The sequence below is a fragment of the Streptomyces sp. NPDC091972 genome (genome assembly GCF_044756385.1).
Taxonomy (GTDB): Bacteria; Actinomycetota; Actinomycetes; order Streptomycetales; family Streptomycetaceae; genus Streptomyces.
The window spans coordinates 555,825-643,031 of the sequence record NZ_JBIVSV010000002.1 but is presented as its reverse complement, the minus strand read 5'-3'; the positions used below and the strand labels follow the sequence as shown (position 1 = coordinate 643,031).

79 protein-coding genes, 4 tRNA genes and 2 pseudogenes (1 of these 85 cut by a window edge) are annotated in these 87,207 nt (G+C 71.3%); 35 read left to right on the top strand and 50 right to left on the bottom strand.

Annotation, left to right across the window (positions count from 1 at the left end; genetic code table 11):
- Positions 1–141 precede the first annotated feature (141 nt).
- A complete protein-coding gene (locus ACIQJT_RS08150; RefSeq protein ID WP_402641338.1) occupies positions 142–774 on the top strand; it encodes a class F sortase in 633 nt (210 codons plus the stop codon).
- A 271-nt stretch (positions 775–1,045) separates the two neighbouring features.
- On the opposite strand, the gene ACIQJT_RS08145 is transcribed toward ACIQJT_RS08150, so the two are convergent.
- Positions 1,046–1,825 (bottom strand): GAF and ANTAR domain-containing protein, encoded by a 780-nt coding sequence (locus ACIQJT_RS08145; RefSeq protein WP_402640933.1) that lies wholly within the window; start codon positions 1,823–1,825, stop codon positions 1,046–1,048.
- Between the two features lie 163 nt (positions 1,826–1,988).
- On the opposite strand from ACIQJT_RS08145, the gene ACIQJT_RS08140 reads away from it, so the two are divergent.
- The gene (locus tag ACIQJT_RS08140) at positions 1,989–3,029 is read left to right on the top strand and encodes a glycoside hydrolase family 6 protein (RefSeq protein WP_402640930.1); all 1,041 of its coding nucleotides are present in this window, start codon (positions 1,989–1,991) and stop codon (positions 3,027–3,029) included.
- 12 nt (positions 3,030–3,041) lie between these two features.
- Here ACIQJT_RS08140 and ACIQJT_RS08135 read toward each other — a convergent pair whose 3' ends face one another.
- Positions 3,042–3,653: a TetR/AcrR family transcriptional regulator gene (locus ACIQJT_RS08135; protein ID WP_365449865.1), complete on the bottom strand. Its 612-nt coding sequence runs from the start codon at positions 3,651–3,653 to the stop codon at positions 3,042–3,044.
- Between the two features lie 122 nt (positions 3,654–3,775).
- Between ACIQJT_RS08135 and ACIQJT_RS08130 the strand changes: the two genes are divergently transcribed.
- Complete coding sequence (locus ACIQJT_RS08130; RefSeq protein WP_402640926.1) at positions 3,776–4,522, top strand: SDR family NAD(P)-dependent oxidoreductase; 747 nt, start codon at positions 3,776–3,778, stop codon at positions 4,520–4,522.
- 38 nt (positions 4,523–4,560) lie between these two features.
- Positions 4,561–4,914 (top strand): nuclear transport factor 2 family protein, encoded by a 354-nt coding sequence (locus ACIQJT_RS08125; protein WP_402640923.1) that lies wholly within the window; start codon positions 4,561–4,563, stop codon positions 4,912–4,914.
- Positions 4,915–5,005: 91 nt separating this feature from the next.
- Here the strand turns inward: ACIQJT_RS08125 and ACIQJT_RS08120 are convergent, their stop codons facing one another.
- The 3 genes from ACIQJT_RS08120 to ACIQJT_RS08110 all read right to left on the bottom strand — a co-directional run bounded on the left by ACIQJT_RS08120 (position 5,006) and on the right by ACIQJT_RS08110 (position 9,507).
- Entirely contained in the window at positions 5,006–6,943 is a 1,938-nt protein-coding gene (locus ACIQJT_RS08120; RefSeq protein ID WP_365449869.1) for a kelch motif-containing protein, read from the bottom strand.
- Positions 6,940–8,970: a glycosyltransferase family 2 protein gene (locus ACIQJT_RS08115; RefSeq protein WP_365449871.1), complete on the bottom strand. Its 2,031-nt coding sequence runs from the start codon at positions 8,968–8,970 to the stop codon at positions 6,940–6,942. The genes ACIQJT_RS08120 and ACIQJT_RS08115 overlap by 4 nt, the downstream gene beginning before the upstream one ends.
- Positions 8,971–9,433: 463 nt before the next feature.
- Positions 9,434–9,507, bottom strand: a tRNA-Lys gene (locus tag ACIQJT_RS08110).
- Positions 9,508–9,660: 153 nt separating this feature from the next.
- Here ACIQJT_RS08110 and ACIQJT_RS08105 point away from each other — a divergent pair.
- The 5 genes from ACIQJT_RS08105 to ACIQJT_RS08085 all read left to right on the top strand — a co-directional run bounded on the left by ACIQJT_RS08105 (position 9,661) and on the right by ACIQJT_RS08085 (position 15,095).
- A complete protein-coding gene (locus tag ACIQJT_RS08105; RefSeq protein WP_365449873.1) occupies positions 9,661–11,022 on the top strand; it encodes a peptidoglycan-binding protein in 1,362 nt (453 codons plus the stop codon).
- 39 nt (positions 11,023–11,061) lie between these two features.
- On the top strand, positions 11,062–12,171 hold the full coding sequence (locus tag ACIQJT_RS08100; RefSeq protein WP_402640918.1) for an SPFH domain-containing protein: 1,110 nt from the start codon (positions 11,062–11,064) through the stop codon (positions 12,169–12,171).
- A 96-nt stretch (positions 12,172–12,267) separates the two neighbouring features.
- Positions 12,268–12,873, top strand: coding sequence for a lytic polysaccharide monooxygenase (locus tag ACIQJT_RS08095; RefSeq protein ID WP_365449877.1), 606 nt, complete (start codon positions 12,268–12,270; stop codon positions 12,871–12,873).
- A 94-nt stretch (positions 12,874–12,967) separates the two neighbouring features.
- Positions 12,968–13,402, top strand: a complete 435-nt coding sequence (locus ACIQJT_RS08090; protein WP_365449879.1) for a DUF3592 domain-containing protein — start codon at positions 12,968–12,970, stop codon at positions 13,400–13,402.
- A gap of 40 nt (positions 13,403–13,442) precedes the next feature.
- Complete coding sequence (locus tag ACIQJT_RS08085) at positions 13,443–15,095, top strand: long-chain-fatty-acid--CoA ligase (RefSeq protein ID WP_402640914.1); 1,653 nt, start codon at positions 13,443–13,445, stop codon at positions 15,093–15,095.
- Between the two features lie 101 nt (positions 15,096–15,196).
- Here ACIQJT_RS08085 and ACIQJT_RS08080 read toward each other — a convergent pair.
- The 6 genes from ACIQJT_RS08080 to ehuB form a co-directional block, all read right to left on the bottom strand.
- Positions 15,197–15,270: transfer RNA gene (locus tag ACIQJT_RS08080), tRNA-Lys, on the bottom strand.
- A 96-nt stretch (positions 15,271–15,366) separates the two neighbouring features.
- Complete coding sequence (locus ACIQJT_RS08075; protein WP_365449883.1) at positions 15,367–16,125, bottom strand: IclR family transcriptional regulator C-terminal domain-containing protein; 759 nt, start codon at positions 16,123–16,125, stop codon at positions 15,367–15,369.
- 221 nt (positions 16,126–16,346) lie between these two features.
- A complete protein-coding gene (gene ehuA, locus ACIQJT_RS08070; protein WP_402640909.1) occupies positions 16,347–17,144 on the bottom strand; it encodes an ectoine/hydroxyectoine ABC transporter ATP-binding protein EhuA in 798 nt (265 codons plus the stop codon).
- Positions 17,134–17,784, bottom strand: coding sequence for an ectoine/hydroxyectoine ABC transporter permease subunit EhuD (ehuD, locus tag ACIQJT_RS08065; RefSeq protein ID WP_402640906.1), 651 nt, complete (start codon positions 17,782–17,784; stop codon positions 17,134–17,136). The genes ehuA and ehuD overlap by 11 nt, the downstream gene beginning before the upstream one ends.
- A complete protein-coding gene (gene ehuC, locus ACIQJT_RS08060) occupies positions 17,784–18,479 on the bottom strand; it encodes an ectoine/hydroxyectoine ABC transporter permease subunit EhuC (protein WP_053851170.1) in 696 nt (231 codons plus the stop codon). The genes ehuD and ehuC overlap by 1 nt, the downstream gene beginning before the upstream one ends.
- Positions 18,476–19,381 (bottom strand): ectoine/hydroxyectoine ABC transporter substrate-binding protein EhuB, encoded by a 906-nt coding sequence (gene ehuB / locus ACIQJT_RS08055; protein WP_402640902.1) that lies wholly within the window; start codon positions 19,379–19,381, stop codon positions 18,476–18,478. The genes ehuC and ehuB overlap by 4 nt, the downstream gene beginning before the upstream one ends.
- 99 nt (positions 19,382–19,480) lie before the next feature.
- On the opposite strand from ehuB, the pseudogene ACIQJT_RS08050 reads away from it, so the two are divergent.
- Positions 19,481–19,653 (top strand): annotated as a pseudogene (locus ACIQJT_RS08050) (DUF3830 family protein); the annotation flags it as partial.
- 54 nt (positions 19,654–19,707) lie between these two features.
- Here ACIQJT_RS08050 and ACIQJT_RS08045 read toward each other — a convergent pair.
- Together ACIQJT_RS08045 and ACIQJT_RS08040 are read right to left on the bottom strand one after the other, a co-directional pair.
- Positions 19,708–21,123, bottom strand: a complete 1,416-nt coding sequence (locus ACIQJT_RS08045; protein ID WP_402640900.1) for an amidase — start codon at positions 21,121–21,123, stop codon at positions 19,708–19,710.
- 22 nt (positions 21,124–21,145) lie between these two features.
- Positions 21,146–22,093, bottom strand: coding sequence for a D-2-hydroxyacid dehydrogenase (locus ACIQJT_RS08040; protein ID WP_365449890.1), 948 nt, complete (start codon positions 22,091–22,093; stop codon positions 21,146–21,148).
- 211 nt (positions 22,094–22,304) lie between these two features.
- Here ACIQJT_RS08040 and ACIQJT_RS08035 point away from each other — a divergent pair.
- Positions 22,305–22,541, top strand: a pseudogene (locus ACIQJT_RS08035) (decarboxylase); the annotation flags it as partial.
- The gene (locus tag ACIQJT_RS08030) at positions 22,538–23,263 is read left to right on the top strand and encodes a decarboxylase (RefSeq protein WP_365449892.1); all 726 of its coding nucleotides are present in this window, start codon (positions 22,538–22,540) and stop codon (positions 23,261–23,263) included. The pseudogene ACIQJT_RS08035 and the gene ACIQJT_RS08030, both read left to right, overlap by 4 nt.
- Before the next feature lie 19 nt (positions 23,264–23,282).
- Here the strand turns inward: ACIQJT_RS08030 and ACIQJT_RS08025 are convergent, their stop codons facing one another.
- A complete protein-coding gene (locus ACIQJT_RS08025) occupies positions 23,283–23,813 on the bottom strand; it encodes a hypothetical protein (protein WP_402640896.1) in 531 nt (176 codons plus the stop codon).
- Positions 23,814–23,823: 10 nt separating this feature from the next.
- Positions 23,824–24,090, bottom strand: a complete 267-nt coding sequence (locus tag ACIQJT_RS08020; RefSeq protein ID WP_365449896.1) for a hypothetical protein — start codon at positions 24,088–24,090, stop codon at positions 23,824–23,826.
- 215 nt (positions 24,091–24,305) lie between these two features.
- On the opposite strand from ACIQJT_RS08020, the gene ACIQJT_RS08015 reads away from it, so the two are divergent.
- A complete protein-coding gene (locus ACIQJT_RS08015; RefSeq protein WP_365449898.1) occupies positions 24,306–25,397 on the top strand; it encodes an LLM class flavin-dependent oxidoreductase in 1,092 nt (363 codons plus the stop codon).
- Between the two features lie 51 nt (positions 25,398–25,448).
- On the opposite strand, the gene ACIQJT_RS08010 is transcribed toward ACIQJT_RS08015, so the two are convergent.
- Positions 25,449–27,263, bottom strand: coding sequence for a putative bifunctional diguanylate cyclase/phosphodiesterase (locus ACIQJT_RS08010; RefSeq protein ID WP_402640893.1), 1,815 nt, complete (start codon positions 27,261–27,263; stop codon positions 25,449–25,451).
- A gap of 284 nt (positions 27,264–27,547) precedes the next feature.
- On the opposite strand from ACIQJT_RS08010, the gene ACIQJT_RS08005 reads away from it, so the two are divergent.
- Positions 27,548–28,831, top strand: a complete 1,284-nt coding sequence (locus ACIQJT_RS08005; protein ID WP_402640890.1) for a M6 family metalloprotease domain-containing protein — start codon at positions 27,548–27,550, stop codon at positions 28,829–28,831.
- Between the two features lie 75 nt (positions 28,832–28,906).
- Here ACIQJT_RS08005 and ACIQJT_RS08000 read toward each other — a convergent pair.
- The 7 genes from ACIQJT_RS08000 to ACIQJT_RS07970 form a co-directional block, all read right to left on the bottom strand.
- Positions 28,907–28,980, bottom strand: a tRNA-Lys gene (locus tag ACIQJT_RS08000).
- Positions 28,971–29,558: a bifunctional DNA primase/polymerase gene (locus tag ACIQJT_RS07995; protein WP_365449904.1), complete on the bottom strand. Its 588-nt coding sequence runs from the start codon at positions 29,556–29,558 to the stop codon at positions 28,971–28,973. The genes ACIQJT_RS08000 and ACIQJT_RS07995 overlap by 10 nt, the downstream gene beginning before the upstream one ends.
- A gap of 153 nt (positions 29,559–29,711) precedes the next feature.
- Entirely contained in the window at positions 29,712–30,080 is a 369-nt protein-coding gene (locus tag ACIQJT_RS07990) for a hypothetical protein (protein WP_053851180.1), read from the bottom strand.
- Positions 30,081–30,192: 112 nt separating this feature from the next.
- Positions 30,193–31,548 (bottom strand): AAA domain-containing protein, encoded by a 1,356-nt coding sequence (locus ACIQJT_RS07985; protein ID WP_402640886.1) that lies wholly within the window; start codon positions 31,546–31,548, stop codon positions 30,193–30,195.
- The gene (locus ACIQJT_RS07980) at positions 31,545–33,137 is read right to left on the bottom strand and encodes a hypothetical protein (RefSeq protein WP_402640884.1); all 1,593 of its coding nucleotides are present in this window, start codon (positions 33,135–33,137) and stop codon (positions 31,545–31,547) included. Before ACIQJT_RS07980 ends, ACIQJT_RS07985 begins: the two co-directional genes overlap by 4 nt.
- Positions 33,128–34,249, bottom strand: coding sequence for a hypothetical protein (locus ACIQJT_RS07975; protein WP_402640882.1), 1,122 nt, complete (start codon positions 34,247–34,249; stop codon positions 33,128–33,130). The genes ACIQJT_RS07980 and ACIQJT_RS07975 overlap by 10 nt, the downstream gene beginning before the upstream one ends.
- Positions 34,200–35,153 carry a phosphatase PAP2 family protein gene (locus ACIQJT_RS07970; protein ID WP_402640879.1) on the bottom strand — a complete coding sequence of 318 codons (954 nt, stop codon included), beginning with the start codon at positions 35,151–35,153 and terminating at the stop codon, positions 34,200–34,202. Before ACIQJT_RS07970 ends, ACIQJT_RS07975 begins: the two co-directional genes overlap by 50 nt.
- Positions 35,154–35,362: 209 nt before the next feature.
- Here ACIQJT_RS07970 and ACIQJT_RS07965 point away from each other — a divergent pair, with 209 nt between their 5' ends.
- Complete coding sequence (locus ACIQJT_RS07965) at positions 35,363–35,959, top strand: histidine phosphatase family protein (RefSeq protein WP_365449914.1); 597 nt, start codon at positions 35,363–35,365, stop codon at positions 35,957–35,959.
- A 91-nt stretch (positions 35,960–36,050) separates the two neighbouring features.
- On the opposite strand, the gene ACIQJT_RS07960 is transcribed toward ACIQJT_RS07965, so the two are convergent.
- Complete coding sequence (locus tag ACIQJT_RS07960; RefSeq protein WP_365449916.1) at positions 36,051–37,457, bottom strand: tetratricopeptide repeat protein; 1,407 nt, start codon at positions 37,455–37,457, stop codon at positions 36,051–36,053.
- A gap of 265 nt (positions 37,458–37,722) precedes the next feature.
- On the opposite strand from ACIQJT_RS07960, the gene ACIQJT_RS07955 reads away from it, so the two are divergent.
- Positions 37,723–38,103, top strand: a complete 381-nt coding sequence (locus tag ACIQJT_RS07955) for a hypothetical protein (protein WP_402640876.1) — start codon at positions 37,723–37,725, stop codon at positions 38,101–38,103.
- Between the two features lie 81 nt (positions 38,104–38,184).
- Positions 38,185–39,036, top strand: a complete 852-nt coding sequence (locus tag ACIQJT_RS07950; protein WP_402640874.1) for a spermidine synthase — start codon at positions 38,185–38,187, stop codon at positions 39,034–39,036.
- A gap of 1 nt (position 39,037) precedes the next feature.
- On the opposite strand, the gene ACIQJT_RS07945 is transcribed toward ACIQJT_RS07950, so the two are convergent.
- Entirely contained in the window at positions 39,038–39,544 is a 507-nt protein-coding gene (locus tag ACIQJT_RS07945) for a hypothetical protein (RefSeq protein ID WP_365449922.1), read from the bottom strand.
- Positions 39,545–39,642: 98 nt separating this feature from the next.
- Here ACIQJT_RS07945 and ACIQJT_RS07940 point away from each other — a divergent pair, with 98 nt between their 5' ends.
- The 7 genes from ACIQJT_RS07940 to ACIQJT_RS07910 all read left to right on the top strand — a co-directional run bounded on the left by ACIQJT_RS07940 (position 39,643) and on the right by ACIQJT_RS07910 (position 47,922).
- On the top strand, positions 39,643–40,332 hold the full coding sequence (locus tag ACIQJT_RS07940) for a response regulator transcription factor (RefSeq protein ID WP_365449924.1): 690 nt from the start codon (positions 39,643–39,645) through the stop codon (positions 40,330–40,332).
- Entirely contained in the window at positions 40,329–41,726 is a 1,398-nt protein-coding gene (locus ACIQJT_RS07935) for a HAMP domain-containing sensor histidine kinase (RefSeq protein ID WP_365449926.1), read from the top strand. Before ACIQJT_RS07940 ends, ACIQJT_RS07935 begins: the two co-directional genes overlap by 4 nt.
- Positions 41,727–41,800: 74 nt before the next feature.
- Positions 41,801–43,201 (top strand): cellulose binding domain-containing protein, encoded by a 1,401-nt coding sequence (locus ACIQJT_RS07930; protein ID WP_402640869.1) that lies wholly within the window; start codon positions 41,801–41,803, stop codon positions 43,199–43,201.
- 204 nt (positions 43,202–43,405) lie between these two features.
- Positions 43,406–44,710 carry an extracellular solute-binding protein gene (locus ACIQJT_RS07925; protein WP_365449930.1) on the top strand — a complete coding sequence of 435 codons (1,305 nt, stop codon included), beginning with the start codon at positions 43,406–43,408 and terminating at the stop codon, positions 44,708–44,710.
- A gap of 13 nt (positions 44,711–44,723) precedes the next feature.
- On the top strand, positions 44,724–45,701 hold the full coding sequence (locus ACIQJT_RS07920) for a carbohydrate ABC transporter permease (protein WP_402640865.1): 978 nt from the start codon (positions 44,724–44,726) through the stop codon (positions 45,699–45,701).
- Positions 45,698–46,585 carry a carbohydrate ABC transporter permease gene (locus tag ACIQJT_RS07915; protein WP_365449934.1) on the top strand — a complete coding sequence of 296 codons (888 nt, stop codon included), beginning with the start codon at positions 45,698–45,700 and terminating at the stop codon, positions 46,583–46,585. Before ACIQJT_RS07920 ends, ACIQJT_RS07915 begins: the two co-directional genes overlap by 4 nt.
- A 26-nt stretch (positions 46,586–46,611) precedes the next feature.
- Positions 46,612–47,922: a glycoside hydrolase family 36 protein gene (locus ACIQJT_RS07910; RefSeq protein WP_402640862.1), complete on the top strand. Its 1,311-nt coding sequence runs from the start codon at positions 46,612–46,614 to the stop codon at positions 47,920–47,922.
- A gap of 84 nt (positions 47,923–48,006) precedes the next feature.
- Here ACIQJT_RS07910 and ACIQJT_RS07905 read toward each other — a convergent pair whose 3' ends face one another.
- The 4 genes from ACIQJT_RS07905 to ACIQJT_RS07890 form a co-directional block, all read right to left on the bottom strand.
- Positions 48,007–49,446 (bottom strand): GH1 family beta-glucosidase, encoded by a 1,440-nt coding sequence (locus ACIQJT_RS07905; RefSeq protein ID WP_365449938.1) that lies wholly within the window; start codon positions 49,444–49,446, stop codon positions 48,007–48,009.
- Between the two features lie 124 nt (positions 49,447–49,570).
- Entirely contained in the window at positions 49,571–50,464 is an 894-nt protein-coding gene (locus ACIQJT_RS07900; protein ID WP_365449940.1) for a carbohydrate ABC transporter permease, read from the bottom strand.
- Complete coding sequence (locus tag ACIQJT_RS07895; protein WP_365449942.1) at positions 50,461–51,489, bottom strand: sugar ABC transporter permease; 1,029 nt, start codon at positions 51,487–51,489, stop codon at positions 50,461–50,463. The genes ACIQJT_RS07900 and ACIQJT_RS07895 overlap by 4 nt, the downstream gene beginning before the upstream one ends.
- Positions 51,486–52,811 carry an ABC transporter substrate-binding protein gene (locus ACIQJT_RS07890; RefSeq protein ID WP_365449944.1) on the bottom strand — a complete coding sequence of 442 codons (1,326 nt, stop codon included), beginning with the start codon at positions 52,809–52,811 and terminating at the stop codon, positions 51,486–51,488. Before ACIQJT_RS07890 ends, ACIQJT_RS07895 begins: the two co-directional genes overlap by 4 nt.
- 355 nt (positions 52,812–53,166) lie before the next feature.
- Here ACIQJT_RS07890 and ACIQJT_RS07885 point away from each other — a divergent pair, with 355 nt between their 5' ends.
- Positions 53,167–54,222, top strand: a complete 1,056-nt coding sequence (locus tag ACIQJT_RS07885; RefSeq protein WP_365449946.1) for a LacI family DNA-binding transcriptional regulator — start codon at positions 53,167–53,169, stop codon at positions 54,220–54,222.
- A 92-nt stretch (positions 54,223–54,314) separates the two neighbouring features.
- Here the strand turns inward: ACIQJT_RS07885 and ACIQJT_RS07880 are convergent, their stop codons facing one another.
- Entirely contained in the window at positions 54,315–55,211 is an 897-nt protein-coding gene (locus ACIQJT_RS07880) for an SDR family oxidoreductase (protein ID WP_402640856.1), read from the bottom strand.
- Between the two features lie 175 nt (positions 55,212–55,386).
- On the opposite strand from ACIQJT_RS07880, the gene ACIQJT_RS07875 reads away from it, so the two are divergent.
- Positions 55,387–56,262 (top strand): LysR family transcriptional regulator, encoded by an 876-nt coding sequence (locus ACIQJT_RS07875; protein WP_365449950.1) that lies wholly within the window; start codon positions 55,387–55,389, stop codon positions 56,260–56,262.
- 52 nt (positions 56,263–56,314) lie between these two features.
- Here the strand turns inward: ACIQJT_RS07875 and ACIQJT_RS07870 are convergent.
- From ACIQJT_RS07870 to ACIQJT_RS07855, 4 genes are all read right to left on the bottom strand, one after another.
- A tRNA-His gene (locus ACIQJT_RS07870) sits at positions 56,315–56,387 on the bottom strand.
- 76 nt (positions 56,388–56,463) lie between these two features.
- Positions 56,464–57,066, bottom strand: coding sequence for an oligoribonuclease (gene orn / locus ACIQJT_RS07865; protein WP_053848883.1), 603 nt, complete (start codon positions 57,064–57,066; stop codon positions 56,464–56,466).
- 103 nt (positions 57,067–57,169) lie between these two features.
- Entirely contained in the window at positions 57,170–58,396 is a 1,227-nt protein-coding gene (locus ACIQJT_RS07860) for a helix-turn-helix domain-containing protein (protein ID WP_365449952.1), read from the bottom strand.
- A gap of 377 nt (positions 58,397–58,773) precedes the next feature.
- Entirely contained in the window at positions 58,774–59,079 is a 306-nt protein-coding gene (locus ACIQJT_RS07855; protein WP_365449954.1) for a hypothetical protein, read from the bottom strand.
- Positions 59,080–59,414: 335 nt separating this feature from the next.
- Here ACIQJT_RS07855 and ACIQJT_RS07850 point away from each other — a divergent pair, with 335 nt between their 5' ends.
- Both ACIQJT_RS07850 and ACIQJT_RS07845 read left to right on the top strand, forming a co-directional pair.
- Positions 59,415–59,942: a universal stress protein gene (locus ACIQJT_RS07850; RefSeq protein WP_020123262.1), complete on the top strand. Its 528-nt coding sequence runs from the start codon at positions 59,415–59,417 to the stop codon at positions 59,940–59,942.
- 116 nt (positions 59,943–60,058) lie between these two features.
- Positions 60,059–60,628, top strand: a complete 570-nt coding sequence (locus tag ACIQJT_RS07845; RefSeq protein WP_402640851.1) for a GPR1/FUN34/YaaH family transporter — start codon at positions 60,059–60,061, stop codon at positions 60,626–60,628.
- 170 nt (positions 60,629–60,798) lie between these two features.
- Here the strand turns inward: ACIQJT_RS07845 and glmS are convergent, their stop codons facing one another.
- On the bottom strand, positions 60,799–62,616 hold the full coding sequence (glmS, locus tag ACIQJT_RS07840) for a glutamine--fructose-6-phosphate transaminase (isomerizing) (RefSeq protein WP_365449958.1): 1,818 nt from the start codon (positions 62,614–62,616) through the stop codon (positions 60,799–60,801).
- 13 nt (positions 62,617–62,629) lie between these two features.
- On the bottom strand, positions 62,630–62,887 hold the full coding sequence (locus ACIQJT_RS07835) for a hypothetical protein (RefSeq protein ID WP_402640847.1): 258 nt from the start codon (positions 62,885–62,887) through the stop codon (positions 62,630–62,632).
- Positions 62,888–63,052: 165 nt separating this feature from the next.
- Between ACIQJT_RS07835 and ACIQJT_RS07830 the strand changes: the two genes are divergently transcribed.
- Positions 63,053–64,615, top strand: a complete 1,563-nt coding sequence (locus tag ACIQJT_RS07830) for a fibronectin type III domain-containing protein (RefSeq protein WP_402640844.1) — start codon at positions 63,053–63,055, stop codon at positions 64,613–64,615.
- A 24-nt stretch (positions 64,616–64,639) separates the two neighbouring features.
- Here ACIQJT_RS07830 and ACIQJT_RS07825 read toward each other — a convergent pair whose 3' ends face one another.
- The 11 genes from ACIQJT_RS07825 to ACIQJT_RS07775 form a co-directional block, all read right to left on the bottom strand.
- The gene (locus tag ACIQJT_RS07825; RefSeq protein ID WP_402640842.1) at positions 64,640–65,551 is read right to left on the bottom strand and encodes a DUF4429 domain-containing protein; all 912 of its coding nucleotides are present in this window, start codon (positions 65,549–65,551) and stop codon (positions 64,640–64,642) included.
- A 68-nt stretch (positions 65,552–65,619) separates the two neighbouring features.
- On the bottom strand, positions 65,620–67,392 hold the full coding sequence (locus ACIQJT_RS07820; protein WP_402640839.1) for an IucA/IucC family protein: 1,773 nt from the start codon (positions 67,390–67,392) through the stop codon (positions 65,620–65,622).
- Positions 67,389–67,940 carry a GNAT family N-acetyltransferase gene (locus tag ACIQJT_RS07815; RefSeq protein WP_402640837.1) on the bottom strand — a complete coding sequence of 184 codons (552 nt, stop codon included), beginning with the start codon at positions 67,938–67,940 and terminating at the stop codon, positions 67,389–67,391. The genes ACIQJT_RS07820 and ACIQJT_RS07815 overlap by 4 nt, the downstream gene beginning before the upstream one ends.
- Positions 67,937–69,214 (bottom strand): lysine N(6)-hydroxylase/L-ornithine N(5)-oxygenase family protein, encoded by a 1,278-nt coding sequence (locus tag ACIQJT_RS07810; RefSeq protein ID WP_365449968.1) that lies wholly within the window; start codon positions 69,212–69,214, stop codon positions 67,937–67,939. The genes ACIQJT_RS07815 and ACIQJT_RS07810 overlap by 4 nt, the downstream gene beginning before the upstream one ends.
- On the bottom strand, positions 69,198–70,640 hold the full coding sequence (gene desA / locus ACIQJT_RS07805) for a lysine decarboxylase DesA (protein ID WP_402640835.1): 1,443 nt from the start codon (positions 70,638–70,640) through the stop codon (positions 69,198–69,200). The genes ACIQJT_RS07810 and desA overlap by 17 nt, the downstream gene beginning before the upstream one ends.
- 141 nt (positions 70,641–70,781) lie before the next feature.
- Positions 70,782–71,591: a siderophore-interacting protein gene (locus ACIQJT_RS07800; protein WP_402640832.1), complete on the bottom strand. Its 810-nt coding sequence runs from the start codon at positions 71,589–71,591 to the stop codon at positions 70,782–70,784.
- A 33-nt stretch (positions 71,592–71,624) separates the two neighbouring features.
- Positions 71,625–72,671: an ABC transporter substrate-binding protein gene (locus ACIQJT_RS07795; protein WP_365449974.1), complete on the bottom strand. Its 1,047-nt coding sequence runs from the start codon at positions 72,669–72,671 to the stop codon at positions 71,625–71,627.
- Positions 72,672–72,801: 130 nt separating this feature from the next.
- Positions 72,802–73,962, bottom strand: a complete 1,161-nt coding sequence (locus ACIQJT_RS07790; RefSeq protein ID WP_402640830.1) for an acyl-CoA dehydrogenase family protein — start codon at positions 73,960–73,962, stop codon at positions 72,802–72,804.
- Between the two features lie 7 nt (positions 73,963–73,969).
- On the bottom strand, positions 73,970–74,890 hold the full coding sequence (locus ACIQJT_RS07785; RefSeq protein WP_365449978.1) for a hydroxymethylglutaryl-CoA lyase: 921 nt from the start codon (positions 74,888–74,890) through the stop codon (positions 73,970–73,972).
- Positions 74,887–76,800, bottom strand: a complete 1,914-nt coding sequence (locus ACIQJT_RS07780) for an acetyl/propionyl/methylcrotonyl-CoA carboxylase subunit alpha (RefSeq protein WP_402640826.1) — start codon at positions 76,798–76,800, stop codon at positions 74,887–74,889. Before ACIQJT_RS07780 ends, ACIQJT_RS07785 begins: the two co-directional genes overlap by 4 nt.
- Positions 76,801–76,806: 6 nt before the next feature.
- Complete coding sequence (locus ACIQJT_RS07775; protein WP_402640823.1) at positions 76,807–78,423, bottom strand: carboxyl transferase domain-containing protein; 1,617 nt, start codon at positions 78,421–78,423, stop codon at positions 76,807–76,809.
- Between the two features lie 97 nt (positions 78,424–78,520).
- Here ACIQJT_RS07775 and ACIQJT_RS07770 point away from each other — a divergent pair, with 97 nt between their 5' ends.
- From ACIQJT_RS07770 to ACIQJT_RS07760, 3 genes are all read left to right on the top strand, one after another.
- On the top strand, positions 78,521–79,114 hold the full coding sequence (locus ACIQJT_RS07770) for a TetR/AcrR family transcriptional regulator (protein ID WP_402640820.1): 594 nt from the start codon (positions 78,521–78,523) through the stop codon (positions 79,112–79,114).
- A gap of 108 nt (positions 79,115–79,222) precedes the next feature.
- Entirely contained in the window at positions 79,223–80,380 is a 1,158-nt protein-coding gene (locus ACIQJT_RS07765) for an acyl-CoA dehydrogenase family protein (protein ID WP_053848864.1), read from the top strand.
- A 34-nt stretch (positions 80,381–80,414) separates the two neighbouring features.
- A complete protein-coding gene (locus ACIQJT_RS07760; RefSeq protein WP_402640817.1) occupies positions 80,415–81,287 on the top strand; it encodes an acyl-CoA thioesterase in 873 nt (290 codons plus the stop codon).
- Positions 81,288–81,383: 96 nt separating this feature from the next.
- On the opposite strand, the gene ACIQJT_RS07755 is transcribed toward ACIQJT_RS07760, so the two are convergent.
- The 3 genes from ACIQJT_RS07755 to ACIQJT_RS07745 all read right to left on the bottom strand — a co-directional run bounded on the left by ACIQJT_RS07755 (position 81,384) and on the right by ACIQJT_RS07745 (position 84,424).
- Positions 81,384–81,542, bottom strand: coding sequence for a hypothetical protein (locus tag ACIQJT_RS07755; protein ID WP_365449988.1), 159 nt, complete (start codon positions 81,540–81,542; stop codon positions 81,384–81,386).
- A gap of 580 nt (positions 81,543–82,122) precedes the next feature.
- Positions 82,123–82,911: a phosphatase gene (locus ACIQJT_RS07750; RefSeq protein WP_365449990.1), complete on the bottom strand. Its 789-nt coding sequence runs from the start codon at positions 82,909–82,911 to the stop codon at positions 82,123–82,125.
- A gap of 70 nt (positions 82,912–82,981) precedes the next feature.
- On the bottom strand, positions 82,982–84,424 hold the full coding sequence (locus ACIQJT_RS07745; RefSeq protein ID WP_402640813.1) for a PucR family transcriptional regulator ligand-binding domain-containing protein: 1,443 nt from the start codon (positions 84,422–84,424) through the stop codon (positions 82,982–82,984).
- A gap of 154 nt (positions 84,425–84,578) precedes the next feature.
- Here ACIQJT_RS07745 and ACIQJT_RS07740 point away from each other — a divergent pair, with 154 nt between their 5' ends.
- The 3 genes in view from ACIQJT_RS07740 to ACIQJT_RS07730 are tightly spaced (at most 34 nt apart) and all read left to right on the top strand, a layout consistent with a single transcriptional unit that may run on beyond the window.
- Positions 84,579–86,024 carry a sodium:solute symporter gene (locus tag ACIQJT_RS07740; protein ID WP_402640810.1) on the top strand — a complete coding sequence of 482 codons (1,446 nt, stop codon included), beginning with the start codon at positions 84,579–84,581 and terminating at the stop codon, positions 86,022–86,024.
- A gap of 34 nt (positions 86,025–86,058) precedes the next feature.
- Positions 86,059–87,027: an agmatinase gene (speB, locus tag ACIQJT_RS07735; RefSeq protein ID WP_402640808.1), complete on the top strand. Its 969-nt coding sequence runs from the start codon at positions 86,059–86,061 to the stop codon at positions 87,025–87,027.
- Positions 87,024–87,207, top strand: the 5' end (the start) of a protein-coding gene (locus ACIQJT_RS07730) for a thiamine pyrophosphate-binding protein (RefSeq protein WP_365449998.1). The gene runs 1,499 nt beyond the window's last position; only the first 184 of its 1,683 coding nucleotides appear in the window; it begins with the start codon at positions 87,024–87,026; its stop codon lies beyond the right edge, outside the window. Before speB ends, ACIQJT_RS07730 begins: the two co-directional genes overlap by 4 nt.

The window sequence follows — 87,207 nt, the reverse complement described above, 5'->3', positions numbered from 1 at the left end:
GGGGGGGGGGGGGGGGGGGGGGGGGGGGGGGGGCGCCCCCCCGGCCCGGGGGGGGGGCCCCCCCCCCGGGGCCCCCCCCCCCCCCCCCCCGGGGGGGGGGCCCCCCCCCCGCCCCCCCGCCGCTCCGGGACTGGACGGCTGCTGACCGGTGTGACCTGGGCGGTCCTGCTGCTCGGTCTGTGGCTGTGGGGCCGCGAGGTCACCGCCGTGCGGCACGGCCTGTCCGTGCCGGCCGCCGGTGACGTCGCCGCGGTCGGGCGCCCGCCGGGAACGGCCGAACTGCCGCCCGCCGTAAGGCCGTTGCCGGGAGCGGCGCGGCCGCAGCGCCTGGACGTCCCGGGGCTCGGGGTGCAGGCGCCGGTGGTGGCCCGCGGCCTGGACGCCCGGGGTGCCCTCGACCCGCCTCCCTTCGACCAGCCCGGTGTCGTCGGCTGGTACGCGGCCGGCGTCCAGCCCGGGGCCGCCGGGACCGCCCTGATGGTGGGGCACGTCGACACCGACACCCGGCCCGCCGTCTTCTTCCGGATCGGCTCGCTCAGGCCGGGCGAGACGGTCCGGGTGATCCGTGACGACGGCAGGGTCGCCGAGTTCACCGTCGACGACGTGCGGACCCTCACCCGCGAGGACTTCGACGCCCGTCTGGCCTACGGCCCCCGCGAGCCGGGCCGCGCCGAACTGCGCCTGGTCACCTGCGGCGGCACCTTCGACCGGGCGAGCCGCAGCTACACGGCCAACGTGATCGTCTCGGCGTATCTGACGGGCACGGGTCTGTAGGGCTCCCGTCCGGGGCACCACCTGGCCCGGTCGGCGACCCGCTCCCCCCGAAGCCGCCGACCGGGCCGGTCCTCGACCGCGCGCCCGGGCTGCGGGAGTAACCCGGCGACGGCGCGGGAGGCCTGGAGGCCCGGTGGGATGACTCGGCCAGGGGCTGGGGCCGTAACCTATGAGAAGACTCTAGAACGGATGAGCGCCCGGGCCTAGGGGCCGACTGACCTTCAGCCCTGGGCTCGTGGCTCTCCGTCACACTTCCTGGTGGGCCTGGGTGCTACGCGGGTCCGTCAGCGGTTCCGTCGATCTCCCGGCGCAGTTCGGCGTCGTCCGCGACGCCCTCGATGACCGCGCTCGCCACCTCGTCCAGGGGCTGCCGACGGCGCCGCGCGTACTGCCGCAGCGCCATGAACGCCTGATCGGCGTGGACGCTCCAGCGCTCGGCGAGCATCCCCTTGGCCTGCTCGATGCGGACCCTGCTGGACAGGGCTTCCTGCAACTGGCCGGACAGGGTGCGGTACTGGGCGTAGGTGTGACGGTTCTGCAGGCCGAGGGCGGCGGCGTCGGCGAGGGCCTGGGCGACCTGGAGTTCGGAGGTGACGTCGTCGGCCGGGGCGGGGTCGGGCAGCGTGGGCGCGAACACGTTGAGGGCGCCCAGCAGGTTCTCGCGGCGGCGCAGCGGGACCGCGAACGTGGTCACGATGTCGTGCCGGAGGGCCCGTTCGGTGAAGTCGGGCCAGCGGGCGTCCGCGTGGGCGACCCGTATGGAGACGGGCGGTACCGGCCGGCCCGAGCCGTAGCTGTCCAGACACGGCCCGCCGCCGTGCTGCGCCTCCAGCAGGTCCAGCGCCACCCGCTCGTGCCGGCTGCTGGCGGCCAGCAACACCGACCGGCCGCCGTCGATGAGCATCACCCCGGCCGCCCGCGCGCGCAGCAGTTCCACGCAGTGGTCGGAGACGCGTTGCAAGTACCGGGTCGCCTCGAAGCCGTCGACGAGGGTGTCCGCCGCCTCCACCAGTGCCGAGGCCAGCCGGATCTCCCTGGTGACGTACCGCATCGCTGAGCACTCCCCTTCATCGACGAGCGCCCCTGTACGGCGCGCACCTACTCCGACCTTCGGGGCTGTAACAGCTCCTGGACAAGGCCCGGGAGAGCTCGTGGGCGGCGCGACCGGTGTGTCACGATTGAGGCTTGCCACGGTGCACCCAGGGGGGAATCGGATGTACGTCAGCAGGGGGGCCAGGAGGGCGGCCCGCACACGGGCTTCGGCGGCGGTGCTGGGGGCGGCACTGCTGCTCGCCGCGTGCTCGACGCCGGACGATCCGAACAAGGGGGACGAAGACGGCAAGGCAGGTGCGGGGATCACCCAGCAGCCCAAGGAGGCCGACCCGTTCTGGGTCAACCCGGACGGCAACGCGGCCCGGCAGGTCGCCGCGTACCTGAAGAGCGGCAAGGGCGACGAGGCGGAGCAGATCCGCAAGATCGCCCAGCAGCCCACGGGCGAGTGGATCGGCCCGGAGAACCCGGAGCAGGAGGCGCGCGGCTTCACCGAGGCCGCCGACAAGGCCGGCCGTACGGCCCTGCTCGTCCTCTACAACATCCCGCACCGCGACTGCGGCCAGTACTCCCAGGGCGGCGCCGCCGACGGCAACGCCTACCGGACCTGGATCGACGGCGTGGCCGCGGGCATCGGCGACCGCTCCGCGACGGTGATCCTCGAACCGGACGCCGTCCTGCACCTGGTCGACGGCTGCACCAAGGACGAGTTCCACGAGGAGCGCTACGACCTGCTCACCGGTGCCGTCGAGAAGCTCAAGTCCCTGAAGAACACCAAGGTCTACCTGGACGCGGGCAACGCGGGCTGGGGCCACCCGGACCAGATCTTCGAGCCCCTCAAGTGGGCGGGCATCGCCAAGGCCGACGGCTTCTCGGTGAACGTCTCCAACTTCTACTCCACCGAGGACTCCATCGCCTACGGCAAGCAGCTCTCCGCCAAGGTCGGCGACAAGCACTTCGTCATCGACACCAGCCGCAACGGCAACGGCCCGTACAAGGACGGCGACGAGAACGAGCGCTGGTGCAACCCGCCGGGCCGGGCCCTGGGGGAGGCCCCGACCATCAAGACGGCGGACCCGTTGGTCGACGCCTACCTGTGGGTCAAGCGCCCGGGAGAGTCGGACGGCGAGTGCAAGGGCGGCCCGAAGGCGGGGGAGTGGTGGTCCGACTACGCCCTGGAACTGGCGCGGGGATCGAACACCTAGGCCCCGTCCGCGTCAGACGCTCACCTGTGCGTGCGGCCGGGGCACCGCCTGAAGGGCGATGTCGACGGTGGTGTGGAGGGCCGCACGGGTCGCGCCGGCGGCCGCGTGCACGGCGTTGCCTTCGCTGACGACCATGACATAGCGGGCGAGTGCGTGCGGGTCGGTCCCCGCGGGCAGGTCGCCCTCCTCGACGGCACGGGCCAGACGCCGCGCGAGGGCGCGCTCGCCGGCGAGGCGGCTGTCGGCCAGGAAGCGGGCGATGCGGCCGCTGTCGCCGCCCTCGGCCAGGCCGCCCTGCACGGACAGGCATCCGGAGGGGCGGTCGGGGCGGGTGAGCGCGTCGGCGTTGGCGCGGAGGAAGGATTCGATGACCGCGTAGCCGGTCGGCTCCGCGAGAGCCTCGCGGGCGTAGGCCATGTCGGCCTCGGCGTAGCGGGCGACGGCGCGGTGGAAGAGCTGTTCCTTGTTGCCGAACGCCGCGTACATGCTCGTGCGGTTGATGCCCATCGCCTCGGTGAGGTCGGTGAGGGACGCGCCGTCGTAGCCCTGGCGCCAGAAGACCTCCACCGCACGGTCCAGCGCGGCCTCCGCGTCGAAGCCCCGAGGTCTGCCGCGTACCGCCATGACGCCCTCCTGTGTCGGTCCCCGAAATTTTAACCGAGCGGTACGGAATAGCTGCCCTGCTGCCACGGTTCTCCCGGACGAACGACTTGAGTACCGAACGGTACGGAAATGGAGAACCCCTCATGGGTCAGCTCGACGGCAAGACCGCCCTCGTCACCGGTGCCACGTCCGGCATCGGCCTCGCCGCCGCACGACGGCTCGCGGCGGAAGGCGCCCATGTCTTCCTCACCGGCCGCAGGCAGCAGACGCTCGACGAGGCGGTGGCCGCCATCGGCGACAACGCCACGGGAGTACGAGCCGACGTCGCCGACCTCGGCGACCTCGACCGCCTCTTCGACCAGATCCAGCGGCACGGCAGCCTCGACATCGTCTTCGCCAACGCGGGCGGCGGAGAGTTCGCGGCCCTGCCCGACATCACCTGGGACCACTACGCCGACACCTTCAACACCAATGTCGCGGGCACCCTGTTCACCGTGCAGAAGGCGCTCCCGCTGCTCCGCCCGGGCGCGTCGGTCATCCTGACCAGCTCGAACATCGACACCAAGGGCGCCGCCTCCTTCAGCGTCTACGCCGCGACCAAGGCCGCGCTGCGCTCCCTGACCCGCAGCTGGGCCGCGGAACTCGTCACCCGCGGCATCCGCGTCAACAGCATCGCCCCCGGCCCGATCGAGACGCCCGGCCTCAGCGGCCTCGCGGGCACCCCCGAGGCTGCCGAACAACTGCTTGAGGGCCTGGCCGCCGGAGTCCCCATGCAGCGTCTCGGCCGTCCGGAGGAGATCGCCGAGACGGTCCTCTTCCTCGCCGGTGAAGCCAGCAGCTACATGACCGGTGCCGAGATATACGTCGACGGCGGCGCAAGCCAGATCTGACCCGCACCGCAGCCGCCCCGGACACCCCTGGAGGAACCATGCACAACGTGACCGACCTGCTCGCGGCCAACCTGCACGAAGTCTTCGGCAACCGCGACGCCGCGACCCGCCGCGCGGCCGTCGACCGCCTCTACACCGAGGACGTCGTCTTCACCGACCCCGAGGGCACCACCACCGGCCGCGACGCCCTCGCGGACAAGGCCGCCGCCCTTCTCGCCGACGCCCCCGCCGACTTCGAGTTCACCGAGGACGGCCGGCGCTACGCCGGCCCCCACACCGGAGCACTCGCCTGGGCCTTCGGTCCGCCCGGCAGGCCCGCCGTCCGCGGGATCGACGTCATCACCGTCCGCGACGGAAGGATCGCCGCCGTCACGACGATGTTCACCGCCTGACCACCGTCGACGTGCGGCTCGGCCTCATGAGCCCGACCAGCCACGAACGCTCCCGCACCCGAAGAGCACGGGTGCGGGAGCGTTCTCGGTCCTACGGCACCCGAACCCACTGTGCCTTCGACGGCGTCCCCTGGTCGTCGTCGACGAACAGCATGTACCACCCCGACTGCACCAGGTTCCTGTTCTCCGGCACCGTCACCTTCACCTTGTCCCCGGACACCGTGAACTTCAGCTCGACGGACCGCTGATCCACGTCGGTCACATGCGTCGACGCACTGGGCCGGATCAACCGCACCTTCTTGATCGCCGAAGCCTGCGGAGAGGTGAACGTCCCGGAAGCACCCCGGGCGATGGTCTGCGGCCCCCCGGACAGCGAAGGACGCGAGTCCCGGTACAGATAGGGCGGCGTGTAGATCTCGATCCGCTGCTCGAAGACACCCGGCTTGGTGTTCGCCTTGTCCCCGTACAGCGAGTCCGACCCGAAGAACATCACCCGCCCGTCCGGCAGCAGCAGCGACCCGGAGTGGTAGTTGCGCCCCACCAGCGGGTCGGCCACCGACTCGAAGGTGTTGGTGTCCGGGTGGTACAGCCGGGCCTGGAGGATGTTGGAGTCACCGCGCCCGCGGTAGTCCTCCGAACCTCCCGACACCAGCACCGAGTCGTCGGGAAGGATCGACGCCTGCGGGTACCGCGTCCCCTTCTCCAGGGTCGGCCCGTCCACGAACTTCGGGCTGTCCGCCTTCAGGTCCACGATCCGCGTCCGGTTGCTGGACCGCGCGGACTCGCCGACCCCGCCGCCCCCGATCACCATGTACTTCTCGTCCTGCGCCGGCGGCAGCAGCACGGTCCCGGAGGTCTCCATCTCGTCGGCGTCGCTGAGCCCCGGGATCTTCGTGAACTTGTTGCTCTCCACGTCCCAGACGCCCGGGTCGCGCCCCACGTCGTCCGGCCCGTACCCCGCGTTCGACCCCGAGTAGAAGACCTTGCCGTTCTGCATCAGGAACAGCGCCGGGTAGGTCGGGAACTGACGGACCTTCGAGAGGTACGTCCACTTCCTGGTCTTCGGGTCGAACACCTCGTTCTTGCCGGGGACGAGCTGCCCGATGTCGTCGAGCCCGGAGACGCTGAGGATCTTCCCGTCGCTCAGGGTGGTGAGCGTCGGGTACCAGCGGGCCTCCTTCATCGGGTCGACCTTGATGTACTTCTCGGCGACCGGGTCGAACTCGAAGGCGTCCCGGATTCCCTGGAAGTCCTTCTTGTCGAGCGCGAGCTTCTGCGCGATCCCGTAGGTGTTGCGCGCGTCCGTCCCGGTGAGCCCCTGGATCCGGTAGTTGTCCTGGGTGCCGGTCTCGTACTTACGGCCGCTCTTCTGCGCCTCGACGTAGATACGGCCGAGCCCGGGGTCGTTGCGCAGGAACTTCCCGGTCGCCTTGTCGAAGACCTTCGTAGCCCGCTCCACGACCACCGGGTCCTTGGACACGAAGGTCTTGCCGTTCTCCTTGCCGGTGAACTTGGTGCCCGCGGGCAGGGTGATCGGCCGGTCCGGGTTCTCGTTGTGCACGATCATCAGGCCACCGGCCTTGGTGACGTCACCCTTGAGCTTCTCGTACCGCTTGGTGCCGCCGGCGATCAGCAGGTTGCCGTTCGCGAGCTGGGTGTGCCCGGTGCAGAACAGGTCGCTGGGCGTCGGCACCTTCTTGACGGTGCCCTTGACCGGGTCCCAGATCCGGGTGTCGAACTTCTTCGCGTCGAAGTTGTCCTGGTTGTTGCCGGACCCCGCCACCAGCAGCACCTTCCCGGTGCGCAACAGCGCCGCGTGGATGGTGTTCTGCCGGTACTCCTCGGGGAAGTCGACGATCTCCCACTTGCCGTTCTCGGCTTTGTACTCGGGCTTGTCGATTTGGTACTGGTGGTATTTCTCCGTCCCGAAGCGGTACAGCCACGGGCCGTTCATCCCGGCCAGCGCGAGCACCACCGCCGTACCGATCGCGAGTCGACGGGCGCGGCGGCGGCCTGCACGGTCGTTCATTCCTTACGTCCCCCAAGTCCACCAAGGGCGATCTGCATGGTCTGGTCGTTGCCCCCCTCGTCCGCGGAGCCCCCGGGACGCGGCTCGGGGGCGGCGGCCCAGGTCGGCCTGTGGGCCGGGGCGTGCTGCGCCGGCGTGTGCTGGGCGGGCAGCGGCTGCGGCTGGTACTGCGGCGAGACCTGAGCCGGCACCTGCGCCGGAACGACCGGTGCCTGGGGTGCCTCAGCGGGCGCGGCGGGCTTCTTCCTCGCCTGGCGCAGCATGTGCCGCCAGGTGAAGATCGGGGTCGCGGTGATCAGCATGGCGAAGGTCGCCCAGATGATCATCGCGGGGTGCGAGTGGCCCAGCGCGACGCCGGCGCCGATCGAGCCGCCGAAGATGGCGATGAAGTACCAGTGGTAGCGGAAGGTGCCGAACCACCGGTCGGGGCTGGCCGAGTCGCCCTTGGGCGTCACCACGAACTTGCTCTTGCGCCGCAGCAGCGAGTCGACCAGCGCCTTTGCGTACAGCGGGGCGGACAGCGCCGACATCACCATGCCCGCGACACCGCCGGAGCCCTCGGGCTCGTGCGGGGAGACGTTGTGGCGGCGGTTCCAGATGTACAGGCCGATCTGGAGCGCGGAGGCGTTGCCGTAGAGCATCAGCCACACGGTCGGGTCGATGTTCACGCCCGAGGCGCCGAGGCCCAGGAACAGGGCGCAGCTCAGGGCCGCGAGGATCCAGTTGAGGGCGGACATCGGGTAGAAGATGATCATCATCGTGTAGTTGAAGAGCTTGCTCGGCGGCAGCGAGTACCAGCCCTTCCAGTACTGCTTGAGGATCGTCTCGTACGTCCCGCGCGACCAGCGCATCTGCTGGGTGAAGAAGTCCGTCCAGGCGCTGGGCCCCTCACCGACGGCGAGAACGTCCGGCGTGTAGACCGAGCGCCATTTCCGCCCCGTGGCCGGGTTCTTGTGGCGGTGGATCTCGAACCCGGTCGCCATGTCCTCGGTGATCGAGTCGTAGAGCCCGCCGATCTGCTTGAGCGCGCTGATCCGCACGGCGTTGGAGGTGCCCACGAACATCGGGGCGCCGTACTTGTTGCCGGCGCGCTGGATCAGGGCGTGGAAGAGGAACTGCTGGGACTCGGCGGCCTTGGTGACGAAGTTGTCGTAGTTGCCGTAGACCTGCGGGCCGATCACGAAGCCGACGTCCGGGTCGCGGAAGAAGCCGAGCATCCGCTCCAGGTAGTTGGGCAGCGGCACGTGGTCGGTGTCGACCGAGGCGAAGAAGTCGTACTGGTCGCCGTGCGCGTCCAGCCAGGCGTTGTAGTTGCCGTGCTTGGTCTTGGCTCGGTGCGGGCCCTTGGGCTGGTTCCACTTCTCGACGCCCTTGCGGGAGAAGTGGTGCACCCCGAGGCGGGCGCAGACCTCCTTGACCGCCGGGTCGTCGCCCTCGTCCAGGAGCCAGACGTGCATGAGGCCGCGGTGACGGATGCGCACCGCGGCTTCCAGGGTCTTCGTCACCATCTCCAGCGGCTCCTTGCCGGGCACGAAGGAGGTGAGGAAGGCCACTCTGGTGCCGGTCTCGGGCACCACCGGGACCGGGTCGCGGGCGACCAGGGTGGCGTGCGCGTTGGACAGGACGTTCATGCAGCGGAAGAACTCGATCAGACCGATCGAGACGAGCATCACGATGTCCAGGGCCGGCAGCCACGAGAAGGCCGGGTAGTCCCGTTCGGTCCAGTGCTCGGGCTGGAGCAGCCAGAACAGCAGGACCAGGGAGAGCACCGGGGCCGCGGCGAGCATCAGGGCGACTCTGATGCGGTGCGGTTCCTGCGAGATCAGCGAGCGGTACTGCACTTTGTAGGGCCGGCTCGGGTCGGGCTGTGTGAGGGGGCCGGCCAGTCTGCTGTAGTGCTCGTAGTCGTACTTCGGAAGCGTCTTCTTTATCCGGCGCAGTGTGCCGGTCCGATGCGAAGGCAGCCTGAGCTGTGTGGTGTCGGACGGGTCGAAGTTCTGCCGGGCGCCCGTCGGCGTCGACGTCATGAGTCATCCCCCCACACGCGGACGGGCCGCGTGTTGTCGTTTCCTTACGGCTGATCAGGTCCCCCTCGACCTTCACAGACGTATCAGTGGTGGGCCGCAGTCACCACAATCTTCACAGCATTAGACAGGTAACAGCGGCCTTCCGGTTGCAGACGCCCCCTCCGGCGTCGTCAGCGGCGGGGCCCCCTTTCCCCACAACACCGGCAACCGTCTCCTTGCCCCCCAACTGCCGCGTATACGCAGCATCTTGAAAACCAGGGTTCTACGGTGCTCATCATGATCGCAAGATGCGAAACGCGGTGTTTACCGGTCATACGCGTTCATTGTGGCTCCTGTGGGGGCCTTGTGGAGTCGTTGCGGACATCCGTACGTCCGCCACCCCGATCCGGTTCACGCCCCTCCCTGCCGAAAAGCCCCGTCATGCCGGAAGGCCCCTCGCTGGGCGAGGGGCCTTCCGTGTCGGTGCGCCGCCAGGGACTCGAACCCCGGACCCGCTGATTAAGAGTCAGCTGCTCTAACCAACTGAGCTAGCGGCGCCTGCTGACCTGCACAACTCTACCCGACGCGAGAGGGTGCTCCGGCTCGCCGTACATCATTCGGACCGTCAGCATGCGCGTCCGGACGACAGTTGAGAAACTGACGAATGTGCACAGTTGCGGACATTTCAACCTGGAGTGTGAGGGGCGTCGCATGGAGACTCCGGTGTTCGAGGAGATCGATCCCGCGAGCGACTGCGACTGCCCCGGATGCGTCCACTGGCGGCGCGTCCTGCCCCGCTCGACCGGCGGCCACCCCGCCGCCACCCGGGCCGTGATCCTCGCCGCCGCGGCCTCCACCGCCCTCGGCGCGGTCCACGCGGCCCCCGCCTTCGCCGCCCCGCACGCCCCGGCCCGTCCGGGCGGACCCGCGGTCGACGAACCCGACACCCCCCAGGGCCGCAAGGCCCCGCTGCACGGCCCCGGCGGCAGGCCGGCGGTCGTCAAGGCGCCGACCACCACCCGGGCCGACATCATCCGGCGGGCCAAGCAGTGGGTCGCCGCGAAGGTGCCGTACAGCATGTCCTCCTACTGGGGCGACGGCTACCGGCAGGACTGCTCGGGCTTCGTGTCCATGGCCTGGAACCTGCCGGGCAACGAGTGGACCGGCAGCCTCGGCCAGTACGGCATCAGGATCGCCAAGGACGACCTCCAGCCCGGCGACATCCTGCTCTTCCACAACCCGTCCAACCCCGAGCAGGGCTCCCACGTCGTCATCTTCGGCGGCTGGACGGACTACACGCACACCTACTACCTCGCCTACGAGGAGACCCGCCCGTACGCCCGCAAGCAGGCCACCCCGTACGCCTACTGGAGCAACTCGGACCGGTACGTGGCCTACCGGTACAAGGGGCTCGCGGGCCCCTCGGCGGAACCGGCCCCGTCCGCGCCCGCCACGCCCGAACCCGGCACGCCCGGACCGGCCACACCCGTGCCGGACAACGGCAAGCCGGAGGCGCCGGCCGCGACGCCGTTCCCGGGGCCCGCGTACTTCGGTCCCGGGGCCGACAACAAGTACGTCACCCAGCTCGGCCGCATGCTCGTGCGGCGCGGCGCCGGGCGCTACTACACCTCCGGTCCGGGACCCCGCTGGACGGACGCGGACCGCAGGGCCACCCAGGCGTTCCAGCGGGCGCAGGGCTGGCGCGGCGAGGACGCCGACGGGCTGCCGGGGGCACAGACCTGGACGCTGCTGGTGACCGGCAGGGGCAAGGACATCGGGGCGGCGGGCGCAGGGACCGGGGCGGCGGGTCCCTCGGCGCCCGCCTCGCACGGCGTGCCCGGCTACCCGGGGCGCGCGATGTTCCGGCCCGGCGCGAGCAACGAGTACGTCACCCGGCTCGGCAGACAGCTCGTGAAGAAAGGGTTCGGCAAGTACTACACGACCGGGCCGGGGCCGCGCTGGGGCGAGCCGGACCGGCGCGGTGTCGAGGCCTTCCAGCGCGCCCAGGGCTGGCGGGGCGGCGCGGCGGACGGCTATCCGGGGCCGGAGACCTGGCGGCGGCTCTTCTCGTAACCACTGTGGTGACATCTGGCGCGGAGGCTGGAGACACGCATGAGCACGACCACTTCACCCACACCGGAGTCCGAGGGCCACGCACGCCCCGCCCGGCTCATCCAGAACGAGGCGACCACCGAGATCCCGGTCCACCTGCTCTTCCGGGACGACCCGGACCCGGTGTCGGTGCCGCTGAAGCCCGCGGTGGTGGCCCGCCGGCAGGGCACCGGGGAACAGCCCCGGCTGCGCCGGCCCGACCAGGCCGTCCCGCGACCCACCCCCGACGTCGACCCCGAACTGGCCGAGCGCCCCGCGCGGGTGCTGCCGGGCTCGGTGGGCGTCCTCGCCGGCGCCTGCGGACTGGCCGGCTGCGCGATCACCTCGTGGTGGGCCGGGGTGCTGCCGCGGCTCGCCCTGGAGGCGCTCAGGGTCCCGGCGTTCGCGGGCGCGGCCCTGGGTCCGGCGCAGTGGGGGGCGTACGCCGGGGCCGGCGCCCTCGGGCTGTTCGGCTTCGGCGGACTGGCCCGCGGCCGCACCGGGCGGGCCTGGGTGCTCGGTCTGTTCGGCCGCTACCGGGGGACCGTCCGGCGCACCGGCCTGATGTGGGTCAACCCGCTGCTGCTGCGCCGCCGGGTCGACGTACGGCTGCGGCATTGGCGCGGCGAGCCGATGCCGGCCGCCGACGCGAGCGGGGTCGCGCTGCGGGTGGTCGTCCTCGTGGTGTGGCGGGTGCGGGACACCGCGCGGGCCACGCTCGGCGTCGACGACCACGAGACGTATCTGCGCGAGTGCGTCGAGGCCGCGCTCGCCCGGGTCCCGGTGGAGGTGCCGGGTTCCGGCCGGGGCTCGGCCGACGCGGCGGGGGAGGCGCTGACCCGGCTGGTGGCCGCGGAGACCGCGCCCGTCGGCGTCGAGGTGTTCTCGGTGCAGCCGCTGCGCGTGGAGTACGCCCCCGAGGTCGCCGCCGCGATGCACCGGCGCCGGATCGCCGCGCTGGACGCCCAGCAGCGGGCCACCGTGCTGACCTCGGTGGTGGACTCGGTGGAGGACACGGTGACCCGGCTGACCATGCGAGGCCTGGTGGAGCTGGACGACTACGAACGCAAGGCGCTGGTGAAGGACTTGACGGTGGCGTTCTGCGCGGGGCGTGGAGAACAAGGGCCGTAGTTGGTATGGACATGTTCAACGCTCAGTAATATTCTGGGACTTGGTCTAGACCTGCAAGCTCACTGAACTTCCCCCACGTTCTCCAGGAGCGGCAGCATGCGCAAAAAGACCAAGTGGTACGCCGCGGTGATGGGCCTCGCCACCACCGGAGCCCTCGTGCTCTCGTCCGGCGGCGCCAGCGGCCACGGCTACACCGACCTCCCCATCAGCAGGCAGAAGCTCTGCCAGAACGGCACGGTGGCGAACTGCGGCTCGATCCAGTGGGAGCCGCAGAGCGTCGAGGGCCCGAAGGGCTTCCCGGCCGGCGGGCCCGCCGACGGGCAGATATGCAACGCCGGCCTGAGCCAGTTCAGCCAGCTCAGCGCCCCGAGGACACCGTCGGGCTCCGCATGGCCGGCGACGAAGGTGACGGGCGGGCAGAGCTACACGTTCCGCTGGCAGTTCACCGCCATGCACGCGACGACCGACTTCAAGTACTACGTCACCAAGCCGGGCTGGAACCAGAACCACAACCTGGCCCGCTCCGACCTCAACCTCACCCCGTTCCTGACCGTCCCCTACAACGGCCAGCGACCCCCCTCCACCCTCTCGCACAGCGGCACCCTGCCGTCCGGGCTCAGCGGACGGCACGTGATCGTCGCGGTGTGGACGATCGCCGACACGGCGAACGCGTTCTACGCCTGCTCGGACGTCACGTTCTGAGCATCGCTTGAGACAGTCCAGGCTTCCCCCGGGGTAGGTTCCCCCACACGATCACGCGATCACGTGATCGGTGCCTGACCTCGGGGGATCTGTCATGAGCGCCTTCTTCTACGTCATTCCGGTCCTGATCATGGCCGTGGCCCTGTCCGGCGCGTACCTCATGGTGCGGCGCTGGCTGCGGATGCGCCGCGCCTTCAGGAGCGGGCTCACCGCCGAGGCCCGGTGCCTGCGGGTCTACGCCGTGGCGCACGGTGGCGGCGACAGCCGGGTGCGCACGAGTCTGCGCCATGTGTACGAGTTCAGGGCCCGCGACGGCCGGGTCGTCCGCTTCGAGGAGGAGGGCGGTCCGGGCACCGTGCTCGAGGGCGACGTCGTCACGGTGCACTACGCCGAGGGCCCGCGCATCGTGGCCACGGCCCGCCCCGGCAGCGGCGGTCACGGCTGCGCCGCCGGTGCGGTGGTGGCCTTCGTCGGGGTGGTCGTCCTGATCTGCGCCGTCTCCATGGCCGCCTTCGCCACGATGTCCTAGACCTCCACATCTGACGGGCCGTCAACTACCGTACGCCCCCATGGACTCCAGGAGGCGTACGGTCGCGGAGCTCGTCGGCGCGCGGTGGGGCGACCACCGGCCCGGACTGTGGTTCGAGGGGCGGGAGTTCACCCACCACGAGGTGGCGGCGGGCGCCGCGGCCCGGGCGGCGCTCCTCGCCGACCTGCTGCCGGGCGCCGGCGCCCACGTCGGGGTGCTGCTCGACAACACCCCCGAGTACCCGCTGTGGTTGGGCGCCGCCGCCCTCGCCCGTACCGCCGTCGTCGGGGTCAACCCCACCCGCCGGGGACCCGAACTGGCCCGCGACATCCTGCACACCGAGTGCCGCCTGCTGATCACCGAGGCCTCCCACCTGCCGTTGCTGCGGGGCCTGGAGCTGCCCGGCGTCCGCCTGCTGGTGACCGGCACCGAGGAGTACGACACCCTGCTCGCGCCCTATGCCGGCGCCGAACCGGACGCCTCCCGGGCCGTTCCCGAGGACCGGCTGCTCCTCTGCTTCACCTCCGGCTCGACCGGCGCCCCCAAGGCCGCACTCTGCTCGCAGGGCCGGCTCGCGGCCGCCGGGCGCTCCCTGGCCGACCAGTTCCGGCTCGGGCCGGACGGGGTGCACTACGTCTGCATGCCGATGTTCCACGGCAACGCGGTGATCGCCGACTGGGCGCCCGCGCTGGCGACCGGGGCCGGGGTCGCCCTCAGGCGGCGGTTCTCGGCCTCGGGGTTCCTGGCGGACGTGCGCGCGTACGGGGCGACGTACTTCACCTATGTCGGCCGGGCCGTCCAGTACGTCCTCGCCACCGAGCCCCGCGAGGACGACCGGGACAACCCGCTGCGGCTCGGCTTCGGCACCGAGGCGGGGGCCGAGGACGCGGCGGCCTTCGAGCGGCGGTTCGGGGTGCGGCTGGTCGAGGGGTACGGGTCCTCCGAGGGCGGCGCGGCGATCCAGTGGACGCCGGGGACTCCGCGGGGCGCGGTCGGGCGGGCGGGGCCCGGGCTCGTCGTACTCGACCAGGAGACGGGCGAGGAGTGTCCGCCCGCACGCCTCGACGCGGCCGGGCGGCTGTTGAACGGGGACGAGGCGATAGGCGAGCTGGTGAACACCGGCCCGAACCCCTTCGAGGGCTACTGGCGCAACCCCGGGGCGGAGGCCGAGCGCCGCCGGGGAGGTTGGTACTGGACCGGTGACCTCTTCTACCGCGACCGCGACGACTACCTGTACTTCGCCGGCCGCACCGACGACCGGATCCGCGTCGACGGCGAGAACCTGGCCGCCGCGATGATCGAGAACATCCTCGCGCGCTACGAGGGGGCGGCGGCCGTCGCCGTGTACGCGGTGCCGGATCCGGTGACCGGGGACCAGGTGATGGCGACGATCGCCGGGACCTTCGACCCGGTGGCCTTCGCGGACTTCCTCGCGGCCCAGCCCGACCTCGGCACGAAGATGCCGCCCCGGTTCGTGCGGGTGGTCGAGCGGATGCCGGTCACCGCGACGAACAAGATCCAGCGGGCCCGGCTCAGGAAGGAGGGCCTGCGCTGCACGGACCCGGTGTGGTGGCGGCCACCGGGCGAGAAGACGTACCGGAGACTGGCCCCGGAGAACGCCGAAGGGCCCCTCGCTCCCACGAGAGGCCCTTCACCGGTGCGCCGCCAGGGACTCGAACCCCGGACCCGCTGATGCTGCATCTCCTGGGGGGTAACCCCCAGACCCCCAGCCGACCTGTCGGGACCCGGAGAACGCCGAAGGGCCCCTCGCTCCCACGAGAGGCCCTTCACCGGTGCGCCGCCAGGGACTCGAACCCCGGACCCGCTGATTAAGAGTCAGCTGCTCTAACCAACTGAGCTAGCGGCGCATGACTCTCGCCCTCCGCCTTCGGCGGCTGGCGACAGAGAAAATACTACCCGGTCGGAAGGGGTGCTTCTGACCACCGTGAGCCGGACCCGCGCCCCTAGATCGCCAGTGACAGGAGAACCGGGGCCGCACTCCGGTTCAGGCGGTCCGTCGCCTGGCGGAGACGGTGGGCCTGCTCGACCGGCAAGGACAGCGCGAGGCAGCCCACGGAGGACCCCGCGGTGATCGGGACCGCCGCGCACACCGTGCCCACCGCGTACTCCTGGAGGTCGAGGTGGGGAACCGTCGGCGGCTGTGCCTCCAGGCGGGAGAGCAGCAGCTTGTCGTTGGTGATGGTGCGCGAGGTGAGCCGGGTCATGCGGTGCCGGGAGAGATGGTCGCGGCGGCCGTTGTGGTCGAGCTGGCTGAGCAGGCTCTTGCCCAGCGCCGTCGCGTGCGCGGAGGAGCGGAAGTCCACCCACTCGTTGACCGCCGGGGTCGCGGGACCGTCGGCGTACTGGTCGATGGTGACCTCGCCGTCGACGTAGCGGCTGATGTAGACCGCCGCGCCGATCGAGTCACGCAGTTCGTCGAGGGTGCGCTGGAGCTTGTCGCGCAGGGCCTCGTCACGGTCGTGCGAGGAGGTCAGCCTGGTCAGGGCGTCCCCCGTCACATACGCGCCGTCGGCCACCTGCTCGACGTACCCCTCGCGGCGCAGCATCCTCAGGAGCGCGGTCAGTCGCTCCGGGCCGAGGCCGGTGGTACGGGCGAGTTCGACGTCGGTGACTCCGGCGGTGTGCCGTGCCACGGTCTCCAGGACGCGCAGTGCGTCCTGGGCCGAGTGGTACGGCGCGGTCGGCTCGTGCTTCAGCGCCACGGTGTTCCCCCTGCGCTCGCTCGGTCGCACTACTACTGGGCCGTAATCCAGACAGCGATCCCTTCCACGATAACCGGCAAAAGGCTTGTAGTGAGCGGCTGTTGACGAGATTCCGTCCCCGGGCCGGGCCCTCTCAGCAGGGGCGCTGACACGCTGGCACATGCCAGAGACATGACCCGGCTCCGGGACCTCGGAGATTGAACTCTGTTCACTTCTCGCGGTCAGAGAACCGCGCTCAGAAATTCCCGGGTGCGGTCCTGCGCCGGGTCGCTGAAGATCTTCTCCGGCGGGCCCGACTCGATGATGCGACCCGAGTCGAACATCAGGACCTGGTCGGAGATGTCCCGGGCGAAGTTCATCTCGTGGGTCACGCAGAGCATCGTGATGTCGGTGGTGCGGGCGATGTCCCGCAGCACGTCGAGGACGCCCGCGACCAGCTCCGGGTCGAGCGCCGAGGTCACCTCGTCCAGCAGCAGCACCCGCGGCCGCATCGCCAGGGCCCGCGCGATCGCCACCCGCTGCTGCTGACCGCCGGACAGCTGCGTCGGCCGGGCGCCCGCCTTGTCGGCGAGCCCCACCAGGTCGAGCAGCTCACGCGCGCGTGCCTCCGCCTCGTCCTTGGACATGCCGAGCACGGTGACGGGCGCCTCGGTGATGTTGCGCAGCACCGTCATGTTCGGGAACAGGTTGAACTGCTGGAAGACCATCCCGATCTTCTTGCGCACCTCGCGCAGCTGCTTCTCCGGCGCCGGGAACAGCTTCTCGCCGTCGACGGTGACCGTGCCCTCGTCGGGCTTGGTCAGCGTCATCAGCATCCGCAGGATCGTGGTCTTGCCGGACCCGGAGGGACCGATCAGTGTCACGTGCTTGCCGGAGTCGACCGAGAAGTTCAGCCGGTCCAGGACCGTGTTGGACCCGAAGCGCTTGGTCACGTCCTCGAAGCGGATCAGCTCGCTGCCGTCGACCGGCGGGTTGGTGTTCGCGTCGGGTTCTTTCGTCAGCGGGGTGTCAGCGGACAAGACGTCGCTCCAGGGATCGCAGGAGAAGGGAGGCCAGGTAGGAGATGACGATGAAGGCCACGCCGATCACGGTCAGCGGCTCGGTGAACTGGAAGTGCTCCTGCGCGAACAGCCGCGCCTCACCGAGCATCTCCAGGACCGTGATGACCATCAGCATCGGCGTGTCCTTGAGCATCGAGATCACGTAGTTGCCGAGGGCGGGCACGACCCGGCGGATCGCCTGCGGCAGGATCACCACCTGCCAGGTCCGCACCCGCGGCAGGTTCAGCGCCGTCGCCGCCTCCCACTGGCCGGCCGGCACCGCCTCGATACCGGCCCGGTAGACCTGCATCGTGTACGTCGAGTAGTGCAGCCCGATCCCGATGACACCGGTGGTCAGGGCCGAGAGGGTCACGCCCCACTCGGGCAGCACGTAGAAGAGGAAGAACAGCTGGACCAGCAGCGGGGTGTTGCGCACGAACTCCGTGACCACGCCGACCGGCCAGCGCACCAGCCGGGAGGGCGCGCGCATCAGCAGCGCCCACACCAGGCCCAGCGCGAAGGAGATCAGCGAGCCGAGCGCGAGGGCCTGAAGGGTGACCAGCAGACCGTCCCAGAACTGCGGCATGAAGTCGCCTACGGCACTCCAGTCCCACTCCATCAGACACCACCTCCGACCGGCTCGGGCACCTTCACCTCACGGGTGGGCGCCTTGCCGACCCCCGCCTTGAGCTTCTTCTCCAGGCCCCGCATCAGCCGGGTGAGCAGGAAGGCGATCACGAAGTAGATGAGCAGCAGATACGTGTAGATCCCGGCGCTCTCCTGGAGCGCGAGCCGCACCAGGTTGCCGCTGAAGGCGAGGTCGCCCATGCCCATCACGGACACCAGCGCGGTGCCCTTGAGCAGTTCGACCAGCAGGTTGGAGAACGGCGGGATCATCTCCGGCACCGCCTGCGGCAGCAGGATCAGCCGGAGCCGCTGCCAGGGCGTGAAGCTCAGCGCGATCCCGCCCTCCTGCTGGGCCGGGTCGACCGCCTTGAGCGCCCCGCGCACGATCTCGGAGCCGTACGCCCCGTAGGTCAGCCCGAGCGCGAGCGTGCCCGCCCACATCGGCACCAGCTGCCAGCCGAAGGCCGGGGGCAGCACGAAGAACACCCAGAAGATCATCACCAGCGCGGAGGTGCCGCGGAACACCTCGGTGTAGAAGCCCGCGAGGAAGCGGACGATCCACAGCCGATGGGTGCGGGCGACGCCGACCACGAAGGACACCGCGGCGGCGAGCAGCGCGCTGAACACGAGGAGCTGGACGGTGGTCCAGACCCCTCTGAGCACCAGTTCCCAGAGTCCGGAAGTCATCCGCCGCACAGCTCCTTCGCGGTCAGGTCCGTCATCTCGGCCTTTGTGAACCCGAAGGGCTTGAGGATCCGGAGCAGCTCCCCGCTCTTCTTCAGCTTCCGCAGCTCGGCGTTGAAGGCGTCCCGCAGGTTCGTCTCGGTGCGGCGGAACGCGAAGGCGCCGCCGTCGGTGTGCGGCTTGCCGCCCACGATCGGGGTGAAGGCCTTGGTCGCCTCCGCCTTGGCCGATTTCTTCACCACCTCGCGGGTGGTGAGCGCGGTCCCGGCGAACACGTCGACGCGTCCGGCCTCCACCGCGTTCAGTCCGGCGACCTGGTCGGGGACGATCAGGATGTCGCTCTCCTTGTAACCGGCCTCGACGGCGTACCCGATCTCCGCATAGCCGGTACCGGTGGCGAACTTCGCCTTCTTCTCGACGACGTCCTTGTAGTTGTGAAGACCTTTTGGATTTCCCTTGCGGACGATGAAGGAATCGAGCATCTGATAGTCGGGATCGGCGAAGATCACCTGTTCGCAGCGTTCCGGGGTGACGTACATCCCGGCCGCCACGACATCGAACTGCTGAGAATTCAGTCCGGGAATGAGCGACCCGAACTCGGTGGGCACGGGCTGCACCCGGTCCACCCCGAGCCGCTTGAATACGACCCTCGCGAGTTCCGGTGCCTCGCCGGTCAGGTCGCCGTTCTTGTCGATGTATCCGAAGGGGATCTCGCCGGCGATTCCCAGCCGTACGACGCCCGCCGCTCTGAGCCGGTCGAGCAGTTCACCGCCTCCTGCGGTGGAGGCGGTGGCCACGCGTGAGCAGCCGGCGGTGCCCAGTGCGCCGAGCGCCGCCACCCCCGCGAGCAGCGATCGGCGGGTGGTTCCGGATATGTGTTCGCCGTGTTCCAGTGGTGGAGCCATGGCGGCGCGGCTACCCGACCGGATGCGACTTATGCGGATCGATTTGGGCCCTGTTTTTCCACCGGGGGTCCTCTTGACCGGCGCGGGACCATCGAGTGCATGGCTGACCGCTACATCGAAGTCTCGCTGGTCAAACGCCGGATCACCGCGACACCGGTGACGTCTGTCACGCGAAGTACGCCCGCAACGAGGTCCACGCCCTTTTCCCTCCCCTCGCGAAAACGGAACCATCCCTGAATAATCCGACAGTTACCCCGATTCCCGGACGGCTGCGACGACCTCTCACGCACGGGCGCCCTCGGCGGGCCCCTCCGCTTCAGCCGGCCCTAGCGCTCACCCCGCGCGAGCCGGGGCGGGTGGATGCCCGCCGCTCCCGCCTCGTACAGGGCGTGCGCCGCCCGCAGCACCAGGTCGTCCCGGTGCCGGGCGGCCACGATCTGGAGGCCCACCGGGAGCCCGTCGCCGTCCGTGCCGACGGGCACGCTCGCCGCCGGCTGCTGCGTCATGTTGAAGGGGTAGGTGTACGGCGTCCACCCCGTCCAGCGGCGCTGCCCCGAGCCCTTCGGGACCTCCCTGCCCGCCTCGAACGCGGTGATCGGCAGGGCCGGGGTGACCAGCAGGTCGTAGGAGTCGTGGAAACGGCCCATCCGGCGCCCCAGTTCCATCCGGACGTCCACCGCCGCCAGGTAGTCGAGCGCGCTCATGCGGGCGCCGAGAGCGCGGATCTCCCGCAGCCCCGGGTCCAGCAGCTCCCGCTGGTGCGGCCCGAGATGCTGGGTCACCCGGGCCGCCCCGCTGAACCACAGGGTGTGGAAGGCGTCCACGGGGTCGGCGAAGTCGGGGTCGGTCTCGGTGACGTACGCGCCGAGTCCGGCGAGGCGCTCCACGGCCCGCCGCACCGCCGCCGCGACCCCGCTCTGTACGGCCACCTGGCCGCCGAGGGACGGCGAGTAGGCGATCCGCAGCCCGCGCACCCCGCCCGGCAGGGCAGCCGTGAACGGGCCGGCCGCCGGGCCAAGGGCCGACCAGTCGCGGGAGTCCGGTACCCCGATGACGTCGAGCAGCAGCGCCGCGTCGGCCGCGTCCCGGGTCATCGGGCCGACGTGGGCGAGGGTGCCGAAGGCGCTCGCCGGATAGAGCGGCACCCGCCCGTACGTCGGCTTCAGGGCGAAGATCCCGCAGAACGCGGCCGGGATGCGCACACTGCCCCCGCCGTCCGTGCCGAGCGCGAGCGGCCCCGCACCGAGCGCCACGGCCGCCGCGGCACCGCCGCTGGAGCCGCCCGCGGTGCGCGACGGGTCGTAGGGATTGCGGGTCACGCCCGACAGCGGGGAGTCCGTGACGCCCTTCCAGCCGAACTCCGGGGTGGTCGTCTTGCCGAGGAACACGGCGCCCTGCTCGCGCAGCCGGGCCACGGAGGGCGCGTCCTCGTCCCACGGGCCGTCCTCCGGGATCGTGCGGGAGCCCTTCAGGGTCGGGGTGCCGCGCGTCAGCAGGATGTCCTTCACCGTGACCGGGACGCCGTCGACCGCGCCGGACGGCTCCCCGCGCCGCCAGCGCTCGGCCGACGCACGCGCCTGCGCCAGGGCCTCCGCACCGGTCAGCCGCACGAACGCGTTCACCTCCGGCTGGACGCGCTCGGCCCGCTCCAGGGCCGCCCGGGTGGCCTCCACGGGGCTGAACTCGCCCTTGCGGTAGCCCTCGACGAGTCGTACGGCGGTCAGTTGCGAGAGGTCCTGCATGTGCTGCCCCTCTGTTCGGCGGTCAGTGCCCCGGTACATACCCGCGTTCTTTGTCGACCACGTTCGTCAGCGATCTGCCCGCCGACCAGCGCTCGTACAACTCCACGAACTGCGCGCCGAGTTCATCGCGCCAGCCGACCGTGTCGCCGCTCATGTGCGGGGACACGATCAGACCCGGCACCCGCCACAACGGGCTCTCGGGAGGCAGGGGTTCGGTGGCGAAGACATCGAGGGCGGCCCCGGCGATCCACCGCTTGGACACCGCCTCCACCAGCGCCTCCTCGACGACGAGCGGGCCGCGTCCGATGTTGATGAACCGGGCGGAGGGCTGCATCGTGCCGAAGCGGCGGGCGTCGAACATGCCGTGCGTCTCCGCGGTGAGCGGGGCCGCCGCGATCACCCAGTCCGCGCGGGCCATCAGCCGGTCGAGGTCGTCGGGGCCGTGGATTCCGGTGCGGGGACGGCGGCCGACCAGGGCGGTCGTGATGCCGAGCGCCTTGAGGGTGGCGACGATCGCCCGGCCGATGGGCCCGGTGCCGACCACGCACGCGCGTGTGCCCGCCACCCGCTGCGACTCCCGGTGCCGCCACACGCCCTCCCGTTGCAGCTCCAGGGTCCGCGGCAGGTCCTTGGCCATCGTCAGGACCAGCGCGGCGACGTACTCGGCGATCGGCTGGTCGAAGACCCCGCGGGCGTTCGTCACCACAGTGTCGGAGGCGGCGAGTTCGGGACACATCAGGTGGTCCACGCCGGCGCTCGCGGTGTGCACCCAGCGCGGCCGCGGGCCCTCGCCCGGCCAGGCGTCCCGTACGGCGGTCGAGGTGAAGTCCCAGACCAGCAGCACGTCGGCGGAGGGCAGCCGCTCGGCGAGCGTGGCCTCGTCCGCGTGCTCGATCCGGGCCCGGCCGGTGAGCCGTCCGAGCCTGGGGAGGGGGTCGGCGTCGAGGACCAGAAGGGTGGGGACGGACATCGAGGCACCGTTTCTGCGGATGATCGCGGGGGCTGCCGGGCGTCCGATGTGAGCGGGGGCACCGGCGGCAGCCCCGGTCTCCACGTGCGCGTGACATGGGCGGATCGACCACGCTCGCACCCGCTCCTGCCTTCGTCAACACGGCCCCCGTACGTCCCCGTCGAGATCGCTGGGGAGCCATGTGCGCGGCTGTGACCGGGGCGGGCGCCGTTCCCTGCCTGTACACGTCATCCCGCAACCGGAGGCGGGGCCGCGCATCCCGGTGATCTCGGCCAACCAGGTGACCGTGTGGGCGGCGTTGCGCCGACTGGGTACCCGAGCCGTGGGACCGTACCAGGCGCTGATCGACCCGGCGGCGAGGTCCGGTCCCGTGCGCCCGGAGATTCCGGGTCTGCCGGCAGTCCGGGAACTGCCGGACGGAGAACAGCAGCAGGAAGGCTGGACATGACCGCACTCGGATTCCTCTACCCGGGCCACTCCGCCGAGGACGACTATCCGCGCATCGAACAGCTCCTGGGCAGCGACATCCGCCTGGACGTGGTGCACACCGGCATCGGCACGGACGCCCACAGCGTGGACGCCCTCCTGGAGATGGGCTCCGCCGAGCGGCTCGCCGCGGGCGTCGAGGAACTGCGGATGTCGGGCGCCGAGTCCGTCGTCTGGGCCGGCGGCAGTTTCGTGCACGGCTGGGAGGACGCCCAGGAACAGGTCCGCACCCTGGCCGTCACGGCCGGCATGCCCGCCTCCTCGACCTCCTTCGCCTTCGTGCACGCGGCGAAGGAGATCGGGGCCGCGCGGGTGGCGGTCGCGGCCACCTACCCGGACGACGTGGCCGGCCTGTTCGCCGAGTTCCTGCGGATGGGCGGGGTCCAGGTCGGCCGGGTCCACGGCGCCGGGATCGTCACCGCCGCGGAGGTCGGCACCTGGGGCGAGGAGGAGGTGTTCGCGCTGGCCCGGGAGGCCGACTCGCCGGACGCCGGGGCGGTGCTCCTCCCGGACACCGCACTCCACACGGTCACCCACATCCCCGCCCTGGAGAAGGAGCTCGGCAAGCCGGTCCTCACCGCGAACCAGGTCACCGTCTGGGAGGCCCTGCGGCTGACCGACCGCCGGGTGAACGCTCCCTCGCTGGGGGCGCTGTTCACGAGGGAGCCGATCGTCCAGGTGTGACGCGGGCGGCCTCAGACGCTCACCGCCGGGACTCCTGCGGGGCCCCGGTGGTGAGCGCCTCGCGCATGGTGCGCAGCCGCCGGTGCTGGAGGTTGCCATAGACGACGAGCCAGCCCAGGAAGACGGCGCTGAACACGCCGAAGCCGACGGTCTGCCGGGCGCCCGCGGTCAGGGCCGTCAGCACCACGACGGCTGTGAGCAGGACGGCGAGGAAGACCGCGGCCGCGACCCGGTGGCGGGAGCGGTGCAGGCGCTGTTCGACCAGGTCACGCATGGCCTGCCGCTCCTCGGGCGCGGTCGGGACCTCGCCCCGGCGCAGTCGCCGGTCCAGCGTGATGAGGCCGTCCGTCGATCCGGCGGCCCGCTTCTCCTTGCGGCGCATGGCCGTCAGCACGGCGATCCCGCCGAGGGCGCTGAAGGCCACGCGCACCAGGACGGAGGCCGGAGACCGCCCCGGGAACAGGAGCAGGACCAGGGCCGAGGCGGCCAGTACGGACAGGACGTACTGAAGCCACAGATGTCTGCTGATCAGGGTGTTGAGACGGTCCACGGCGTCCCCCTCACAGCCGGGTCCGGGCCCGGCGCCGGATGCCGACGACCCGCATCGTCAGACCGATGGTGAGCAGCGCGAGCGCCACCACGCAGTACGCCCACGAGCCCGTGCCGCGGACGGCGTCCACGCAGGTCAGGACCGCCCACAGACCGGCCACGACACACAGTGCGGTCCAGGCGGTGTCGGCGATGCGGACGGAGAGCTGGTCGCGTTGTCCGGTGCCCGGCTCGAGGGTGCCGGGCCCTTTCGGTCGCGGAGTCTCAGAGCGCGTCATGAAGGCTGCCTCCGGTTGGGTATCGGGGCATTTCGGGTACCCCGGCGCCCCGCCCGCAAGCGGTCAACTCCCCTGCCGGATACGGAATCTGATGCTCCGTGGAGCCATGGCGGGCCCGCTCCGCGCCGCCCCCGGCGCAAACCCCGGGAACAACCGGGGACGTCCGCCTGTTACCCGCAGAGCGACAGCGCACGGACACACAGGAGGAGCCCACCGTGGCGGAAGACGAGATCCGGGGTACCGCACAGGGCACCGCCCCCGTACCCCTCTCGGTACTCGACCTGGTCACCGTCGGCGCCGGACGCACGGCCACCGACGCCCTGCGCACCAGCGTCGCCATCGCGAGGCTCACCGAGTCCCGCGGCTTCCACCGGTACTGGGTCGCCGAGCACCACTCCATGCCGGGCGTGGCGTCCTCCTCGCCCGCGGTGATCCTCGCCCACCTCGCCGCCCACACCAGCCGCATCCGGCTCGGCTCGGGCGGTGTCATGCTCCCGAACCACGCCCCGCTGGTGATCGCGGAGCAGTTCGGCACGCTGGAAGCGCTGGCCCCGGGCCGGGTCGACCTGGGCCTGGGCCGGGCCCCGGGCACCGACGGCGCCACCGCGGCCGCCCTGCGCCGCACCGACCGGCTGCACGAGGGCGCCGACGACTTCCCCGAGCAGCTCATGGAGCTCACCCGCTTCCTGGACGACGACTTCCCGGACGGCCACCCCTACCGCCGTATCCACGCGGTGCCCGGCCCCGTCCAGGCGACCTCGCCCGGCGGAGTCCAGTCCCCGCACCGGCCGCCCGTCTGGCTGCTCGGTTCCTCCGGCTTCAGCGCCCGGCTGGCCGGCTCCCTCGGCCTGCCCTTCGCCTTCGCGCACCACTTCTCGGCGCAGAACACCATCCCGGCCCTGGACCTGTACCGCGAGTCCTTCCGCCCCTCCGCGGTCCTCGACGAGCCCTACGCCCTCATCGGCGTCTCCGCCCTCGCCACCGACGACGAGAAGGAGGCCCGCCGCCAGGTCCGCGCCGCCGCGCTGAGCATGATCCGGCTGCGCACCGGCCGCCCCGGCCTGGTCCCCACCCCCGAGGAGGCGGAGGCCTACGAGTTCAGCCCCATGGAGGAGGAGTTCGCCACCTCCTGGAACGCCAACGTCATCCACGGCACCGCCGACGAGGTCCGCGCCGGCCTCGACGACCTGCACAAGCGCACCGGCGCCGACGAACTGATGCTCACGGGCAACGCCCACAGCGGCGACCTGCGCCTGCGCTCGTACGAACTGGTCGCGGACGCCTACGGGCTGCCGACGGCATCCTGAACCGGGCGGGCGAAACCGGTCACGGTTCGTCGCCCGCCCCCCGTGGAGCGCCTACGCCTGCACGCCCATCAGCCCGGAGATACGATCCGGCGACACCGGCCGTGAGTACAGCCAGCCCTGGCCGGTGTCGCAGCCGATGCGGCGCAGCCGGCTGGCCTGGGCCGAGGTCTCCACGCACTCCGCGGTGACGGTGAGCCCGAGGCGGTGGGCGAGCTGGATCATCGCCTCCACGACGACCTCGTCGGCCGGGTTCGGGGCGACGCCCTCCCCCTCGTACTGGAAGCCCCGGACGAAGGAGCCGTCCAGTTTCAGGACGGAGACCGGGAGGCGGCTGAGGTAGGCGAGGTTGGAGTAGCCCGTGCCGAAGTCGTCGATCGCGATGCCCACGCCCATGTCGCTCAGCGCCTGGAGGGCCTGGAGCGGGCGGCCCGCGGAGCCCATCACCGCGGACTCGGTGAGTTCGAGCTGGAGCAGGTGCGGGGCCAGGCCGGTCTCCGCGAGGGTCTGCGCCACGTCCGCGACCAGGTCGGAGTCCCAGACCTGACGGACCGCCACATTGACGCTGACGAAGATCGGCGGCTCGTCGGGGTGGTCCAGCTGCCACTGCCGGGCCTGACGGCAGGCGGTGGCGAGGATCCAGCGGCCCAGCAGGACGATCGAGCCGTCCTCCTCGGCCAGTGCGATGAACCGATTCGGCGTCAGCAGGCCGAACTGCGGATGGTTCCAGCGCACCAGCGCCTCGACCCCGCGCAGCCGGCCGTCCTCCATGCCGACCAGCGGCTGGTACTCCAGCTTGAACTCGCCGCGCTCGATGGCCGGACGCAGGGTGGAGGCGAGGGCCTGGCGGGTCATGCGGTGGGCGTTGCGCTCGGGGTCGAACAGCGTCCAGCGGTCCCGGCCGTCCGCCTTGGCCCAGTAGAGCGTGGTGTCGGCGGCCTGCATCAGCCCGGTCGCCGAGGTGCCCTCGGCCCGCCGTTCGACCACCCCGATCGACGCCGACACCGACATCCGGTGCCCGGACAGGTCGAAGGGTGCCTGGATCGCCTTCAGCAGGGACTCGGCGAGGTCGGCGAGCTGCTCGGTGCCGGTGGAGTCCTCGACGAGCAGCGCGAACTCGTCGCCGCCCAGCCGGGCCACCAGGGGAGCGGCCGCCCGGTCGAGGCCGGCCTCGTCCGCGCAGCGCGTCAGACGCTCGGCGACGGCGGCCAGCAGCCGGTCGCCCACCCTGTGGCCGAGGGTGTCGTTGACGGCCTGGAACCCGTCGAGGTCCAGGTAGCACAGCCCGATCCGGCCCGTGCCGCCCTGCTCGTACGACTCCGGCTCCAGCGCGGCCGTCAGCCGCTCGAAGAACAGCGTGCGGTTGGGCAGCCGGGTCACCGGGTCGTGCATCTGCAAGTGCCGCAGCCGCGCCTGGAGTTCACGGCGGGCGGTGATGTCGGCGACCGACAGCAGGACGCCGGGGGAGCCCTGCGAGTCGGCGGTCAGCGGTGTGACGGTGATCTGCGCCCACATGGAGTGCCCGTCGGGATGCTTGAGCCGCCGCTTGCAGCGCAGCTTCGCCTGCCGGCCGCGCAGCACCTCGCGATAGGCGTGCCAGGTGCGCGGGTCCGACGCCAGGTCCACCAGGTCGGCGGCCGGGGTGCCGGTCAGCTCCTCCGGCACCGCGCCGAGCAGCTCGCCGAAGGCGGGGTTGGCGTCGATCACCGTGCCCTCGCCGTTCACCACGGCCATGGCCAGCGGCGCCGCCGCGAAGGCCGCGCGATGCGACGGGGGCTCGGTACGAGAAGGTGTCGCGATATCACTCTCTGTAACGGCTGACCCGTCGAGGTCTGCCGCGGGCGCCGGCCCTTCGGACGTTCCGTTCACCGCTCGCTCCCGCAGTGCACTCGATCGCTGTCCGCGCAGGAAAGTGTGCCGATCATAGAGGCTGCCCCCAGGCCCTTCCAGCCATTGCCCAGTCTGGGGGGCCGGCAACCCCTTCTGACAGATCGTTTCTGCCCGCGACTGGACGGGTTCTTCAGGCCGGAGACCGGTTGTGACGTTCCGTGAGTGATTCGGGGGTGTCGGCCGGTCCGGCGGGTCACGCCAACTCACTCGTCCGGTGCAGATAAACAGGACGTAGTACAGCAAATCAACACAGGCTGGGTGCGGTGTCCCGTGAACCGCTCCCGGAGGTCCCGTTGCCGCGCCCTTTTCCGCGCACTTTCGCGCGTCCGCCACTGCGCAGCACCGCCGCCGTGTTCACCACCATGGCGGCCCTCGCCGCCACCTCCCTCGTCACCGCTCCCTCGGTCGCCGGGCCCTTCTCCTCGGCACCCTGCACCCTCGAACGCACCGAGGCCCACCACTCGGAGGGCCTGGACACCTGGAACACCGCGTACCCGCGCCCGGCCCGGGCCCTCGACGCGGTGATGATCTTCCTGTCCTTCCCGGACGCCCCGCCGCTCACCACCCCCGCCCAGCTCACCGCCGACCACTTCCCGGCCACCACCCGCTTCTTCGAACGGGCCTCCTACGGCCGCTTCACGCTGCGCCCGCACCCGCTGCGGGACTGGATCCGGATGCCGCGGCCGTCGACGTCGTACGCCATACAGCGCGACTGGAGTGCCGCGGACCGGGGCGCCTACCTGCGGGACGCGCTCGCCGCGGCCGACGGGCAGGTCGACTTCTCGCGCTACGACGTCGTCTACTTCGTCGCCGACCCGGACGCGCCGGGGGTCGACTCGGACGCCACGAAGGTGGTCAACCTGGACGTGCCGCTGCGGGCCGACCGCACGGACATCCGCCGGGTCGTCACGGTGTTCGAGAAACATCCGCCGGACCGGCTGGTGCTGGCCCATGAGACCGGGCACGTCTTCGACCTGCCGGACCTGTACCACCGGCCGGTGGACGGCAAGGGCGACTGGGACACCTACGTGGGCGACTGGGACCTGATGGGCAGCCAGTTCGGTCTGGCCCCCGAGCTGTTCGCCTGGCACAAGTGGAAGCTGGGCTGGCTGGAGCGACGGCAGGTGGTGTGCGTACGCGGGCCAAAGCCGGCGCGGCTGACGCTGGAGCCGGTGGGGGCCGGTCCCGGCCGGGCCGGGGTCCTCGGGTTCGGGCGCGGCACGAGGCTCGCGGTCGTGCGCACCGGGACCGACAGCGTGCTCGCCTTCGAGGCGCGCGGGGCGGTGGGCAACGACACGGCGGTCTGCCGGCAGGGTGTGCTGGTCTACCGCGTCCACAGCGGCGCGGCGTCCGGCGGCGGCCCGATCCAGGTCCTCGACGCCCACCCCCGCACCGAGGCCTGCTGGGAGAACTCCGTCTACCCGCCCCTGGCGGACGCCCCGGTCGAGCCCGGCGAGACCTTCAAGGTGCCGGACGAGGACGTACGAGTGAAGGTGACGGACCGAACGGCGACGGGCGCGTGGAACGTGGAGATCACGGTCGGCTGACTTCGCGGCCGCGCAGGAACGACGATGGCGAGGCCGGTTCGCGCTTTCCGCGACCATGCCTCGCCATCGACAACGTGCGCCGCCAGGGACTCGAACCCCGGACCCGCTGATTAAGAGTCAGCTGCTCTAACCAACTGAGCTAGCGGCGCCTGCTGACGTCGTAGACCTTAGCATCCTGATCGGCCGGGGGAAAAATCGAAATCCGCACGGCGGTGCGGGCGGCGCGCACGGCCGCCCAGAGCAGGATCTCGGGGCCCGGCAGCCAGGGGTGGCGGGTGTCCGGGCCGACCAGCCAGCGGGAGGTCGCGGCGGATTTCGCCGCGCCGAGCGGGGCCGGGACGGTCACCGCGTCGCCGGTGCCGTGGCACAGCAGCGGCGGCATCGACGCCGTACGGCCGCACTCCTCCCACCGCAGCAGGGACGGCAGCCGCTGAGCCGTGCCCGGCGCAGCGAAGAGCAGCATCCGGCCCCGGAGCGTCGCCACCGGCCCCGAGCCGGGGCCCTCGTCCCACAGCCGGTCGAGCATCCTGCGCCCGAAGATCGCGGGGGCGCTCACCACGTCGAAGACGGTGCCGCAGGGCAGGACGACCGGGGCGGCGGGGCGCTCCTCCCAGAACGACAGGGTGCTGCGCGGATACGTTCCTGCCGAGGCGAGCCAGGCGGCCCCGTCCGCGGTGACGCCGGAGACGTCGAAGCGGTCGGAGAAGGGTTCGTCGCGAGTGCTCATGCCATCTACATCTACCCGGCGTGAGCGGTCGGTTCCTCAGGGTTGCGGGAATGCGGGACAGGAGGGGGGAGTGTGGAGTATCTTGCCCGGCTGGCATATGCCACAGCCGATCAGGCCAGAGCGATCAGGCCAGAGCGATCGGACCGGAGCCGGTCAGACCGGGTCCGCGTGCCCCGCTCCGCCCTCCGCACCGCGCAGCAGGTCCCGGCCGAACTCCACCATCTTCTTCGCGTAGTCCTCGGTCCACTCGGCACGCTCGGCGATGTCCGCCGTCGTGAGCCGGTCGAAGCGCCTGGGGTCGGCCAGCTGGGCCGCCGCCATCGCCTGGAACTCCACGGCACGGTCCGCCGCCGCGCGGAAGGCGTGCGCCAGCTCGGTGGACCGGGTGAGCAGCGCGCGCGGGTCGTCGATCGACTCCAGGTCGAAGAAGTGCTCCGGGTCGTCGGCCACCTGGGCGGGCTCGAACAGCAGGGGCGCGGGGCGTAGCCGCGGCTCGTTCCGACGCGGCGTGGGCTCCGCCATGTCTTCATCCTCCTCGTACGTCGTCCGTACCGTCGGCCCGCCTGGGGAGGGCCACCGTCCATTGTCCCGCGCCCGTGCAAGAGGGCCCGATGCCCACAGATAGTGCGCACCGTCACGGACGCCACGGCACCCGGTGTTCCGCGAGGCGGGCCAGGACCGCGTGGTTCGCCTCCCAGCCGTCCGGGAACTTCACCAGGGTGCCTAGCTGGACCGGCTCCGTGGACGGGTAGTCGTCCAGCAGGTCGCTCACCCCCGCCCGGCACACCACCACGCACGCGTGGCGGTGGCGCGAGGCCAGCACGCACAGGCGGCCGGTCTCCAGATGGAAGGCGGTGGCGTCGGGGCGGCCGGAGAGCGGGTGCAGGACGACCGTGACGTCGTACTCACGGCCCTGGAGACGGTTCGCCGTGTCCACGGTGACGTCCGTGACACCGAGGTCGGTCAGCGCGGCGCGGACCGCCGCCGCCTGGTCACGGTGCGCCGTGCCCACGGCGATGCGGTCGGCCGTCAGCGGCGCGGGCTCCGGTGAGCGCTCGGACGTGGCCGCCCCGCCCCGGTCCAGCAGGCGCCGTACGACGGTCGCGACGGCCCGCACCGCCTCCGGGTCGGTGCGCGGGGTGTGCCGTGCCGGCAGCTCCAGCAGGCCCCAGCCGGACTCCGCCGCCGCGTCGATCACCCGGTCGGGGCCCGAGCCGTCCGAGGGGACACCGAAGGTGAGCCGGCGGTCGTCGTGGCCGGTGCCGCTGCGGAAGGGCGTGTACGGGTAGAAGGCGTCCGAGACCAGCGGCGCGGCCGAGGCGGGGAGCCGCCAGGACACCGGCAGCCGGTGTTGGGGCAGCTCGGGGTTGTGGGCCAGCAGCGTCGTCACCGCCGAGGCCGAGGGGTCGTACGACAGTCCCGCCCACTGCTCGCTGCCCACGATCGCGAACGGATCGAGCTGGCCGGGGTCGCCCACGAACAGCGCCCGCTCGAACAGCCCCGCCACCGCCAGCAGCGAGTCCGAGCGCATCTGGTACGCCTCGTCCACGATCGCGTGCGCCCACGGCTCGTCGGCCTTCACATGGCCCCACTTCGCGGCCGTGGAGATCACGACCGGCAGCCCGGTCAGATCACCGGCCTTCGCCGACTTGCGGACCTGCGGGAGGTCGTCCAGCGCCTTGTCGTACGGGTCGGCGTCACTGCTGTGCAGCCGCCCCACCGGCAGTTCGGGGTTCTTCTCGGCGAGCCTGAGCACGAGGTCGTCGACCTGGGCGTTGGTCTGCGCGACCACCATCAACGGGCGCCCGGCGTCGGCCAGTTCCAGGGCGGCGCGGACGACGAGGGTGGACTTGCCGGCGCCGGGCGGGGAGTCGACGACGACTCCGCGGTGGGTGCCGTGCAGGGTGTCGTGGAGGATCGCGTCGGTGGCGCGAGCGGCCTCGGCACCGGGGTCGAAGGTCCGGTGGCCTCCGGGGGCCGGGGTGGTCACAGCACGTCCTCCGGGGTCACGGGATCGGCGGTCTCCTGCACGGCCTCACCGGGCGGCCCGCCGTGCGTCCACGGCGTGTTCTCCGGGTCGGGCAGCTTGGCGCCGCCGCGCTGCTCGTGCTCGAAGAGCGTGAAGCACACCCGGTCGCCCTTCTCCGGGACGGACCCGGTCTCCGGCTCCTTGCCGCGGCCCATCTTGTCGAGCACCTTGAGCACGATCAGCGCGCCCTCCTCCTCGCAGCCCACGAACTCGGCCGACTGCGGCTTGCCGCCCAGCGAGCGGTACACCTTGGCGCGCTCGCCCAGGTGCGGCCGGTCGTCGGTGCGCACGGTCACCAGCGGGCGGGGGCTCGGCCGCTTGCCCTCGCTGTACGTCATCTGCACGTCGACGACCTCCCCGGCGAACGCCTCCCCGGCCAGCCGCCGCCCCGCCATCACCAGCGGGTCGTCGAGCGCCTCCTGCGCCTCCAGGCGGGCCTGTTCGCGCTCGCGCGCGGCGAGCTTGTTGGCGGCGGTGACCGCGTCGTCGCGGCGCGGCTGCGGGGGCTCGCCCGCCACGACCCGGTCGCGGTGGCCGGTGAACGACCAGCGGTCGCGCGTCCACCGCTCCTCGACGTGCGCCCCCTCGGGCAGCGCCCGCAGCAGGTCCACGCCCCGCCACACCGCGTCCCAGGTGGGGCGGGTGTGGTGCGCGACGAGCGCGCGGATCTCCTGCTCGGCGGCGGTGAGCGCGCCGAGCCGGTCGTCGGCCTCCAGGCCGTCCTCGGCGGCGGCGAGGGCGGTACGCGCGCGGTCGTAGCGCTCGAGGGCCGGGGCGAGCAGCTTGTTGTCGAACGCCGGGTCGGTGGCGGGACCGGCGGGCGGGTGCAGGAGCTGGCCGCGGTCGTCCCGGGCGAGCTCGGCCTCCAGGGCCGCCTCGGCGCCCGAGCGGCCCTCGGGCGGGTCGATCCACGCGAGCAGCGCGCCCAGGTGCTGGTCCTCCAGGCTGGACTGCCCGGTCGACCAGTGCCGGGCCAGCACGTCCGTCATCGCCAGCAGCAGCGAGGAGCCCGGTACCCGGGCCCGCTCCCCGAAGTGGGTCAGCCACCGGCCCAGCAACGGCACCCGGGGCGGGGCCGGGTACGGCGTCTCCGGGTCCTGCTCCGCCGTACGCCGAAAGCGCATCGAACGGCCGAGCAGCCGTACGAAATCGGCGCCCGCGCGGCTCGGCAGGATCAGCTGCGGGGCGTCCGCGCACAGCTCGACCTCTACCTTGACCCGCTTGCCCGTCTCCGGGTCGGTCTCGTTGCGCTCGGCGGCCTCCACCGCCTCCGCGTACCCGTCGACGTACGGCAGCACGATGTCGGCCAGCTCGGCCAGGAACGCGAACCTGAGGTCACGGTCCCGGGGCTGCGGTACGACCAGGAGGTGCGGGGCGTCCCGGTCGGTCCCCACGAGCGCGCCGAGCGGGGCACCGGCCTCGCCCGCGGTGGTCAGCGGGACCAGGACGAGCGGACGGTCGGAGAGATGGCGGTGCCGCACGGTCGCGGCGGGCTGGGCGCGTCCGGTGCTGACGGCTTCCAGGCGGGCGAGCGTGGCGATCAGCGACATGCGGCCACCCCCAGCGCCTCCGCGCGCAGTTCGGCCGCCCTGCGCAGCGCCGCCACCGCCGGGTCGTCGGGGTCGCCGGTCTCGCCGCGGGCCGCCGCCAGGACGTCCTCGACCGTCGTCAGACCGCCGAGCTCCGCGCGCACCGAGCGGCCCAGGGAGGTCACCTGGCCGGCCGCGCGGGAGCGGTCCCGGCAGTGGAAGGCCAGTTCGCACGCGGACAGGCACTCGGGGGCGTAGGTCGCCGGGACCGACTCGACCGCGGCGGCCAGCTCGGCGGCGGGCCGGTCGGGGGCGAAGCAGGTGCCCTCGGGCAGCGCCTCGGCGATGTCCTCGATACGGGTGAGCCGGGCCAACTGGCGGGCGGTGACCGCGCGCTGCTTGCGGATGTCGACGGCGGAGGCGGTGGGGAGGTTGGAGAAGTCCTTGGGGCAGACCAGCAGGACCCGGTGGCGGACCCTCGGCGACGGTTCCAGCCGGGCGGCGACCTCCTCCAGCGCGAGGACGTACACCGCGGCCTGGCGGGCTGCCGCGCCCACCTTCGACGGGTCGGCCGAACCGTCCAGCATCGGGAAGGACTTGATCTCCACGACCGTCCAGCTCCCGTCCGGGTGCACGACCACCGCGTCCGGTTCCAGGAAGGCGGGGGAGCCGGCGACGTCCAGCGCGAGCATGGGATGGTCGAGGAGCGTCCAGCCCTGCGCCTCGCCTGCCTCGCGCAGGGCGAGGGCGGTGCGCGCGGTCCGGCCCTCGGGTCCGATCGCGGTGAGGTCGGGCACGTGGGCCCCGTCGGGCGGCTCGGCGCCGCGGTCCAGCCGCTCGTGCACCAGCCGCAGCAGCTCCGCGCCGCCGTCCGCCTTGACCTTCGCCTCGAAGGCGTTGCCCCGGGTCAGGGCGAACTGCGACTGCCCGAAGGCGGACGGCGAGCCCAGCGCACTCGCCAGGGCCGTCTTGTTCACCCCGGCGCCGTCCAGGATCGCGCGCCGCCGGCACCCGGGGTTGGCGGCGAGGGCCGCCAGGGCGCGCGCGTCCAGCGCCTTGGCCGGTACCTCGGGACCGCGCAGCTCAGCGAGCCGCTGCCGGAGCGCCGTCCCCCGCGTCCGTGGGAGCGGCACTCGGTTCGGCTCCGCCTGGGAAGCGTGATTCGCGCTGCCGTGGAATGTGCTCACCCGCGGAAGTCTGGCATCCGCCACTGACAATCGAGGTCTCTGTGTCGCGAGAGGTCACGGACACGGTGGCTATCCGGGCGCGGACGCCCGCCGTGGCCCGCTCCGCCGCCCGGCTGACGTACGGGGCGAGGAGGAACCCGAGCCCCATCACCGCCGCGCCCGCGACCGCGTCGAGGAAGTAGTGGTTGGCGGTGCCCATGACCACGATGGTGGTGATGAGCGGGTAGGCGACGGCCGCGGCCCTGGTCGTCCGCGTCCTGCCGTAGCGCCACAGCATCACACCGCACCACAGCGCCCAGCCGACGTGCAGGCTCGGCATGGCCGCGTACTGGTTCGTCATGCCGCCCATGCCCCGCGGCGCGCTGGCCTCCCCGCCCCACCAGCCGTACGAGCTGTACTGGGCCATGGTGTCGACGAAGCCGTGGCTCGCCGAGAGGAGACGGGGCGGGCAGGTCGGCAGCAGGGTGAAGCCGATCAGGCCCATGAACGTGGACGTCATCAGCCAGGTGCGGGCCGCCCGGTAGTGCACGGCCCGGGAGCGGAAGAGCCAGACCAGGACGGCCGGCGTGACCAGGTAGTGCAGCGAGGCGTACCAGAAGTCGGCCGGTACGCCGATCCACGCCTGGTCGGTGAACAGCCGGTTGAGCGGGTGCTCGGCGTTGAGGTAGAGCACCTTCTCGATCTTGAGGATCGCGAGGCCGTGGTCGACGGCGCCCGAGACATCGCCCCTGGCGAGAAGCCGTCCGGCGCTGTAGCAGGCGTACACCAGCAGGATCAGGGGCAGCTCGGTCCACCAGCGCAGCCGCGTGCCCGGGACTGCCTCGATGCCTGGTGTCTCGGTCAGCGGCATCCGATCCTGTCCCCCTTCGTTTCGCGCGGCTTCCGGCGGTCGTCGTCCGGTCGTGCCACTTTACGGCGTATGTGCGGGCCCTTGTGGAGTGCCCCCACGCAGCGCCTTCGGCCCTCAAAGACGCTGGGAACGCCCGTCGGGTTGCCCTCACACAGGGTGCGCGATGATGGAGGGGTTCTGCCTCCGTTTTCCCCCGGAAAGGTTTCTTCATGGCACCGCGCATCCTGCTGGCCCGCCACGGACAGACCGAGTGGTCACTGTCCGGCAAGCACACCGGCAGGACCGACGTGCCCCTCCTGGAGGAGGGCCGGCAGGGCGCCAAGCTGCTCGGCGAACGGCTGCACCGGCCCCCGTACGACGGCCTTCCCGGCCTGGAGGTCCGCACGAGCCCGCTGGCACGTGCGCGTGAGACCTGCGAACTCGCCGGGTTCGGGGACCGGGCGGCCACCTGGGACACGCTCATGGAGTGGGACTACGGCGCGTACGAGGGCATGACCCCGGACGAGATCCAGGCGGTGCGGCCGGGGTGGCTGATCTGGCGGGACGGCGTCCCCGAGGGGGAGTCGCTCGCGCAGATCACGGCACGCGCGGACGAGGTCGTCGCCTGGGCGCGGTCGGCGGACCGGGATGTGCTGGTGTTCGCCCACGGGCACATCCTGCGGTCCATCGGGGCGCGGTGGCTGGGGCTGCCGATCGACTTCGCGGCGCGGATACGACTCAATCCGACGTCCTTGTCCGTGCTGGGGTGGGCCTACGGGGAGCCGGCGATCGAGAGCTGGAACGATCTGGGGCATCTGGGTTCGTAGCCGGGTGCCGGTGCGTCGGGGCTGGTCGCGCAGTTCCCCGCGCCCCTGGGTGGGTGCAGTCACGTCTTGCCGAGCTGTACCCGCCGTTTCCTCAAGCGGTCCGCGGCAGTGACGCGTGGCGTTCCAGGAACGCCGACACCCCTGAGGCCCGCCGGTGCGGCAGCAGCACCCTCGCCGTCGCCGCCAGCATGGTCCGCACGCGGGACGACTGGACCTCGCCCAGCAGCTCCAGCACCCGCAGCCCAGCCGCCGCAGCCTCGTCGGGCTGGCCGCCGCGGGCCAGGTCGTCGGCGAGCTCGGCGGTGTAGAGCGCGATGTTGCGGGTGAAGTGCGGGTCCTGGAGGTGCGCCGCCCGGCGCGCGTGCCGGGCGGCCCGGCGCCAGTCGCCCAGCGTGGACCAGCACTGCGCCTCCAGGCCCTCCAGCTCGGCCTCGCCGTAGAAGCTCATCCACTCGGGGTCGGCGTCCGACAGGCCCCGCTCGAAGTAGGCCTGCGCCCGGGCCAGCGCCTGCTCGCACCCGGTGCGGTCGGCGAGCCCCGCCCAGCCGCCCGCCTCGCGCAGCGCGAGCAGGGACATGAGCCGGGGCGAACCCAGGGGCCGGGCGACCCGCTGCGCGGCCTGCGCGGCCCGCACCGCCTCCCGTGGCCGCCCCGAGTCGCGCGCGAGGAAGGCGGTGTTGCAGAAGGCGTGCGCCTCCAGGGCGTCGTCCCCGGTCACCCGGGCCGTCGCGAGTGCTTCCGCGTAGTGCGAGCGGGCGTCGTCGAACCGTCCGGAGTCGTGCGCCAGCCAGCCCACCGAGATGGCGAGCTCACCCGCGCCCGAGTGCAGCCGGTCGGCGGTCGTCTGCCGGGTCGCGCCGGCGTCAAGGAGCGCGTAGGCGGCGCGCAGTGGAGCCGCCGCGCGCTGGTACAGGCCGTCCGCGCCGTGCCGGTCGTCGAGCAACCGGATCCTTCGCACGGCTTCCTCCAGGGCACCCGCCTCCCCGGTCCCGGCGCGGCGGACCGGACGTCCGGCGGCCGTGGCGTCGAGGGCGAGCCCGAGGGGGCCCAGTGAGGCGGCGGCGACGGTGGCGCCCCCGCCGGTCATGAATGCGCGACGCAGCACGTCGCTCTCCTCGTAGTTGTCGTACGTGTCGTCAGGGTCCTGCGTGTCTTGCGTGTCATACGGCTCGTACGTCCCCGGTGTCTCACCCGTGGTGCGCGCCCGGCGCCCCCGTACGGACGCCCGGGAGGCGAAGCCCAGGTCGGTGAGCGTGCGGCCGGGGAACATGTGCAGGAACACCCGTTCGTACGCGTAGTTGGGGCAGCGGATCTCGCCCGCCTCGACGCGACCCACATAGCGCGCGTCGCAGCTCACGCTCTCGCCGATCTCGCGCGCGGCCCGCCGCACCGCCGCGGCGAACTCGGCCGGCGAGCGCTGTCCGCGCAGCCGCCGGAACGCGAGGTTCGGCCGCGGTGGTGTGGGGGACTGGGACGAGGTCACCATTGACGACGCCATGGCCGGGTCCTCTCGTGCGAACCGTCGAACCATGCCGGAGGAGGGGCGAGTTGACTGGTTTGTCAGTGAGACGCCCTGTTTCCGGCGGGCAAGAACGTACCTGTTGTGCCGGGGTCGCCATGCGGGGTTTGGCTACAAACCGGATATCTCATCCGGGATCCGCCATGAACTGCCATCCTTTGCGGCGGACTTCTGCCGTAGCCGTTGACGCCGGCGCGCGTTGAACCTCCCGGAGTCGGACGAGGGTTCCTTGGTGGAGGCCGCGATGGAGATCAGCCGGAGCGTCAATCCCTGTACGCCGGTGTCGTGCGACGTGGTCACGGTGCCGACGCGACACGGCCTGGAGGCCGTCGACATCCTGCGGCGGGGGGTGGGGGACGGGGTCGGGCCGGTGCTGCACGACGACGGCGGCGAGACCTTGGGGTTCCTGGTGCCACCGGGGACGGCGGCCGCGTGGGACGTGCCCGGCAGCACCTGCACGGAGACCGACGGCCGGGGGCTGCGGCTGGCCCCGGAGCCGCCCGTCGAGGGCTCGGACTGGCTGCTGCCGCCGGGGGACGCCGACCTGGCGACGGACCCGGCCGTACTGCGGGCGGCCCTGGGCGAGGCGGCGAGACTGATCGAGGCCGCGGACAACTGCCGGTGACGGGGACCTGACCGGGAGGGCCGCGCCCGGCCTCGCCCGCCCTCGGACGCGGGACGTCCTCCCACCGCGGATAATGGCGGAGTGGGAAAGTCCAGGAGATCCGCCGAAGCCGTCGTGGAACCAGTGGACGGCGGTCTGGCCGAACTCATCCCCGACCGCGAGCGCACGCACGCGTGGACGCTGCTCATCGACGGCGCGCCGCAGTCCCACGTCGACCTGGACGACCCGACCCACCTCTCCTTCGAGTACCAGCGCCGGCTCGGCCACGTCATCGACCTGGTCGCACCCCCCAACAAGCCCGTGCACGCCGTCCACCTCGGCGGAGGCGCCCTCACCCTCGCCCGGTACCTCGCCGCGACCCGCCCCCGCTCCACCCAGCAGGTGATCGAGCGGGACGCGGCCCTCGTGCAACTGGTGCGACAGAAGCTCCCGTTGGAGCCGACCGCGCGGATACGGGTGCGGTCCGTGGACGCCCGCCAGGGACTCGCCAAGGTTCCCGACGGATGGGCCGACCTCGTCATCGCCGACGTGTTCAGCGGCGCCCGCACCCCTGCCCACCTGACCTCCACCGAGTTCCTCGACGAGGTCCGCAGGGCGCTCCGGCCGGGCGGCTGCTACGCCGCCAACCTCGCCGACGGGCCGCCGCTCACCCATCTCCGCGGCCAGATCGCCACCGCCGCCGCCCGCTTCCCCGAGCTCGCCCTGATCGCCGACCCGACGGTCCTGCGCGGCAAACGCTTCGGCAACGCCGTCCTGGTCGCCTCCGACACCCCCCTGCCGGTCCCGGAGCTGACCCGCCGCGCCGCCTCCGACCCGCACCCCGGCCGCGTCGAACACGGCAAGGCGCTCCTCGACTTCACCGGCGGGGCCGTACCCGTGACGGACGCAGAGGCGGTGGCCTCGCCGGCGCCGCCGCCCTCGGTGTTCCGCTGACTCAGTACGTGCCGATCTCCACCCGCGGCGGGCCGTCGTGCCAGGTGCAGAACACCGACACCCGGTCCGCGCCCGAGGAGAACTCCACCCGGATCCACGACTCCGTCTTCCACACCTGCATCGACCACCCCGTGCCCGGTGTCGCGGACACCAGGGTCGCCGACTTCTCACCGAGGTCGAAGACCGCGCGGCCGCCGTCGGTGTCGTAGCTCCTGATCTGGCCGGAGGCGGTGGGGGAAGGGCTCTTCGAGGGGGTCGGCGGCGCGCTGGTGGCCCTCGGCGTCGGTGCGGGGCTCTTCGACGGCGCCGCCCGCCCGGTCCGCGTCGGCGTCGGTGACGCAAGCGGCTTCGACTCCTGCGTGGTCGCCTCGGCCGCCGTGATGGGCAGGGCGCGCGGCGGGTCGTAGGCCGTGCCCGTCATGACCGTGTGGACGCCCCACCACGACAGCGTGACCGCCGCGCCCGTGGCGAGCGTCCAAGCCAGTACGTGTACGAGTCCTCTGCGCATCGCCCGCCATACTGCCTCACCCGTCTCACCGGCCGCACCCGGACTGAGTTGTCCACAGGCCCCGACCGCACTCGCCCGAATCGCGTACGGTGCGGCGCATGGCAAGTGTGCTCGTGGTCGAGGACGACCAGTTCGTGCGCTCGGCGCTCATCCGGCACCTGACCGACGCGGCACACACCGTGCGCAGCGTCGGGACGGCGCTGGAGGCGCTGCGCGAGGTCGCCCATTTCCGTTTCGACGTGGTGATCCTGGACCTCGGTCTGCCCGATCTGGACGGGTCCGAGGCCCTGAAGATGCTGCGCGGGATCACCGACGTCCCGGTCATCATCGCCACCGCGCGGGACGACGAGACGGAGATCGTCCGCCTGTTGAACGCCGGGGCGGACGACTACCTCACCAAACCCTTCTCGGTCGAACACCTCTCCGCGCGGATGGCCGCCGTCCTGCGGCGGTCCCGGGCCGCAGGAGGGGACGCGCCGCCCGAGACCGTGCTGCGCGTCGGCGGCCTGAGCGTCGACCCGCTGCGCCGCCAGGCCGAACTGGACGGCGTCCGGCTCGACCTGACCCGACGCGAGTTCGACCTGCTCGCCTTCCTGGCCGCCCGGCCCGGAGTGGTCGTCCCCCGCAAGGAACTCCTCGCGGAGGTCTGGCAGCAGTCCTACGGCGACGACCAGACCATCGACGTCCATCTGTCCTGGCTCCGGCGGAAGCTGGGGGAGACCGCCGCGCAGCCCCGCTATCTCCACACCCTGCGGGGCGTCGGGGTCAAGCTGGAGCCGCCGCTGTGAGGTGGGCTCTGGTCAAGGTCTGTCTGGCGGTCACCACCATGGTCGTGGTCGCCTTCGCCGTCCCGCTCGGCCTCGTCATCAAGGAGATGGCCCGGGACCGCGCGTTCTCCAACGCCGAGCGGGAGGCGGCCGCCGTCGCCCCGGCCCTGTCCATCACCACCGACCGGGACCAGTTGGAGCGGGTCGTGGCCTCCGCGGGCTCGGACTCCGGGATGGCCGTCCACATACCGGCGGGCGGAGGCCAGCGGGCCGTGGACATCGGGCGGCAGCGGGCCGCCACCGGTGACATCGCGACCGTGCGCACGCTGGGCCGCGCCTCCACCACCGGGGTGCCCGGCGGCTCCACCCTGCTCCAGCCGGTCGCGCTCAGCTCCGGCGAGATAGCCGTCGTCGAGGTCTACGTCCCCGAGTCCGAGGTGAGCAACGGCGTCGCGACCGCCTGGGCGGTCCTCGCGGGCGTCGGCATCGCGCTCGTCGTCGGCTCGGTCGCGGTCGCCGACCGGCTCGGCGTGCGGATGGTGCAGCCCGCGCAGCGACTCGTCGAGGGCGCCCACGAGCTGGGGGAGGGGCAACTGGGCGCGCGGGTGCCGGAGGAGGGCCCGAACGAACTCAGGCTGGCGGCCGTCGCGTTCAACTCCATGGCCGACCAGGTCGTCCAACTGCTGGCGAACGAACGGGAGCTGGCCGCCGACCTGTCCCACCGGCTGCGCACCCCGCTGACCGTGCTGCGGCTCAACGCGGCCTCGCTCGGGGACGGACCGGCCGCCGAGCAGACCCGGGCGGCGGTCACCCAGCTCGAGCGCGAGGTCGACACCATCATCCGCACCGCCCGGGAGGCCAAGCCGCAGACCGCGGCCGCCGGACCCGGCGCCGGGTGCGACGCGGCCGAGGTGGTCCGGGAGCGGATGGGCTTCTGGTCGGCGCTCGCCGAGGACGAGGGCCGCAAGTGGCGGGTGGCCGGCACCGAGCGGCCGGTGCGCATCCCCGTGGCCCGGGCCGACCTCGCGGCCGCCCTGGACGCCCTGCTCGGCAACGTCTTCCGGCACACCCCGGAGGGCACCGCCTTCGCGGTCGACGTGCACAACGGCGAGGACGCGGTGATCGTGCTCGTCTCCGACGCGGGCCCCGGCATCCGCGACCCGGAGGCCGCCATGGCACGCGGGCGGGGGTCAGGCAGCACCGGTTCGACGGGGCTCGGCCTCGACATCGTGCGGCGGCTCGCCGAGGCGACGGGCGGGGACGTGCGGATCGGGTCGTCGGTGCTGGGCGGCACCGAGGTGCGGATCTGGATCCAGCTCGACGGGCGCGAACCGGTACGCCGGGGGCACCGGGTGCGCAGGCGCCGCACCGGCCGACTGGTCTCGACCTTTAACCGATCCCGATCCCTTCCTTAAGCGCGCCCTAAGATCCTCAACGCCCGCCCTGATCAGGTCATTTGCCCGATTCGGGATCGCTAGCGTGCCACGCCATGAGCATGCATCGGCGCAGACTGAACAGCAAGAACAAGGTGATCGGCGGGGTGGTCGCCGCCGCCGTGGTGGGGACCGGGGCGGTCCTGTTGAGCGGTACCGCCCAGGCGGCGGGGATCGGCGCCGCGTACACGAGGACGAGCGACTGGTCGACGGGGTACACCGCGCAGTACGTCGTCACCAACAACAGCGGTTCGGCCCAGAAGGACTGGAAGCTGGAGTTCGACCTGCCGGGCGGAGTCACGCTCGGGTCCCTGTGGAACGGGGAGTCCCGTGTGAGCGGGCGCCATGTCCTGGTGAAGCCGCCCAAGTGGGACACCGACGGCCTGGCCGCGGGGGAGTCGGTCACGGTCGGGTTCGTGGTCAGCGGCACGGGCGACCCCACGGGCTGTCTCGTCGACGGCGGCGACTGCTCCACCGGCGGCAGCGGCACTCCCGCCCCGGCACCCACGGCCACTCCCTCCGGCCCGGCCGCTCCCACGCCCGCCCCCACCCCGGCCCCCTCGGGCAGCGACGGCTTCGCGCCCTACGTCGACACCTCCCTCCACCCCGCCTTCGACCTGCTGGCCGCAGCCGACGCCACCGGCGTGAAGGACTACACCCTCGCCTTCGTCACCGACGGCGGCGGCTGCACGCCCAAGTGGGGCGGGGTCAGCGATCTGGCGAGCGACGCGGTGGCCGGGCAGATCGGCGCGCTGCGGGCGAAGGGCGGTGACGTCCGGGTCTCCTTCGGCGGTGCCTCCGGCTCCGAGCTGGCCACCACCTGCTCCTCGGCGGACGCGCTCGCGGCGGCGTACGGCAGGGTCGTGGACGTATACGACCTGACCAAGGTCGACTTCGACGTGGAGGGCGGGGCGCTGCCGAACACGGCGGCGAACACCCGGAGGGCGCAGGCGATCGCCAGGATCCAACAGGACCACCCGGACCTGGACGTCTCGTTCACCCTGCCCGTGATGCCCGAGGGCCTGACCCAGGACGGCGTGAACCTGCTCGCGAACGCCAAGTCCAACGGCGTGCGCATCGACACCGTCAACATCATGGCGATGGACTACGGGCCCGCGTACAGCGGCGACATGGGCACGTACGCCGAGCAGGCCGCGACCGCCACCCAGGCGCAGGTCAAGGGAGTCCTCGGACTGTCCGACAGCGCGGCCTGGAAAGCGGTCGCCGTGACCCCGATGATCGGGGTCAACGACGTGGCCTCGGAGGTCTTCACGGTCGAGGACGCGGGCCGGCTCGTGGGCTTCGCCAAGGCGAAGGGGCTCGGCTGGCTCTCGATGTGGTCCGCCACCCGGGACAAGCAGTGCCCCGGCGGTGCGAAGCCCTCCGCGGACGCGACCTGCAGCTCGGTCGTCCAGGGCCCGTTCGCCTTCTCGAAGGCCTTCGCCGCCCGCAACTGAACAGCGGGTCGGCGGCGAGGCTCCTGGGTCACCGGGAGGCAGGGATGTCGGTCACGTTTCGACAAATCAGTTCGAAAGCTATTGACGCATGACCTGACATAACGCTGTCATTGCGCCACCGTGTTCGGTCAAGTTGGTTTCTGGTCGATTACGACTGGTCTCCGAGCCCCTCCATGACTGAACCCCTGCCTTCAGGAGCCGTCCATGCGTGACCTCTCGTCTTCCCTCCCCTCGCCCAGCCGCCGCGGTGTGCTCAAGGGGGTGGGTGGTGCCGCCCTGTTGGGGGCGGGTATCCCGTTGCTGTCCGCTTGTGGCGGCAGTGGCAGCTCCAGCGACCCGAAGACCGTGACGCTGGGGTCGAACGCGTCGGACGCGGTGCCGAAGAAGGCGTTCGCGGAGATCTACGCGGCGTTCAAGAAGCAGTCCGGGATCACGGTCGACGTGAACACCAAGGACCACAACACGTTCCAGGAGCAGATCAACTCCTACCTCCAGGGCACGCCGGACGACGTGTTCAACTGGTTCGCGGGCTACCGGATGCAGTTCTTCGCCGCGAAGAACCTCGCCTCGCCGATAGACGACGTGTGGCAGAAGATCGGCGCCAACTTCCCTGACGCCATGCAGAAGCTGTCCAAGGGCGCGGACGGCAAGTACTACTTCGTGCCGCTGTACACGTACCCGTGGGCGATCTTCTACCGCAAGAGCGTCTTCGCGCAGCACGGCTACGAGGTCCCCACCACGTGGGACGAGCTGGTCGCGCTGTGCAAGCGGATGAAGAAGGACGGGCTGGTCCCGATCGCGTTCGGCGACAAGGACGCCTGGCCGGCGATGGGCACCTTCGACCAGATCAACTTCCGTCTCAACGGCTACGACTTCCACGTCGAGCTGATGGCGGGCAAGGCGGCGTGGACGGACGCGAAGGTCAAGGCGGCCTTCGACCACTGGGCCGAGCTGCTGCCCTACCACCAGGACGGCTTCATGGGCCGCACCTGGCAGGACGCGGCGCAGACGCTGGTGTCCAAGAAGGCGGGCATGTACCTGCTGGGCTCCTTCGTGGCGCAGCAGTTCACGAACAAGGCCGACCTGGACGACCTGGACTTCTTCGCCTTCCCGGAGATCAACCCGGCGTACGGGCAGGACACCGTGGAGGCGCCCACCGACGGCTTCATGGTCTCCAAGGCGCCCAAGAACAAGGCCGGCGTCACCAAGCTCCTGGAGTACCTGGGCACCCCGGAGGCGGAGCAGATCTACCTCAAGGCCGACTCCAGCGTGGTGGCCGCCTCCAGCAAGGCCGACACCTCGTCCTACACGCCGCTCCAGAAGAAGGCGTACGAGATGATCTCGGGCGCCAAGAGCCTGACCCAGTTCATGGACCGTGACTCGCGGCCGGACTTCACCTCGACGGTGATGCAGCCCTCCCTCCAGAAGTTCCTCCAGAACCCCAAGGGCGTCGACAGTCTGCTGTCCTCGATCGAACGCCAGAAGAAGACGATCTTCGCGTCCTCCTGAGCTGAGCGGCTGAATGACTACCGACATCACCGAGAAGAGCCCGGAGGCGGCCGCTGTGCCGCCTCCGGGCACTGCCCCTGTCAAGCGGGTCCCGCACGGCCACAAGCGCCTGCTGACCCGTCGTGACCGGATCACGCTCGCCTTCATGGCGGGCGTGCCCACGGTCCTGCACGTGGCCCTGGTCTGGGTCACCGCGCTGGCCTCGATCGCTCTGGCCTTCACCAGCTGGGACGGGATCGGCTTCGACTCCATCACGTGGGTGGGGCTGGACAACTTCCGTCAGCTCTTCACCGACAACCCGCAGTTCTGGCCCGCCCTGGAGCACAACGTCGTCTGGTTCGTGGTGCTCATCCTGATCCCCACGCCCCTGGGCCTGTTCCTCGCCGTGCAGCTCGACAAGAACATCCGCTTCTCCCGCGTCTACCAGACCGCGTTCTTCCTGCCGGTCGTGGTCTCCCTCGCGGTCACCGGGTTCGTGTGGCAGCTCGTCTACAACCCCGACACCGGGCTGATCAACAGCCTGATCGGGGCGAACAAGCCCGGCCACTACATCGACTGGATCGGCGACCCCAAACTCAACCTGTGGGCCGTGCTGATCGCCGCGTCCTGGCGCCACACCGGCTACATGATGATCCTCTACCTGGCGGGCCTCAAGGGCGTGGACCCCTCCCTCAGGGAGGCCTCCGCACTGGACGGCGCGAACGAGTGGCAGACGTTCAAGAACGTCATCTTCCCCACCCTGCGCCCCACCAACACCGTCGTCCTCGTCGTCACGATCATCGAGGCGCTGCGCGCCTTCGACCTGGTGTTCGTCTTCAACAAGGGCGCCCAGGGCACCGAGCTGCTGTCGATCCTGATCACCAACAACATCATCGGCGAGTCCAGCCGGATCGGTTACGGCTCCGCGATCGCCGTGGTCCTGCTGGTCATCTCGCTGGTCGTCATCATCCCCTACCTGATCGCGACCTTCCGGAAGGAGCGGCGCGCATGAGCACCCTGACCGCGCCGGCCAAGCAGCGCACCCCGGTCCGCCCGGCCCGCATCCTGCTGCACGTGTTCCTGGTCGTCACCTCGCTGGCCTGGCTCGCGCCCCTGCTGTGGGCGGTCTTCGCGGCCCTGCGCCCCTACGCCGAGACCAGCACCAAGGGATACGTGTCCTGGCCCGACAAGCTGAGCCTGGACAACTTCACCAACGCCTTCGAGCAGTCCGACATGCTGCACTACTTCGGGAACACGCTGATCATCGCGATCCCGGCCGTGCTGCTGACCCTGCTGGTCTCCTCGATGGTGGCCTTCTACGTCTCCCGCTTCGACTTCCGGCTCAACATCTTCCTGCTGCTGGTCTTCACCGCGGGCAACCTGCTGCCCCAGCAGGTCATCATCACCCCGCTGTACCGCATGTACCTGCTCATCGACCTGCCCGGCATCACGATGAGCGGCAAGCTGTACGACTCCGCGCTCGGCCTGGTCCTGATCCACGTGGCGTTCCAGTCCGGGTTCTGCGCCTTCGTCCTGTCCAACTACATGCGGATGCTGCCGCACGAGCTGACCGAGGCCGCCCTGGTCGACGGTGCCTCCGTGTGGCGGATGTACTGGCAGATCGTGCTGCCGCTGTGCAAGCCCGCGATGGCCGCCCTGGCGACGTTGCTGTCCATCTGGATCTACAACGACTTCTTCTGGGCCATCGTGCTGATCTCCACCGGTGAGAACATGCCGATCACCTCGGCGCTGAACAACCTCTCCGGCCAGTACTTCACCGACCCCAACCTGGTCGCCGCCGGCGCCCTGCTCACCGCCATCCCGACCCTGGTCGTCTACTTCGCGCTCCAGCGCCAGTTCGTCAGCGGACTGACCCTCGGCGCCAACAAGGGCTGACCGCCCGCACCCGAGAGAGAACCACCGTGCCCCACCCCTTCACCCCGCTCGCCTCGGTGCCCGTGGACCCGCGCAGGGCCCGCGTCCACGAGGAGGGCTGGCAGTCCTGGAGCCCCAGCGGCACGTACGCCCTCGGTGACAAGCCGTACCGCCCGACGAACGACAACTGGGCGACGGTCTGCTACCGGCCGGGCGTCACCGTGCCCGAGGGCGCCTTCCAGGGCGAGGGGCTGCTGGCGCTCGATCCGGGCGACGGGTCGCCGGTACGGCTGTGGGCGGCGCCGGACCCCACGCGTGCGGTCCCCTCGATCCGCCTCACCGTGGACGGCGCCACCGCGGAGGTCTTCGCCGACGGCCCGGTGCGGGAGCTCACGGGCACGGACATCCAGTCGGTGCTGGGCGAGTGGGCCGCCGGGCTCGGGGTCGAGGCCCCGCGTCCGGCGCCCACCGTCTGGTGCTCCTGGTACGAGTACTTCACCGACGTCACCGAGGACGACATCCACGAGAACCTCCGTGCGATGGAGACCCTCGACCTGCCCGTGGACGTCGTCCAGCTCGACGACGGCTACCAGAAGGCTCTCGGCGACTGGCTCACCCTCTCCGGCCGCTTCCGCTCCCGCGCGGGCATCGCCGACGCGATCCGGGGACGGGGCCGCCGGGCCGGCATCTGGACGGCACCCTTCCTGGTCGACCCGGCCGGCGACCTGGCCGCCGAGCACCCCGACTGGCTGGTCGAGGACCTCGACGGGGGCTTCCTGCACGCCGGCCGCAACTGGGGCCACGACTTGTGCGTCCTGGACACCACCCACCCCGAGGCGGCCGAGTACCTGGCGTCGGTCTTCAGGACCCTGGCGGCCGAGGGCTACGACTACTTCAAGGCCGACTTCCTCTACGCGGGCGCGCTGGAAGGCGTACGGCACTCCGCCGCGGACGCGCTCACGGCGTACCGCTCCGGGATCGAGCTGATCCGCGGGGCCATCGGCGAGGACGCCTACCTGCTGGGCTGCGGGGCGCCCGTCCTGCCCTCCGTCGGCCTGTTCGACGCGATGCGGGTCAGCCCCGACACGGCCCCGCACCGCCGCCCCGAGGCCGGCGACTACAGCCAACCGGGCCAGGACGCCGCCGAGTTCACCGGCGCCGCCCGCCAGTGGCAGCACGGCAGGCTCTGGGTCAACGACCCCGACTGCCTGATGGCCCGTCCGGCCGTGGAGACCCGGGAGCGCTGGGCCGCCCACGTGGAGGCGACCGGCGGCCTGATCGCGTCGAGCGACCGCCTGCTGTCCCTGGACCAGTGGGGCGTGGAGACCACCCGCCGCCTGCTCGGCGGAGAGGTCTGACGAGCCCGCTGCGGTGGAACGCGGTGGGGCGCGGCACCCCCCTCGGCTGCCGCGCCCCTTCCCCGTCCCCCGGCCCCGCGTCGGTCACGGGATGCTGTGGACCTCCGGGAGCGAGCCCGTGCGGGCCGCCCGGCCGTACCAGAGGGCACTGGACTTGGGTGTCCGTTCCAGCGTGGTGTAGTCGACGTAGACCGCGCCGAAACGCTTCTCGTAGCCGTACGCCCACTCGAAGTTGTCCAGCAGGGACCACAGGTAGTAGCCGCGGACGTCCGCGCCGTCGGCGATCGCGCGGCGGACCGCGGCGAGGTGGCCGTGCAGGTAGGCGATCCGCTCGGGGTCGTGGACCCGGCCGTCGGGGTCGGGCTTGTCGTCGTAGGCCGCGCCGTTCTCCGTGATGTAGATCGGCAGACCCGGTGCCTCGCGCGTGTAGCGCATGATCAGGTCGTGCAGGCCCGTCGGGTCGATCGTCCAGCCCATCTCGGTGCGCTCGCCCGGCGTCTGGTGGAAGGTGACGTCGTCCGCGCCCGGCCAGGGCGAGTGGTCGCTGCTGCCGTGGCCGTCGGCGCGCGGGGCGTTGGCCTCCGGGTCGGCGGCCGAGACCAGCGCGGGCGTGTAGTAGTTGAGGCCCAGCGCGTCCAGCGGCTGGTGGATCAGGGCGAGGTCGCCGTCCTCGACGAAGGACCAGTCCGTGACCGACTCCGTGGCGGTGAACAGCGTCCGCGGGTACGCGCCGTGCAGGATCGGCCCGTGGAAGACGCCGTTGGCCAGGTCGTCTATCTTCTGCGCCGCGGCCAGGTCCGCCGGGTCCTGCGAGAGCGGCCGCACGACCGAGGAGTTGAGGCTGATCGCCACCGAGTTGCGGGCCGGCATCGAGGCGCGCAGGGCCGAAGTGCCCAGCCCGTGCGCCAGGTTCAGGGTGTGCGCCGCCTTCAGCGAGGCCGCGGGGTCGGTACGGCCCGGCGCGTGCACCCCGGAGGCGTAGCCGAGAAAGGCCGCGCACCAGGGCTCGTTGAGGGTGATCCACTGCTCCACCCGGTCGCCGAGCGCCTCCCCGACGATCTGCGCGTACTCCGCGAACCGGTACGCCGTGTCGCGCTCCGGCCAGCCGCCCGCGTCCTCCAGCTCCTGGGGCAGGTCCCAGTGGTAGAGCGTCACGGCCGGCTTGATGCCGTGCGCGAGGAGCTCGTCCACCAGCTTGCGGTAGAAGTCCAGACCCCGCTGGACCGCGGGGCCGCGCCCGGTCGGCTGCACCCGGGACCAGGAGATCGAGAAGCGGTACGCCGTCAGGCCCAGGTCGGCCATGAGCGCCACGTCGTCGCGGTAGCGGTGGTAGTGGTCGACAGCGATGTCACCGTGGTCGCCGCCGGCCGTCTTGCCCGGGGTGTGGCTGAAGGTGTCCCAGATGGAGGGCGTACGGCCGTCCTCGCGCACCGCCCCCTCGATCTGGTAGGCGGAGGTCGCGGCTCCCCACAGGAAGGCGGGGGGAAAGGTCACCGGGGTCGCCGGCGATTCGGGCTCTGGCATGGAAGCGCTCCCATTGGAGGTCGTCGGACCGACGGATGAGAAGGGGAGGGGGAGGAGGGGGACAGGGGCCGCGGCGGAGGCGGCCCGGTCCCGGGAGAGGTGCGGGAGAAGCCGTGGGACGGCGTCAGCCCTTGATCGCGCCCTGCATGATGCCGCCCACGATCTGCTTGCCGAACAGGAGGAAGGCGATCAGCAGCGGCAGCGTGCCGAGCAGCGCGCCCGCCATGATCACGGCCTGGTCGGGGACATAGCCCGTGCCGAGCGAGTTGAGGGCGACCTGCACGGTCGGGTTCTGCTGGTTCAGGGCGATGATCGGCCACAGGAAGTCGTTCCAGGCGAACACGAAGGTCAGCAGGCCGAGCACGGCCATCGCGGGGCGTGCCGCCGGGAAGACCACGTGCCACACCACCCGGATGCTGCTGGCCCCGTCCACCCGGGCCGCCTCGATCAGCTCGGTCGGCAGCGCCTGCACCAGGTACTGCCGCATGAAGAACGTGCCGAAGGCCGTCACCAGGGTCGGCAGGATCACCGTCTGGAGCTGGTTCGACCAGCCGAGGTCCGCCATCCACAGGTACAGCGGTACGACCGCGAGCTGCGGCGGGATCATCATGGTGCCGATCGTCAGCAGCAGCAGGAACCCCGAGAACCTGAACCGCAGCTTGGCGAAGGCGAATCCGGCGAGCGTGGAGAACAGCACCGTGCTGATCGTGATGGCGCCCGCCACGATCACGCTGTTCACCATGGCGGTGCCGAGTCCGGCCTCGTCCCAGGCGGTCTGCATGTTCTTGAACAGGTTCCCGCCGAACCACAGCGGCGGCGGCGTCTCGGCGAGCCTGCGGTCGGTGCGCGAGGCCGCGATCGCCGTCCACACCAGGGGTGCCAGCGAGACGAGCGCGAAGACCGCGAGGACGATGTAGGTCATCGGGCCCGCGTGGAGCTGCTTGCCCGCGCCCATGACCCGCCGGGTCCGGCGCCCCTCCTTACGGGACTGAGGCAACGTCAGTTCACTGGTGGTCATTGGGACTTCCTCAGCCGTCGGGTGACCAGCAGATTGATCGCGGCGATGATCAGCAGGATCAGGAACATCGACCAGGCGATCGCGGACGCCTTGCCGAGGTTGCCGATGATCCAGCCCTGGTCGTACATGTACAGGCCGAGCGTCTGGTACTGGTGCTCGGAGCCGCCCTTGGAACCGCTCACCCCGCCGAACAGCAGGGGCTCACCGAAGAGCTGGGTCGCGCCGATGGTGGACACCACCACCGTGAACAGGATGGTCGGCCGGAGCTGCGGGACCGTCACGTGCCGGAACTGCTGCCAGCGGTTGGCCCCGTCGATCGCCGCCGACTCGTACAGGTCGGCCGGGATGGCCTGCATCGCCGCCAGGTAGATCAGCGCGTTGTAGCCGGTCCACCGCCAGATCACGATCGAGGAGACCGCGAACTGCGAACCCCAGTCGGACTCCCGCCAGTTGATCGGGTCGATGCCGACGAAGTCGAGCAGCCAGTTGACCATGCCGCCGTCCCACGAGTACAGCAGCGTGAAGACGAGGGTCGCGGCCGCCACCGAGGTGGCGTACGGGGTCAGCATCACGACCCGCCACACGGTCGAGCCGCGCAGCTTGTAGTTGAGCAGGTGGGCCAGCCCGATCGCCGCCATGAGCTGCGGCACGGTCGAGATGACACCGATGGTGAAGGTGTTCTTGAGGGCGTTCCAGAAGAAGTCCGAGCTGAGCAGGTTCTTGTAGTTGTCCAGGCCCGCCCAGGTCTGGGTGTCCAGCGAGGACAGCTGCACGTCGTGCAGCGAGTACCAGGCCGTGTACAGCAGCGGGACCAGGGAGAAGGCCCCGAAGATGACGAAGAAGGGGGCGATGAACACGTACGGAGACGCCTTCATGTCCCAGCGGTACAGCCGGCTGCGCCAGGGGCCCTTGCCCTCGGGCGGCGTACCGCGACCGTCAGCGCCCCGGGCCGCGCCCGGCTGGGAGCCGGGCGCGGCCTCGACGCTCGACGCGGGATGCGCGAGTGCCTGCTTGGGGCTTGTCACTGGCCGAGCACGTCCTTGATCTCGTTCGTGGCAGCGTCCCAGCCCTGCTCGGGGGACTTGCCCTTCTGCTCGACCTGGAGGATGCCGATGTCGGTCAGCGCGGTGTTGATCGGCTGGTCCTTGATGCCGAAGACCTGCGCCGGGATCGTCTTCGCCGAGTCGGAGAAGATCTGGGTGATCGGCGCGTTGCTGAAGAACTCCGTGGTGGCGGCGGCCGGCTTCAGGGCCGAGTACGCCGACGGGGTGGACGGGAAGCTGGCCTGCTTGGCGAAGACCTTGGCCTGCTGCTCGGGCGCGGTCAGCCACTTCGCGAGCTCGACGGCCTCCTTCTGGTGCTTGCTCGCCGTCGGCACACCGATGAACGAGCCGCCCCAGTTGCCCGCGGTCGGCGCGGCCGCCACGTCCCACTTGCCCTTGCCGGCCTCACCGGACTTCTCCTGGATGTAGCCGATCATCCAGGCGGGGCAGGCCACGGTGGCGAAGGAGGCGTTCGCGTAGCCCTGGTCCCACGGCTTGTCGAACTGCTTGAGCTTCGCCGACATGTTGCTGGTGGCCACGGACATCGCGACGTCCCAGGCGTTCTTCACACCGCTGGACTTGTCCCAGACGACCTTGCCGCTCTTGTCGTAGTAGCGCTCGCTCTCACCGTTGAGGACCGCGTTGTAGACGGAGGAGGCGGAGTCCACGAACTTGGTGCCGCTGGGCGCCTTCTTCATGTACTGCTTGCCGAGGTCGACGTACTTGTTCCAGTCGCCCTTCCACTGCGCGGCGAGCTTGGTGCGGTCCGTCTCCAGACCGGCCTTCTCGAACAGGTCCTTGCGGTAGCAGATCGCCATCGGGCCGATGTCGGTGCCGAGGCCGATGAGCTTGCCGTCCGGGGTGGTGGCCTGGGCGTTCTTCCAGTCCAGCCACTGCGACTTGTCGACGTCCTTGCCGAGGTCGACGAACTTGGCGCCCTGCGTCTGCACGGCCTCGGTGATGTTGCCGACCTCGATGGCCTGGATGTCGTCGGTGCCGGAGCCGGCCTGGAGCCGGGTGAGGACCTTCGGCCAGTAGACGTCGGTACGGGTGGTGACGTTCTCCTTGATGGTGATGTCGGGGTGCGACTTCATGTACTCGTCGTACAGGCCGGCCTGCTTGTAGCCGAAGACTCCGAAGGTGCCGATGGTCAGCGTGGTCTTGCCGCCTCCGGAGTCGTTGCCCGAGCCCGACGAGTCGCCGTCGTCCGAGTCGCCGGCACAGCCTGCCAGCACTCCGGTTGTCAGTGCGGCGACGGCCGCCAGGGCCAACAGCCGGTGGGACCGGCGGGTAGTCGTGCGCATTGCGTCCTCCTGTTGCCTGACGTGCCGACCCCCCGGCCAACTGCGTTGTTGGACCCGTTAGTTCTAGCTGCGGCTCGGGCGGGGAACGTGCGGGATATTTATGTGTCAGGTACCGTGGGAGCGCTCCCATCGGTGATGTGTTGAAGGTTCGCGGGTCGGAGCGAGGGTGTCAAGGGAGTCGACGCGGGGAGATGCGTTCAGTTATCAGCCCGTTAACTGGACCCGCTCGGCACGGCCGCCGCTCGCGCACGTGGCCCTGCGTCGCGGGGGCGGTGGCCCCCGCGACAGTCACCTCCACACGCGGGACTGTTAAATTCCAGGCCAGCTTAGATACACGGTGGGAAGGGCGGAGCCCATGGCAAGCCACGGAGCGCGGAGCCGGAGCGGTGGCCGGCCCACCCTCGAAGAGGTCGCCGCGCGCGCCGGCGTCGGCCGGGGGACCGTTTCCCGGGTGATCAACGGCTCGCCCCGGGTCAGCGACGCCACGCGGGCGGCCGTCGAGGCGGCGGTGGCGGAGCTCGGGTACGTCCCGAACACGGCCGCGCGCGCCCTCGCGGCCAACCGCACGGACGCGATCGCCCTGGTCGTGCCCGAGCCGGAGACCCGGTTCTTCGCCGAGCCGTACTTCTCCGACATGCTCAAGGGCGTCGGCGCCGAGATCTCGGAAACCGAGATGCAGCTCCTGCTGATCTTCGCGGGCAGCGACCGCGAACGCCGCCGGCTGGCCCAGTACCTGGCCGCCCACCGGGTCGACGGCGTCCTGCTGGTCTCCGTCCACGCCGACGACCCGCTGCCCGACCTGCTGTCCCAGCTGGAGATCCCGGCGGTGATCAGCGGCCCGCGCTCGGCGGCCGAGACGCTGCCGTCGGTCGACTCCGACAACTACGGCGGCGGCCGCTCGGCGGTGGAGCACCTGCTCGCCGGCGGCCGCAGCACGATCGCGCACATCACGGGCCGCCTCGACGTGTACGGCGCCCAGCGGCGCGTCGACGGCTACCGGGACGCGCTGCGCGAGGCGGGCCACGAGGTGGACGAGCGGCTGATCGAGCCCGGCGACTTCACCGAGGAGGGCGGGCGCCGGGCGATGACGAAGCTGCTGGCCCGCCGGCCCGACCTGGACGCGGTCTTCGCCGGCTCGGACGTCATGGCGGCGGGCGCCCGCCAGGTCCTGCGCGAGGAGGGCCGCGCCATCCCCTCGGACGTGGCCCTGGTGGGCTACGACGACTCGGCCATAGCCCGCCACATGGACCCGCCCCTTACCAGCGTCCGCCAGCCCATCGAGGAGATGGGCCGCCACATGATCGACCTGCTCCTCTCGGAGATCGCCGACCGCCGCCCGGCGGTGTCCCGGGGCCTGGAGCGCAGGCAGGTGGTCCTCGCCACCGAACTGGTGGAGCGGGCGTCGTCCTGACCTGGTGCGTCAAGAGGTTGAACGCAAGGATCTCCGGCCGGTGCCACGGCGTACGGGAGTCGGCGGCGTGGTGACGGGCGGTGCCGCGGCGCTCAGGCCGTCCTGAAGTAGTGGCCCGCCTCCAGGTCCGGCAGCAGCGCGGGGTGCTCCGGCCGCCAGCCCAGCAGCTTGCCGGTGAGCACGGCGGAGGCCCGCATGTCGACGGCGGCGAAATGGCCGAGCCAGCCGAAGTGGTCCGTCGCCTCCTCGGGGGCCACGCTCACGATCGGCACGTCGAGCCCCCGGCCGATCGCCCCGGCGATCTCGCGGAACGGCACCTCCTCGTCGCCGATCGCGTGCAGCCGTACGCCCGCCGGTGCCGCCTCCAAAGCCAGCCGGAACAGCCGGGCCGCGTCGAGGCGGTGGACGGCGGCCCACCGGTTGGAGCCGTCGCCGACCATCGCCGAGACGCCCTTGTCGCGGGCGAGGTCGATGAACATGGGCACGAAACCTGCGTCGCCCTCGCCGTGCACGCTCGGGGGGAGCCGGAGCACCGACGAGCTCACCCCGCGTTCGGCGAGCGCGAGCGTCGCGGTCTCGGAGGCGAGCCGGTGCCTGCCGGGGGAGTCGGGGTCGGCCGGGTCCTCCTCGGTGCCGACGCGCCCCGGCGCGGTCAGCAGTCCCGAGGTGACCACGAGGGGCTTGCCGGTGCCTTCGAGCACCTCGCCGATGGCCTCTATCGCCCGGAGGTCGGCCTCGCCCGAGGCGGTCAGGTTGCCGAAGTCGTGGATGAAGGCCAGGTGGGCGACGCCGTCGGCGGCCTCGGCACCCCGGCGCAGACTGTCGAGGTCGGTCAGGTCGCCGAGGTGCGCCTGCGCCCCCATGGCCTTCAGCGCCCGCACGGACCGGTCCGAACGGGCCAGGCCCACGACCTCGTGCCCGGCACCGAGCAGCTCACGGGTGACGGCGGAACCGACGAAGCCGGTCGCACCGGTGACGAATACACGCATGGTGATCCTTCGCTGTGAAGAGTGAACGCACGAGTCGAGTGCCTCTTCAGCCTGCGAAGACAGGACCGCGGCCGTCCAAAGCCTGTTTCGCATAAGGCAATACGGAACAGGCATCACAGCAGGTGGGGAGGTCACGGGCCGGAAGACGCGGGAAAGGCCGACGTACGCTTCAGGCATGACCGATCTCGACCTCCGGCTGGTCCGGTACTTCACGGCCGTGGCCGAGCACCGGCACTTCGGACGGGCCGCCGAAGCGCTGCACGTCACGCAGCCGTCGCTCAGCCGGCAGATCCGGCGGCTGGAACAGCAGCTGGGCGCCCGGCTGCTGGAGCGGACCCCGCAGGGCAGTCGGCTCACCGAGGCGGGGGAGGTCTTCCTGCCCCGGGCGAAGGCACTGCTGCGTTCGGCGGACCAGGCGGCGAGCCTGGCCCGGGCGGCCGCCGAGCCGAGCCGGATCACCGTCGGGTACACGGCGGGGATCATCGTCACGCCGGCGGTGCGCGCGCTGCGGGAGCGCTTCCCGGACGCCGACGTCAGGACCGCGCACGTCGACTGGAGCGAGCGGACCACGGTCCTGCCCGAGCTCAAGGTCGACGCCCTGGTGACCCGGCTGCCCTACCCGACCGACGGCGCCCAGGTGACGGTCCTCTACGAGGAGCCCCGGGTGCTGGTGCTGCCGGTCGGCCACCGGCTCGCGGGCCGGGAGTCCGTCCACCTCGACGACATCGCCGACGAGCCGCTGGTCCGGGTGGCCGACCCGGTGTGGAACGCGTACTGGCGCGTCGACCCCCGTCCGGACGGCCGCCCGGCACCCGACGGGCCCCTCGCCGACGCCCTGGAGGACAAGTTCGAACTGATCGCCTCAGGACAGGCCCTGGCCATCACGGCGCTGCCCAGGGCCGGTGCGATGCGCCCCGATGTCACCGCGGTCCCGCTGCACGGTGTCGAGCCGGCCCATGTGGTCCTCGCGACCCGCGCCGAGGAACGGAGCCGGCTGGTGGTGGCCTTCCGCAAGGCGGCGCGGACCCTGCTCAAGGCGTCCGGCTCCTGAAACGACCTCAGCCGGTGACCCTGTCTCCAGGATCACCGGCTGAGGTGAAGAGGGTGAGTGACGGGACTCGAACCCGCGGCATCCTGGACCACAACCAGGTGCTCTACCAGCTGAGCTACACCCACCATGTTCGGCTGTCCTGGTTTCCCCGACCGGCCGAGAAAAAGTGTACAGGGTCCGAAGGGGTGCTCGCGCCCGCGTTTACTGAGCAGGCAGAACGTGCTTCGCGGCGATCGTCCTGGCGGTGTCGGAGTCGGGTCCGGGCTGCGGGACGAAGATCGCCTCGCGGTAGTAGCGCAGCTCCGCGATGGACTCGCGGATGTCGGCGAGGGCGCGGTGATTGCCGTTCTTGTCCGGGCTGTTGAAGTAGGCCCGCGGGTACCAGCGCCGGGCGAGCTCCTTGACGGAGCTGACGTCCACGATCCGGTAGTGGAGGTAGTCCTCCAGGGTGGGCATGTCCCGCAGCAGGAAACCGCGGTCGGTGCCGACGGAGTTGCCGCACAGCGGGGCCTTGCCGGGCTCCTTGACGTGCTCGCGGACGTAGGCGAGGACCTGCTCCTCGGCGTCGGCGAGGGTCGTGCCGCCGGACAGCTCCTCGAGCAGTCCGGACGCGGTGTGCATCTGACGCACCACCTCCGGCATCGTCTCCAGCGCCTGGTCCGGCGGGCGGATGACGATGTCCACACCGTCGCCGAGCACGTTGAGCTCGGAGTCGGTGACGAGGGCGGCAACCTCGATGAGCGCGTCGTCGGACAGCGAGAGGCCGGTCATCTCGCAGTCGATCCACACCATGCGATCGTTCATGCGAACACCCTACGGCTGACGTCCCGCTTTGTGGCGCCCCGTGTCGGTGCCGGGCACCGGAACGCCGGGCGGGCCCTCACGGACCGCGCCCGGCGTCAGGACGTCAGGTGCCGCTGCGCTGCCCGGGCAGGCTCGCCCGGCCGCCGACGTACAGCTCGCGGCCGTTCTCCGAGGGCGGACCCACGGGGGCCGGGGTGCGGCGGGTCTGGAGCGGCACCGGGCCGCCCTCGGGGTGCAGCGGCACGGGCGCGCTGGGCGCGGGACCCGTCGGGCCCCCCACCGGACCGTCGCTGTCCACCGGCTTGTCGCCCTGCGGACGGCGGGCCCGGTACGCGGCCCGGTAGGCGGCCGGGGACGAGCCGAGCTGCCGCCGGAAGTGCCCGCGCAGGGCCACCGGCGAGCGGAAGCCGCAGCGCCCGGCGACCTCGTCCACCGAGTAGTCCGACGTCTCCAGGAGCCGCTGCGCCTGGAGCACCCGCTGGGTGATCAGCCACTGGAGCGGGGCCGAACCCGTCAGCGAGCGGAACCGGCGGTCGAACGTACGACGGCTCATGTACGCCCGTGCCGCGAGCGTCTCCACGTCGAACTGCTCGTGGAGGTGCTCCAGCGCCCAGGCGACGACCTCGGCGAGCGGGTCGGCGCCGATCTCCTCAGGTAAAGACCTGTCGAGGTAGCGCTCCTGGCCGCCCGAGCGGCGCGGCGGGACCACCAGGCGGCGGGCCAGCGCGCCGGCCGCCTCGTTGCCGTGGTCCGTCCGCACGATGTGGAGACAGAGGTCGATGCCGGCCGCGGTACCGGCCGAGGTCAGTACGTCGCCGTCGTCCACGAAGAGTTCTCGTGGATCCACGTGCACCGACGGGTAGCGCTTGGCCAGTGTCGGCGCGTACATCCAGTGTGTGGTCGCGGGGCGGCCGTCCAGCAGGCCCGCCGCCGCCAGTACGAAGGCGCCGGTGCACAGCCCGACTATGCGGGCGCCTTCCTCGTGCGCCCGGCGCAGTGCGTCGAGCGCCTCCTCCGGTGGCGGTGAAGTGATCGAGCGCCAGGCCGGTACGACGACCGTGCCCGCGCGTGAGATCGCTTCCAGGCCATGCGGTGCGGTGAGTTCCAGGCCCCCTGTGGTCCGCAGCGGGCCTTCCTCGCCGCCGCACACCAGCAGTCGGTAGCGCGGCACGCCGGCGTCCTGGCGGTCAATCCCGAACACCGACAAAGGTATGGAACTCTCGAAGATGGGGCCGCCGCTGAACAGCAGCACCGCGACGATCTCCTTGCGGCGGCGCCCGGAAAGCTTCCGGGCCGCGGCTTCCGGCGCGGCGGTGGAGTCGTGGCTCATACTGCTAAGCCCCCCTCGGTGGTCGCGGCTCCTCGGTTGTGTCGCTCCTGCACGTTTCCCCTCGGTCCTGCACGAGTCCCCCGCCGTAAGACGTCAAGATCGAATCTACTGTGTCCTGTGCTGTCGGCGTGACCAGTTCGTCATCCGGCACATTGTCGACATGGCAACTTGGCGTAAAGCATTCGATCACGAAGCGTTGCACTCGTGGGCCGTGCAGGGAAGTGCGCCTTGTGGCGGTGGCTAATCCACGTAGGGTGCACAGCCCCTCGGACACCCTATCCGTGCAGGTGGAACGGCGGTTGGGGGGTGCTTGGACCAAGGGACACGCCCAACGCGGAAGTTGGCTGAAAAGAATCGTCGCGGTGCATGGAAACCGGTCAGCCGACCGGTGTATTTCCCCCGCTGTGACGACCGCCTCGACGGACCCCGGTACCGCTCCTGTGACGACGGCCACGACGGGGCGCGCCCTCCTCGGCGCGCAGGCGGGCGGCGCCGCGCTCCGACTGGCGCAGGAGGATACGGCAGACGGCTGTGACGGCGGCGAGGCCGAGGGCGGTGCCCGTCGCACCGGCCAGCGAGGTGCCGTACCAGACGAGCACCACGGGGACGAGGACGCAGCTGAAGGCGGCCCAGCGGACCACGTCCGTGCTGGAGTCCTCGGAGGGCGGTCGGTGTCCGGTCATCGCGTGCTCCCTGGGGCGTCTCCCTGCGGCGTGGGTCACGGGTTCAACGCCTGTTCGACCCTTCGGTCACTGTGTCGAGGGGCCGTCCGGTGGTCCCGGGGCGGCGAGGCCGCCCGCATCCTGTGCAAACCGCCTGTACAGCGCAGCAACCATTGCGTTACGGGCGCCCCCTCGTGCATGCTCCCTGGAACCCTCACGGACCGAGGGCGGGCTCTGGGCTAAGGAGGCGTGCCGCCGTACCCTTGGGGGTATGGGGTTGGGAAGATGATTCCCGGACACAGCTCCGTCGCTCACGGTCGTCCCTCCCACACAAGGATCACAACGCCGAGACAGCCATGGCCGGTCACGAATTCTTCGAACCAGCGGACCGCAAGCGGCCCGTCGCCGATCCGACGGCGGCCGAGCCCCTGGCGGCGGAAGAGCCACGCCACTCCTGCGATCCCGCCTTCAAGCACGGCGTCGTGGTCGGCTTCGACGGCTCCACGTCCAGTGAGCGCGCCCTGGCGTACGCGATCGGCATGGCCCATCGCTCCGGCTCGGGCCTGATCATCGTGCACGTCGCCAACCGGCTGCCCACCACCGTGTGGGCCGGCTGCGAGCCGCCGGTCTTCGTCGACGTGCCGGACCACCGCACCGAGGTGCTCGGCCTCGAGCTCGCCTGTGCGGACTACCTGGCCGAGGTCCCCTGGATCCTCGTCGAGCGCGGCGGCGACATCTGTCACGAGCTCGAGGAGGTCGGGCGGGAGTACGAGGCGGACGCGATCGTCGTCGGCTCCACCCACGGGATCGTCGGACGCATCTTCGGCTCCGTCGCCGGACGGCTCGCCAAGCGGGCGAAGCGGCCCGTCATCGTCATCCCGTAACTCGCCGTTCTCCCTGGTGAGATGGACGAAGCTACTCGTGCGTAGAGGTGTTTGTGCCCTTGTGAAGGGCATATAGGGGTCATCGCACCACCGCACCCGCACGAAGGGAGCCCGCCGTGGACAAAGACGTCTCCGCGGGAAGCGCAACCACCACCGCGGTCGGCCGACTGGCCCTGGGAATCACCCTGTTGGCGTTCGGACTCGGCCACACCGAGGTCATCGACGGTGTGACGGCCGCTGACGCCATGTCAATCGCCCAGTACGTGGGGGGCGTTGCCCTCTTCGTCGCCGGACTGCTGGCCTTCCGCGACGGCGACGCCGCGTCCGGTACGGCGTTCGCGGCGCTCGGGGCCCTGTGGTTCACGTGGGCCGTGTCGGCCGACAGCCAGGTCTCGGAGAACGCCGCCGGTCTGTTCCTGCTGCTGTTCGCCCTCGTGGCGCTCTCGCTCACCCTCGCGGGCGGCGGCGACCAACTCGGCCAGGCCGTGCACGGGTTGTTCTTCGTGTCCCTCGTGCTGCTCGCGATCGGCGTGTTCGCCGACAGCGACGGTCTCGCGAAGGCCGGGGGCTGGTTCGCCGTGGCGGCGGGGGCGGTCTCCTGGTACGCGGCGACCGCGCTGCTCGCGCACTGGCCGACGGTGCTGTCGAGGCGTGCGGCCGGCCGGGGCGTGACGGCCACCGGCTAGCCGCCCGGGCCGGGGGGTTGGGCGGCTCCCCGGCGACGAGACGGACCCCCGGTGCCGGGTGGCATCACGTGGGGTCCGTCCTCGTTGTCCGGCCTCCGCGGGCAGTGGGGGTTGCTCGCGCCCACGCGGCGGTAGCCGCAGATCGACACAGCCCCGCGCCCCGGAGTGCCCTACTCGACCGTCACCGACTTCGCGAGGTTGCGCGGCTTGTCGATGTCCCGGCCCAGGGCCAGGGCCGTGTGGTACGCCAGGAGTTGGAGGGGGATGCCCATCAGGATCGGGTCCAGCTCGTCCTCGTTCTTCGGGACCACGATGGTCTCGTCGGCCTTCTCCTGGTGCTGGTGGGCGACGGCCAGGATCCGGCCGCTGCGGGCCTTGATCTCCTCCAGGGCGGCCCGGTTCTTCTCCAGGAGGTCGTCGTCGGGGACGATCGCGACCGTGGGCAGGGCCGGCTCGATCAGGGCCAGGGGGCCGTGCTTGAGCTCGGAGGCGGGGTAGGCCTCGGCGTGGATGTAGGAGACCTCCTTGAGCTTCAGGGAGGCCTCGCGGGCCACCGGGTAGCCCCGGACGCGGCCGATGAAGAGCATCGAGCGGGCTTCGGCGTACTGCTCGGCCAGCTTCTTGATGTGCTCCTCCTGCTCCAGCATCTCGGTGATCTGCGCGGGCAGCCTGCGCAGGCCCTCGATGATCCGCTTGCCGTCGCGGACCGAGAGGTCGCGGGTGCGGCCCAGGTGCAGGGCGAGCAGGGCGAAGGCGACCGTGGTGTTGGTGAAGCACTTCGTGGAGACCACGCAGACCTCGGGGCCCGCGTGCACGTAGATGCCGCCGTCCGCCTCGCGGGCGATCGCCGAGCCGACCACGTTGACGACGCCGAGCACCCGCGCGCCCTTGCGCTTGAGCTCCTGGACGGCCGCGAGGACGTCGTAGGTCTCACCGGACTGGGAGACGGCGACGTACAGGGTGTCGGGGTCGACGACCGCGTTGCGGTAGCGGAACTCGGAGGCGGGCTCGGCGTCCGCGGGGATGCGGGCCAGCTCCTCGATCATCTGGGCGCCGATCATGCCCGCGTGGTACGAGGTGCCGCAGCCGAGGATCTTCACGCGGCGGATCTGGCGGGCCTCGCGGGCGTCCAGGTTGAGGCCGCCGAGGTGCACGGTGGAGAAGCGGTCGTCGATGCGGCCGCGCAGCACGCGGTCCACGGCGTCGGCCTGCTCGTGGATCTCCTTGTGCATGTAGGTGTCGTGGCCGCCCATGTCGTAGGAGGCGGCCTCCCACTCGACGGTGGTGGGCTCGGCCGTCGTACGGGTGCCCTCGGTGGTGTAGGTGCGGAAGTCGTCGGCCTTGAGGGTGGCCATCTCGCCGTCGTCCAGCGTCACGATCTGCCGGGTGTGGGCGACCAGCGCGGCGATGTCGGAGGCGACGAACATCTCCTTCTCGCCGATGCCGAGGACGACCGGGGAGCCGTTGCGGGCCACCACGATGCGGTCGCTGAAGTCGGCGTGCATCACGGCGATGCCGTAGGTGCCCTCGATCACCCGCAGGGTGTCGCGGACCTTGTCCTCCAGCTTCTCCGCCTGGGAGCGCGCGATGAGGTGGACGAGGACCTCGGTGTCGGTGTCGGAGAGGAACTCGACGCCGTCCGCCTCCAGCTTGCGGCGCAGGTCGGAGGCGTTGTCGATGATGCCGTTGTGGACGACGGCGACCTTGCCCTCGGCGTCCAGGTGCGGGTGGGCGTTCACGTCGGAGGGGGCGCCGTGGGTGGCCCAGCGGGTGTGGGCGATGCCGGTCGTGCCCTTGAAGCGGGCCGGGACCTTGGCCTCCAGGTCGCGCACCCGGCCCTTGGCCTTGACCATCTTCAGCCCGGCCGTCTTCGGCGAGGTGACGACGATGCCCGCCGAGTCGTAACCGCGGTACTCGAGGCGCTGGAGGCCCTCCAGGAGCAGAGGGGCGACATCACGCTTCCCGATGTATCCGACAATTCCGCACATGTAGCTGTGTCCCCTAGCCGTAGACCATGCGGCGCAACTGCCTGAGCGTCAGCTCCGGCGGCGCCACCGCTCGATATTTGAGGTCCGCCTCGATCCGTCCGAAGATCTCCGCGTTCACCAGGCCCTGGGCCTGGAGCTCGCGGTGGCGGCGACGGACGTAGTCCTCGGTCGTCTCGTCGAAGAAGGCGAGCACGTCCTGGATCACCCGCAGCGCCTCGCCCCGGTTCAGGGGCGTGGACCGCGTCAGATGATCAACGAGTTCGTCGTGCACCCGGTAGATCCTGGGGTACCGGGAGCCGTTTCGCAAGAATCCTGCCCGATATCGGGCAGGAGGCTGTTGATGGTCTTATGGACGTCTGTTCGTGCGCTGTCCATCCCGCGTCCCACACCTCGTTGCTCATGGCGACGACTTTCAGACGCCATGGACATTCCTCGCATGGGCGTACCCGAGACGCTCGCCGACCGCATGAGCATGGCCGAGCAGCACGAGTACCTGCGCGCCAGGTTCTCCCGGCGCACGATGATCAGAGGCGGCGCCGTCACGCTGGGCGCCGTCGCGGGTGGCGCGTTCGTACCGGGTGCCGTCGCCCGGGCCGCCACCCCGACGCGGACCTTCGCCGGCGCCGAGAGCGTCGACGGCGCCCTCGTCGCCCCCTTCGGCCGCCACCTCGCCTACGGCAACGACGCACGCACCGAGATGACCGTCTCCTGGCAGGTGCCGGTCGCGGTCAAGAAGCCCTTCATCCGGATCGGGGCCCGCCCCTGGGACCTCTCCCGCAGGATCGAGGCCGAGGTGCGCACCCTGTACACCCCGGCCGGCGTCGGCGCCGGCGGCGACCACACGCAGTACTACCTGCACGCCAGGCTGACCCACCTGCGCCCCGGCCAGACCTACTACTACGGCGTCGGCCACCAGGGCTTCGACCCCGCCGAGCCGCACCTGACCGGCACCCTGGGCACCTTCACCACCGCACCCGCCCACAAGAAGCCGTTCACCTTCACCGCCTTCGGCGACCAGGGCGTCAGCTACCACGGCCTGGCCAACGACAGCCTGCTCCTCGGCCAGAACCCGGCCTTCCACCTGCACGCCGGCGACATCGCCTACGCCGACCCGGCCGGCCAGGGCATGACCGCCGACACCGGCTTCGACGCACGGGTGTGGGACCAGTTCCTCGCCCAGACCGAGTCCGTCGCCAAGTCCGTGCCGTGGATGGTGTCGTACGGCAACCACGACATGGAGGCCTGGTACTCGCCCAACGGCTACGGCGGCGAGGAGGCCCGTTTCACGCTCCCCGACAACGGACCCGACAAGAAGCACCTGCCGGGCGTCTACTCCTTCGTCTACGGCAACACCGCGATCATCTCGCTCGACCCCAACGACGTCTCCTACGAGATCCCGGCCAACCTCGGCATCTCCGGCGGCACCCAGACCACCTGGTTCGAGCGGCAGCTCAGGAAGTACCGGGCCGCGAAGGACATCGACTTCGTCATCGTGTTCTTCCACCACTGCGCCTACTGCACCTCCACGGCGCACGCCTCGGAAGGCGGCGTGCGACAGGAGTGGGTGCCGCTGTTCGAGAAGTACCACGTGGACCTGGTGATCAACGGTCACAACCACCAGTACGAGCGCACCGACGTCATCAAGGGCGACAAGGTCGCCAAGAAGCTCCCGATCGGCGGGACCGCGTACCCCGAGACCGAGGGCGTCGTCTACGTCACGGCGGGTGCCGCGGGCCGCAGCCTGTACGCGTTCTCCGCGCCCGACTCCTACGAGGGCCACCTGAACGAGCGCGACTCCGTCTCCTCCTTCGTCAACACCAAGGACGGCAAGGTCGACGAGACGGTGGCCTGGTCCCGGGTGCGCTACCTCAACTACTCCTTCCTGCGCGTGGACGTGGAACCCGCCGCACGCGGCCACTACGCCAGGCTGAAGGTGTCGGGCATCGCCGAGACCGGTGACCGCATCGACCACTTCACCGTGGCGCGCAGGGCGAAGTGACCGCTTTTCCGCGGGGGCCGGGGGTCATCCCCCGGGGTGATGCAGCATCCGCTTGAGGACCGCCTGCTTGGCCAGGGCGAACTCCTCGTCCGTGAGGACACCCGTGCGGTGCAGCTCACCGAGCTCGCGCAGCCGGCGCAGGAGGGCGTCGTGACCGTCCTCGGCGGGGGCGACCGGGGGAGAGGGCGTCTCGGGCCGTGCGGTGAGTGATGTCCGTGCGTCGACGGCGGCGGCCCGGGCCGGGTGGGGGAGCCTGGCCTGGACCGCCGCCGCGACCAGCGCCATCAGCGGGTCCTTCTTGAAGCCCCACAGCTCGACCGCGTGGGGGTCGTACTTCGCCGGGGCCTTGGTCGGGGCGTGCCGGACGGTGAAGCGCAGGTGGCCGTTCTCCAGACCGACCGAGGGCTGCCACTCCACGGCTTCGACGTCGGCCAGGGCGAGGGTGCGGGGGCCGGCGGAGGCCTTGGCGTCCTCCGTCTTCCAGTTCCACTCCAGACGGATGTGCTCGCCGTCGAAGGCGGCGGTGCCGTCCCCCGCGGAGTACGCGAGGGGGACGGCCGGGCCGGGCAGCAGGTACGCGTCCACCGGGCCGGTGGGGACCTGGTCCAGGAGCAGGGCGCTGCGGACCTCGTCCACGAAGTACTCGGCGACGCCGTAACGGTCCGACTCGACGGTGAGCTGGTACGGGTCGTGCGGCTCGGCCAGCCGGCCGCCGGTCGCGAGCAGCAGCGGGTCGGCGCCGTCCCGCAGCCGCAGCCGCAACCGGCCGGTCCTCCTGCCCTGTTCGAAGAAGATGCCCGCCAACGCGCCCAGGGGGACGACGAGTTCACCGAGCTCCTTGCGGAGGAGGCCGACGTTCTTGTCCCGTCCCGGAGTCAGCCGCAGGGCGTCGCCGTCGAAGACCCATGTGCCGTCCTTCTGGAGGATTTCCGCCATGGGTGAATTCTGGCACCCGTGGCCCGGGAGGACCGTACTCCCGGGCCAGGCCCGGCTGTCGGGCCGTACTACAGGCCCGCGATGGGGTTGTTCAGGGTGCCGACGAGCTGGAGGGCGCCGGACGGGTCCGCCAGGTCCACCATCTGCCGGTTGTTGCGCAACTGGAGGCGGTTGAGACAGGACAGGGCGAACTCGGGCGCGAACATGTCGTACCGGGCGAACTTGTCGGCCAGTTCGGGCACCGAGTGCTGGTAGTCGCGGGTGACCTCGGCGACCGTGCGCCAGAAGTCCTCCTCCTCCATGACTCCCTCGGCGGCGAGGTTCGCGGCGAGGAAGCGGAAGAAGCAGTCGAAGACGTCCGTGAAGATCGACAGCAGTTTCGTGTCGTCGGGGACCTCCACGCGCAGCCGCTCGACCGTCGGCGGCAGCACCGCCTCGGTGTCCATGACGGCGATCTCCTCGGCGATGTCCTTGTAGATCGCCCGCTCCACCACGCCGTCCTTCAGGACCAGGATGACGTTCTCGCCGTGCGGCATGAACACCAGGTCGTAGGCGTAGAAGCTGTGCAGGAGGGGGGTGTAGTAGGCGCGGAGGTAGCGGCGCAGCCAGTCGGCCGGGGCAAGGCCCGACCGCTCGATGAGGGCGCCCGCGAAGGACCGGCCCTCGTGGTCGACGTGGACCAGGGAGGCCATCGTCGCGAGCGACTCGCCGTCCTGGAGGGACGGGACGGGGCTCTCGCGCCACAGCGCGGCCAGCATCTTGCGGTACGGCGAGTAGCGGTCCGTGGCGGCCTCGTACTCCAGGTGCCGGTAACCGACGGCGGCCCGCTCGCGGATGATCGACAGGCCCGTGGACTTCAGGACCGGGTCGCCCTCGATGAGCTGGGCGAGCCAGTCGTTGATGGCCGGGGTCGCCTCCATGTACGCGGCCGACAGTCCGCGCATGAAGCCCATGTTGAGGACGGACAGGGCCGTCTTCACGTAGTGCTTCTCGGGGTGCGACCGGTTGAAGAAGGTCCGGATGGACTGCTGGGCCAGATACTCGTCGTCGCCCTCGCCGAGGCAGACCAGCAGGTCGCGGGCGACCTCGGCGGCGAAGGTGACGGTGAGCTTGTTCCACCACTGCCAGGGGTGGACGGGGATGAGGAGGTAGTCGGCCGGGTCGAGGCCCTTGTCCCGCAGCACGCCGTGGAAGCGCTCCACGGTGTCCTCGCCCAGCTCCTGCCGTACGAAGGTCTCGTACTCGATGCCGACCCCGGCCGTGAACGCGGCGCGCGAGCGGTGGGCGGCGAGCCAGACCAGACGGACCGGGCTCGCGGTCTCGGGGGCGTACGAGAGGTACTCGTGGATGCCGAAGCCGAGCCGGCCGTTGTTGGCCACGAAGCACGGGTGGCCCTCGGTCATCCCGGTCTCGATGTCCTGGAAGGAGCTCCTGGCGAGCTCGGCGACCGGGATGCGCGGCTTGGTGAGCTTGTAGCAGGTGCCGGAGAGGGTGGAGGAGATCTCCTCCAGGTAGACCGGCAGGATCTCGTCGCTCAGGCCGAGGGTGTCCTTCAGCTCGATGAAGAAGTCCAGCGCGGCCAGCGGGAGTTCCGTGCCGTCGCGGTGCCGGGTGATGGAGTCGGCGTCGACCTGCCAGTGGTCCAGGGCACGGCGCACGGCCGTGAAGTCGTAGCGGGTCTTGCCGTCGTCGCTGCGGACGACGTACTGGTCCTTGTCGGTCTCCTCGGGCTCGATGAGCCGCTCGTGCGCGAACTCGGCGAGGCCCTTGCGGACCAGCAGGCGGTTGGCCGTCTCCCAGCGCTCGGGGGAGAGGTGGGCCACGGTGTCGGCGAGGCTCACGCGGTCACCCCCGTGGCTGCCACGCTGTGTTGAATTCTGAAGAAGCGCTCCCTTGTGCAGAAGCTCAACAGGGCCTTCTTCTCCGGCTTCTGTATCTCGCGCTCGGGCACGAACCCGACCGCCTCGTTCAGGGCGTGGACGGCCTTGTTGGCGACGTCCGGCTCCACGACCACCCGCTCGACGGCCGGGTCCTCGAAGAGGTGGGCCATCACGGCGGTGATGACGGACCGGGTGAAGCCGTGGACGGGCGTGTCGGTCGCCGGGGTGAGGAAGTGCATGCCGACGTCACCGGGCCGGGGCTCGTACAGCCCGACCAGCTCGCGGTGGGCGGGGTCGTACTTCTCCATCAGGAACGCGGGCTCGCCGTCCTCGTCGAGACCCAGCAGCGCGTGGTGGTGCTCGTCGGCCGCGATGTCCATGTAGGCCCGCTCGACGTCCTCCAGCTTCGCGTCCTGCATCATCCAGAACGCCGCCTTGGGGTGGGTGACCCACCCGTGCAGCAGCTCGGCGTCCTTCAGCGGGTCGAGGGGGCGGAAGGTGAAGGTCATACGGAGAACTCCTGGAACGCGATCGTCTTCTCGACCGGGTAGTACTCGGTGCCGAGCAGCTCCCGGATGATGCAGCTGTTGCGGTAGGCGCCCATGCCCAGGTCGGGGCTGGTGATGCTGTGGGTGTGGACACCGGCGTTCTGCAGGAAGACGCCTCTGCCCGTCACGTCGATCGCATAGGTACGGGAGACGTCGAAGTTGCCCTGGGAGTCGTAGACCAGGCGGTCCTTGACCGGTGCCAGGAACTCCGGCTCGGCGTACTTGTAGCCGGTCGCGAGGACCAGGCCCTGCGACTCGATCTCGAAGTCCTTCTCCTGCTCCTCCTGGCGGAAGGCGAGCGTGTACGTGCCGTTCTCGTACCGCGCGCCGGTGAGCGAGGAGTTGGTGAGCAGCCGGGTGGGGACCGGGCCGCCGAGGTTCTTCTGGTAGAGCAGGTCGAAGATCTCGTTGATGAGGTCGCCGTCGATGCCCTTGAACAGGCCCTTCTGCTCAGCGGTGAGCCGGTAGCGGGTGGCCTCGGGGAGCTCGCGGTAGTAGTCGATGTACTCCGGGGAGGTCATCTCCAGCGTGAGCTTGGTGTACTCGAGGGGGAAGAAGCGCGGGGAGCGGGTCACCCAGTTCAGCCGGTAGCCGTGGACGTCGATCTCCGAGAGGAGGTCGTAGTAGATCTCGGCGGCGGACTGGCCCGAGCCGACCAGGGTGATGGACTCCTTCTTCACCAGCTCCGCACGGTGCTGCATGTAGCGGGAGTTGTGGATGAAGTCACCGCCCAGCCCCTGGCAGGCCTCCGGCACGTACGGCGGGGTGCCGGTGCCGAGGACCAGGTGGCGGGCGCGGAAGGTGTCGCCGTCGGACGTCGTCACGACGTACAGCTCGTCCTCGTGGCGGACCTCGGTCACCGTCGTGCCGAAGCGGACGCAGCTCAGTTTGCCGGCGGCCCAGCGGCAGTAATCGTCGTACTCCACCCGCAGCGGGTAGAAGTTCTCGCGGATGTAGAACGAGTACAGCCGGCCTTTCTCCTTCAGGTAGTTGAGGAAGGAGTACGGCGAGGTCGGGTCGGCGAGGGTGACCAGGTCCGACATGAACGGGGTCTGGAGGTGGGCGCCGTCCAGGAACATGCCGGCGTGCCACTCGAAGTCGGGCTTCGACTCCAGGAAGATCCCGTCGAGTTCGGCGATGGGCTCGGTCAGGCAGGCAAGGCCCAGGTTGAACGGGCCCAGCCCGATCCCCACGAAATCGTGGACGGTGGACGGGTTCTCAGGACGCGCGGTCAAGGGACTCTCCCAGGTACTGCTCGGCGTGGCCGGCGATCAGGTCGAGCACGACGGACATGTCCTCGACCGTCGTCTCGGGGTTGAGCAGGGTGAACTTCAGGTAGTGGCGGCCTTGCACCTTGGTGCCCGCGACCACCGCGTCGCCGGAGGCGAACAGGGCCTTGCGGGCGTACAGGTTGGCGCGGTCGATCTCGGCCGGGTCGGTGACCGAGGACGGGATGTAGCGGAAGACGAGCGTGGAGAGACTCGGCTCGACGACCACGTCGAAGCGCGGGTCGGCGGCGAGCAGCTTCCAGCCCTCGGCGGCCAGGTCGCAGACCTCGTCGAAGAGCTGGCCGATGCCGTCGGCGCCCATCACGCGCAGGGTCATCCACAGCTTGAGGGCGTCGAAGCGGCGGGTGGTCTGGAGGGACTTGTCCACCTGGTTGGGAATACGTTCCTGCACCATGCGGCGCGGGTTGAGGTACTCCGCGTGGTAGGTGGCGTGGCGCAGCGTGGAGGCGTCGCGGACCAGTACGGCGGACGAACTCACCGGCTGGAAGAAGGACTTGTGGTAGTCGACGGTGACCGAGTCGGCGCGCTCGATGCCGTCGATGCGGTCCCGGTACTTGACCGAGGCGAGCAGCCCGCAGCCGTAGGCGGCGTCGACGTGCATCCAGGTGCCGTACTGCTCGCACAGCTCGGCGATCTCGGGCAGCGGGTCGATGGAGCCGAAGTCGGTGGTGCCGGCGGTGGCGACGACGGCCATGGGGACGAGGCCGTCCTGCTTGCAGCGCTCCAGCTCGCGGGCGAGGGCGACGGTCTGCATCCTCTTGTCGGCGCCCACGGGAATGGAGACGACCGAGTCGGCGCCCAGGCCGAGGAGTTTGGCGGACTTCTTCACGCTGAAGTGGCTGACTTCGGAGGCGAAGACACGCAGCCTGGCCGTCGTGTCCGCCTTGGCCTCCTCGCGGGCCAGCAGCAGGGCCTGGAGGTTGGACTGCGTCCCGCCCGAGGTGAACACCCCGTCGGCGACCGGGCCCAGGCCGATGCGCGCGGTGGTCCAGTCGATCAGTTTGCGCTCGATCAGGGTGCCGCCGGCCGACTGGTCCCAGGTGTCCAGGGAGGAGTTGACGGCGGAGAGGATGGCCTCGCCGAGCACGGCCGGGATGACGACCGGGCAGTTGAGGTGGGCGAGGTAGCGGGGGTGGTGGAAGTAGATCGCGTCCCGGAGGTAGACGTCCTCCAGCTCGTCGAGCACCGCCGCCGTGTCCAGCAGGGGCTTGTCGAGGTCGATCTCGTCGATGCGGGGGGAGAGGGCGTCGACGGAGACGCCGGTGAACGGCCTTGTGGTGGTGGCGAGTTTGGCCGCCACCCGCTCGATTCCTTCGGTCACGGAGCGGCGGTAGCTCTCCGCGGTCGTGTCGTTGAGCAGGTGCGAGCGCATGTGGGGGTCCTCCGGTGGGGACATCCGTACGGGACGGGGCAGGAGCGGGGCGGATACCCGGGCTTCAACTTAGGTAAGCCTAACCTAATTAACGCGAGGCGAAACCTGCCCCACCCGTGACCGGCGTCACGTCGACGGGAGTTACTCCGCGGCCCGGAGCTGCTCCTCGGTCATGCCGTGGCGCCAGTAGCCGACGAAGGTGACGCGGCGCCGGTCGATCCCGCGCTCGCGCACGAAGTGCCGCCGCAGCTCCTTCACGCACCCGGACTCGCCCGCGATCCACGCGTACGGCCGCTCGGCGGGCGGGAGTTGTGCCTCACGGACGGCGTCCAGCGCCTTCTCCCCGACGAGCCAGGTGATCTCGGCGTCCGCGCCGGTCGTGAGGTCCTGGATGGTCCCCGCCTCCCGCACCTCCAGCCAGACACGGGCGCGCTGCCCGGCGGGGAGGTCTTCGAGGATCGCGGAGACGGCGGGGAGGGCGGTCTCGTCGCCCCACAGCAGCACGAGGTCGGTGTCGGCGGGCGGCCGGAACCGGATCGCCCGGTTGTCGGCGATCGCGGGCCCGAGCAACTGCACCCTGTCCCCGGCGCGGGCCCGCGCGGCCCATGCGCACGCGGGCCCGGCGGGCTCGTGCAGCACGAAGTCGATGTCGATCTCGTCGGGGTCCCGGCGGAGGCTCCGTAGCGTGTACGACCGCATCACGGCCCGCACGTCATCGGGCTGCTCCCGCCACGCCTGCCACCACCCGTCCCCGAGTTCGACGGGAACTCCGGGCTCGGTGCGCCCCTCGGCGGGGAGGAAGAGGGACAGCGACTGGTCGCGCCCGTCGGAGAAGAAGTGCCGGAGATCCTCACCGGTGAAACTCACCCGGACCAGAGACGGGCCGAGCCGCCTCGTCCGCACGACCTGGAGGGAGAAGAAACGGAACGGGGCGGCTACGGCCGTAGTCATACAGAGCTCCTGAGGCTCAGGAAGGTGTGGGGGTCAGCTGACCTTCTTCGCGGTCTCGATCGCCTTCGCGAGGTTCTCCACCATCGCCACGCACTTGTCGTACGACAGGATCGGCTCGGGCGAGCGGGCGATGACCTGCCCGGCCTTCACCGCGGGCAGCTTCTTCCAGGTGGCCTCGGTGATGTCGGCCGGCTGGATCGTCGCCGTACGGTCGTCCATCATGATGATGTCGGCCTTGTACTTGTCGACGTTCTCCCAGCTCAGCGACTCGTACCAGCCGCCGGACGCCTTGAGCACGGACGCCGGGGGCTCCACGAAGTTCACGCCGAGGGCCTTGAAGTACTCCAGGTCGATGGAGAGGTTGGTGCCGGAGACGTAGAAGACGTCCTGGGCGGCGGACCCGGCGAGCACCTTGATGTCGGGGTGGGCCTTGGCCGCGGCGCGCAGCCGCTCCGACGCCGCCTCGAACCGCTTCTTCGCGTCGGTGACCTTCGCCGCCTTCATGTCGGCGCCGAGGGACTCGGCCAGCTCCCACACCCGCTGGAGGGGCGTGGTGATCTGACGGTCGTACACGGAGACCGCCACGCTCGGCGCCAGCTTGGCGATCTTGGAGGCGGAGGCCGCGGGGACGTACCAGAGGGTGCCGGCGCTGTCGAAGGTCGTGGAGATGAGGACCTCGGGCGCGAAGGCCGCGTACTGCTCGACGTTGAACTGGTCCCAGACGTTGCCGAAGACGGTCAGCTTGCTGACGTCCATGTCGCCGGCCTGGACGTCGGCCTTGCCGTCCTTGGTCTTGGTGGGGCCGAAGACGCCCTTGACCTCGATGCCGTAGTCGTACAGCGCGGCGGCGACGCCGACGAAGGCGACGATCTTCGTGGGGACCTTGTCGAGCTTGACGGTCGTGCCTCGGTCGTCCTTGAAGGTCCACGCCCCGGACTTGGCGGCCGTGGTCCCCTTGCCAGAGCCCTCGCTGCTGGAGTCGTCGTCACCGCAGGCCGCGAGCACGGCGCCGAGGCCGAGTGCGCCGCCCGCGGCGAGGATGCCACGGCGGGTGAGGTGGGCGGCTCTTGCGTTGGACATGTGTGGCTGCTTTCGAACGGGGCTGAGCGCCCGCCGGACAAGTTCGAACGTAGGTTAGCCTAACCTCATCGAATGTCCAGAGGGCGGGGCGCCGCCCCGTCGAAGCTGTGGGTGCTCTGTGAGCTGCGGTTTACCCCACCAGCCCCAACTCCCGTGCGATCAGCATCCGCTGGACCTCGCTGGTGCCCTCCCCGATCTCCAGGATCTTGGAGTCGCGCCACATCCGGGCCACCGGGTACTCGTTCATGAAGCCGTATCCGCCGTGGATCTGGGTGGCCTCGCGGGCGTTGTCCACCGCGATCGTGGAGGAGTACAGCTTGGCGAGGGCCGCCTCCTTCTTGAAGGGCTCGCCGGAGACCAGGCGCGAGGCCGCGTCCCGCCAGGCGAGCCGGGCGGTGTGGGCCTTCATCTCCATGTCGGCGATCTTGAACTGGATGGCCTGGTTGGCGCCGATGGGCTTCCCGAACGCCTCCCGCTCCTTGGCGTACTTCACGGACTCGTCCACACAGCCCTGCGCGAGCCCGGTCGCGAGCGCCGCGATGGCGATCCGGCCCTCGTCGAGGATGCGCAGGAACTGGGCGTAGCCGCGGCCCTGTTCGCCCAGCAGGTTCGCCGCCGGGACCCGGACGTCGGAGAAGGACAGCTCACGGGTGTCGGAGGCGTTCCAGCCGACCTTCGAGTACGGCGGGGCGACCGTGAAGCCCGGGGTGCCCGAGGGGACGATGATCGAGGAGATCAGCGGCCTGCCGTCGGGCTTGCGGCCGGTGACCGCGGTGACGGTGACCAGGCCGGTGATGTCGGTGCCGGAGTTGGTGATGAAGCACTTGGTGCCGTTGATGACCCACTCGTCGGTGTCCGGGTCCAGGCGGGCCGTCGTCCGGGTCGCCCCGGCGTCGCTGCCGCCGTCCGGTTCCGTGAGGCCGAAGGCGCCCAGGATCTCGCCCGAGCACAGCCGGGGCAGCCACTCGCGCTTCTGCTCCTCGGTGCCGAACAGGTGCAGCGGCATGGCGCCCAGGGAGACGCCGGCCTCCAGGGTGATGGCCACCGACGAGTCCACGCGCGCGAGTTCCTCGAGGACGAGGCCGAGGGCCAGGTAGTCGCCGCCCATCCCGCCGTACTCCTCGGGGAACGGCAGCCCGAACAGGCCCATGCGGCCCATCTCGCGGACGATCTCGTACGGGAACTCGTGGTGCTCGTAGTACTCGCCGATCTTCGGCGCCACCACGTCGTGCGCGAACTCCTCGACGGTACGGCGGAGTTCTTCCAGCTCGGATGAGAGACGGTGGTCCATCGGGGGTTCACTCCTGGTGGGAGAGGGCGCGGACGGTGCGGGACGGGCTGGGTCGGCCCAGGTGTTCGGCCATCCAGGCGCTGGTGGCGACGAGACGGCCGAGGTCGACACCGGTGTCGATGCCGAGGCCCTGAAGCATCCACACCAGGTCCTCGGTGGCGAGGTTGCCGGTGGCGGACTTGGCGTACGGGCAGCCGCCGAGGCCGCCCGCGGAGGCGTCCACGGTGGTGACGCCGTGCTGGAGGGCGGCGTGGGTGTTGGCGAGCGCCTGGCCGTAGGTGTCGTGGAAGTGCACGCCCACCTTCTCGACCGGGACGTCGAGTTCGGTCAGCAGCGCCCGCACATGGCCCGGGGTGGCCACCCCGATGGTGTCGCCGAGGCTCAGTTCGTCGCAGCCCATGTCGAGCAGGGCGCGGCAGACCCTGGTGACCTGGGGGACCGGGACCGCGCCCTCCCACGGGTCGCCGAAGCACATCGACAGGTAGCCGCGGACGTGCACGCCCTCGGCCTTGGCCCGCGCGACGACCGGCTCGAACATCGCCAGCGCCTCGTCGACCGTGCGGTTGAGGTTGGCCTTGGCGAAGGACTCGGTGGCGCTCGCGAACACGGCGACGCGGGTCGCGCCGAGCGCGAGGGCCCGGTCCAGGCCGCGTTCGTTGGGCACGAGGACGGGGAGGTCCACCGGGAGGTCGCTGATCTGCGGGAACAGCTGCTCCGCGTCGGCGAGCTGGGGCACCCACTTCGGGTGGACGAAGCTCGTCGCCTCGATCGTCGTCAGCCCGGCCTCGGCGAGGCGCCGCACGAACTCCGCCTTGACCTCGGTCGGCACGGTCGACTTCTCGTTCTGGAGGCCGTCGCGGGCGCCGACCTCGTGGATGCGGACCCGGGCGGGGAGCCCCGCTTCCGGCAGGACCATGGGGAGCGTCATTTCTCCTCCTCCACCGGGGCGATGACGGCGAGCACCTGGTCCATCGCGACCGTGGTGCCCGGCGTGACGTCCAGTTCGGCGACCGTGCCGGCGTGCGGGGCGGAGATGACGTGCTCCATCTTCATCGCCTCGACCACGAGCAGGCTCTGCCCGGCGGCCACCTCGTCCCCGACCGCGACCTTCACGACGGTCACCGTGCCGGGCATGGGGGCGGTGAGGGAGTCGGCCCCCGCGTGCCCGCCGCGGGTCAGGGACGCGGCCACCGGGTCGTGGTCCCGCACGTGCCAGGCGTCGCCGTCCCGGCCGATCCAGTCGGCGGCGCGGTGGAAGGTGTGCCGGACGCCGTCGAGGGTGACGGTGACCTGGTCGCCGGTGACGGTGTGGGTGCCGCGCGGGACGTACTCCACCGGGTCCTGCACCCGCAGGTGGAAGCCCACGGGCTTCGGGGTGCCCCCCAGCCGCCAGCCGCTCGGCACCGAGAACGGATCGGTCCAGCCCTCTTCGCGAGGCCGCAGCGCGTCGAGGCGTACGGCCGCCGCCGCCTCGTACACCTCCTCCGGCACGTCGGTGGAGACCAGGTCGTCCACCTCCCGCTCGACGAGCCCGGTGTCCAGCTCGCCCCGCACCACGTCCGGATGGGCGAGGAGCCGGCGCAGGAAGCCCGCGTTGGTCTGGACGCCGAGCGTCACCGTCTCCGCGAGGGCCGCCCGCAGCTTCCTGAGCGCGGTCGCGCGGTCCGGGCCGTACGCGATGACCTTGGACAGCATCGGGTCGTACAGGCTGCCGACCTCGGTGCCCTCGCTGAGCCCCGAGTCGGTGCGGACGCCGTCGCCCTGGGGTTCGCGCAGGCGCAGCACCGTGCCGCCGGACGGCAGGAAGCCGCGGGCGGGGTCCTCCGCGCAGACGCGGGCCTCGATCGCGTGCCCGGTGAGGGAGACGTCCTGCTGCCCGTACGGCAGCCGCTCGCCCGCGGCGACCCGGAGCTGCCACTCCACCAGGTCGAGTCCGGTGACCAGCTCGGTGACCGGGTGCTCCACCTGGAGCCGGGTGTTCATCTCCATGAAGTAGTACGACGAGGGGTCGTCGCCCGGCACGATGAACTCCACCGTGCCCGCGCCCCGGTAGCCGCAGGAGCGGGCCGCCTCGACCGCCGCCTCGCCCATCGACGCGCGCGTGTCCTCGTCGAGGAGGACGCTGGGCGCCTCCTCGATGATCTTCTGGTGCCGGCGCTGGAGGGAGCACTCGCGCTCGCCGAGGTGGATCACGTGGCCGTGGCCGTCCGCGAGCACCTGGATCTCGATGTGCCGGGGCCGGTCGACCCAACGCTCCACGAGCAGGGTGTCGTCGCCGAAGGAGGTGCGGGCCTCGCGGCGGGCGGCGGCGATCTCCTCCTCCAGGACGGTGAGGTCCCGGACCAGCCGCATGCCCTTGCCGCCGCCGCCCGCGCTGGGCTTGAGCAGCACCGGGGCGCCCAACGCGCGCGCCGCCTCGACGAGTTCGGGGTCCCGGCCGCCGGGGACCACGGGCACACCGGCCGCCTGCACGGTCTCCTTGGCGCGGATCTTGTCGCCCATGAGGGCGATGGCGTCGGCGGGCGGCCCGATGAAGACCAGCCCGGCGTCGGCGCACGCGCGGGCGAAGGCCGCGTTCTCCGCGAGGAAGCCGTAGCCGGGGTGGACGGCCTGGGCGCCGGTGCGGGCGGCCGCCTCCAGCAGCCGCTCGGCGGACAGATAGCTCTCCGCGGCCGGCGCCGGCCCCAGCCGTACGGCGGTGTCGGCCTCCCGGACGTGCCGCGCGTCGGCGTCGGCGTCGGAGAAGACGGCGACGGAGCGTACGCCCAGAGCCTTGAGCGTGCGGATGACGCGGACCGCGATCTCGCCCCGGTTGGCGACAAGCACTGTGTCAAACATGGGTCCTCACATCCGGAAGACGCCGAACTGGGGGTCGCCCAGCGGCGCGTTGGCGCATGCGGTCAGGGCCAGGCCGAGCACCTGACGGGTGTCCAGCGGGTCGATGACCCCGTCGTCCCAGAGCCGGGCGGTGGCGTAGTAGGCGTTGCCCTGGCGCTCGTACTGGGCGCGGATCGGGTCCTTGAAGGTCTCCTCGTCCTCGGCGGACCAGGTCTCCCCCCGGGACTCCAACTGGTCCCGCTTGACGGTCGCGAGGACGGAGGCGGCCTGCTCGCCGCCCATGACGGAGATCTTGGCGTTGGGCCACATCCACAGGAAGCGGGGAGAGTAGGCCCGGCCGCACATCGAGTAGTTGCCGGCGCCGTACGAACCGCCGACGACGACCGTCAGCTTGGGCACGCGCGTGCAGGCGACCGCGGTCACCATCTTGGCGCCGTGCTTGGCGATGCCGCCGGCCTCGTAGTCCTTGCCCACCATGAAGCCCGAGATGTTCTGGAGGAACAGCAGCGGGATGCCGCGCTGGTCGCACAGCTCGATGAAGTGGGCGCCCTTCTGGGCCGACTCGGAGAAGAGGATGCCGTTGTTCGCGACGATCCCGACCGGGTGGCCGTGGATCCGGGCGAAGCCGGTGACCAGGGTCTGCCCGAACTCCGCCTTGAACTCGGCGAAACGCGAGCCGTCGGTGATGCGCGCGATGATCTCGCGGACGTCATAGGGGGTGCGGGAGTCCACCGGCACCGCGCCGTAGAGGCCGTGGGGGTCGACCTTCGGCTCCACCACTGGCTCCACCGACCACGGCAGCGGCCCGCGCGCGGGGAGGGTCGCGACGATGTTCCGGACGATCCGCAGCGCGTGGGCGTCGTCCTCGGCGAGGTGGTCGGTGACGCCGGAGATCCGGGAGTGCACCTCGCCGCCGCCGAGCTCCTCCGCGGTGACGACCTCGCCGGTGGCGGCCTTCACGAGGGGCGGGCCGCCGAGGAAGATCGTGCCCTGGTTGCGGACGATGACCGCCTCGTCGCTCATGGCGGGGACGTAGGCGCCCCCGGCCGTGCACGAGCCGAGCACCGCCGCGATCTGCGGGATGCCCGCGCCGGACATCCGGGCCTGGTTGTAGAAGATCCGCCCGAAGTGCTCGCGGTCCGGGAAGACCTCGTCCTGCATGGGCAGGAAGGCGCCGCCGGAGTCCACGAGGTAGACGCAGGGGAGGCGGTTGTCCAGGGCGACCTCCTGCGCCCGCAGGTGCTTCTTGACCGTCATCGGGTAGTACGTGCCGCCCTTGACGGTCGCGTCGTTGGCGACGACGACGACCTCGCGCCCGCTGACCCGCCCGATCCCGGCGATGACCCCGGCGGCCGGGGCCTGCCCGTCGTACATCCCGTCGGCGGCGAGCGGGGCCAGCTCCAGGAACGGCGAACCGGGGTCCAGGAGGGTGTCGACCCGGTCCCTGGGCAACAGCTTCCCGCGCGCGGTGTGCCGCTCGCGCGCCTTCTCGCCGCCGCCCGTCCCGGCGGCGGCGAGCTTGTCCCGCAGCTCGTCCACGAGGGCCCGGTGGGCCTCCTCGTTGGCCTTCCAGGCCGCCGACGCGGGATCTGCCGCGCTCGTCAGCTCGGGTGCCTGATCCATGTCCCGCGGTCCCCTCACCCAGTGATCGCCTGTTAATGAGCGTTAACCATTTCCATCAGGTTAACGACCGCTAACCTCCCTGTCTAGAATTGCCTCCATGGCCACCAGAACCGACGCCCCCAGCCGCCGCGAGCAGATCCTCAAGGAGGCCGCGCGGCTGTTCGCCGAGCGGGGGTTCCACGGCGTGGGCGTGGACGAGATAGGCGCGGCGGTCGGCATCAGCGGTCCCGGGCTCTACCGGCACTTCGCGGGCAAGGACGCGATGCTGGCGGAGCTGCTGGTCGGCATCAGCGGCCGTCTCCTGACGGGCGGCAAGCGCAGGGTCGCCGAGGCGGGCGGCCAGGACCCCGAGGCGCTGCTGGACTCGCTGATCGAGGGCCACATCGACTTCGCGCTGGACGACCGCCCCCTGATCACCCTGCACGACCGCGAGCTGGACCGCCTGCGCGACAGCGACCGCAAGCTGGTGCGGCAGCTCCAGCGCCAGTACGTCGAGCTGTGGGTGGCGAGCCTGCGCGAGGTCTACCCCGGTCTCGCCGAACCCGCGGCCCGCTCGGCCGTGCACTCCGTCTTCGGCCTCCTGAACTCCACCCCGCACCTGGGCCGCCCCGGCTCCCTGCCGGGCCGCGGCGCCACGGCGGAGCTGCTGCACCGCATGGCCAGGGGGGCGTTCGCGGCCGCGGCGGCGTGACGAGCGTTACGGGAGCAGCTCTGGACGCCTCTCCCTACCCGCCGGTACCTTGATGTTCTGAGCAAGCGCTTAGACATGGACCCATTCAGTCAGGTGGAGGTGGCGGCGGTGCGCCGTACGGTGTTCAACGAGGACCACGAGGCGTTCCGGGAGACCCTGCGCGCCTTCATCGAGGCCGAGGTCGTCCCGGTCTACGACGAGTGGTTCCAGGCCGGCCAGGCGCCGCGCGACTTCTACTACAAGCTCGCCGAGCTCGGCATCTTCGGCATCCGCGTGGACGAGGAGTACGGCGGCGCCGGCATCGACTCGTACAAGTTCGAGGCCGTCATGTACGAGGAGACCGCACGCGCGGGCGTGCAGTTCGGCGGCTCCGGCGTGCACGTCCTGCTGGGCCTGCCCTACATCAAGATGCTCGCCACCGACGAGCAGAAGAAGCGCTTCCTGCCGAAGTTCGTCACCGGCGAGGAGATGTGGGCCCTCGCGATGACCGAGCCGGGCACCGGCTCCGACCTCGCGGGCATGAAGACCACCGCCAAGCTCTCCGAGGACGGCACGCACTACGTCCTCAACGGCTCCAAGACCTTCATCACCGGCGGCGTGCACGCCGACCGCGTGATCGTCTGCGCCCGCACCTCCGCGCCCACCGCCGAGGACCGCCGCCACGGCATCTCCCTGTTCGCCGTCGACACCAAGTCCGAGGGCTACTCCATCGGCCGCAAGCTGGACAAGCTCGGCCTGAAGACCTCCGACACCGCCGAGCTGGCGTTCGTCGACGTGAAGGTCCCCGTCGAGGACCTCCTCGGCGAGGAGAACAAGGGCTTCTACTACCTCGGCCACAACCTGGCCTCCGAGCGCTGGGGCATCGCCTTCGGCGCCTACGCCCAGGCCAAGGCCGCCGTCCGGTTCGCCAAGGAGTACGTGCAGGACCGCACGGTCTTCGGCAAGCCCGTCGCCTCCTTCCAGAACACCAAGTTCGAACTGGCCGCCTGCCAGGCCGAGGTGGACGCCGCCGAGGCCGTCGCCGACCGCGCCCTGGAGGCCCTGGACGCCGGTGAGCTGACCCCGGCCGAGGCCGCCAGCGCCAAGCTGTTCTGCACCGAGGTCGCGCACCGCGTCATCGACCGCTGCCTCCAGCTGCACGGCGGCTACGGCTTCATGAACGAGTACCCGATCGCCCGCCTGTACGCGGACAACCGCGTCAACCGCATCTACGGCGGCACCAGCGAGATCATGAAGACGATCATCGCGAAGGACATGGGCCTGTAGGCCGCACGAAACCGACGGCCGGTACAACAGCTCCATGAGCCAGGCACTCCAGGACCTCCTCGATCTGCTCGACCTCGAGCAGATCGAGGAGGACATCTTCCGCGGCCACTCCCGCCCCGCCGTCGTCCCCCGCGTCTTCGGCGGTCAGGTCGCGGCACAGGCGCTGGTCGCCGCGGGGCGGACGGTCCCCGAGGACCGGCTCGCCCACTCCCTGCACGCGTACTTCCTGCGTCCCGGCGACCCGGGCGCGCCGATCGTCTACACGGTCGACCGCATGAACGACGGCCGCTCCTTCACCGCGCGCCGCGTGCTCGCGATCCAGCACGGCCAGCCGATCTTCGCCCTCTCCGCGTCCTTCCAGCGGCACGAGGACGGCTTCGAGCACCAGGCCGCCATGCCGGCCGCCCCCGACCCGGCCACGCTGCCCACCTCCGCGGACCGGCTGCGCGGCTACGACCACCTCGATCCGACGGTCGTGGAGCGCTTCCTCGAGGCCCGCGAGGCGATCGACCTGCGGTACGTGGACGAGCCGCCGTTCGGGCAGTACGGCGAGCCGCGCGAACCGCACTCCCAGGTCTGGTTCCGCACCAACGGCAAGCTCGCGGACGACCCGCTCCTGCACGTCGTCCTCGCCACGTACGTCTCCGACATGACGCTCCTCGACTCGATCCTGCTCGCGCACGGGCGCGGCGGCTGGGCGGTCGGTGACGTGGTCGGCGCGTCCCTGGACCACGCGATGTGGTTCCACCGCCCCTTCCGCGCCGACGAATGGCTCCTGTACGACCAGGAGTCCCCGTCGGCCTCCGGCGGCCGCGGCCTCGGCCAGGCCCGCATCTACACCCAGGACGGCCGCCTGGCCATCTCGGTGATCCAGGAGGGCGTGGTCCGCGCACCCCGACACCCCTGAGCAGCCTCGCACCGACCCCCGCGGGCGCCGGGACGCCACCGTCCGCCCCGGCCGGGCGGGTCGGGGCGCCGGACCCGGTCCCCGCGCCCTTTGCCGTCACAGCGCGCGGCCGCTCGTCTCCGCCGCGTGCCTGGAGGTGCCGGAGTCCTGGCACGGGTGCCGGGTGAGTGTGGTCTCGGCCGTTGCCCCCCATGCCTCGGCGCCGAGCCCTAGGCCGATGCCGGTGGCCATGGTCTCGTCGCCCGTCGCACGCACGCTCCTCGGCGCCCAACCTTGAGCGGGCGCCGGGATGCTGCCGTTCGTCCCGGCCGCGCGGCTCGCGGTGACGGACCTCGTCCCCGCTTCCCTTGCCGTCGCAGCGCGCGCGGCCGCTGCTCTCCGCCGTGCGTCTGTCCGTGCCGGAGTCCGGGCACGGGGTGCCGACTGGCCGTGGTCTTGTCGCCCGCCACCCGTGCCTCGGCGCCGAGCCCCGGGCCGGTGTCAGGACGTCGCCGTCCGTCCCGTCCCGCCTCAGTCGCAGGGGACCACGCACCCGCGCGTCCCTTGCCGTCGCAGCACGCGGCCGCTTGTCTCCGCCGTGTGTCTCTCAGCGCCGGAGTCGGGCACGGGTGGCCGTGGTCTCGTCGGCCGCCGCCGCACCGACGTTCCTCGGCGCCGAGTCTTGAGCGGGTGTCGTAGTGCTGCTTCCCGGCCGTGAGGCTCGTGGTGCCGGAGTCCGCGGACCGGTGCCGGGTGGTGTCGATCACCGCCACCGGCGAGCCGGTCTCGTCGGCCGCCGCCGCACCCGCGTTCCTCGGCGCTCCCGCAGCCGGCCGTCCCGTTCCGCCGCGGGGCGCTACCGCAGGCCCGCCTCGTCGAGCAGGTATGCCGTCATCGGGTCGTAGTAGCGCGGGCTCACCACGTGGTCGTCGAGGGGGACCGTCACCTGGAGGGTGCCCTCCGCCTCGCCGACGAAGAGGGCCGGGTCGTTGGAGTCGGCGTAGCCCACGGAGTCCACGCCGTGCCGGCCCGCGTACCCCGCCCAGCCGTGGTCGGCGACGACCAGGTCGGGCAGCGGGCGGCCCTCGCGCTCCAGGGCCGTGAGGATGGCCTTCATAGGGTCGCCGGAGTGGGTGTGCCACAGCGTGGCGCCGTGCTCCAGGACCGCCACGTCCGCGAACTGCATGACGTACCCCTCGTCCGTCTGGAGCCCGTCCGGGATGACCACGATCTCGCAGCCGGCGGCGCGCAGCGCGGCGGCCGTGGCGTGGTGGACGTCGAGGAGTCCGCCGGGGTGGCCGGTCGCGAACAGCACCCGCTGCTGCCCGTCCGCCGCCTTGCGCAGCCTGGCCGCCATCCGCTCCAGGGCGCTCACGGTCAGCTCGGGATCGATGGTGTCCTGGCCGTACCGGTACTCCGGGTCGTCGTTGACGCCCACCCGCTCCGCCATCACCGCGAGCACGTCCTGCTCGTCGGTCCACCGCTCCCCGAGCTCCAGCCCGAGCCAGTAGTGGCGGTTGCCGTTCGCGAGCTGGCGGTAGTGGGAGAGGTTGTTCTCCCGCGGGGTGGCCACCTCGCCCGCGATACGGGTCTTCACGAGGTGGTCGACGAGCTCGGCGCGGCTGGGTGTCCCGGGTATCGGCATGCCTCCCATTCTGAGGCACGCCTTCACGGGACCGCCGCGCATCCCGCACGCTGGGACACGGCTCACCCGGTCATGGCCGGCGCAGCGCGAACCACAGCTCCATCCGTACGTCCGGGTCGTCCAGGTCCAGCTCCAGCAGCGCCGCGCACTTCGCGATCCGCTGCCGGACGGTGTTGCGGTGCACCTCCAGCGCGACCGCCGTACGGTCCCAGCTGCCGTGCAGGGACAGCCAGGAGCGCAGGGTCTCGGTGAGGGCGGGGGAGAGCGGGGCGAGGAGGGCCCGGGCGTGCGCCTCGGCGTCCGGCTCCGGCACCAGGTCGGCCAGGGCGGGACGGGCCCCGTACCGGACGAGCCCGGCGCGGGTCGCGCGGGCGCGGGCCAGCGCACGGCCCGCCTGGGCGTCGGCGACCGTCCACTCCGCCGGTCCGGCGGCCGCGCTGACCCCGAGCGTCCACCCGGGCTGCGGGGCCGGTTCCCGGTCGGCGGGCAGCAGCACCCGTACGACGTCCCCGGCCACGTCCACCAGCGGCGACCCGAGCGCCGCGCCGAGCGCGGAGGCCACGACCGGGTCGGGAGCGGCGGGACTGTCGGGCCGGGCGTGCACGACGACCCACCGCTCGCCACCGAGGAGCGGGGCCACGTCCTGGGCCGGGGCGCCCAGCAGCAGCCGTACCAGGGCGGACGAGCGCGCCGCCTCCGACCCGCTCTGGTGCTCACCGGTGAGCAGCGACAGCAGCACGGCGGCGACGGAGGCGATGGTGTGGTCGCCGGGGTCGCGGCGGGGCGCGGCGACCCCGAGGACGAAGCCGTGCCCGGCGCCGAGGGCGTAGGCGGCCAGATGGAGGCCGGCGGTGGTGTCGGTGGCCGTGGTGGAGGAGCGCTCGGTGACGAGCCGGCTCAACCGCGCCAGCTCCCCGTCGCCCTGCCGCCTGCCCGCCGCCGCGACCTCCGTGCCCTCCGGGCCGTACAGCACCGCCCACCCGCCGACCCGCTGGGCGAGCTGGCGCAGCACCGACGGCACCGGGTCGGAGCGGGAGGCGGCCGCGGCCAGGCTCTGCTGGGCCTCGGTGACGCGGCGCAGCTCCGCGTGCCGGGCCTGGGCCATCAACTGCCAGACGGCCCGGGCCACACCGGAGAAGGTGGTCTCGGGCGGGACCTCGACCAGCGGCAGCCCGTAGGCGTCGCAGGCCGCCACCAGGGCGCGGGGGACCGTGTCGTGCACGGGCGCCACGCCGAAGCCGAGGGCCGCCCCGCCGGCCGCGACGATCCTCGCCACGTAGTCGTCGAAGTAGGTGCCCGAGCCCGCCGCCTCCGGGATGTGCACCCCCGCCGTCAGCAGCAGCTCACCGCCCAGCAGGTACGGGTACGGGTCCGCCATCTCCGAGGTGTGCGCCCAGTGGACCGCCGTGGCGGGGTCCGAGGGCCCGGCGATCTGCCGCAGCCCCAGGTCCTCCCGGGCCAGCAGTGCGGCCAGCGGGACCGGTGGGGTGGGCGGGACAGCCGGGTCCGGCATCGTGGACGTTCCCTCCATCCGGTGCCGTTCGAATGGATGAAACGTACACTTCGCAGTCGCTTTCCGGCCACCTAGTGTCGACGCAGACCGGCAGGCCGCGGGCCCGCACGGTGCAGACCGGCAAGGTGCAGACCGGCAGGAGGAGGGCTCCGACATGGCCGTCGACTACACAGTGATCGTCGTCTATCTGGCCGGCATGCTCGCCATGGGGTGGTGGGGCATGCGCCGCGCCAGGTCCAAGAGCGAGTTCCTGGTCGCCGGGCGCCGCCTCGGCCCAGTGATGTACTCCGGCACCATGGCGGCGATCGTCCTCGGCGGCGCGTCCACCATCGGCGGTGTGGGCCTCGGCTACCGGTACGGTCTCTCCGGCGCCTGGATGGTCTTCACCATCGGCCTCGGCCTGCTGGCCCTGTCCGTCTTCTTCTCCGCCCGCATCGCCCGCCTCAAGGTCTACACCGTCTCCGAGATGCTGGACCTGCGCTACGGCGGCCGGGCCGGGGTCATCTCCGGCGTGGTCATGTGGGCGTACACCCTCATGCTGGCGGTCACCTCGACCATCGCCTACGCCACGATCTTCGACGTCCTCTTCGACATGAACCGGACCGTCGCGATCGTCCTGGGCGGCTCGATCGTCGTCGCCTACTCCACCCTCGGCGGCATGTGGTCCATCACCCTCACCGACATGGTGCAGTTCGTGGTGAAGACCATCGGCGTGCTCCTCCTGCTCCTGCCCATCGCCGTCGTCAAGGCGGGCGGCTTCGGCGAGATGAGGGCCAAGCTGCCCACCGAGTACTTCGACCCGCTGGGCATCGGCGGCGAGACGATCTTCACCTACGTGCTGATCTACACCTTCGGCATGCTCATCGGTCAGGACATCTGGCAGCGCGTCTTCACCGCCCGCAGCGACACCACCGCCAAGTGGGGCGGCACGGTCGCCGGCACCTACTGCCTCGCCTACGCCCTCGCCGGCGCCGTCATCGGCACCGCCGCCAAGGTGCTCTACCCGAACCTGGCCAACGCGGACGACGCCTTCGCCACCATCGTCAAGGACGAACTCCCCGTCGGCGTACGGGGCCTGGTGCTGGCCGCCGCGCTCGCCGCCGTCATGTCGACGTCCTCGGGCGCGCTGATCGCCTGCGCGACTGTCGCCAACAACGACATCTGGTCGCGGCTGCGGGGAAGGACCGCCGAGGGCGAACGCGACGAGGTGCGCGGCAACCGCGTCTTCATCCTCGTCATGGGCGTCGCCGTCATCGCCACGGCCATCGCCCTCAACAACGTCGTCGAGGCGCTGACGGTGGCCTACAACCTCCTCGTCGGCGGCCTCCTCGTCCCGATCCTCGGCGGCCTGCTGTGGAGGCGCGGCACCGCCCAGGGCGCGCTGGCCTCCGTGGCCGTCGGCGGCCTCGCCGTCATCGGTCTGATGGCCGGCTACGGCATCCTCGCCAACGAGCCCGTGTACTACGGCCTGTTGGCCTCCCTGGCCGCCTACGTCGCCGTATCCCTGGCGACCCCGGCGACCGACACCGCGGTACTCGCGGCCTGGCGGGAACGACTCGCCGGGCGCGAGGTCCCCGAACCGGTTCCGGCACCCCGGTAGACCGAACGCAGAGACACAAGGAAGGCATACGACCATGAGCTCCCCCGAGACCCCCCGCGGCCCCGTCGACTCCTCCCGCATCCCGCGCTACGCCGGGCCCGCGACCTTCGCCCGGCTGCCGCGGCTCGACGAGGTCGGCCGGGCCGACGTCGCCGTGGTCGGGGTGCCGTTCGACTCGGGGGTCTCCTACCGGCCGGGCGCCCGCTTCGGCGGCAACGCCATCCGTGAGGCGTCCCGGCTGCTGAGGCCCTACAACCCGGCGCAGGACGCCTCCCCGTTCGCCCTCGCCCAGGTGGCGGACGGCGGCGACATCGCCGTGAACCCGTTCAACATCAACGAGGCCGTCGAGACGATCGAGGCGGCGGCCGACGAGCTGCTGGGGACCGGCGCCCGCCTGATGACCCTGGGCGGCGACCACACCATCGCGCTCCCGCTGCTCAGGTCCGTCGCCAAGAAGCACGGCCCGGTCGCCCTGCTGCACTTCGACGCCCACCTGGACACCTGGGACACGTACTTCGGGGCGGAGTACACCCACGGAACGCCGTTCCGGCGCGCGGTGGAGGAGGGCGTCCTCGACACCTCGGCGCTCTCCCACGTCGGCACCCGCGGCCCGCTCTACGGCAAGCAGGACCTCACCGAAGACGAGAAGATGGGCTTCGGCATCGTCACCTCGGCGGACATCTACCGCAGGGGCGCCGACGAGGTGGCCGACCAGCTCCGGCAGCGCATCGGCGACCGCCCCCTGTACATCTCCATCGACATCGACTGCCTGGACCCGGCCCACGCGCCCGGCACCGGCACCCCCGAGGCGGGCGGCATGACCTCCCGCGAGCTGCTGGAGATCCTGCGCGGTCTGGCATCGTGCAACCTGGTGTCGGCGGACGTCGTCGAGGTGGCCCCCGCGTACGACCACGCGGAGATCACCTCGGTGGCGGCCTCCCACACCGCCTACGAACTGACCACGATCATGTCCCGCCAGATTGCAGAGGCCCGCGCGCAGTGACTCACGACCACGACCTGGTGCTCCGTCCGACCGAGGCGCAAATCTCGGCGGCCCTGAACCCGCCGCCCGGCCGCAACGGCGGAGACCTGGTCGTGGAGACCCTGGCCGGGCTGGGCGCGACCACCGTCTTCGGCCTGCCCGGCCAGCACGCGCTCGGCATGTTCGACGCGCTGCGCCGCT

Excerpts from the sequence above, each read along its gene's own strand:
- ACIQJT_RS08145 (WP_402640933.1), bottom strand. The coding sequence starts at position 1,825 with ATGCGGTACGTCACCAGGGAGATCCGGCTGGCCTCGGCACTGGTGGAG.
- ACIQJT_RS08140 (WP_402640930.1), top strand. The coding sequence starts at position 1,989 with ATGTACGTCAGCAGGGGGGCCAGGAGGGCGGCCCGCACACGGGCTTCG.
- ACIQJT_RS08135 (WP_365449865.1), bottom strand. The coding sequence starts at position 3,653 with ATGGCGGTACGCGGCAGACCTCGGGGCTTCGACGCGGAGGCCGCGCTG.
- ACIQJT_RS08130 (WP_402640926.1), top strand. The coding sequence starts at position 3,776 with ATGGGTCAGCTCGACGGCAAGACCGCCCTCGTCACCGGTGCCACGTCC.
- ACIQJT_RS08125 (WP_402640923.1), top strand. The coding sequence starts at position 4,561 with ATGCACAACGTGACCGACCTGCTCGCGGCCAACCTGCACGAAGTCTTC.
- ACIQJT_RS08120 (WP_365449869.1), bottom strand. The coding sequence starts at position 6,943 with ATGAACGACCGTGCAGGCCGCCGCCGCGCCCGTCGACTCGCGATCGGT.
- ACIQJT_RS08115 (WP_365449871.1), bottom strand. The coding sequence starts at position 8,970 with ATGACGTCGACGCCGACGGGCGCCCGGCAGAACTTCGACCCGTCCGAC.
- ACIQJT_RS08105 (WP_365449873.1), top strand. The coding sequence starts at position 9,661 with ATGGAGACTCCGGTGTTCGAGGAGATCGATCCCGCGAGCGACTGCGAC.
- ACIQJT_RS08100 (WP_402640918.1), top strand. The coding sequence starts at position 11,062 with ATGAGCACGACCACTTCACCCACACCGGAGTCCGAGGGCCACGCACGC.
- ACIQJT_RS08095 (WP_365449877.1), top strand. The coding sequence starts at position 12,268 with ATGCGCAAAAAGACCAAGTGGTACGCCGCGGTGATGGGCCTCGCCACC.
- ACIQJT_RS08090 (WP_365449879.1), top strand. The coding sequence starts at position 12,968 with ATGAGCGCCTTCTTCTACGTCATTCCGGTCCTGATCATGGCCGTGGCC.
- ACIQJT_RS08085 (WP_402640914.1), top strand. The coding sequence starts at position 13,443 with ATGGACTCCAGGAGGCGTACGGTCGCGGAGCTCGTCGGCGCGCGGTGG.
- ehuD (WP_402640906.1), bottom strand. The coding sequence starts at position 17,784 with ATGGAGTGGGACTGGAGTGCCGTAGGCGACTTCATGCCGCAGTTCTGG.
- ehuC (WP_053851170.1), bottom strand. The coding sequence starts at position 18,479 with ATGACTTCCGGACTCTGGGAACTGGTGCTCAGAGGGGTCTGGACCACC.
- ehuB (WP_402640902.1), bottom strand. The coding sequence starts at position 19,381 with ATGGCTCCACCACTGGAACACGGCGAACACATATCCGGAACCACCCGC.
- ACIQJT_RS08045 (WP_402640900.1), bottom strand. The coding sequence starts at position 21,123 with ATGCAGGACCTCTCGCAACTGACCGCCGTACGACTCGTCGAGGGCTAC.
- ACIQJT_RS08040 (WP_365449890.1), bottom strand. The coding sequence starts at position 22,093 with ATGTCCGTCCCCACCCTTCTGGTCCTCGACGCCGACCCCCTCCCCAGG.
- ACIQJT_RS08030 (WP_365449892.1), top strand. The coding sequence starts at position 22,538 with ATGACCGCACTCGGATTCCTCTACCCGGGCCACTCCGCCGAGGACGAC.
- ACIQJT_RS08020 (WP_365449896.1), bottom strand. The coding sequence starts at position 24,090 with ATGACGCGCTCTGAGACTCCGCGACCGAAAGGGCCCGGCACCCTCGAG.
- ACIQJT_RS07995 (WP_365449904.1), bottom strand. The coding sequence starts at position 29,558 with ATGAGCACTCGCGACGAACCCTTCTCCGACCGCTTCGACGTCTCCGGC.
- ACIQJT_RS07990 (WP_053851180.1), bottom strand. The coding sequence starts at position 30,080 with ATGGCGGAGCCCACGCCGCGTCGGAACGAGCCGCGGCTACGCCCCGCG.
- ACIQJT_RS07980 (WP_402640884.1), bottom strand. The coding sequence starts at position 33,137 with ATGTCGCTGATCGCCACGCTCGCCCGCCTGGAAGCCGTCAGCACCGGA.
- ACIQJT_RS07970 (WP_402640879.1), bottom strand. The coding sequence starts at position 35,153 with ATGCCGCTGACCGAGACACCAGGCATCGAGGCAGTCCCGGGCACGCGG.
- ACIQJT_RS07965 (WP_365449914.1), top strand. The coding sequence starts at position 35,363 with ATGGCACCGCGCATCCTGCTGGCCCGCCACGGACAGACCGAGTGGTCA.
- ACIQJT_RS07960 (WP_365449916.1), bottom strand. The coding sequence starts at position 37,457 with ATGGCGTCGTCAATGGTGACCTCGTCCCAGTCCCCCACACCACCGCGG.
- ACIQJT_RS07955 (WP_402640876.1), top strand. The coding sequence starts at position 37,723 with ATGGAGATCAGCCGGAGCGTCAATCCCTGTACGCCGGTGTCGTGCGAC.
- ACIQJT_RS07945 (WP_365449922.1), bottom strand. The coding sequence starts at position 39,544 with ATGCGCAGAGGACTCGTACACGTACTGGCTTGGACGCTCGCCACGGGC.
- ACIQJT_RS07940 (WP_365449924.1), top strand. The coding sequence starts at position 39,643 with ATGGCAAGTGTGCTCGTGGTCGAGGACGACCAGTTCGTGCGCTCGGCG.
- ACIQJT_RS07930 (WP_402640869.1), top strand. The coding sequence starts at position 41,801 with ATGAGCATGCATCGGCGCAGACTGAACAGCAAGAACAAGGTGATCGGC.
- ACIQJT_RS07925 (WP_365449930.1), top strand. The coding sequence starts at position 43,406 with ATGCGTGACCTCTCGTCTTCCCTCCCCTCGCCCAGCCGCCGCGGTGTG.
- ACIQJT_RS07920 (WP_402640865.1), top strand. The coding sequence starts at position 44,724 with ATGACTACCGACATCACCGAGAAGAGCCCGGAGGCGGCCGCTGTGCCG.
- ACIQJT_RS07915 (WP_365449934.1), top strand. The coding sequence starts at position 45,698 with ATGAGCACCCTGACCGCGCCGGCCAAGCAGCGCACCCCGGTCCGCCCG.
- ACIQJT_RS07905 (WP_365449938.1), bottom strand. The coding sequence starts at position 49,446 with ATGCCAGAGCCCGAATCGCCGGCGACCCCGGTGACCTTTCCCCCCGCC.
- ACIQJT_RS07900 (WP_365449940.1), bottom strand. The coding sequence starts at position 50,464 with ATGACCACCAGTGAACTGACGTTGCCTCAGTCCCGTAAGGAGGGGCGC.
- ACIQJT_RS07890 (WP_365449944.1), bottom strand. The coding sequence starts at position 52,811 with ATGCGCACGACTACCCGCCGGTCCCACCGGCTGTTGGCCCTGGCGGCC.
- ACIQJT_RS07885 (WP_365449946.1), top strand. The coding sequence starts at position 53,167 with ATGGCAAGCCACGGAGCGCGGAGCCGGAGCGGTGGCCGGCCCACCCTC.
- ACIQJT_RS07880 (WP_402640856.1), bottom strand. The coding sequence starts at position 55,211 with ATGCGTGTATTCGTCACCGGTGCGACCGGCTTCGTCGGTTCCGCCGTC.
- ACIQJT_RS07875 (WP_365449950.1), top strand. The coding sequence starts at position 55,387 with ATGACCGATCTCGACCTCCGGCTGGTCCGGTACTTCACGGCCGTGGCC.
- orn (WP_053848883.1), bottom strand. The coding sequence starts at position 57,066 with ATGAACGATCGCATGGTGTGGATCGACTGCGAGATGACCGGCCTCTCG.
- ACIQJT_RS07860 (WP_365449952.1), bottom strand. The coding sequence starts at position 58,396 with ATGAGCCACGACTCCACCGCCGCGCCGGAAGCCGCGGCCCGGAAGCTT.
- ACIQJT_RS07855 (WP_365449954.1), bottom strand. The coding sequence starts at position 59,079 with ATGACCGGACACCGACCGCCCTCCGAGGACTCCAGCACGGACGTGGTC.
- ACIQJT_RS07850 (WP_020123262.1), top strand. The coding sequence starts at position 59,415 with ATGGCCGGTCACGAATTCTTCGAACCAGCGGACCGCAAGCGGCCCGTC.
- glmS (WP_365449958.1), bottom strand. The coding sequence starts at position 62,616 with ATGTGCGGAATTGTCGGATACATCGGGAAGCGTGATGTCGCCCCTCTG.
- ACIQJT_RS07830 (WP_402640844.1), top strand. The coding sequence starts at position 63,053 with ATGGGCGTACCCGAGACGCTCGCCGACCGCATGAGCATGGCCGAGCAG.
- ACIQJT_RS07825 (WP_402640842.1), bottom strand. The coding sequence starts at position 65,551 with ATGGCGGAAATCCTCCAGAAGGACGGCACATGGGTCTTCGACGGCGAC.
- ACIQJT_RS07815 (WP_402640837.1), bottom strand. The coding sequence starts at position 67,940 with ATGACCTTCACCTTCCGCCCCCTCGACCCGCTGAAGGACGCCGAGCTG.
- desA (WP_402640835.1), bottom strand. The coding sequence starts at position 70,640 with ATGCGCTCGCACCTGCTCAACGACACGACCGCGGAGAGCTACCGCCGC.
- ACIQJT_RS07800 (WP_402640832.1), bottom strand. The coding sequence starts at position 71,591 with ATGACTACGGCCGTAGCCGCCCCGTTCCGTTTCTTCTCCCTCCAGGTC.
- ACIQJT_RS07795 (WP_365449974.1), bottom strand. The coding sequence starts at position 72,671 with ATGTCCAACGCAAGAGCCGCCCACCTCACCCGCCGTGGCATCCTCGCC.
- ACIQJT_RS07790 (WP_402640830.1), bottom strand. The coding sequence starts at position 73,962 with ATGGACCACCGTCTCTCATCCGAGCTGGAAGAACTCCGCCGTACCGTC.
- ACIQJT_RS07785 (WP_365449978.1), bottom strand. The coding sequence starts at position 74,890 with ATGACGCTCCCCATGGTCCTGCCGGAAGCGGGGCTCCCCGCCCGGGTC.
- ACIQJT_RS07780 (WP_402640826.1), bottom strand. The coding sequence starts at position 76,800 with ATGTTTGACACAGTGCTTGTCGCCAACCGGGGCGAGATCGCGGTCCGC.
- ACIQJT_RS07775 (WP_402640823.1), bottom strand. The coding sequence starts at position 78,423 with ATGGATCAGGCACCCGAGCTGACGAGCGCGGCAGATCCCGCGTCGGCG.
- ACIQJT_RS07770 (WP_402640820.1), top strand. The coding sequence starts at position 78,521 with ATGGCCACCAGAACCGACGCCCCCAGCCGCCGCGAGCAGATCCTCAAG.
- ACIQJT_RS07760 (WP_402640817.1), top strand. The coding sequence starts at position 80,415 with ATGAGCCAGGCACTCCAGGACCTCCTCGATCTGCTCGACCTCGAGCAG.
- ACIQJT_RS07750 (WP_365449990.1), bottom strand. The coding sequence starts at position 82,911 with ATGCCGATACCCGGGACACCCAGCCGCGCCGAGCTCGTCGACCACCTC.
- ACIQJT_RS07745 (WP_402640813.1), bottom strand. The coding sequence starts at position 84,424 with ATGCCGGACCCGGCTGTCCCGCCCACCCCACCGGTCCCGCTGGCCGCA.
- ACIQJT_RS07740 (WP_402640810.1), top strand. The coding sequence starts at position 84,579 with ATGGCCGTCGACTACACAGTGATCGTCGTCTATCTGGCCGGCATGCTC.
- speB (WP_402640808.1), top strand. The coding sequence starts at position 86,059 with ATGAGCTCCCCCGAGACCCCCCGCGGCCCCGTCGACTCCTCCCGCATC.